The sequence below is a fragment of the Nocardioides allogilvus genome, from assembly GCF_003047285.1.
Classification (GTDB): domain Bacteria; phylum Actinomycetota; class Actinomycetes; order Propionibacteriales; family Nocardioidaceae; genus Nocardioides; species Nocardioides allogilvus.
In genome coordinates this window covers 1-112933 of sequence record NZ_PZYX01000003.1, presented here as the reverse complement: position 1 = coordinate 112933, position 112933 = coordinate 1, and the positions used below count along the sequence as shown (strand labels likewise).

Genomic DNA, 112933 nt, shown 5'->3' with positions numbered 1-112933 from the left:
CGGGCAGGATGTAGGCCGCACCCGCGATCACCAGGATGGCCAGGAAGCCGATGAGCACCATCAGCCCGCTCCGGCCACCACGACCGCCCCGGCCGGGAGGCGCGCCGGCCGGCACCGCGGTCATGCCGGTCGCGGTGGTGGAGATGACCTGGGTCGGGTGCGCGGCCGGCGGCACGTCGTCGACCGGTGCCAGTGGCGGCGGCGCGGCCTGGATCGGGTGGCCGGCGAGGTAGCGCTCGATGTCGGCGCGCATCGCGGCCGCGCTCTGGTAGCGGTCCTCGACGCGCTTGGCCAGCGACTTGAGCACGATCGCGTCGATCTCGGGGTCGAGCTGGTCGTCGTGGTCCGACGGGGGAGCGGGGTTCTCGCGCACGTGCTGGTAGGCGACCGCGACCGGGCTGTCGCCGACGAAGGGCGGCCTGCCGGTGAGCAGCTCGTAGAGCAGGCAACCGGTGGAGTAGACGTCCGAGCGCGAGTCGACGGTCTCGCCGCGCGCCTGCTCGGGGGAGAGGTACTGCGCCGTACCGACCACCGCGGCGGTCTGGGTCATGGTCGAGCTGGCGTCGGAGACGGCCCGGGCGATGCCGAAGTCCATCACCTTGACGTCGCCGGCCGGCGTGAGCATGACGTTGGCGGGCTTGATGTCGCGGTGGATGATCCCGGTGCGGTGGCTGTAGTCGAGGGCGGCCAGCACGTCGCTGGTGATCTCGAGGGCGCGCTCGGGCAGGATCTTGCGCCCTTCGCGGATGATGTCGCGCAGGGTCCGGCCCTGCACGCACTCCATCACGATGTAGGGCTGGGCGACGTCGGAGCCGTCGGTCGACATCTCCTCGCCGGTGTCGTAGACCGACACGATCGAGGGGTGGTTGAGCGAGGCCGACGACTGCGCCTCACGGCGGAACCGGGCCTGGAAGGTCGCGTCGCTGGCGAGGTCGGTGCGCAGCCGCTTGACCGCGACGGTCCGGCCCAGCCGGGTGTCGCGGGCCTTGCGGACCTCGGCCATGCCGCCGCGTCCCAGCAGGTCGCCGAGCTCGTAGCGGCCACCGATCAAGGTGGGCTCAGTGCTCATCGGTCGCCTCCGGCTCCATGCTCATTGCTCGCGCCGCCTCTCACTGGCTGGACGTTTCGGTCGGGGCAGTGGTCTCGGTCGGGGTCTCGGTGAGGGTCTCGGTCGGCACCTCGGTGGGCACCGGGGTGGGTTCCTCGCTGGGGCTCTCCTCCGGCTCCTTCGGCGCCTTGCCCCAGTAGGTCACGGTGACCCGGTCACCCTCGACCAGCGTGCCTGACGGGTTCACACCGGCGACGGTGCCCTCGACCTCGCCCCCGGGGTTCTCGAGCTTCTCCCGCGTGACCTGGAGCCCGAGGTCCTTCAGCGCGGACTGGACCTCCCCGATCTCGCGGCCGATGTAGTCGGACTCGTCGACCTCGATGCTCGCCACCGTCGGCTCCTGCGTCTCGGGCGTGGCGCTCGGCGGCTCGGTCTGGGTGCGGGTCTGGCTGGGGGAGCGCCGGTTGTCGGGCTGGTCGTCGGTGTCGTCGGCGCCGCCCAGGATCTGCCAGATGATCAGCGCAGCGGCGACCAGCACGGCGCCGAGCAGGAACCACGGCACCACGTTGGTACGGCGCTGCGCCGGTGCGGCCACGGGCGTCGCCGGCAGGACGGTCGTCTCGGGCGGTGGCTCCGCAACTGTTCCGGGCGGGGGAACGGTTGCTGCGGCACCGCCCGCGGGAACGGCGGGAACGGCCGCCGCGGCCGCCGACGTCGGCGAGCGCAGGGCGGCGGCGAAGGCCGACCCGTCGGCGTACCGCGCGGCCGGATCCTTGGCGAGCGCGCGGGTGACGACCGCGGCCAGGTCGGCGGGGACCGACGACGGGAGGGCCGGGACGGGCTGGCGCACGTGGGCGACGGCGGTGGCCACCGAGGTCTCGGCCGTGAAGGGCCGCCGACCGGCCAGGCACTCGAAGGCGACGCAGCCGAGGCTGTAGACGTCGGAGGCGGCCGTGGCCGAGCGCCCCTCCGCCTGCTCGGGGGAGAGGTAGGCGGGCGTGCCCATGACCTGGCCGGTCTCGGTGATCGCCATGCCGTCGGCCGCGCGGGCGATGCCGAAGTCGGTGACCTTGATCTGCCGGTCGGGCGTGACGATGAGGTTGCCGGGCTTGATGTCGCGGTGCACGATGCCGGCCCGGTGGGCGGCGCCCAACGCGTCGGCGGTCTGCGTCATCAGGTCGCGGGTGACCTCGACGTCCATCGGGGCACCGGGGCGCAGCAGCGCCGACAGCGGCTGGCCCTCGACGAGCTCCATCACGAGGTAGGGACGCGGCGTCGCGGAGCCGTCGAGCGGCGAGGCCTCGCCGAAGTCGAAGACCCCCGCGATGCCGGGGTGGTGCAGCGAGGCGGCGTGCTGCGCCTCGCCCTCGAAGCGCCGGCGGAAGGTCGCGTCGTCGGCGTACTCCGCCTTCAGCAGCTTGATCGCCACCGGCCGGTCGAGCGTTGTGTCGCGACCGCGCCAGACCTCGCCCATGCCGCCCGTGGCCAGCCGTGAGACGAGGGCGTAGCGGTGGGCGTCGTCGGCGAAGCTCCCGTGCTCGGGGATGCTCACGAACCCATCACCGCCTGCATGATCGCCTTCGCGATCGGGCCGCCGAGGCTGCCGCCGGCGATCTCCTCGCGCGCGGTGTCGCTCGCCTCGACCATCACCGCGACCGCGACCTGCGGGTCGTCGGCCGGGGCGAAGGACACGAACCAGGCGTACGGCGGACGCGAGTCCGTCGACTGGGCCGTGCCCGTCTTGCCGGCGACCCGGACGCCCGGGATCGCGGCAATGCCGGCGGTGCCGTCGTCGACCGTGGCCACCATCATGTCGGTGAGCTGGTCGGCGGTGGTGCTGGAGATGGCCCGCGAGTAGGTCGACTCCTCGGTCTTGTCGAGCAGCGAGGCGTTGGGTGCGCGGACCTCGTCGACGAGGTAGGGCCGCTTGACCTCGCCGCCGTTGGCGATGCCCGCGGCGACCATCGCCATCTGCAGCGGGGTGGCGGTGACGCTCGACTGGCCGATGCCCGAGAGCGCCGTCTGGGGCGCGTCCATGTCGGCCGGGTAGAGCGACGATGCCTGGCCCGGGAGGTCCTCGAGGGAGGTCGAGTTGAAGCCGAACGCCTCGGCCTGCTCGGTCATGGCCTCGGTGCCGAGCTCGTTGGCCAGGGTCAGGAAGCTGACGTTGCAGGAGACCGCGAGCGCCTGGGTCAGGGTGATCTTGTTGCCGCCGCAGCTGCCGCCCTGCCAGTTGCCGACCTTCGTGGTCGACTGCGGAAGCTGGAACTTCGCGCCGCCGGGCACGAGCGAGTCCTGGTCGTAGTTGCCCGACTCGATGGCCGCGGCAGCGGTGATCAGCTTGAAGGTCGAGCCTGGGGGCAGGGTGGTGCCGATCGCGCGGTTGATCAGCGGGTTGGCGGGGTCGTCCTGGAGCTGGTCGGACGCGTCCTCGACGTCGCTGAGGTCGTGGGAGGCCAGCAGGTTGGGGTCGAAGGTCGGGCTGGACACCATCGCCAGGACCTTGCCGGTGCTGGGCTCCAGCGCGACGACCGCACCCTTCGCGTCGCCGGGGAGTGCTTGCAGCCCGTCCCACGCCGCGTCCTGGGCGGCGGCGTTGATCGTCAGCTCGACGTTGCCGCCCTGCGGCTCGGTGTTGGAGAGCATGTCGACGAGGCGGGTGACGAACAGGCGCGAGTCGTCGCCGGAGAGCACGTCGTTCTGCGAGCGCTCGATGCCGGTCTGGGAGTAGTAGGAGAAGTAGCCGGTGATGGGGGCGTACTTGAAGGGCTGGGCGTAGGTGCGCTGGAACTTGTACTTGTCGTCGACCTCGACGCTGCGCGCCACCGTCTCCTTGCCGACCAGGATCGCCCCGCGCTCACGCGCGAAGGCCGCGGTGATGACCCGGCGGTTCCGGGGGTCCTCGGCGAGGTCGTCGGCGCGGACGTACATCAGGTAGGTGGAGTTCAGCAGGAGAGCCGCGAACAGCAGCAGGCAGAACATCGAGATCGTGCGGATCGGCTTGTTCATCGAAGTCTCACCACCTGGGTGCTCTCGCTGTCGGAGTCGTCGTTGACGTCGGTCATCCTCGGGATCGGCCGGCGCGCATGGTCGGAGATGCGCACGAGCAGCGCGATGATCACCCAGTTGGCGACCAGCGACGAACCGCCGTACGACAAGAAGGGTGTCGTGAGGCCGGTGAGCGGGATCAGGCCGGTCACGCCGCCGATGACGACGAAGACCTGCAGCGCGACGATGCTGGCGAACCCGACGGCGAGCAGCTTGCCGAAGCCGTCGCGCGAGATCAGCGCGATCCGCAGCGCCCGCTCGACGATCAGGCCGTAGCAGAGGATGACGGCCATGACCGCGGTCAGGCCGAGCTCCTCGCCGATCGCGGCGATGATGTAGTCGGACTCGGCATAGATGATCCGCTCGGGCATGCCCTCGCCGAAGCCGCGCCCGATCAGGCCGCCCCAGCCCATGCCGAACATCGCCTCGACCGGCTGGTAGCTGCCCGGCGAGGACTCGTAGTAGTCCATCGGGTGCAACCAGAAGTTGAAGCGGTTCTGCACGTTGCCGACGAACGTGTAGGCCGCCAGCGCGCCGGCTCCGAAGAGCAGCCCGCCGACGATCAGCCAGCCCGGGCGCTCGGTCGCGACGTAGAGCATCACCAGGAACAGGCCGAAGAACAGCAGCGAGGAGCCGAGGTCGTTCTGCAGGACCAGGATCATCATCGAGACGCCGAACATGGCCAGGATCGGGCCGAGGTCGCGACCGCGCGGCAGGTCGACGAACAGCACGCGCCGACCCGCGAGGGCGAGGGCGTCGCGGTGCAGGACGAGATAGCCGGCGAAGGCGACCACCAGCAGCACCTTGGCGACCTCGCCGGGCTGGAAGCTGAAGCCGGCGACGTAGATCCAGATGTAGGCGCCGTTCTTCTGCCCGCCGATGACCGGGAGGAAGGGCAGGAGCAGCAGCGCGATGCCGGCCAGGCCGGAGGTGTAGGTCAGCCGCTGCAGGGTGCGGTGGTCGCGCAGCAGCACGAGGGTGGCGATGAACAGCAGCACCCCGAGCGTCATCCACGTGAGCTGCTGGGTCGCGAAGGTGTGGTTGTCCTTGCCCGCCGCCTCGTAGGCGAGGTCGAGGCGGTGGATCACCGCGAGCCCGAGCCCGTTGAGGGCGGCGACCAGGGGCAGCAGCACCGGGTCGGCATAGGGCGCCACGAGGCGTACGGCGATGTGGGCCGCCACGACGAGCGCGGCCAGCCATCCGCCGTACGCGACGATGTCGGTGGGGATCGTGCCCTCCACGCCGAGGCCGACCGCGGCGTAGGCGCCGATGCCGACGACGAGCGCGATCAGGAGCAGGAAGAGCTCCGCGCCGCGGCGACGTCGGTGCACGAAGCCCATCAGGGTTCCGGACTGGCTCATTGAGGCAGGTCCTGGCGTGCGGCGTAGTTCTCGATCGTGGCGCGCGCCTCCTCGAGGTCGGTGGCCTCGATCCCGCTGACGACCGAGTCGGCGTCGTAGTCGCTGAGGTTGGCGAGCTCGACGTCGCTGATCTCGTAGGGGTGGGAGACCTCGATGCCGGGGATCTGCGCGTTGAGGCCGCGGAAGATCGCCATCCGGCCGTCCTCCGCGCCGACGTAGAACTGGCTCTGGCTCCATGACCAGGCGAAGGCGAGAGCGATCCAGGCGAGGCCGAGCACGATGCTGGCGGCGAGCAGGCGTCGCAGCCAGGTGTAGCGGGCCGGCGGACGGGGGGCGTAGCGCGCGGTCTCGGGGTCGATCGGGTCGGAGGGGATCGCGTGCACGTCGCTGGGCAGGTCGTCGGGGAGGTCGGCCCGGATCGCGGGGATCTCGCCGGTGTCGCCGGAGCGGTGGCCGCGGAAACCGCGGCTGCGCGTCGCGCCACCGCTGCTCAGGCGGCGCGGCAGGTCGGCGGCCGCGCCGACGAGCAGCGGCTCGAGCGCGGGCTCGGGCGCCGAGGGCACGACCTCGGCGACGATGCAGGTGACGTTGTCGCTGCTGCCCGCCTCGAGGCTGGCGCGGACCAGCTCGACGGCGGCGAAGTCGGGGGTGCCGGTGCGCAGGATGTCGGCCATCCGGTCGTCGGTCAGGAAGCCGCTGGCGCCGTCGCTGCAGACGAAGAGCCGGTCGCCGACCTGGACGGGCAGCTCGAAGAGGTCGGGCTCCTCGTGCCGGATGCCGTCGACGGCCTTGAGGATGAGGTTGCGGTGCGGGTGGGTCCGCGACTGCTCCTCGGTGATGCGCCCCTCGTCGATCAGGCTCTGGACGAAGGTGTGGTCGTGGGTGAGCTGGCGCAGCTCGCCGTCGCGCAGGAGGTAGGCCCGGCTGTCGCCGAGGTGGCCGACCGCGACCTTGGAGCCGTCGAAGAGCAGCACGGAGGCGGTGGTGCTGGTGCCGTTGAGCGCCGGGTCCTCGTCGATGATCTCGGCGATGCGGTCGTTGGCGCGGTGCATGGCGCCGGCGACCTGGCCGAGGAGGTCCTCGCTGGGCGTGTTGTCGAGCTTGCGCAGCACCTGGACGGCGGTGGCGGAGGCCAGGTCACCGCGCACGGCGCCGCCGACGCCGTCGCAGACGGTCAGCAGCCACGGCCCGGCGTAGCCGGAGTCCTGGTTGTCCTTCCGGATCCGACCGACGTCGGAGTAGGCCGAGAACTGGAGGAAGAGCTTCTCCGGGACGGTCATCGGCCCTACTTCCGCAGCTCGAGGATGGTCTTGCCGATCCGCACCTGGATGCCCAGGCCGATGGTGGTGGGCTGGGTGATCCGGACCGACCCGACGTAGGTGCCGTTGGTGGAGCCGAGGTCCTCCACGAACCACTCGTCACCGCTCGCGGCCACCCGGGCGTGCCGGGTGGAGACGTAGTCGTCGTCGAGCTTGATCGCCGCGTCGCTGCCGCGCCCGATCAGCAGGGGGGCATCGGCGAGCTCAGCGCGGGCGCCGGTGTTGTCGCCCTCGATCACGATCAGGTGGGTGGGCGAGCCACGGCGCTTGGTCGGCGCCTTGGCCTTGCTCTTGCCGCGCGCCGGGGCGGCGCCGCGGGCCGTCTCCGGCACGCGTGCGCCGAACATGTCGGAGCGGATCACCGAGACCGCCGAGAGCACGAAGATCCACAGGATCGCCAGGTAGGCGAAGCGGATCAGGAACAAGGTCAGCTCGGACACGGCTCAGGCCTCTCCATCGATACGGACCGTCATCGTCGTGCGACCGATCCGGACCTCTGTGCCGTCGCGCAGGGCAGCCCGCGCGACCTTGGTGCCGTTGACGAGCATGCCGTTGGTGGAGCCGAGGTCGATGACCTCGAGGTCGTCGCCGTTGACGATGAACTCCACGTGCTGGCGGCTCACGCCCGGGTCGTTGATCCGCAGGTCGGCCTCGGTGCCGCGCCCGACCACGAGGCCGGGGGCCCGCAGGGGGTGCTTGCTGCCGTTGACCTCGAGGACCGCGCGCGCCGACCGGGTGCGGGTGCGCTGGTCGTTGTCGGTCACCTGCGCCTCGGCCTGGCTGCGGATGCGGAAGCGGCCGGTGGTCAGGTCGTCGGCGGCCTCGAAGTCGACGCTGACCGGACCGGTGAAGACATAGCCCTGCGAGTCGGCGTGGTCCTCGAGCTGGTCGATCAGGTCGCGGCCCATCGCGTCGTCATAGCCCTGGAGCCGCTCGAGGTCGACGGCCGAGAGCTCCACGTGGAAGGTGTTGGGCACCAGACGCCGGTCGCGGCTGAGGATCTGGGCGTTGTTGTCGCACTCGCGTTGCAGGGCGGCGGCGATCTCGACGGGCTGGACGGCGCTGCGGAAGGCGCGCGCGAAGGCACCGGAGATCAGCTGCTCCAGCTTGTGCTCGAAGCGTTGCAAGCCGTTCACGTCCAGCGCCTCCTCTCTGGTTTCAGGGGTGTTGAGGGGTGTTGCCGGGGCACACCACACCAACGGCCGTAGCGGTGATGCGGTCGTGCAGGTGTCGCCGATCGTACTGTCCGCCTCTGCGGCCACACCCTCGGGCAGGCGGCGCGCCCCGGATCGGTTTGCCCGGAGTCCCCGTCCGATTGGGAGTGTCCGGTGGCCTTGGGATAGCCTGTGCACCGCTTCTTTGCGCGAGTGGCGGAACGGCAGACGCGCTGGCTTCAGGTGCCAGTGTCCGAAAGGGCGTGGGGGTTCAAATCCCCCCTCGCGCACACAGAGGTTTTTGCGAAACGTGGCCTCCGCGTTTGCGAAACCTCCAAATGTAGTAAAGGCCGCTCCCCCAGAGATGGGTGAGCGGCCTTTCTCATGCCCCGATGGTCCATCACCGCTCGGTGTGCCTCGTTCGGACCTTCCTTGAGCGGCTGATTGGGTCGCTGAGTGCTTGCGCGAGCGGTCCGGGGCAGGCTCCCGCCGAGGTTGGTGCGGGCGGTCGGTGTGGTGAGCGGCTCAGGCGGGGATGGCGTACGGAGGCGAGTTCGCCGGTGGCCGGTGCGACTGCAGACTGGGCGACGCGTTCTTCCTCGTCGCGTGCAGCGGCTTGGTCGGCTCTTGTGCCGGTTCGTTGCGCTTCTTGATCCAAGAGTTGATCTTGCGCAGGTTGCTTGCGGTGACCATCGCGGAGAGCAGGAGCACTTGGAAGGCGTACCCGCGTACACGGCGACGGGCTGGCTCTTCAAGGTTCTCGTCGGTGGGTGACTTGGTGTAGGCGTTGAACGTCTCGACGGTGTTCCGCAGGCCGTAGAGGGCACGCCATTCCTTGGACTGGAACTGCACGTCATGGGCATACTTGGCGGCGTCGTTACGCCGGGTGCTGCCGCCCCTTGGTCCTGTGGTGGGTGGGGCGACGGGGATGGTGACGGAGTTCTTGTTGGTGCAGCACGTGTCGGGGTGTGCTGGCGGGTTCAGGACGCGGGTGCGGGTTGTCGGCATTCCCAGCAGGGTTGGTGCCGTTCCGCTGGTGGTTGTAGCGAGTTGGCAGTCAGCGGTTGCGCCGGGGCCACGAGCCGGGCACATGTAGGCGGTGTTTCCGTCCGGGCCGGGCTTGTGTTTTGGCCTGAACGCGTACTGGGCACGCTGTTGGATGCGCAGGTAGTAGGTGGCGTCGTCGATGCGGTCGGCCCGGTGGTCCTTGGTGGCGTCGATGAGCGACTGCGGCATGGAGGGGCAGTACCAACTTCCTTCGACGAGGATGGCTCCTGCGTACTCGGCTTGGATACCGAGTTGGTCGTCGCGGTAGTCGCCGACGAGTTGGTAGCCGAGGGCGCGCAGCGGCAACTGCAGTTTCTCGGCCTTCGGGTTGGGGAAGTAGGCACGGTCGGAGATGAACCAGCCGGTCGGGTACCCGCGCCCGGTGAGGGACAGCATGGCGTCCAGTGCGTTCTCGGCGACCCGCCCGGCTGGTTTGTCGATGCTGATGGCGAGGGTGAGGAGTGGGAAGGCGGGCGCTTCGCCGGGCTTGTTGGCGACCATTGTTGCGAGGTGTGCTTCGTAACCCCATTCGGAGGTGGCGCTGCGTCGCCCGTTCTTGGTGGAGGTGTCGGCGTGGTCTTCCTCGTCGCGGTGGTACCAACCGGCTTGGAACTCCGGGCTCATTCGGTCCAACGAGATGTCGCGGGTGGTGGGAGTCATCTTCTTCGGCAGGGTGGGTGACCCCTTCTTGCCCCAGATGCGGGTCAGTGTCGCGTCGAACGCGACGTTGCCTTCCCATTCTGCGAGCGCCTCGTCGGGAACAGCGCGGGCAGTCGCTTCGAGGAACTCGTTGGCAAGCCAGACGAGCCGGGCGTGCTTGCGAGCGCACTCGTCAGGGTCACGGGCGGCTTTGATTTCTTCGACCCGAGCACGAGTGAGCCGTCGACCAGTGGTGCCGGGGGCTGAGTCGATCAGGACAACGAAAGCACGCAAGGCCCGGTACACGCGGTGGTAGACCGCCGTATCGCTGCCCTTCTCGACTGTCGGGAGACCAAGCAGGGTCCGCGAGGCGGTGTGGAGGCGGCTGGTGACGGTCTCGGAGATGCGCGAGATGAGCGGGTCTTCCCCAGCGAACAGGAGCGCGAACAAGATGGTCAGGACGATCCGGAACCGGTCGTCGTAGACGGTTGGGCGTCCGCCGTTGGTGGCACGGTCGGGGTTGTCTTCGGCGTCCCACAGTTCGACCTGGGCGAGGACCCCGGTCCGTTCGATGAACTCGGCGGCACCGGCAACGACCCGGCGAGACAGTTTCCCGCGTCGTGATTCGCGTTCGGTGTGCTCGACTGTGGGCAGGCACAGCAGGTCCGCCAACATCGAGTCGATGTCAGCGAACGCTCCCGTTCCGGCCCGGTCTGTCACGGCAACGGGTCCTCGTGGCGGTATGCGTCACGCAGTGCCCGGCGGGCTTGGGCCGGGTCAACGTCAGGAACGAACCTCAAGAACCGGGTCAGCGCTTCCAGCGAGTCCACCCCAGCGGCCTCCACAAGCACCTTCGGAGGAGTACCAGCGGTCAGTTGGGTCACAATCCACGTGGACCGCATCCGTTGTGTGTTCGCCCGCACCCGACCGGGGCTGGTCTTGTCGACGAAGTTGCCGATCAGGTTCTTGTGGGTCTTCTCGCGGGTGGGCCGGAACAAGTACAGGTCGGGCCGGATGGCTGCCGACGCGATCTGGGCGAGAACTGGTTCCCACTCGGTCAGAACGGGCACGACGCGAGCGCGGATGCCTGACACTTCGATGAGGACACCGTCGTCGTCGATGTGGACGTGGCGGGCTTGCACGTCGATGACCTCAGAGGCGGACAGCCCGGCCCCCATGCCAAGGCCCAACAGGACGTGGCAGTTGACGCGCCGGTAGGTCGTCTTCTGTCCGTCCGCCCACGACCGGAGCATGACCGTTTCAGCGGGGCTGTACGGCGAGGTCGGGTCGGGTGGTGGAAGGGGCGCAAGCCGGGTCACTTGATGGGCAGGCCCGAGGAGCAACTCGGACATGCGCAGCAACTGGGACCGCCGGTTCCCTGCTGAGGCGCGGCTCATGTGGGAGCACCCGTGGGCGATGTACTCCGCAATCACCTCGCGGCGGAACACCACGTCAAGTTCGAGGGGCAGCCCGGCGGTTTGCCAGCACCAATGAATGTGGCGCGCTGAAGCGACGAGCAGTTCCCGCGCCGAGTAGGGCGTCTTCTGTTCGCATGCGGATACGGCCTGCCGGACGAACGGAGCAATCTGCGCCCAGTGTTCGCCTGGTAGGTCCGGTGTGTAGGACTTGATGGTTAGGGCCACCTTGTCGACAACGGACTGTTGGTTGACACCAACAGTGTTGCTGAAGGCACCGACAACGGGCGTGATGCCTCCGACGCCCGCTTCCACCGCACGGAGCCGAACCCGGCCTACGGTGGACCCGTGGCCCGCCCCGTCCGCTCCTCGCCCGCCGAACTGGTCCCCGGTTGGCCCGACACTCCCTCCACCGAACCGGACGTCGAGACCGCCCGACGACTCGCCCTCAACCTCCGCGCCGCCCTCACCGGGATGAGCCTGCGTGACGCCAAACAGGCCACGGGCGTCGACCACACGACCATCGCGGATGTCCTCAACGGAGCCACCTGGCCCGACCTCCGCACCATCGCCAGACTCGAAGCCGGACTCAGCACCAACCTCTGGCCCACCGGCATCGCCGCCGACCACGGGCAAGCCGACGAGTCCGGGTGACCCGGCACACCGGAGCGCAGCCCGGTCAGCAAGATCCCACGCAATCAGGGGAGATGGATTCGTCACGAGGGCGCACTTCGAGCACCCCTTGAACGACTTGTAGAGAATCTGCTCAGGTTGGCCGCAAAAGCCGTCCAACCTGAGCAGAAACGCACGCAGGCAACCGGTGAAGGCCCGCCAGTCGGGAGGCACCCGCCTACGGTCTGTCGGGTGTCCCTGTCACGCCCGCCCCGCAAATGGGCCAAGCCCGACTACAAATTCGGCAAGGACGCAGAAACCGACTGGCACTCAGCGAACACACGCGAGGAAGAGATTGAACTCGCCGCCGCCAAAATCCAGCACGACATCGTCCTCAGGACACGGGTGAAGATGGTCCCCCGCAACCTCACCCAAGACGCACTAAGCACGGCATCCGGAATCAGCGACTCCGTCCTCGGCAAAGTCATCCGAGGAGACCGGCCCCTCCTCCTCACCCACCTCGCCGCACTCGAACGCGTCCTCGGCAACCTCCGCAACGCCGGACCCTGACCGTCCTGCCCGGCACCGTTGGCAACGGAGTATCCGGACAAGCCGATGATCGGACGCGTCCTGTCCGGGCAACGTGACACCCTTTTCTATATGGATTCAGTGGAGCAGGTCATCGAAGCCGCCGAGGCACGAGCGGCAGCCCTCGCAGACGGCGATGCTTCGCGGCTTGCGGAACTTCTACACGAAGACTTCAGGTGGACGGCGCACGTCGGCGAGACCTATGACCGCACGGAGTACGTTCGCCGGAACACCCAAGGACACACGGTCTGGCGGTCCCAGGACCTCGTGGACCCTGAAGTCGTCATCGTTGGTGAGACCGCCGTGCTGTACGCGCAGGTGAAGGATGTCGTCATGGCAGGCGACAACGCCGAAGCCTTCCGCATGCCGATGACGCAGGTCTGGGTACGGTTGAACGGCGACTGGAAGTGCCTAGCCGGTCACGCCGGTCCGAGGTTGTCATGACGCACTCATCTGCCGTGACTCGGGCATCCGGACATGCCGATGAGCGGTCACTGTCGGATGGCGTTCGTAGGGTCCGACAGAGCAGACTGTCGCGGGTGCGCATGGTGGCTCTCGACCTCGACGGAACCCTTGTTGACCAGGAAGGCGCGGCAAGGCGTTGGGCCACCGAGTTCATCCGGTCCCGTGGTCTGACCGCCGATGTCGCGGCGGTGGCGCTTGCCCTCACCCAACGTCGTCCGAAGGGCGAGGTCTTCAACGAACTGGTACGTACCCATGACCTCGGCCTTGATCCCGATGAGGTCTGGGCGAACTACCGCCAACGCATGCCCGAACTCGTCACGTGCACCGATGCCGACCGTGAGGCGTTGGTCGCGTTGCGTGCCACCGGTTGGAGGGTTGGCATTGTCACGAACGGCATGGTCGACAACCAAGAAGGAAAGATCCGCCAACTCGGCCTCGATTCACTCGTCGATGCTTGGGTGATCTCGGAGGAGGTCGGCATTCGTAAGCCCTCACCGGGCATCTTCCATGCGCTTGCCGCGCGTCTTGAATGCCCGTTGGACGGATGGATGATCGGCGACAGCCTTGAACTCGATGTCGTAGGCGGTGCAGGCGTCGGGCTTCGGACCGCCCTGATCTCTGGAGCCGAGCCGACCCAAGACGCAGCCCATGCGGACCTTCTCGTTGCCTCGGTCGCAGAGGCGGCTGCCGCGATCATGTCCGAAGCAACCTCACCCAAGACGCCCTGAGCACGGCATCCGGAGTCAGCGACTCAGTCCTAGGCAAAGTCATCCGAGGAGACCGGCCCATGCTCCTCACCCACCTCGCTGCCTCGAACGCGTCCTCGGCAACCTCCGCAACGCCGGACCCTGACCGTCCTGCCCGGCACTGACCTGTCCGATTGCTCGGCTACTCTGGAACTCTTGACATCAAGACACTTGGGAGCCCCGCATGAGCCAGCGCTACGAAGACCTTGCACAGACGACCGACTTCAACTTCGGTCTGCACCACGTGCAGTTGGCGTTGCCTCCCCACGGCGAGGAAGCCTGCCGTGAGTTCTACGTCGGGGTCCTCGGCCTCACCGAGGTCCAGAAGCCGCCGGTACTCGCCGCTCGCGGCGGGCTGTGGGTGCGCGCCGACCGGCTGGAGATCCACCTCGGAGTGGAGGCGGACTTCAAGCCGCAGAAGAAGGCCCACCCCGGCCTGCTCGTTTCAGACATCGACGCGCTAGCGCAGCGGCTCACCGAGCACGATTGGCCCATGACGTGGGATGACGATTTCCCCGGCATGCGCCGCTTCTACACCGAGGACAACAACGGCAACCGGCTGGAGTTCTTGCAGCCGAAGTAACAGCCTCGCGCGCCGCTAACCCGCGCGGATCATCACGCAGTTCGGCCCCGGGGCCATAGGATTTGCCGACGACTACCGCAGGATCGGGCTCTCGAAGGCACAGCGTTCTCGCAGGTCAGCGAGTTACGCAAACACCTCACACATAGACGAAGGCCCCGGTCACCCGGGGCCTTCGTGCATTTCAGTCCATCACTCCCGTGTGAAGTCCGGGATCGCGTCGAGATCGATCGCGGACCAGCGGCCCCGGTTGCGGTAGGGCTTGAGGCAGCCGCCCTGGGCGCCTTGGGCGCGGAAGCCGGCGAGGTCGCCCGCTTCGTACGTCGAGTGGTAGCCCGTCGGCCCCGGCGGGCGGTCGCCCGGGTGCATGACCTGGATGTTGTCCGCGAAGTGCTCGAGCCCGAACGCGTGCCCCAGCTCGTGGACCAGCACCAGCCCCATCGGCTCGGTGGTCGGATCGTCGAAGGTGAACGGGTACGTGGCGGCGTACGCCATGTTCATCGTCACGCCCGGACGCCGGATGTCCAGCACGACCTTGTTGTTGGACCTGCGCCGCGCGGGCTTGAGGTCGCCGGGGCCGCCGAGGCCGACGGCCTGCACCAGGTCGGGGTAGTCGCTCTGGTGCGACCACGCGATGACCATGTCGGTGCCCTTCTGGTAGGGCTGGCGCGAGGCGGGCACGGAGGTGGTGGTGCCGACGTACTTCGTCTCGAAGCCGGTCGCCCGCTCGAGCAGCTCGACCGCGGCCTGGGTGAAGGGGATGACGCCCTCACCGGCGTAGCCGGGGTTGATGCGGTACTTGATCGTCCGGCAGGGGTCCCACTGGAAGTTGATGCCCTCGTAGCTCATCCGGAGGTAGGACGAGGTCGAGCCGCGAGGGACCCAGGGCACCGCGATCTTGAACTTCTTCGCCTTGAACGCCCTGGCGCGGTCACGCCGGGTCTGCGGCAGCCAGACGCGCAGCTTGTGGGTGCCGTACCAGTCGAGGTCGCCCGTGATCGAGAACGTGCCCTTCTTCTTCGTCCTGACCTTGTCGATCGTGTGCCAGCCGTCGGCCCACTTGACCTGCAGCCGCACCGAGCGCCCCTTGCGGCCGCTCGCCTTGCCCTTGATCGCATAGCCGGACGCCCCGGCCGTCCAGGAGGTCGTGCCGTAGCTGACCTTCCCCTTGGTCCTGGCCTTGCCCGCGTGGGCGGGCGGGCCGACGAAGCTGGTGAGCACGAGGCTCAGCACGGCGACGAGGGCGAGCGCGCTGAGGCGCTTGCGGTGAGTCATGGATCCCCCAGGTGTTGGCGTGGCTACCATGGTGTCCCACGGGGAGCGGCCCGCACACCCCTTCGTTGGCAGCCCCCGGATACTGGGAGACATGTCCAGCGACCTCGATGCCCCGCTCGACGTCCTCGTCCGCGCCCCGCAGCCCGGTGCCGAGGACCTGTCCGAGCCGTTGCGGTCGCGGTGGAGCCCGAGCGTGTACGACGACGCGCACACGCTCACCCGCGCCGAGATCGACCAGCTGCTGCACGCCGCGCAGTGGGCGCCCTCGGCCGGCAACTCGCAGCCGTGGGTGTTCTTCGTCTGCGAGCGTGGCTCGGCCAACCACGACCGGCTGGTGCCGCACCTGAGCCGGGGCAACTCCGGCTGGGTGCCCCGCGCCTCGGTGGTGTTCGTCACCGCCGCCCACGTGCTCACCGGCAACGACGCCGACGCGCCCGCCTACAGCGACTACGCCCTCTACGACGTGGGGCAGGCCGCCGCCCACCTCACCCTGCAGGCGCGGTCGATGGGGCTGCACTCCCACCAGTTCGCCGGCTTCGACCACGAGGCGCTCGCCGCCGACCTCGGCCTCCCGGCCACCCACGTGCTGCTCACCGGCATCGCGGTGGGCGTCCAGGGCGACCCCGCGTCGGTGGACGAGCGCACCGCCGCCCGCGACGAGCGACCGCGTGAGCGACGCGGCCTCGACGAGATCGCGCGGGCCGGCACGTTCCTCGAGCCCTGGGCCTGACCAATCCTCTTTCCCCGCCACGACGAAGGACCGACGTGACCACCATCAAGGACTTCTCTGCCCGCGCCATCGACGGCTCCGAGACCGACCTGTCGGCGTACGACGGTCAGGTGGTGCTCGTCGTGAACACCGCCTCCAAGTGCGGCTTCACACCGCAGTACAAGGGCCTGCAGGAGCTGCAGGACAAGTACGGCCCCGACGGGTTCACCGTCCTGGGCTTCCCGTGCGACCAGTTCGGCCACCAGGAGCCGGCGGCCGAGGACGAGATCGCGTCGTTCTGCGAGCGCAACTTCGGCGTCGACTTCCCGCTGTTCGCGAAGATCGAGGTCAACGGCAAGGGCGCGCACCCGCTCTACAAATGGCTGCGCAAGCAGAAGGGCGGCCTGCTCGGCGGCCGGGTCAACTGGAACTTCACGAAGTTCCTGGTCGGCCGCGACGGCACCGTGATCTCGCGCTACTCGCCCACGACCGAGCCGGCCAAGCTGGCCGAGGAGATCGAGAAGGCGCTGTAGTCAGACCACCAGGTCGGCGTACTGCTCGTGGCGCTCGATGTAGCCCTTGATGAAGGGGCACAGCGGGCGGACCTTGAGGCCCTGCTCGCGCACCGAGTCGAGGGCGAAGACAGCGAGCTTGCTGCCCAGGCCCTGGCCGTCGTAGGTCTTCTCGACGACGGTGTGCGGCATCGTGGCCACGCCGTCGGCGATGGTGCGCTCGGCGAAGCCGGCGACCTCGTCGCCGACGAGGATCTCGAAGCGGCCGGCGTCGGCGTTGTCCCGGAAGCTGATCTCGGCAGGAGTCGTCATGGGATCGAGCCTAGGTGACTTGCCCGTAACCCTCGCGTGGGAGGAGGGTTTGACCATGGCCGCCACAGCTTCGTCCTACTCGATCACCATGCGGCTGCACACCGCGCCCGACCACGGGGTCGTCGGCACCGTTGCCACGACCATCGCCGAGGGCGGGGGAGTCGTCACCGCGATCGACGTCGCGGAGTCGCGCCACGACCGGCTGGTCGTCGACGTGACCTGCTCGGCGTCCGACCAGGGCCACTCCGAGGACCTCGTGCGCGCGGTCGAGGGGATCGCGGGTGTCGAGGTCCACAAGGTCTCCGACCGCACCTTCCTGCTCCACATCGGCGGCAAGATCAAGGTCGAGTCGAAGGTGCCGCTGCGCACCCGCGACGACCTCTCGATGGCCTACACCCCCGGCGTCGGCCGCGTCTCGATGGCGATCCACGACAACCCCGAGGACGTGCGCCGGCTGACGATCAAGGGCAACTCGGTCGCGGTCGTCACCGACGGTTCGGCGGTGCTCGGGCTCGGCAACATCGGCCCCGGCGCGGCGCTCCCGGTGATGGAGGGCAAGGCCGCGCTGTTCAAGCGCTTCGCCGACATCGACGCGTGGCCGATCTGCCTGGCCTCGCAGGACACCGACGAGATCGTGCGCGCCGTCGAGATGATCGCGCCCGGCTTCGGCGGCATCAACCTCGAGGACATCGCGGCCCCCCGCTGCTTCGAGATCGAGCGGCGGCTGCGCGAGTCGCTCGACATCCCGGTCTTCCACGACGACCAGCACGGCACCGCGATCGTCGTCCTGGCCGCGCTGACCAATGCCCTGCGCTGCGTGAAGAAGACGCTGCCCACCGTGCGTATCGTGGTCTCGGGCGCAGGTGCGGCCGGTACGGCGATCGTGACCCTGCTGCTCGCGGCCGGGGCCCACGACGTGGTGGTCGTGGACCGCGCCGGCGCGCTCGCGGCCGGGGACGACACCCTGCCGCCCGCCCAGGCCGAGCTAGCGCTCGCCACCAACCCGCGTGCGACCACCGGTTCGCTGCAGGAGGTGCTGGTCGGGGCCGACGTCTTCATCGGGGTGAGCGCACCCGGCATCCTTGCCCCGGAGTGGATCGCGGACATGGCCCCCGACTCCGTCGTGTTCGCGTTGGCCAACCCTGACCCGGAGGTCGACCCCGCAGCGGCCGCGAAGTACGCCGCGGTCGTGGCGAGCGGCCGCTCCGACTACCCCAACCAGATCAACAACGTGCTCGCCTTCCCCGGCGTCTTCCGAGGACTGCTCGACGCCCGCGCCGAGGACGTCACCGTCGACATGCTGCTGCGCGCCGCCGAGGCGCTCGCGAAGATCGTCAGCGACGAGGAGCTCAACGCCTCCTTCATCATCCCCAGCGTCTTCCACCCCGACGTCGCCAAGCGCGTCGCTGCCGCGATCAGCGGCAAGGAGGTCTGAGCAGCCGCTTCGTCGGACGTCGAGCGGGACGTCCGACGACCCGGTGGTCAGGGCAGCCGCTTCGTCGGACGTCGTGCAGGGCCTCAGGTCGTACGGCGCAGGCGGGCCCACAGCCGCGCCATGAGGCCCGGCTCCGTCGAGGGCGCGAAGCGCGACTCGCCGAGGTTGATCCCGTCCGTGCCGTTGGCGGTCACCTTGGGCACCGGAATCACGATGCCGTCCTTCCCGTTCGCACGCACGCCCTGCATCAGCTGGTGGAGGTCCTGCCCGAACGGCTTGGTCATCCTCGGAGGCTACGCCTGGGCCGCCCGACCGTGCTGGATCCTCGGCACCAGGCGGGGGACGATCCAGCACGGTCGCCGGTGAAAACTTCTCGGAGGGCTGTCGTATCCGCCCGACCCCGTTCGTGGAACCAGTGACACCAACCCACGAACCCGGTGAGGACACCTGATGAGCACCGACACCACCCCGGACACCCAGGCCCCGGCCGCCACGAGGCGCGAGTGGATCGGCCTGGCCGTCCTCACGCTGCCCACCCTGCTGATCTCGATCGACGTCAGCGTCCTGTACGTCGCGTTGCCGACGCTGAGTCGTGAGCTCGGCGCCACCAGCACTCAGCAGCTGTGGATCCTGGACATCTACTCCTTCCTGCTCGCGGGACTGCTCGTCACCATGGGCGGTCTCGCCGACCGCATCGGCAGCCGCCGGCTCCTGCTCGTCGGCGGGGTCGCGTTCGGTGCGACGTCCGTGCTGGCGGCGTACGCACAGACACCCGAGATGCTGATCGCGGCGCGGGCGCTGCTCGGGGTCGCGGGCGCGACGCTGATGCCCTCGACGATGGCGCTGATCCGCCACATGTTCCAGCGACCGGAGCAGATGGGGCAGGCGATCAGCATCTGGCTGGCCTGCTTCATGGGCGGGATGACCGCCGGCCCGATCGTCGGCGGCGCCCTGCTCGAGCGCTTCTGGTGGGGCTCGGCGTTCCTGATCGGGGTGCCGGTGATGGCGCTGATGGTGCTCGTCGCGCCGCGGCTGCTGCCCGACTCGCCCCGCAGCGGCGGGCACGCCCTGCCCGACGGCGCGTCGGTGGTGCTCTCGCTCCTGACCCTGCTGCCCGGCGTCTACGGCCTCAAGGAGCTCGCCCGCGGCGAGCACGTCGCCACCGCCGTCGCCGGTCTCGTCGTGGCCGCCGTCGCCGGCACCGTCTTCGTCCGCCGCCAGCGTCGCCTGGCCGACCCGCTCGTCGACCTCGCGCTCTTCGAGGACCGTCGCTTCACCGTCGGCCTGGCCACCTTCCTGGTCACCGGCGTCGTGATGGCCGGCGTGTCCTACGCCGCCGCGATCTACCTCCAGAGCGTCGTGGGCCTCTCCCCGCTGCAGGTCGGCGCCTGGCTGGTCCCGCAGAACCTCGTGATGCTCGCCGGCACCCTCCTCTCGCCGCGCCTCGACCTGCGCTTCGACACCGTGCGACTCGTCGTCGGCGGGCTGCTGGTCGCCGGCTCCGGGCTGCTGCTGCTCGGCCTGCTCGACACCGACTCGCTGGGGCTGCACCTCGTCGCGATGGTGCTGGCCGCGGGTGGCGTGAGCGTGCCGATGTCGCTGGTGATGAACCTGATCATGGGCGCCACCCCGCCCGAGCGCGCCGGCTCGGCCGCCTCCCTGGCCGAGACCTGCGGCGAGCTCGGCATCGCCCTCGGTGTCGCCACCATGGGCACCCTCGTCACTGCGGTCTATCGCGGACTGCTGCCGGGCATGCTCCCCGCCGGCGCCTCGACCGGCTCGGTCGAGACCGTCGCCGAGGGAGTCAGCTCGGCCCCGGCCGCCGCCGCCCAGTCGCCCGAGCTCGCCAGCCAGATCGTGTACGCCGCCCAGTCGGCCTTCACCGACGGCTACAACGTCGTCGGGGTGCTCGGTGGGCTCGCGCTCATCGGCACCGCCCTCGCCGCCCGCCGGGTGCTGGGCGATCGCGCGAGCGCCGTACCCGCCTCGACGCCGGACGCCGCGCGCGACCTCGAGCCCGTCGCGGCCTGACCCTGTCGACCCGGCACTCGCCGTGCCGGGTCGAGGTGGCTACTCACAACTGGGGATCTTCTCGACGCCGGACGACGGGGTCCGTGGCCGGGACTAGCGTCGAACGGTCGTGTCGGAGCTCAGCGAACGGGGAGAGCAGATGCAGAGCAATCAGGTCCACGTGTGCCTGGAGACGCCGGAGGCGCCGACGCACGGCGCCGTGTTCGCGGACGGGACGCGCTGGGTCTGCCAGTGCGGCGCCAACTACGTCTACCGCCAGGGCTTCAACCGGGCCGGCTTCGCGGAGATGGACTGGTGGCCGGCTCCCGCCGTCGCCGTACCCCAGCAGCGCAAGGGGCACCGGTCGTTGCGGGACCGCCTGACCCACTCCCGCGAGGGCTGAGGAGGCTCAGCCCGCGCGCGAGGAGACCAGCGCTGCGCCGATGATGCCCGCCTTGTTGCGCAGCGTCGCCGGCACGATCGGGGTCTCGATGTCGATCAGCGGGCCGAACCGGTCGAAGCTCTTGCTGACACCGCCGCCGACGACGATCAGCTCGGGGGAGAAGAGCCGCTCCACGGTGCGGTAGTAGGTCGTCAGCCGCTCCGCCCAAACGGGATAGCTGAGCGACTCGTTCTCCCGCGCGCTGTTGGCCGCCCGCGACTCCGCGTCGTGGCCGTCGATCTCGAGGTGGCCGAGCTCGGAGTTGGGCACGAGCACGCCGTTGTGGATCAGGGCGGAACCGATCCCGGTCCCGAGGGTCGTCACGATGACCAGCCCGCGCTGGCCCTTCGCGGCGCCGAACTCCACCTCCGCCAGCCCGGCAGCGTCCGCGTCGTTGACGACGTGGACCTCACGGCCCAGCGCCGCGGTGAAGATGGCGTCGGCGTCGGCACCGATCCACGCCGGGTCGATGTTGGCGGCCGAGTGGACGACGCCGCGGCGGACGACGCCCGGCACCGTGACACCGATGGCGGAGTCGGACGAGGGGAAGCGGGCCACGAGCTCCTCGAAGACCTTGGCCACCGCGTCGGGCGTGGCCGGCTTGGGCGTGTCGATCTTCTCGCGGTCCGAGGCGAAGTCGCCGGCGCCGAGGTCGACGGCGGCCGCCTTGATGCCGGTGCCGCCGAAGTCGATGCCGATCGGGTGCTCACTGCGCTTGCTCATGGGCACCACCCTGCCCGAGGCGCGGTCACTCGGGCCAGCGCGCCACGAGCTCCAGGAGCCGGTCATAGAACTGCTCCGCGTCGGCGGGCTGGAACTCGGCCGGCAACGAGGGGTCGTTGAACAGGTGTCCCGAACCGTCGTAGGTGAAGACCTCCACGTCCCCTCCTGCGGCCTCGACATCGCTGCGGAACTCGGCCGCGACCTCCGGACCGTCGTCGAACGGGTCGTTGCGGGTGGCATGGGTCTGGGCCGGGACACCGGACGGCCAGCTCGCCTCGACGTACTGCATCGGGAGCGCCCCGCCGACCAGCACGACGCCGCGGACGCCGCGCGGGCGCTGGGCGGCGCTCCACTCCGCGAGCGCGCAGCCGCTGGAGAACCCGACCGTGACGAACGGGCCGGACACCTCCTCGAGCGCGGTCGTGGCCAGGGCGTGGAGCTGCCCGTCCGGCAACGACCGCTGGTGGGACATGGCGGGCTCGTAGTCGTCGAAGGTGCGCCCCTCGAGGACGTCGACGACGCGCACGTCGTGACCGGCGGCGCGGAGCCGCTCGGCCGTGTCGGTGATCCCGGCGCGCACGCCGAGCACGGATGGGAAGAGCAGGACGGTGACCATGTCGAGCACGCTAGACGGGCCCACCGACAGCGCCGACAAATCAGGCGACGATGTCGGCGCCCTCTGCCACCGTGGAGGCATGCCCACCACGCTCACCCTCGCCGCGCACCTCGAGGGCCTGCGCGCGGCCCTGCTCGCGCTGGTGAGGTACGCCGATCGCGCCGGCCTCGCAGCGCCGGTGCCCACCACGCCCGACTGGACCGTACGGCGACTGGTGGCCCACCAGGGGATGGTGCACCGGTGGGCCGCGGCGGTGGTCACGGGCTCCGAGCAGGCGCCGGACCGCTGGGAGCAGGAGGGCCGGGAGGCACCCGATCCGCTGGAGTGGCTGCGCGACGGCGCGATCGAGGTGGTGACCGCGATCAGCCAGGCCTCCGACGACCTCGACACGCTGCTGTTCCTGGCCGACGCACCCGCTCCGCGGCACTTCTGGGCGAGGCGGCAGTGCCACGAGACGACCATCCACGCCATCGACGCGCTGTCCGCCGCTCTGGGGCGCTATCCCGTCGCCGGCGACGTGACCTGGATCAGCACCGAGGTCGCCCTCGACGGCATCGACGAGCTGGTGTGCGGCTTCCTGCCCCGCCCGGTCACACGCCTGCGGTCCGAGGCTGGGCAGCGCATCGCCGTACGACCTGACGAGGGGAGCGGCGGCTGGCTCGTCGAGATCAGCGCGGCCCCGCCCGTCACCACCCGCTTCACCGGGGCGACGCCGGAGGTCGACATCGACCTCACGGGACCTGCGGTCGCGCTCTACCTGACGCTGTGGAACCGCAGCGACGAGGCCACTCCCGCCCCCGGACCGGGCGGCGGGTGGGACGAGTGGCGCGACAGCGCCCAGGTGGTCTGGTGAGCGACAGGCACAGACCCTTGCCAGAGTGGTTTACAAATCGTATGGTTCTGTAAATCAGCACTCGCAGAAGGAAGGTCAGGTCCATGAGCCTCAGCGACTCCATGAGCGGAACGATCCCCGAGGGTTCGACCGACGGTTGGAAGGACTCGAAGCGCTACCTGTGGCTCATCGGCCTCGTGGTGCCGAGCCTGGCCCTCGTGGCGATCCTCGGCTACGCCTCGACCGGCTGGGGAGCGTGGCTGTGGCTGGGCCCGATCGTCATCCTGGTCGTCGTCCCCGCGATCGACCTCATGACCGGCCTCGACCGGTCCAACCCGCCCGACGACGTGATCGAGGCCCTCGAGGCCGATCGCTACTACCGCTGGGTGACCTACCTCTTCCTGCCGATCCAGTACCTCGGGTTCGTCGGCGCGATGACGATCGTGGCGGGCCACAACCCGATCGCCTGGGTCCTCGACCTGGTCGGACTGACCGCGTTCGCGCAGGAGAACCTGCCGGCGGCGTTCACCGGCGCGCTGACCCTCTCCGTGCTCGACAAGCTCGCGCTGGCGATCTCGATCGGCTGCATCGGCGGCATCGGCATCAACACCGCCCACGAGCTCGGCCACAAGAAGGAGGCCAACGAGCGCTGGCTTTCGAAGATCGCGCTGGCGCAGGTCGCCTACGGCCACTTCTACATCGAGCACAACCGCGGCCACCACGTCCGCGTCGCGACGCCCGAGGACCCCGCCAGCAGCCGGCTGGGCGAGAACTTCTACCAGTTCTGGCCGCGCACTGTCCTCGGCTCGCTGAAGTCCGCCTGGCACCTGGAGAAGCGTCGCTACGCGCGCAAGAAGCAGCACCCGTTCCGCCCCGGCAACGACGTGCTCAACGCCTGGGTCATGACCCTCGTGCTGTGGGGTGTGCTGATCGCCTGGCTGGGCATCGAGATCGCGCCGTACCTCCTCATCCAGGCGGTCATCGGCTTCTCGCTGCTCGAGGTCGTCAACTTCATGGAGCACTACGGCATGCTGCGCCAGAAGGTCGGCACCGGTGAGCGCCAGCGCTACGAGCGGGTCCTGCCCAGCCACAGCTGGAACTCCAACAACATCGCCACCAACGTGCTGCTCTACCACCTGCAGCGCCACAGCGACCACCACGCCAACCCGACCCGGCGCTACCAGGCGCTGCGCGACTTCGAGGAGTCGCCGGTGCTGCCGACCGGATACGCCGGGATGATCGTCCTGGCCATCGTTCCGGCCGTATGGCGCCGCGTGATGGACCACCGGGTCGTCGACCACTTCGGTGGCGACGTGAGCCTGGCCAACATCCAGCCGGGCAAGCGCGACAAGTACATCGCGCGGTACGCCGCGGACATGCCGGCCAAGGAGTCGACCGTGCGTGAGGACGTCACGCCCGGCCTGCTGGTCGACGAGGTGCTCGCTGCCCGCTGCCCCGGCTGCTCCTACGTCTACGAGGTCGCCGCCGGCGACGAGCACGAAGGTTTCGCCGCCGGCACCGCGTGGGCCGACATCCCGGCCGACTGGTGCTGCCCCGACTGCGGGGTCCGCGAGAAGGCCGACTTCGTCCCGTTCGACCCGAGCAAGGCGGTGGCGTGATGAGGATCGAGGTCGACCGCGACACGTGCGAGGGCATCGGCATGTGCGAGTCGATGGCCCACCGGTTCTTCGAGGTCGACGACGACGAGGTGATGCACGTGCTCGACGCCAACCCGGCCGAGGCTGACCGCAAGGAGGTCGCCGCGGCAGTGGCCTCCTGTCCGGTGCAGGCACTGAGTCTCGTTGACTGACCTGGCGGTCCCTACACTTCTCCGCATGGCCGTTCCGAGTGGTCTCGAGGTTGCGACGCTGCGTCAGCGCATGGTGGCGGCTGCCGTCGAGATGACGACCACCGAGGGCTGGGCCCACGTGACGATGTCGCGGCTGGCCCAGTCGGTCGGCGTCAGTCGGCAGACGGTCTACAACGAGATCGGCACCAAGAACGCGCTCGCCGAGGCGATGATCCTCGCCGAGCTCGAGAACTTCCTGGCCGTCGTCACGCATGCCTTCGACACCCACCCCGACGACCTCCCCGAGGCGGTGGAGGCGGCGATCCTGGGCGTGTTGGAGCTCGCCCAGGACAACACCCTGCTGCGCGCGGTGGTCTCGGCGACGCACGGCGCCGACACCGAGCTGCTGCCGTTGCTGACCACCCACTCCACCCAGCTGCTCGAGCTGGCCAAGGCCGTGGTCGGCGAGCGCGTCGGCGCCTACCGCCCGGACCTGACGCAGCGCGAGCTCGACGGGGCCATCGACATGGTCGTCCGGGTCGTGCTCAGCCACGTCATGCAGCCCAGCGGCACCCCGGCCCGCACCGCCGCCAGCCTCGGCTTCGTCGCCCGCCGCGTCCTCGAGGGCTAGGCGCTGCGGCGCTCCACGCGGGGCTCCAGGCTCCGCTCGCCCGACCGGGCCTGCGCAGCCTCGACGGCCGAGCGGAAGCCGGCCACGATGTAGGGCGGCACCCGCAGCCCCTTCTCCTCGGCCCAGAGGAGCTCGCGTTCGACCCGGGCGATCGTCTCGGCGAAGCTGTCCAGGTCGTCGGGGATGCCGAGCGTGAGCATCAGGTCGCCGAAGTCGGCGAGCTGCTCGGGGTTGTTGACGCCCACCGGCGAGAAGGAGATGGTCCGCAGGCGGCGTACGAGCCAACGCTGCCAGGGAGCCAGCTGCGAGGCGAGGCCCTGCGCCGACATCTTGTAGAAGGCGTAGTGGCCCGGCTCCTGGCGGCGGATCGGCGCGACGATGGTGTCGCTGACCGCGGTCTCGCCGAGCTCGCGGACACCGTCGTGGAGCAGGTTGTAGGCCAGCACCGCGGAGCGCTCGGTGGCCATGCCGGTGAGGTAGTAGAGCATCCGGGTGACGTCCTGGAGCTTGTCGATGCGCCCCAGCGCGCCGAGCACCTTGATCTTCGCCGAGACCGAGTCGGTGTCGGGGGTGGCCGGTGGCCGGCCGACGCGCGTCTGCAGCTCGTCGAGGATCAGGCCGTGCCGGATCTCCTGCGGCTGCCAGACGTCGGCGTAGAACCGGCGGTCCACCTCTGGCGGGTCGGGCAGCATCGTCATCAGCTCGAGCACGTTGCGGTCGACCTCGAGCTCGACGCGCGCCATGTAGTCGAGGACGTGGCCGAACCGGGCGGAGAACGTGTTGGGGTCGCGGACGGTGTAGTCGACGCTCGCGAGATCGATCGGGGGGTGCTCGGCGCCGAGCTTCTCGACGTGCTCCGCGAGTCGGGCCTCGAGCAGGCGGGGGCGAGTCACGGTGTCATTCTATTCTCAAGCACGTGATGACTTCGTCGCCCGCGGGCCAACGGATGGGTACGCCGGGCGGCCGGTCCATCATTGCGGCCGCTGTGCTCGGTTCCGGCATGACCTGGTTGGACGGCAGCGTGGTCAACGTCGCACTGCGCACCATCGGTGAGGACCTCGACGCCTCCCTCGCGCAGCTGCAGTGGATCAACAACGGCTACCTCGTCTCGCTGGCCGCGCTGATCCTGCTCGGCGGCTCGCTCGGCGACCGGCTTGGCCGCCGCCGGATGTTCGTCGTCGGCACCATCTGGTTCGCGTTGGCGAGCGCGCTGTGCGGTCTCGCGCCCAACGCGGAGACCCTGATCGTGGCCCGGATCCTGCAGGGGGTTGGGGGTGCGCTGCTGACGCCGGGCAGCCTGGCGATGATCCAGGGCGCGTTCGTGCCCGGGGACCGTGCCCGGGCCATCGGTGCCTGGTCGGGCCTGGGCGGCGTGGCCGCGGCGATCGGCCCCTTCGTCGGCGGCGTGCTCGTCGACCACGCGTCCTGGCGCTGGATCTTCCTGATCAACCTCCCGATCGCGGTCGTGACCGTCGTGATCGCGTGGCGCTCGGTGCCGGAGACCCGCGACCCCACGGCGACCGGCTCCTTCGACGTGATGGGTGCGGTGCTCGCCTCGCTGGCGCTGGGCGGCATCACCTACGCCCTGATCGACTGGGGCAGCGGTGGCGCGGTCTGGGCCGGCGCGGCCGGCCTGATCGCCGCCGTCGCCTTCCTGCTCCTGGAGCGCAGCGAGCCCCAGCCGATGATGCCGCTGGGCCTCTACCGCGACCGCACCTTCAGCGCCTCCAACGCGATGACCCTGCTGGTCTACGCAGCCCTCGGCGCGATGTCGTTCTTCCTCGTCCTGCAGCTGCAGACCGTCACCGGCTACAGCGCGCTCCAGGCCGGCCTGGCGACCATGCCGATCACCCTGTGCATGCTCTTCCTGGCGGCGAAGGGGGGAGCGCTCGGCACCCGCATCGGCCCGCGCATCCCGATGAGCGTCGGACCGCTGGTGATGGCGCTCGGCACGGTCCTCGTCGTGGGCGTCGACGCGCAGTCCAGCTACTGGCTGCACATCCTCCCGGGCGTCACCGTCTTCGGCCTCGGCCTGGCGCTGATGGTCGCGCCGCTGACCGCCACGGTGCTGGCCGCGGCCCCCGATGACAAGGCCGGCATCGCCAGCGGGATCAACAACGCCGTCGCACGCGCCGGCTCCCTGATGGCCGTCGCGGCCCTGCCGACCGCGGTCGGGTTGTCCGGGGACGAGTACGCCGATCCGCGCGTCTTCGCATCGGCGTACCCGAACGCCATGCTGGCGTGTGCTGCGCTGCTCGCGCTCGGGGGCGTCGTGTCCTGGCTGACGATCCCGAAGCGGCTGCCGGCCTGATCAGCCGCGCTTGCGGCGGTCAGGATCCCGCAGGGGATGGGCGGAACTCGACCGCGACATCGGACGGAAGGTCGTAGTAGAGACGGAAGTAGTCGCCGTACCGCGGCTCGTCGAACGCTGCCCAACACATGTAGTCGGGGTAGGGGAACGGCCCGACAGTGACCGTCTCGCCGTTCCCGTCGAGCGCTGCGGCGATCTGAGCATCGGTGGCCTGCCAGGTCACGAAGTTCTGCGTCATTGCCAGGTTGATCTCACGAGCCGTGGGGACCAGGGCAACCAGCATGCCGAGCGCCACCACTCCCATGACGGGGGTAGCGGCCGGTCCCAGCATCCGTGCTCCGGCGCGGAGGAGGCAGACCGCGGCGAAGCCCCACCACAGCGAAGAGATCATGTAGGCGCGTTCGCCGGTGATGCCCAGCGCCGTGGGTACGGCGAGGGCTGCCGCGCCCCCGGTCACGAGCACGAACGGGACCGGCCCGACCAGGCCCCGTAGAAGGTAGGTGGCAGCGAGTCCGAAGACGCAGGCACCGACGAGGACGCCCGCCAAGGCGGCCGCCTCGCCGATCTCGTCCCCGGTGAACGCTTCGCGCGGGATGACCTCGAAGGTATCGCTCCATGGTCCGACCGTCCATGTGGCGACCAAGACGAGAATGGCCAGTGCCGATAGTGGGATGGCGGTCAGTCGAGGCACCAATGCGCGGCGCACCCCGACCCACAGCAGCGCGGTCGCAACGACCGTGACACCCACCAGTCCTACGGCACCCATCATGAGCCAGATCTGGGCCGACACGACTCCACGGTGCAGCAGCTGCTGGACAAGGGGCAGCGTGTCGGCGGCCTGCGCCTGGAACGCAGTGGCCCTTCCGAGGAGACCGGGCGACAGTACGTGGTAGGCGAAGGCGGCGACCGAGGCCGCGCTGAGCAGCCCTAGATATCGACTCACCCGTCCCTTCAAAAGAAGCCAGCAGCTCGCGATGGTTGCGAGCATGGTCACCGAGGCGGTCTCTTGACTGATGTTGGCCAGCACGACGAACGGAGGTGCGATCCACAGCATCGCGGTGGGGGCCGGTCGTCCGCTCACCTTGGCGAGGAAGGGCCAACCGCCGACCAGGATGCACACGGCGGAGCCGAGATGGGTGAGTGCGGCGGACAGCCAGAAGATTCCGTCGCCCGCGGCAGCGGGTCGCAACGCGATGATCGACAGCGGGAGGGCGGCGCACAGCCCGAGGACCGCCAGGACCGCGTAGTCAGCTTTCGACGTATGTCGCCGCCAACCGGGGACACGACCGGTGATCCAGGCACAACCACCGATCACCAGCGCAGCCATCAGGACGGGGCCGACCACGGCCCACGCAGTGCGTCCGCCCTGCAGCACCACTCGCACGGCGGCATCGGTGAAACGGCCGTTCACTTGGAGGTAGTCGTGGCGATACAGCTGCCACCACTCGCTCACCGACATCCGTGCGTCGGGCCGGCCGGCAAGCCCGGCGTTGAGAAGGTCGTCGCTCTGCAGGATCACCCTGCTGTACTCGAGTGCCCAGAACCCCACCAATGCGAGGACGAGGCCGATCTCGCAAAGCTGCAGGGCGAATGCCCGGGTGGATCGGCTCGAGCGGACACCGTCTCCCACGTCGGTAACCTAGCAGCCGGCATCGGTGCGCGAGGCGTCGTCCGAGGGTGGTGGAGGGGACAGCGTGATGGTTGGCTCGACCGACGGCGTGACCGGGGAGCCGACACTCACCGTCGTGGTGCCCGCCCACAATTCCGGATCTGCGCTGGCGCACTCAGTGCGGACCTTGACCACGGCATGGCCGGATCTGTCGACCGAGGTCGTGATCGTCGAGAACGGTTCGACCGACGACACCTTGGCGACAGCGCGCCGGCTGGCTGCCAAGCATCCCGACCGTGTCCGGGTCATCTGCTCGGAGACTGGCCTCGGGCGGGCGTATGCAGCCGGCATTAGGGCGGCCCGCGGTAGCACCGTCCTGTTGACGGCGGATGACCTCCCCTTCGGTGTGAGCGACGTTTCTTCCTGGACGGTCGCTGGGGGTCCGGGCGCAGAGCAGGTCTTCATCGGGTCGAAGGCACACCCGCACTCACGAGTCAGGCGATCCTTGCTTCGTTCCCTGATGACGTCCGTCTTTTCGTTGGAGAGGCGTGTCGTCCTGGACATGCACATCGGGGACACCCAGGGAACGGTGTTCGCGCCGCGTCCATGGCTGCTCGCACAGCTGCCGCACTTGAAGGAGGGCGGCTACCTCTTCTCCACGGAGCTCTTGTACGCCGCCACGCTCCAGACGGTGCCCGTCACCGAGCTCCCTGTGGAGCTCGACCTGACGACGCGACGTGCCTCGACGGTTTCCCTTCGCGACGCGTGGCAGATGTTCATTGGACTGCTCCAGCTGCGTCGCCGGCGAGAATCGCTTCGCGCGGCCTCGCGGTGACGGTTTCGTCCGTCCTGATCAGCCGCGCTTGCGGCCGAACAGCCGTGGCTTGTCCGTGGCGGGTGGGGCCTGCTGGAGCCGACGGCGGTTGCGCTCCAGTTTCTTCTTCAACCTGGCGACCTGTGCCTCGAGCCTGGCGTTGGTGGCCGCCAGCCGGTCACGCTCCTCGGTCACCTCGGTGATCACGATGCGCGGCAGCTCGACCAGCTCCTGGAGCCGCTTGACCGTGCCGTGGGGAAGCAGCAGCACCCGGTCGTCGAGCCGGCGCTGGACCAGGTCGTGGTTGCGGGCCCAGTGCGCGTCGTCGTGGAGGTGGTGCGACGACTGGTCCGCCAGCCACCAGCGGTAGAGGGCCGTGACGGTGGTGGTCTCGGCGACACCGACGAGGGTGACCGCGCGCAGCAGGAAGTCCCAGTCCTCCGTGGTGTCGAGCTCCTCGTCGAAGCGTTCCCCGAGGTCGTGGAAAACGGCTCGGGGGAAGGCGATCGTCATCGGAGGCGTGTTGTTCATCAACAGGTGGTCGAGCAGGTGGAACTGGGCCGGCCAGTGCGCGTAGGGCTCGCCGACCGGTGCGGCACCCGTCTGTCCGTCCTTCGTCATCGGCTCGACGTCCTGGCGCAATGCGACAGCCCGCAGGGCACGCCCGGGCAGTTCGTCGTGCAGCTGCCGGAAGGTCGCCACCCACGCGGGCAGCACGACGTCGTCGTCATCGAGGATCACGATGTAGCTGCCGCGCGCCGCCTCGAAGCCGAGGTTGAGCGGGGCTCCGCGGGCGCCGGTGTCGAGGTCGAGCACGCGGATTTTGGCGCGCAGCCACTCGGGCTGCGCAGCCACGACAGCGTCGACCGGGGCCGTGACCGTGCTCGCGGCGCGGTGGCGGACCAGGACGACCTCGAAGTCCCGGTCGGTCTGCTCGGCCAGGCTTCCCAGGGACTCCGCCAGGCACGGGATCCGGCGACCCTGCGTGCGCATGACGACCGTGAGGAAGCACTCGCCCTCGGCGAAGGGCCGCGCCTCGACCCCGGCGCGCGCGAGCACCTCGTCGAGGCTTGTCGCGCGAACAGTCGAGCCGGCGCCGGCAACAGTGCGAGACATGTTCTCCACTCAGGGGCTTCGGAAGGTGATGGTGCACGATATCGCCACAACCGGCGACCGAGCAGTGACCGCGTCGTCGGGTCGGTGACTTCGGGGCAGCCCCGCGCTGGCGCTACCATCGACGGGCAATCTGATCAAGCATCCAGTCGGGGGAACATTGAACACGCAGATCACCGAGGTGCGTGGGTCGTTCCCGCGGTCGGCCTTCGACACGGCATGGGTACGCAGGGGAGCGCTGGCCGGCCTCGACGTGCTGGCGTGGACTGTCGCCCTCGGCCTGATCATCGGCATCCGCCTGGACTTCGCGATCACCGAAGTCGAGTCGGCATCGGTGATCCGCTACTGGATCGTCGTCGGAATCCTGCTGATCGCGACGGGCTACGCGTCGAAGTTCTACCGCGGCCGTTTCCTCGTGGGCTCGTTCGATGAGGCGCTGGGCCTCGCGCTGCACGTCGGCACCGTCGCCGCCCTCGCCCTCGTCCTCTCACCGGTGATCTATCCGGGACTCCCGCGCAGCATCCCCGTGCTGGTGCCGCCGGTGGCCCTCTTGCTCTGCGCCGCCACGCGCTGGCTCTACCGCGCCTTCCGGGACCGTTCCAGCGACGGTGTCCGCGGCGAGGTCACCAACGTCCTCGTGTACGGCGCCGGTGAGGCAGGTCGCCAGGTCGCCAACCTTGTTCGCACCCAGTCCGACCTGTCGTTCCGTGTCGTGGGTTACCTCGACGACAACCCCGGCAAGCGCCACCTCCGTATCCAGGGCATCCCGGTCCTCGGTGGCGGACTCTCCATGGCGGACGTGGCCAGTGAGCGCGCGGCCCAGGGCGTCATCTTCGCGGTGCCGAATGCGAGCGGTGCCCTCATCGGCCGAGTCCAGGAGCAGGCACAGCATTCCGGGCTGGACTTCTTCGTGCTGCCCCGAGTCAACGACCTGATCGGCGGAAAGGTCGGTGCCACCGACATCCGTCGCGTGGAGATCGGGGACGTGCTGGGCCGGCACCAGGTCGAGACCGACCTGAGCGCCATCGCGGGTTATCTCACCGGCAAGCGCGTGCTGATCACCGGCGCTGGTGGCTCCATCGGCTCTGAGCTGGCGCGACAGGTCCATCGGTTCGGTCCTACCACGCTCATCATGCTCGACCGCGACGAGTCAGGCCTCCACTCGGTCCAGCTGTCGGTCTACGGACGAGGTCTCCTCGACAATCCGGACACGGTGCTCGTGGACATCCGCGACATGGAGAGCCTGCGAGAGGTCTTCAAGGAGCACGAGCCGCAGATCATCTTCCACGCAGCCGCGCTCAAGCACCTGCCGATGTTGGAGCGATTCCCCGGTGAGGGCTGGAAGACCAATGTTCTCGGCACCCTGAACCTGCTCAAGCTCGCGGCGGAGTTCGACGTCGAACACTTCGTCAACATCTCCACCGACAAGGCGGCCGACGCCACCAGCGTTCTCGGCGTGACCAAGCGGACAGCCGAGCAGCTGACCGCGTGGCAGGCACAAGAGACCAAGCGGCCCTACATCAGCGTGCGGTTCGGCAATGTCCTCGGTTCGCGAGGGTCGATGCTGCACACGTTCAATTCCCAGATCGAGTCCGGTGGACCGATCACGGTGACCCATCCGGATGTCTCCCGCTACTTCATGACCATCCCCGAGGCATGCGAACTGGTCGTGCAGGCCGGGGCGATCGGTCGGCCCGGCGACGTCATGGTGCTGGAGATGGGCGAGCCCGTGAAGATCCTCGATGTCGCCAAGCGCATGATCAAGCTGTCCGGCGCACGCAGCATCGACATCGTCTTCACCGGGCTCCGACAGGGAGAGAAGCTGCACGAGCAGCTCTTCGGTGATGACGAGCAGTCGCGCAGCACCCAGCACCCGATGATCCGAACGGTGGCGGTGCCCATGCTCGATCCGGAGCAGCTCGAAGAACCGCCCCGGGTGTCTCAGGACACCTGAGCGTCGACGGAGCGCGGGGACTGGGCGGTTCTGCCCGGGTAGAGGTGCGCGGCGATCAGTACGGCGACGAAGAAGCCCAGTGGGACGACGGAGATCGGCTCGGTGACTCCTGCCAGCAGCAGCCCGGCAACGCCCAGGATCCCCAAGCGCCCTCGCTCCCGAGCGGCGGGAGTGGTCAGTCCGCGCCGTTGGCGCAGCGCACGTGCCACCGTCTGCAGGTACACGAGCGCGAACAGGCCCACTCCGACGACGCCGAGCTCGGGCACGAGATCCATGGCCGAGTTGTGACCGTGGGCGACCGTATGGCCCACCCGCAGGACGATCTCGTCGAACGCCCCATTGGGAGGCGCGGGACGCCACGGATGCGGCCACACGCTCCCCCACCCGTCACCGATCACCCGCACCCTCATAGCACTGGCGCTCCAGGCCGCTTCCCAGATCTGGACACGGCCGGTGATGGACAGGTCGCGCTGGATGTCACGGTGCAGGGATTCGTACCACCCGATGCTCACCGCGCTGAGGGTCGTCAACATGGCACCGATCCCGAGCCAGTACCTCCGCCCCGGTTGCCTGCCCAGGGACGCGAGATGGTCGCGAGCGCCGAGCACGAGGGCGATCGCGCTGAGCGCAGCGAGTGCGGCGATTCCGGTGGCCGATTCAGCCAAAATGATCCCCGACACGATCAGCAACAGGGCTGCCGTCCATCCGGCCCTCAGTGCCCTGCTTCTCGGGACGAAGCTCACCGCAAGCGCGAAGGCGATGATCATCGCGTAAGCGAGGATGTTGCGGTTGGTGCCGACCCCGGCCAGGTATCCCGACGAACCGGGTGGAACCGCTGCGCCCGGCATCTTCGCCCAGAACGCGTAGATCGACGTGACGACGACGACCGCCGCCCCGAGCATCACCCCGTGGGTGAGCGCGCGAGTTTCGACGTTGCATGCGACCACGACCCCGAGGACAGCCAGGACGACATAGAGACCCGAGAAGTGCACGGTGAAAGCCTGGTTGATCGACCAGAAGCACGAGGCGAACGCGAAAGCGAGGAAGACCGCCACGGACCACGGGATGCGTGGCAAGCGGAGCCAGGGAAGCGACAGGACGCAGGCAATGGTCGTGCACAGCACTGCACGCCGCAGCGAGTTGTCGAAGACTGGTTCGAAGACCAGGGGTGAGGAGACGAAGAAGAAGTCCAGAGCCAGCACCAGCGACCACAAGGTGCCTCGCCACGACCCGGCTCGCGCGGGCGTTCCCGCAGGGGCGAACCGACGTAGGGACCGAGGTTGGGACGACGACGTGGCCACCGGCCCGGCCGGCTCCTCATCGGGAGTCGGTGGGGCGGCGGGATCAGTTCCCGCTGCCGAATTCACGTGACCTGCACCTGACGCTCTGCTTCCTTGCCTGACACGGCCCGGCCGGACCGAACCCTGCGCGAACCGTACCCGCAGCCAGGGTGTCCGCATGGTCAGGCGCCGCCCCTGCGGCCGGTCTGGCCGATACCGGCGCCGTGGCTCGCCACGGCTACACTGCGAGCCGACCTCGATCGATCGGAATGAACACTCGTGCTGCTCAGTGACTACCTCGCAGCCCTCAAGGGCGGCTGGAAGATCATCCTCGGGATTCTGGTGGCAGCAGTGACGCTGTCGTTCATCCCGGTGCTGAACTCTACCCCGGTCTACTCCTCCAGCACCGACCTGTTCGTCGCGACGAGCGCGAACACCGATGATCCCGAAGAGCTCTACCAGCGCAACGCCATCGCTGCTCAGCGTGTCGCGAGCTATGTCTCGGCCGCATCGGGTGACGTCGTCGCCGACAAGGTGGCAGAGGCACTGGGCGGGGATCTCGACGCAACGGTCGTTGCCGAAGCCATCTCCGGCACGGTCGTCATCCGCATCACCGCCACGGGCCCTGACGCCGAGCGGGTGCGCGACGTCGCCGCCGCTTACGCAGAGGTGGTGCCGGGTGTCATCGAGGACCTCGAGGCAGTGGGCGACAACACCTCGGCCCAGGTCCGCGTGACCGTCATCGATGAGGCGGACGTCCCCGGGGAGACGCCTCGCTCCTACCTGCCCAACATCGTGCTCTCGCTGATCCTTGGCCTCGGTCTGGGTCTCGTCATCGTCATGCTGCGCGAGACGCTTCGGCGTGAGCGGCGCGCTGCACGGGCGGCGGCGAGCTCCGCGGACGCGCGTGACCTCTGACGTGGGCACCCACACAGCACGCGTGCAGCCCTCGGCGGATGTGGCTGAGAACGCCGTGCTCGGCGACGGCACCACCGTCTGGCACCTGGCCCAGGTCCGCGAAGATGCGATCCTCGGCCAGGACTGCGTCATCGGACGCGGTGCCTACATCGGTGCCGGGGTCGAACTCGGCGACAACTGCAAGGTGCAGAACTACGCCCTCGTCTACGAACCCGCTGCCCTCGGTCATGGAGTGTTCATCGGCCCCGCCGTGGTCCTCACCAACGACACTTACCCTCGTGCGGTCTCCGTCGACGGCAGCCCGAAGTCGGCGGCCGACTGGGAACCCGTCGGGGTGGTCATTGGCGACGGTGCTGCGATCGGTGCACGTTCGGTCTGCGTCGCCCCGCTGCGGATCGGCCGGTGGGCGCTCGTTGGCGCCGGCTCCGTAGTCACCAAGGACGTCCCCGACCACGCACTCGTCGCCGGTGTGCCGGCGACCCGCATCGGCTGGGTCGGCCGCGCCGGCCGACGCCTTGAGGAGTCCGCACCCGGACTCTGGACCTGCCCTGAGACAAGCGAGCGCTATCGGGAGACCCCCGACGGCCTCGCGCTGGAGGAATCGTGACCGAAGCAGCATTCATCCCGCCCGCCAAGCCGCTGATCGGTGACGAGGAGCGTGAGGCCGTCGATCGTGTGCTGCGCAGCGGCATGATCGCGCAGGGACCGGAGGTCCAGGCGTTCGAGCGTGAGTACTCCGAGCACTTCGGTCTCGGCCGCGCGTGCGTGGCTGTCAACTCCGGCACGTCCGGCCTGCACGTCGGGCTCCTGGCGTCCGGGGTGGGTCGCGGCGACGAGGTCATCGTGCCGTCGTTCACCTTCGCCGCGACTGCCAACTCGGTGGCCCTGACCGGCGCGACGCCGGTCTTCGCCGACATCGATCTCGACACCTTCTGCCTCGACCCGGCCAGCGTCGAGTCCAGGATCACCGAGCGCACCAAGGCCGTCATGCCGGTGCACCTCTACGGTCATCCCGCCGACATGTCCGGTTTCGCGGCCCTGGCCGACAAGCACTCCATCGCGGTCTTCGAGGACGCGGCCCAGGCCCACGGTGCCTCGCTCGACGGCACGCCGGTCGGTGCCTTCGGACAGTTCGCGATGTTCTCGCTCTACCCGACCAAGAACATGACGTCGGGTGAGGGCGGCATGGTGTCGGTGGCTGATGACGAGACAGAGCGACTGATCCGGCTGTACCGCAACCAAGGGATGCTGCGGCAGTACGAGAACGAGGTCGTCGGTCTCAACAACCGGATGACCGACATCCACGCGGCCATCGGCCGGGTGCAGCTCACGAAGGTCGACGCTTGGACGGCAACCCGTCAGGCCAATGCCCGCTTCTTGTCGGACAACCTCGAGGGTGTCGTCACCCCTCCGGTCACCGACGGTGCCGTGCACGTCTACCACCAGTACACCGTTCGGGTGCCCGAGGATCGTGACGGCCTGGCCGCAGCGCTCCGCGAGGAGTACGCCGTTGGTTCGGGCATGTTCTACCCGATCCCCAACCACCGGCTGGCGCCCTTCGCCACCAGCGACGACCTGCCGGTCACCGAGCAGGCAGCCCGTGAGTGCCTCTCGCTCCCGGTCCACCCCTCGGTCTCCCAAGCTGATCTGGAGCGCATCGTGACAGCGGTCAACACTCTTGTGAAGGCAGGTGCGTGATGACGACACTGCGTGCAGGCCTGCTCGGCCTCGGCATGATGGGGCGCAACCACGCCCGTGTGCTGCACGAGATCGACGACGTCGATCTGGTCGGCGTCGCAGATCCCGCCGGTGACGTCCACCGGGTCGCCGGCAGCGCCCAGGTCGTCGACTCGGTCGAGGCCCTGATCGAGCTCGGCATTGAGCTCGCCGTCGTCGCCGTACCCACCGCCTTCCACCTCGACGCGGGCCTCAAGCTGGCTGCGGCCGGTGTGCCGACGCTGATCGAGAAGCCGCTGGCGACGACCAGCGAGGAGTGCGCGCAGCTCGTCGCCGCCTTCGAGGAGGCCGGGCTGGTCAACGCGGTCGGGCACATCGAGCGCTGCAATCCTGCACTCCTGTCACTGCGCAAGCGCCTGGCCAACGGTGACCTCGGAGACATCTACCAGGTGGCGACTCGTCGGCAGGGCCCGTTCCCCAACCGGATCGCGGACGTGGGTGTGGTCAAGGACCTCGCCACGCACGACATCGACCTCACGGCATGGGTCATCCAGTCGCCGTATGCCAGCGTCTCGGCGAGCACCGCGCACAAGAGCGGCCGTGAGCACGAGGACCTCATCTCCGTCACCGGCACGATGGCCAACGGCGTCGTGGTCAGCCACCTCGTCAACTGGCTCTCCCCGATGAAGGAGCGTCTGACGGTGGTCACCGGCGAGCGCGGCGCCTTCGTCGCCGACACCCTCCACGGCGACCTGACCTTCCACGAGAACGGCCTCATGCCCACCGAGTGGAGCCAGGTCGCCTCGTTCCGTGGTGTCAGTGAAGGCGACATGACGCGCTTCGCCCTCCCCAAGCGTGAGCCCCTGCGCGTCCAGCACGAGAACTTCCGCGATGCCGTTCTCGGCCGCGATGCCGAGGTCGTCAGCATGCGCGAAGGTATGGCGACGGTGCGCGTCGCCGAAGCGTGCCTGACGTCAGCGCGCGAGCGCCGTACCGTCGACCTGGAAAGCTAGCGAGGGCAGCCACGTGAAGATCGCAGTCATCGGACTCGGAAAGATCGGGCTGCCGCTCGCGGCCCAGTTCGCCGATGCCGGCCACGACGTCATCGGCGTCGACGTCCACGAGCCCACTGTCGCGACCATCAACGAGGGCCGGGCCCCGTTCCCCGGTGAGGCGCACCTCGAGGACTACCTCGCGCGCCTCGTCCCCGCGGGCCGGCTGACAGCCACCACCAGCTATGCCGACGCGATCCCGCAGGTCGACGTCGTTGTCGTCGTGGTCCCGCTCTTCGTCGACCGCGACGGGCAACCCGACTTCGGCTGGATGGACGGTTCCACCCGCGACATCGCGGCCAACCTCACGCGCGACACCCTTGTCATCTACGAGACGACGCTCCCCGTCGGCACCACCCGGACGCGTTGGAAGCCGGCCCTCGAGGCCGGCAGCGGAATGACCGAGGGGACGGAGTTCCACGTCGTCTTCTCCCCGGAACGCGTGTTGACCGGCCGCGTCTTCGAGGACCTGCGCAAGTACCCGAAGCTGGTCGGTGCCCTCAGTCCTGAGGGCGCCGCAGCGGCAGTCGCCTTCTACCAACAGGTGCTGACCTTCGATGAGCGCCCGGACCTCGCACGCGGCAACGGAGTCTGGGACCTGGGCTCGGCCGAGGCGGCCGAGATGGCGAAACTCGCGGAGACCACCTACCGGGACGTCAACATCGGTCTGGCCAACCAGTTCGCGGTGTTCGCCGAGCAGGTCGGTGTCGATGTCCACGAGGTGATCGCGGCATCCAACTCGCAGCCTTACAGCCACCTGCACCAGCCGGGGATCTCCGTGGGCGGCCACTGCATCCCGGTCTACCCGCGCCTCTACCTCTCGGGCGACCCCGGCGCGACCGTGGTCCGAGCGGCGCGCGAGGCCAACGCTGCCATGCCGGCCCACGCCGTCAGCCGACTCGGCGATCGGCTGGGCGCTCTCACCGGCAAGCGCGTCGCCGTACTCGGGGCGGCCTACCGTGGTGGCGTGAAGGAGACTGCGTTCAGTGGCGTCTTCGACGTCGTGAAGTCGCTGGAGGAGCACGGCGCCGTCGTGGCGGTCCACGACCCGATGTACACAGACGATGAGCTCGCTGGCCTGGGCTTCACCCCATATCACCTGGGCGAGCCCACCGAAGCGGCCATCATCCAGACCGACCACGCGGCGTACTCCGACGTCACCCAGGCTGACCTCCCGGGTGTCCAGCTCGTGCTCAACGGCCGCCCTGCCCTCGCGCTCTCGCTGCCTGCGGAGCTCGTGGTCACCATCGGACGAGCCAGTCATGGATGAGCTCGACCAGATCAAGGCGCGCTATGCCCGCCGCGAGCCCACTGGCTCGATCTACGGCATGCACCACAACGACGCGTTCTTCGCTCTGCAGCAGCGGGACGCGGTCATGCGTCACCTCGTGGTGGGACTGCGGCCGCAGGGCTTCGAGGGACTGCGCGTGCTCGAGGTGGGTTGCGGCTCCGGGATGAACCTGCTGCGTTTCCTGATGTGGGGGGTCGCTCCTGTTGACCTGCACGGTGTCGATCTCCTGCCGGAACGGTGTGAAGCCGCTCGACAGCACCTGCCGGCCGCGTCATCGATCCGTGAGGGTGACGCCTCGGCGATGACCTTCGAGCAGCCCTTCGACATCGTGCTGCAGTCGACGACGCTGTCCTCGATCCTGGACGACGACCTGCGCCGCCAAGTTGCCCAGGTCATGTGGGACGCGACCGCCTCTGGGGGCGCCGTGCTCTCCTACGACTTTGCGGTCAACAACCCGAAGAACCCCGACGTGCGCAAGGTGACCGTTCCGGAGTTGCGCGAGCTGTTCCCCGACGGCGACGCGACGGTTCGCCGGGTCACCTTGGCTCCGCCCATCGGCCGACGCGTGGGCAGGTGGCCCGCGGCGTACAAGATGCTCTCGGCGGTCCCCCCGTTGCTGAGCCATCGCCTGGTCCTGATCAAGAAGCCCTGAGCTGTCGTGAGCCCCGACTCGCCCCTGTCCAGGATCGGCGACCCGCTGGTCCGGGCCGCGACCACAGCCCCCAAGGTCATGTCACGTGTCCGAGGAGGGTTGGCCCGCGCTGCGATCAGGGCAGTCGGCGGTAGCTGTGGCAGGCGACTGCGGATCGAGAAGGGCTTGCGGGTCCGTCAGGGCTGGCACTCAGGCATCGACCTCGGCGACGACGTCTACCTCGGCAGGGACACCACGATCGACTGTCCACGCGGGGGTCGCCTGGTGATCGGTTCGCGCGCGACCCTCACCCAAGGCGTCTTCGTGAGTGCGGTCGCCGAGGTCTTCATCGGTGATGACGCTCTGATCGGCGAATACTGCTCCGTGCGCGACGCCGCTCACGGCACGGCGCTCGACGGGATTCCCATGCGCGCACAGCCGATGGAGCCGGATCGCATCTCGATAGCCGCGGACGTCTGGCTCGGTCGAGGTGTGGCTGTGGTCGCAGGGGCGCAGATCGGCGCCGGGGCGGTGATCGGGGCCAACTCGGTGGTGCTGGGCGACATCCCCTCGAACGCCATCGCGGCAGGTGCCCCGGCTCGGGTGAAGCGCCTTCGAGAGGGCCGATGAGCGCTCGACGCAACCTGATCCTCAATGTCGTCATCCAGACGATGGGGGCAGCGTCTTCGTTCGTGGTGATCGCGGCGCTCGCGCGGCTCGCGGGCCCGGCGGTGCAGGGTGAGTACGCCGTCTTCAAGAGCTTGGTCGACGTCCAGGTCGCGTTGCTCACCCTCGGGCTACCGAGTGGCTTCGTGTACGTGATCAACAAGGGCCTCATCTCTACCTCGACCCTGTCGAGATGGTCCGCGCGCGGCATTCCTGTCTTCCTGGTCCTGGGCGGACTGATCACGGCGGTCTACCTCGGCACCCGGTCGGAACTGGCCGAGCAGGGAGTGCTGGTCACGGCTGGCCTGCTGGCCGTCGCGGTCGCGGCGACGACGTTCTACGCCCTCCTGCGCGGCATCGTGCTCACGCAGACGGACGGTGCCGGATTCGCCTGGCTGTCGGCATTCCCGCCGATCTCCTTGATGGCGCTGGCGATCGTCGGTGTCGGAATGGGGTGGTGGAGCCTGGCGGTGAGCTTCGCGGCCTCCAGCCTGTTGGCGGCGCTCGCGGCGGTGATGCTGTACCGATCCAGCGCGCTGCCGATGGCTCGACCGGTGGACGGGTCAGCCTGGGGGACTTTGCGCAAGCAGTCCTTCCACAGCTTCCTGCAAGGACTGTTCCAGAGCGGCGCCATCTTCGCCACCATCGCCGTGATGCAGGGTCTCGGCGCCCGCGTGATCGACATTGGTCACTTCAACGTCGCGTCGTTGGCGGTCGTCGGTCCCAACCTGCTGGTCGCCATGATCGCGCCGGTCCTCTACAGCCGGTGGACCAAGACACTGACACGCGCGGGTCGACGTCCGCTCATCAGTAGATCCCTGCGGATGGCGGTCGTGATGCAGGTGTTGGCGCTCATGCTCCTACCGGTCATCACACCCCTTCTCACCTTCCTGCTGGGCGCGGACTACCGGCCGGCGGCCGTGGCGATGATGCCGTTGCTGCTCGCTGTCCTCCCGCTTGCAGCCACGCGGATCATCGCGCCAGCGCTGCAGGCAACCGGCGACACCAGTGTCGCCACGGTGGCGTGGGGGATCCGGCTGGCGGCGCCGTTCGTCCTCATGCCGCTGGCCTGGATGATCGACGACATCGTCCTCTGGGCGACGGTGATCACCGCGATCGCCGAGTACGCCGCACTGGTCGCGATGCTCCTGCTGGCGGCTCGCCGCAGCAGGCTCAGCCCTGCATGAGCGCGAGCAGCTGAGCAGCGACCGTCGCTGCATCAAACTCGGTGCGCACGTGTCGCGTTCCGGCTGCCGCGAGGGTGCTACGCAGCTCGTCGTCGGACAGACGCTGGATCGCATCCGCGAGTGCAGCGGCCGACTTGTCCGGCACCAGGAGTCCGGTGACCCCGTCGACGACGAGCTCCGGGATGCCCCCGGTCTCGGTGGCCACGACGGCCAGCCCGGCCGACATCGCCTCCATGACGGAGACCGGCACACCCTCGTGGACCCCTCCACCCAGGTCCACGCTGGGCATCACGAACACGTCATACTGTCCGGCCGCATAGGTGGTCGCGAGCTCCGATCGCGGCCGGACACCGTGCATGGTGACACGGTCCGCCAGTGCGAGGTCGCTCACCTGGGCCGCCAGCTCGGGGGCCAGCGGCCCGTCGCCGTACAAGTCGAGAGTCGTATCGAACCCCCGGTCGCGCAGCAGGCTCATCGCCTCGACCAGGTGACGTTGACCCTTGACGGGCAGCAGGCTGCCGGCAGTGACGAGCCGGAGTGTGGTCCCGCGTTCTTGGCCGAGGGGCGGCGGCCCGTCCACCCTCTCGCTCGACTCGACCCCCATGTGGAGGTCGACGAGTCGGCCGGCGCCTTCGCCCACTCGCTCCTCGAACGCGGCCCGACAGGCGCGCGCGATGAACCTGATGAACACGGCCCGCTCAGCCTTCGCGTGGAACAGGTTCTCGACGTACACGTCCCAGCGATGGGCGGTGATGCTGAATGGGCTGCCAGTCAGGTGGGAGATGGCCAGAGCGCAAGTGGAGGTGTGGCTGAGCCAGTGAGCATGGATGTGGTCATAGGGCTCCTCGTCGGCAATCGAGGCCGCCACAGCGACCGCCAAGGGGATGACCACGCTGTTGCGGGCAAGGACACGGGGGGACTGCCGTAGGACACGGAGCAACGCTCCCGTCCCTCGGGCCCGGTGGCGCAGCGTCGTGCGGACGGACCCGGCGAGGGACTCGGCCCTCAGCGTGACACCGGGGGGCAGGGCGCGGGCCACGCCAGTACGCCGCATCGGAAGGACGTCGATCCGGACCCCGAGCGCCGCAAGCTCTGCCAGCTCGGGCTCCAGGAACGACTCGGCGCTTCCACCGAAGGGATAGGACGCGGTGATGTAGAGCAGCCGCACCTCAGGACACCTCGACCGGGTCAGGATCGGACCCAACAGCATGCGAGTCCTGGAGAAGTCGCGGAAGAAGAGCGGTCATGACGAGCGCCAGCACCAACGCGACGGAGTACTGCACGAAGGTGGTGACGAATGCCTGCAAGGGACCCCGGAACAGCGTGAACAGCAGCAGCAGGACCACTACGTGGTAGAAGCTCTCGGCCACGATCGTGAGGGCCGACCCATCGTGGCGGCGGCGCAGCAACAGATTGCGGAGGAGTGCGACGACGAGGCCCAGGAGGAGGAAGTAGGCGGCCACGCCGGCGAGTCCACCTTGATGGACGGCCTCGGCAAAGGGGGAGTACCCGTAGCCCTCACCGGGCTGCCAGTCGGGGATCCGGGTCCGCGCGAACTGCTCAGCGATGTCGAGGGGCCGGTCGGACCAGACCGCCCGTGGTACCCAGCCGACGAGTCCCTGGATGACCGACTCACCGAAACCTGATGCGGGTGCGCTCGACCCACGGTCAAGCATCTCGTCCACGATGGACACGAACGGTCCAGCGGGTTCGATGGTCGTCAAGTAGCCGGATCGACCTGCGAGCTGCAGGACGCCGCCTCCCCGGAACGTGCTGAAGGAGATGGCGGCCACGGCCAGCAGGACCGGCATCACCATGACGGAGGTCCCGACAGCCAGGGCTGATGGCTTGCGCACTCGCGTGGTGAGGTAGCCGAGCGCCACCAGTCCCGCGAGGACGATGGGTGTCTTCTGGTTGGAGTAGAGCCCCCACATGGACAACAGGCCGGCGAAGGCGACGGCGTCGCGGAACGGGTGCCTTCCGAAGCGTGCGAGGGAGAACCCGTACATCGCCAGCAGCACTTGCATCATGGCGAGCCCGACGGCGTACAACGGGCTCTCGTATCGCTGGGTGTAGGACGTCGTGTAGTCGCGGGTGGCGATCAGCTGCGCTCCGAACAGCACGAGCATGACCAGCACCGACAAGGCAGCGCACAGGCCCAGTGCACGCTGCGCGTGGGCGATGTCCGCGCGGCTGAAGGTCGGCTGGGTGAACGGGGTGCGGTCCACGATCAGGAGGTATCCCACCACGAAGGCGATCAGCGCGACGAACGCCAGGGGAACGACTTGTGTCACGACCTCCTGCGGGATCACGATGGTGCTGCGCAGGGAGAGATTCCGGTTGCCGGTGAGCGTGACCTCCATCGGGATCGCCACGACGTAGAGGAACAGTCCGAGACCGAACAAGGTGACGGGCGAGACGACATGGTCGAAGGAGCGGGTCGCCGCAGCCAGCAGGGCCACGAGGACCAGGAAGACCGCTCCCAGGACGACGACGGTCATCTGCGACCGCGCTCCACCGCGGCTCGCAGCTCGCCAGCCAGCCGGTCTGCGACCTTGGCCAGGTCGTGGTGCTCGAAGACGTAGTCCATGCCCTGGCGCCCCAGGCGGGCGCGTTCCTCGGGTGATGCATCGGCGAGGTCGATCAGTCCCTCAACGAGCGCGGCAGGGTCCTCGGGCGGCACCGACACTCCACCATCGGACTCGGCGACAGGGTTGATCGGGGTGTTGACCGCGATCACGACGGGCCGGGCGGCCGCCATGTAGTCGTAGAGCTTGTTGGGGCTGATCCCGTTGGCGTACAGAGGGGAGTCGCGCCAGGTGATGATGAGGATGTCGGCGTCCCGCATCCGCTCACGCACCTCGGACTTCGTCACCGGGTCCTCGAACGACACGGTCGTCAGGCCTCGCTCGGCGACCAGGGCCTGGAGGTTGGGCTTCTCCTTGCCGTCCCCGATCAGCCGCAGGGTCATCGGGGGCGCGTCCGTTCGCCGCTCGATGATGGACCAGGCGTCGATCATCGTGTCCAGCGCATTGGGGACGCCGTGGGCGCCTGCGTAGACGACGCTGATCGGTCCGCCCGCGAGCGACAGGGGGGCCCCGGGCTCCGGCAGGGTGGAGACGTCGACGCCGTTGGGCACGGTCACGGTGCGCACCTCGCGGCCGGCCACCGCCCGCACGTGCGTCTCACTACCGGGAAGCACCAGGAAGACGACGTCCGCGACTCGATAGAGGAATCGCTCCAGCACCTTCATCACCACGACGAGCGGGTGCCAGCCCTTCAGGCCGAGCAGCTCGACCAACGACATCGGCCAGAGGTCGCGGACCTCGAGGACGAAAGGGACCCGGAACCAGCGGGCCGCGAGCCAGCCGCCGACACCGCCGAACAGGTGTGGGCTGGAGGCGAGGACAACGTCCGGACGCTGCCCGCGCGGTGTGCGCAGCGCCTTGGTCACCACGCGCAGGGCGAAGTGGAGCATGTTCAGCACGCGGCGGATGCCGTTGGCCGGGGCGACGTCGACGGGCACGGAGGAGAATCGCTCCGAGTTGTCATCGCGGGCCTCGGCTACGTTCCAGTAGTGGCCGCGACCGGAGATGATCAGCGTCTGGACGTCGCTTCGCTCCTCCATCAGCCTCGCCAGGGTCGCGTGCCGGGTGATGCCGGGGGCGCTCTCGGGGATGGCGTAGTGGTTGACCAGCCAGACCTTCAGTGGCGTCGTCACGCGAACGCCCTCCTCACGGTTGCGATGATGATCTTCAGGTCGCCGGCCAACGACTGGGCTGCCACGTAGCGCTGGTACATCTCCAGCTTCTTCGGGGTCACGATGGTCCGGTAGGCCTCGATCGGATCGGCGTACTGCGCCAGCAGGGCCTCCTCGTCGAAGTGTTCGAGGGAAGCCGGGTCGGTGATCCCAGGCCGCACCGACAAAACGATCCGACGGACGTCCTCGGGCCAGTCGGCGACGTACTGCTCGACCTCGGGCCGAGGTCCGACCAGGCTCATGTCGCCCTTGAGCACGTTGAAGAGCTGCGGCAGCTCGTCGAGCTTGGTGCGGCGCAGCACCCGGCCGATGTCGGTGATGCGCTCGTCGCCGGCGACGGTCACCTCGGGCGCACCCGGCTGGCTGACGCGCATGGTGCGGAACTTCAGAATGCGAAATGTCCGGCCGTCGCGACCGACGCGTTCCTGGCGGAACAGCACAGGCGCACCCTCGCGCACCCGGATCAGGGCAGCGATCACGAGCAGGAGCGGCGACAGCAGGATCGACCCGACGGCCGCCCCCAGGACGTCGATGCTGCGCTTGAGCACGATCAGGATGCCTTGAGAGTCGTGCGTACGGCGGCGATGACGCGATCGACCTGGTCGTCGGTCAGCGCCGAGGAGATGGGCAGGCTCACCACGCGGGTGAAGGCGTCGGAGGCGACGGGGAAGTCCTCGGCGCGCAGGTCGTAGCGCTCGCGCCAGTACTTCAGCTGGTGCAGGGGAATGAAGTGGACGCTGCAGGCGACACCCTGTTCCTGCATGCGCATGATGAACGCGTCGCGATCGAGGGGGGCGTCGCGCAGCCGTGCGGAGTAGAGGTGCCACGAGTGCTGTACGCCCTCGCCGGCGACGGCGGGCAGCTGGAGCGGCAGGTCCGCGAACGCCTCGTGGTAGCGGTCGGCGATGTCGGCTCGTCGCTGCCTCATCGACTCGGCCCGCCCGAGCTGCACGAGTCCCATCGCGGCTGCGATGTCGGTCATGTTGTACTTGAAACCGGGTGCCACCACGTCGTACTGCCACGATGCTCCGACGCGTGTGTAGCGGTCGAGCACGTCACGATCGATGCCGTGCAGACGCATGACCCGCACGCGGCGCGCGAGGTCCTCGTCGTCGGTGGTCACCATGCCGCCCTCGCCGGTGGTCATGGTCTTGGTGGCGTAGAAGCTGAAGACCGTCGCGGCGGACGGACCGGCGCCGACCGTGCTGCCGGAGTGCGAGGCGGGGAACGCGTGTGCGGCGTCCTCGATCACGGCCAGGTCATGTGCGGTCGCGAACGCAGAAAGTGCGTGCGGGTCCATCGGCAAGCCGGCGAAGTGCACGGGAATGACGCCGCGGGTGCGGTCCGAGAGCTTCTTCTCCGCGAGCGTGAGGTCCAGCGCCAACGTCTCGGGGTCGACGTCGACCAGCACGGGATCAGCGCCGAGGTAGCGCACCACCTCTGCTGATGCGGTGAAGGTCCAGGTCGGAACCAGCACCTCGTCGCCGGGGCCGATCCCGGCCGCCTCCAGGGCGAGGTGCAGCCCGGCGGTGGCGCTGTTCACGGCCACTGCGTGCTTGGCGCCCACCCGCTCGGCGAAGGCCTGCTCGAACTCGGCGCTGATCTTGCCGGTCGTGACCCAGCCCGAGAGGATCGCGTCGCTGACAGCGGCGGCCTCCGCGGCACCCACGTCGGGGCGCGCGAATGGAATTGCCTCCATGACGATCCTTCCCCGTTGGAGCAACAGCGCTCGCACTCTACTTGCCGCGTGGGTTCGTGGGAAAAACCTGGCATCGGTGAGAATCGACGGCGTGACTGGTTGGGACAGCAAGATCCTGCTGGCGCCGATCATCACCGGCGTCCTGTTCGCGATCGCCTGGACAGCCTCCATCTGGGCAGGACTTCCCGTCAGCACGGTCGTCACTGCACGTGCGGAGCCGCAGTTGATCGGTGCGGGCCATGATGTCGCGCCGGCGGGAGCGGCGGGGTACGGCGTGATGGTCGAGGTTCGCGGCGCAGCCGAGGGTCATCCGGTTCGCCTCGACGTGTGGTCCGACGGGGGATGGCGACCCGAGGATGAGGGCACGACCGATGCGCAGGGGCGCGTCCGGCTCGAATCCTCCGACGGGGCCTACAGCCGGGTCGTGACCGACGTGGACGGCTCGCGCGAGGTGGTGGGTGTCGACCCCGTCACGGACGGGCAACCCATCTACGTTGGCGAGGAGTTCGACGCCGAGACCTTGAGCGCGGAGTGGCTCATGGTTCCGCAGCCGGACGACGGAGGGACCTGCACGTTCAGTGACCGGCGGGCGATGACGCTCGCGGACGGCCAGCTGGCCTTGAGTGTCGAGGAGGCTCCGAGGCGGCCGTGCCGACGTACGGGACAACGGGCCCGCCTGAACGGCCACGTCGTGTTCCGTGCCCCTGTCACCTACGGGACGTCGGCGGCTCGGATCAAGCTGCCAAGTTCGCGCGGAGTGACCTCTCAGTTCTGGCTGCAGCCCGCAAGTCCCGGTGAGCGGTGGGTGATGGACGCCGAGCACGAAGGCGTGGTGATCACCGAGACCGCGGGCACCGACAGTGCTCCGCGCGTTGCCACCACCGTGAACCGCGTGACCGACGGCGCCGTCCAGCCCTTGCGCCGGCTCATGTCTCCCGTGGACGCGCCGAACGACGGCAAGTTCCACGTCTATTCTGTCGTATGGACCCCTGAGGACTACACCTTCCAGGTCGACGGACGGACGATTCGCCGCGTCGAGAGCTCGAGTCCGTTGGCCCCTATGGTCATCGGTCTGGCGACCTTGTCCACCCGGGACCGACTGCCGGTGGATGCGGACGACCGGACCATGTACGTCGACTGGGTGCGGGTCTGGCTGTAAGTGAGGTGGATGCGCGCGATCGTCACCGCGTCCCGCCTACCCTTGACCGGGCGAGAGGGAGGAACGATGTCGCGAGTACGTCGAGTGCGCGCTGCAGCAGCCACGTGGCTGTTGCTGCTGGCGACCGCGTGCGGCAACCCCGAGGCATCCCCCGACACGGCCACACCCTCCCCGTCAGCCTCCCCGACGACCTCGTCCTCCGCCCCCACGTCGTCGCCGGCCGAGACCGAGCCGCCTGTGGCGGACCCGGCGCACGCCGTCGAGCCACCGGGCCCGCGCAAGGGCGCGCTGGTGCTCGCCGACCTGATCATCAAGGACCAGGACGCCCTGGACCCCGAGGTGATCGAGGAGATCAACGCGCTGAGGACCGTCAAGCGGTCGCTGGTGCTCTCGCTCGGCAACGTCGGCATCGAGAACAGGGTCATCAACATCGGTGCGGTCGACCCGTCGACGTACCGCAACTTCACCATCGCGGCGTCCGCCGAGCTGCAGGAGCAGTGGGACCGGGTCGCCGGGGGCGAGGTCGCGCTGGAGAAGTCGCTGGCCGAGCAGCTGCAGGACAAGGCGGGCTACCTCCAGCTCGGCAACGACGAGGACGCCCCGACGGTGCACATCGGCGCCTATGCGCCGCAGGTGCCGCAGATCGACGCCGTGGTCAACGAGAAGTGGGGCGAGGAGCTCGGGATCCCCACCGACAACGCCATGCTGGTCAACACCGGCATCTACTCACCGCGCGACGTGATGGAGAAGCTGCAGGAGATCGTCGGCGACGACGCGGCCGTGTCCATCCTCGGTCCGGACCTCGACCCAGGTGCGGAGCAGATCGCGGTGCTGAGCGGCGGTTCGGTCGCCGAGGCCGTCGGCACCTTCCGCTACACCGTGCTGGGTGGCGGCCGGATCGCGCCCGAGCAGTCCTGGGTCACCGCCAACATCCGCACCGAGCCGGTGCCGATCCTGGGCAACGTCACCTGCCACAAGGTGATCTTCCCGCAGCTGCGGGCGGCGCTGCTCGAGATCCAGACGACCGGGCTCGCCGACGAGATCAACCCGGGGGAGTACGCCGGGTGCTACTACCCGCGCTACATCGCCAACACCCAGCAGCTCTCGCTGCACTCCTTCGGCATCGCGCTCGACCTCAACGTGCCGGGCAACCAGCGCGGCACCTTCGGTGAGATGAACCGCGCCGTCGTCGAGATCTTCAAGAAGTGGGGCTTCGCCTGGGGTGGCGACTGGGGCTACACCGACCCGATGCACTTCGAGATGAACGCGCTCAAGGAACCGGCGTAGGGCTTCAGTCGGCCCGCAGCGGGTGCGCGAGCTCGTCGGCCGGCAGCTTGGCCCACACCGTCGCGACGACCGCGACGACGACCGGCACGATGCCGGCGATGTAGAAGGTGTTGCGCAGCCCGATCGCGTCGGCCACGGGCCCGGCGAGCGCCATCGAGACCGGCATCAGCGAGATGCTGACGAAGAAGTCGAGGCTCGCGACGCGACCGAGCAGAGCGGGTGGCACCCGGCGCTGCAGGAGCGTGCCCCAGATGACCATCGGCGCCGAGAAGAGCGCCCCCATCACAGCCGCGGCACCGATCACCATCCAGACGCGGTCGGCCACCGCGATCACCAGGAACGGCAGGCAGCCGAGTCCCCAGCCGACGTTCATCAGCGTGAGGTAGCGCCGCGGCATCCGCACGGACGCCATCGCCAGCGAGCCGAGCGCACCGCCGATGCCGAACGCGGCCAGGACGTAGGAGTGGTCGTCGGGGCCGCCGCCCAGCGTGTCCTTGATCAGGAACGGGATCAGCACCTCGAGCGGGCCCATCATCACCAGGATCATCAGCGACGCGAACAGCAGCGTCGCGAGCAGCCACGGGGTGCGCACCATGTAGGCGAAGCCCTCGCGCATGTCCGCGACCGCGGAGCGGATCGGGTGCCGGGCGTGCGCCTCGTCGAGGGTACGGCGGATGGCGGTCTGCGGAACCTTGGTGAGCACCACCAGCGCGACCGCGCCCACGACCGTGGCCACGGTGAAGGCGGCGCCGGGCGAGTACGCCCCGACGACCGCACCGGCCACGGCCGGCCCGACGGCCTGGCCGATGGTCGGGCGCACCATGCCCTCGAACCCGTTGACCGCCTGCAGGTCGGACTCGGGGATCAGTGCCGGCAGCCAGGCGGAGTAGGCGGGGTAGTAGAACGCCATGCCCATCCCGGACACGAAGGTGACGCACGCGAGGATCCAGATCGCGTTGAGGTCGGCGGAGGACAGGAACGCGACCAGCCCCATCGCCACCATCTCGACGAGCGCGACGGTGAGCAGGATCAGCTTCTGCGGCACCCGGTCGGCCACGACCCCGGCCAGCAGCGCCGGGATCAGCACGCCGACCGCGCTGGCGGTCATCACGGTCGAGAGCTGGCCCGGGCCGCCGCCGAGACGGATGACCTCCCAGACCAGCGCCACGATCCAGACTCCGCTGGCGAACGCGCTCGCGGCGAGGGCGAGCGCCAACCAGCGGTAGGCCGGGGTGCGGAACGGAGTCAGCGCCCTGGGCAGCCGACGACCGACCGTCTGGTCACCGACGACATCGCGAACCTGGTCGGTGATCGGATCCCCCATGGTGCCCAGTGTGGCGGGTGGCACCGACATCGGGCCATCGGGTTTCGTGGTCATGCCGCGAGGCTCCTCCTTCAGGTGGACTCGAGGTCAAGCCCGCTAGCCTCGGCCCCATGCGCGCCGTACAAGTCGAGACCACGACCGGACCCACCGACCTCAAGGTCAACGACGTCCCCGAGCCGACGCCCGGCCCCGACGACGTGCTCGTCGAGGTCCACAGCGTGGGGGTCTCCTTCCCCGACCTGCTGCTGAGCCGCGGGGAGTACCAGATGAAGCCGGAGCCGCCGTTCAACCTCGGCGTCGACTTCGCCGGCGTCGTCCTCGACCCGGGCAGCAGCGACTTCACGGTCGGTCAGCGCGTCGCGGGCGTGGCCGGCTGGGGCAACGCCGCCGAGGTCGTCGCCTCGCCCAAGATCTGGACCTTCCCGCTGCCCGACGCCCTGTCCTTCGACGAGGGCGCCGCGCTGCCGATGAACTACCTCACCGCGCAGTTCGCGCTCAAGCACCGCGGCGGCATCGCCGACGGCGACACGGTGCTCGTGCACGGTGCCGCCGGTGGCGTCGGCACCGCGACCCTCCAGGTCGCCAAGGGGTACGGCGCCCGCACCATCGCCGTCGTCAGCACTCCCGAGAAGGCGCAGGTCGCGCGGGACGCCGGGGCGGACGACGTGGTTTCGACAGGCTCGACCGACGAGCGGGCAGGGTTCCGGGACCAGGTCAAGGAGCTCACCGGCGGCCGCGGGGTCGACATCGTCCTCGACGTCGTCGGCGGCGACCTGTTCACCGATTCGCTGCGCTGCCTGGCCGAGCAGGGGCGGCTGCTGGTCGTCGGTTTCGCTGCCGGCCAGGGCATCCCCGAGGTCAAGGTCAACCGGCTGCTGCTCAACAACATCGACGTCCGGGGCGTGGGCTGGGGCGCCTACGCGATGACGCGACAGGACTTCATGCAGCAGCAGTGGGCCGAGCTTCTGCCCATGATCGAGACCGGCGTGGTGAAGCCGCCGATCGGAGCGACGTACGACATGGACGGCTTCGGCCAGGCGTTGGTCGACATGGACGACCGGAAGACGCTCGGCAAGTCGGTCGTGCGCGTCGGGCGGCGTTGACCCTGCCAGTTAGGGTCGGTGCGTGAGCATCCTGGATGACGCCCGCCCGGGCATGAACCCCGACATTCGTCCGCAGGACGACCTCTTCGGCCACGTCAACGGGCGCTGGCTCGACGAGACCGAGATCCCCAGCGACCGGTCGAGCTGGGGCCCGTTCGTGCAGCTGGCCGACGTCGCCGAGGCGCAGGTCCGCGACATCATCACCTCGATCGCCGAGACGCCCGCCGCGGAGCTGGACGAGGAGGGCCGCAAGATCGGCGACCTCTTCGCCTCCTTCATGGACGAGGCGAAGATCGACAAGCTCGGCACCCGCCCGATCCAGCCGCTGGTCACCGCCGTGGCGGGCCTGCGCGACATCCGCGACCTGGCCGCCTTCCTCGGTGAGTTCGAGCGGATCGGCGGCGCCGGGCTGTTCGGCTCCTACGTCGACACCGACGACCGCCAGTCCGACCGCTACCTCTTCCACATCACCCAGGGCGGCCTCGGCCTGCCGGACGAGAGCTACTACCGCGAGGACAAGTTCGCCGAGATCCGCGAGAAGTACGTCGCCTACCTCACCCGCCTGCTGGAGCTCGGGCAGCACGCCGACGCAGCCGGTGCGGCGCAGACGGTGCTCGAGATCGACACCAAGCTGGCGGCCGGACACTGGGAGCGCGCGGAGACCCGCGACGTCCAGAAGACCTACAACCTGATGACGCTCGAGGAGCTGAAGGCGCTCGCGCCCAGCTTCGACTGGGACGTCTACGTCACCAACCTCGGCGGCAACGACCAGACGATCGCCGAGACCTGCGTGCGGCAGCCGTCCTACCTCGCCCACCTGTCCACCGTCCTCGACGAGGTGGACATCGAGGACTGGAAGTCGTGGCTGCTCACGCACGTGCTGCGGTCCGCGGCGGCGTACCTCCCCAACGACTTCGTCGAGACCAACTTCGACTTCTACGGCCGCACCCTCAACGGCACCCCCGAGCTGCGCGAGCGCTGGAAGCGCGGCGTCTCGCTGGTCGAGGGCGCGCTGGGCGAGGCCGTGGGTCGCGAATACGTCTCGCGGCACTTTCCGCCGGAGTCCAAGGCGATGATGGACGAGCTGGTCGACAACCTGCTCAAGGCCTACCGCACCTCGATCGAGGCCCTCGACTGGATGACCGAGGAGACCAAGCAGAAGGCCTACGACAAGCTCGACACCTTCCGCCCGAAGATCGGCTACCCCGACAAGTTCCGCGACTACTCCAACCTTGTCGTGAAGCCGGGCGACCTGATGGGCAACATCGCCGCCGCCTCGGCGTTCGAGACCGACCGCGAGCTCGCCAAGATCGGTTCCCCGGTCGACCGCGACGAGTGGTTCATGCTGCCGCAGACGGTCAACGCCTACTACAACCCCGGCACCAACGAGATCTGCTTCCCGGCCGGCATCTTGCAGAAGCCCTTCTTCAGCCCCGACGCGTCGCCGGCCGAGAACTACGGCGGCATCGGCTCGGTGATCGGCCACGAGATCGGCCACGGCTTCGACGACCAGGGCGCGCAGTACGACGGCGACGGCAACCTCAACGACTGGTGGACCTCCGACGACAAGGCCGCCTTCGAGGTCAAGACCAAGGCCCTGATCGCGCAGTACGACGGCTTCGAGCCGCGCAACCTGCCCGGTGAGAAGGTCAACGGCGAGCTGACCGTCGGCGAGAACATCGGCGACCTCGGCGGCCTGACCATCGGCCACAAGGCGTTCGTGATCGCGGCCGGGGGCGAGGCGTCGGTCGAGGACCGGCAGGCCCTGTTCATGAACTGGGCCTACTGCTGGCGCACCAAGCGCCGCAAGGAGCAGGACCTCCAGTTCCTCACCATCGACCCCCACTCGCCGCCGGAGTTCCGCGCCAACATCGTGCGCAACCTCGACGAGTTCCACGAGGTGTTCGAGACGTCGGCCGACGACCTGCTGTGGCTCGATCCCGCGGAGCGCGTGCGGATCTGGTGACTCAGCGCCGGTGCGCCCGAGCTACTGAACAGTCGCGGGGTTCCCAGCGCTGAGGACCCCCTGACTGTTCGGTAGCGCGGAGTGGTCGCGGGCCTGTGGATGACGCGACGCACGTCCGGCCGAATCGGGGCAGCCTTGCCGCATGGCCAGGCACAAGTGGGATCCCGTGGCGCCGTACGCCCCTGTCGTGCACCCCGTGCGCGTGGGCGACGAGCTCACGCCCGATCGTGCTCGCGGCCGTGGACATCGGCGGACGGGGTCGGGGCTCTACGTCCCTGCCGCGGTCGACAACGGCGTGGCGCAGCAGCGCATCGTCGAGGAGGCGGCTCGGCTGCCACCCGGCGGGGCAGTCACGGGCTGGGCTGCGTGCCTGCTCCACGGCGCGGCCTGGCTCGACGGGCTGGATCGCGACGGTCGAACCCAGCTCCCGGTCGCCCTCGCCGTCGGCCCGCGGGGCGGTGTCCGCAAGACGTCCGGGATCGTCGTGTCGTTCGAGCGGCTCCCCGAGTGGGAGGTCTGGCGACGCTACGGCGTGCGCGTCGTCCGCCCCGAACGAGCAGTGTTCGACGAGATGCGTCGCCATGACCGCGACGAGGCCCTGGTCGTGCTCGAGTCCGCGCTCGCTGGGCGCATCACCTCCCTGCGGCGCTTTGCGGCGTACGTCGAGGGCCACCGCTCGGCGCGCAGGTTCGACGTGATCGCCTGGGCGCTCCCGCGTGCGCGCGGTGGCGCGCGATCTCCGCTGGAGGTGCGCGTGCGCACGCTGGCCGAGGAGCACGCCGGTTACGGCCGACTGCTGGTCAACCGCGTCGTCGAGACGCTCGACGGTGTGCGTATCGGCGAGGTCGATCTCATCGACGAGGAGTCCGGGACCCCGATCGAGGTGGACGGTGCTGAGCACCGCAACGCGGATCGCCAGGCGTGGGACATCACCAAGGAGGAGGCCCTGCGCCAGGTCGGCCTGGAGACGGCGCGGGTGACGGGCAGCCAGCTGCGAGACCCGTCGACCCTGCTGCGGCGACTGGTCGCCGTACGCGCTCGCTCCCTCTTCCTTCCCGCGCATGCGCGGGCGTGGCGGCTGAGGCACAGGGACGACGACAACGAGCCCCTGCTCCAGGAGCGCGAGGCAGAGGCACTGTGGCACGAGGAGGTCTGTGCCTGAGCTACCGAACAGTCGCGGGGTTCCCAGCGCTGAGGACCCCCTGACTGTTCGGTAGCTCCGCAAAGCGGGCTGGTTGGATGGCCGGATGCTCAAGCCCGGCCACGACCAGTCCGCCCACCGCGTCCGGATGGAGTGGGGTCCGACGGGTGCTGCGTCGGTGACGGCCGACATCGCTGTGGTCATCGACGTGCTCTCGTTCACCACCACGCTGAGCATCGCTGTCGAGCGCGGCATCACCGTCCTGCCCTTCGTCTGGAAGGACGAACGCGCGCGGGAGTACGCCGATGCGCGCGACGCCGTCCTGGCCGTCGGTCGCCTCGAGGCGCAGGCGCTCGCGGCGGGTGAGCCACGCGGGATCAGCCTGTCGCCGGCCGCGATGGCGACGGTCGACCTGACCGGCGTGGAGCGGATCGTGCTGCCCTCGCCCAACGGCTCGACGATCTCCTTCGCCCTGGCCGAGACGGGGTCGACGGTGCTCGCCGCGTCCCTGCGCAACGCCGGCGCCGTCGCTGCCCACCTCGCCCCGATGGTGCTCGCCGGCGCGACGTGCGCGGTGGTCCCGGCGGGGGAGCGCTGGCGCGACGACACGCTGCGCCCGGCGATCGAGGACCTGTGGGGAGCGGGCGCGGTGATCGCCGGCCTCGTCGACCTCGGGGTCACCGGGCTGGGGCCCGAGGCGCGGGTCGCCGAGCAGTCGTTCCGCGCCGTACGACCCGATCTCGCCGCGGAGCTGGCGGCCTGTGCCAGCGGGGTCGAGCTGGCTGCGGCCGGCTACGCCGACGACGTCGAGGTCGCCGCCCAGCTCGACGTCAGCCGCGTGGTGCCGGTGCTCGAGGCCGGGTCCTTCGTCGCCGCGGAGGGCTAGGCTCTCGTCATGACGGCCGAACGCACTCCGACGTCCATCAGTGGCGGCATCCTCGTTGGTCACGACGGCTCCCCGGCCTCGAGCGAGGCCGTGACATGGGGAGCCGGGCACGCAGCCCGACTGGGTGTCCCACTGCACGTGCTCCGCGCCTGGAGCCTGACCAACGCGCCGCGGCCGGCGACGATGGAGCCGGGCTACGTCCCGCCGCCGGAGGACTTCGAGGCGGCCGTGCTCCAGCAGCTGACCCGCGACGTCGAGGCACTGAACCTGCCGTCCGACTGCACGCTCGAGCTGCACGTCGTCCGCGGGCAGTCCTCGGCCAAGCTGCTCGAGGCCGCCGCGGACGTCGAGATCGTGGTCGTCGGCGCGCGCGGAGCGGGCGGGTTCCGGGGCCTGCTGTTCGGCTCCACCGCGGACCAGGTCATGCGGCACGCGCCGTGCCCGGTCGTGGTGCTGCCGGTCGGGCGCGACTGACCGGTCATCCCGCCCGGGGCGTGCGGACGACCTTGCTCCAGCCTGCCTGCGGGCAGGCAGGCTGAGGGATCGGCTCCAGAGCCACGACCCGGTCCATCGAGGCCAGCCCCACGTCCTGGTGCGTGATCCACACGATGCTCCGCCCCGCCAGCGCGGCGAGCACGTCGCGGGTGACGGCGGTGGCGGTGGCGGTGTCGAGGTGGGCGGTGGGTTCGTCGAGCACGACGACCGGCTGGCGCCCCAGGACGGCCCGGGCCAGCCCGAGGCGGGCGCGCTCGCCGCCGGAGACGTCGCGGTGGCCGGCCCCGATCAGGGTGTGCAGCCCGACGGCCTCGACCCAGGCGCCGAGCCCGGCGACGCGCAGCGCGGCGGCGACCTCGTCGTCGGTGGCAGCCGGCCGGGCCAGGCGCACGTTCTCGACGACGGAGGTCGCGAAGAGGTAGGGGTCGTCGTCGACCAGCGCGACGTGCGCCCGCACGTCGTGCAGCGCGAGGTCACGCGCAGGCACCCCGTCGAACGACACCTCGCCCGTGGGGTCCAGGAACCGGATCAGCTGCGCCGCGATCGTCGACTTCCCCGAGCCCGACGGCCCGACGAGGCCGATCCGTTCGCCCGGAGCCAGCGTGAAGGAGGCCCCTCGGTGGTTGAGGAGGGACGAAGTCTCGTCTCGAAACCCGGCGCCGACGTCGCGCGCCTCGACGGTGGGGTACGCCGCAGGCCACCCGACCGGTGACACGGGATCGGCGACGGCGGGAGCCTGCCCGATCAGCGCGTCCACACGCGCGGTGGCCGCGACACAGCGGGCCCGGGCCACGGCGGCGTCGACGACCGGCGCGAGCACTTCGTGCAGCGCGAGCGGGAGCAGCACCAGCAGGGCGGCCGTGGCCGGTGCCAGCGGTCCCGTCACGAGCGGCATCAGCGCCACCGCGACGCCCGTGGTCACGAGCAGCAGACCCCGCGCCAGCGCCGGGGCGACGGCGGCCCGGCGAGCGAGGGCGGCCAGCGCGGAGCTGGCGCGCACGACGGTGTCGACCGCCGCCGTGTCCCGCTGCCAGGCGACGAGCTGGCGCGCATCGGTCAGCGTGGACTCGACCAGCTCGCCGAGGTGGGCTCGCGCGGCGACGTACGACCTCTCGACCACGGCGGCCCGGCGGCCGACGAGGAGCCCGACGGCGAGCGTGGCCACCACCGGCAGCGCGACGACGAGCGCGGCGACGGGGACGAGGGCGCCGGCGAACAGCAGGGCTCCGGCAGCGACCAGCGCCGCCGTACACAGCGGCACCCGGACCCTGACCCGCTCGTCTACGAGGGCATCCACGTCGTCGACCAGCGAGGTGAGCAGGTCGCCGCGACGGCGGGTGGCGGTGCCGAGCCGGGCGGGGACCAGCGGCACGAGGGCGGCGTAGACCGCGGCCCGGCGCTCGGCGAGGCGACCGAGGGCCTGCTCGTGCGAGAGCAGCCGCTCGGCGTAGCGCAGGACGGGTCGGGCCAGGCCGAAGGCGCGGACACCGACGATCGCGACCATCAGCGTCAGCACGGGCGGCTGGGTCGAGGCACGGGTGATCAGCCAGCCGGCGGTCGCGGTGAGCGCGACCCCCGATGCCGACGAGAGGGCGCCGAGCGCGACGGCGGCGAGGTCCGCCCGGCGCGACGGGGCCCAGTCCGGCAGGGGCGGCAGGGCCGTGACGGCGGGTCGGGAGGTGGCTGGCGGAGCGGCCATTGATTCAAGGCGAATCACTTGGTCCGCGAGGTCGACCAGCGCCGGTCGGTGCGCGACCACGACGACGGTCCGCGACTGCGCGAGCTCGCCGATCACCCGCACGAGCACGGCCTCGGTGCTGGCGTCGAGGTGGGCGGTGGGCTCGTCGAGCAGCACCACCGGCCGGTCGCTGACCAGCACCCGGGCCAGGGCCAGCCGCGCACGCTCGCCGGCCGAGAGCCCGGCTCCGTCCTCGCCGAGCTCGGCCTCCAGACCGTCGGGCAGGGTGAGGACGACGTGGGCGAGGTCGACGCGCTCGAGCGCCCGCCACAGACGGGCGTCGGACGCGGCCGGATCGCCGTGCCGCAGGTTCGAGGCGATCGTGCCGGCCGTCAGCCACGGCCGCTGCGGCAGCCACGCCACCGACGCCCGCCACTGCGCCGGGTCGCCGTGCCCGGCCACCCGGATCGCGCCCGCGGACGGCGTCAGCTCGCCGGCGACGGCGGCCAGCAGCGTCGACTTGCCACACCCCGACGGCCCGACGACGGCGGTGAGGCCGATGCCCCACCGCGCGCTCAGGCCGGCGACGACGGGCGCGCCGCCCCAGCCGAGGGTGACGTCGTCGAGCACGACGCCGACCTCGTGCGCGGCGTGGCCAGCACCTGACGGAGTAGATGGGGAGAGCGCGAGGTCCGCCGACGCGAACGCAGCCGCCCCCTCGGCCGCGGCGTGGAACTCCGCCCCCACGCGGCGCAGCGGCCAGTAGGCCTCGGGCGCGAGCAGCAGCACCACCAGCGCGGTCGGGAAGTCGATCGAGCCGGCCGCGAGCCGCAGCCCCACGCAGACCGCGACGAGCGCGACCGAGAGCGTGGCTAGCAGCTCCAGCACCACCGACGAGGCGAAGGCCAGCCGGAGCGTGGCCAGGCTGGCGATCCGGTGCCGGTGCGTGACCGAGCGGATCGTGTCGACCTGCGCGCTCGCGCGGCGGTGCGCGACCAGCGTCGGCAGTCCGCGGACGACGTCGACGAAGTGTCCCGAGAGCGACTGCAGCAGCCGCCACTGCTGCTGCGCACGGTCGCGCGTCGCCATACCGACCAAGGCCGCGAACACCGGCACCAGCGGCACCGTCAGCACCACGATCAACCCGCTCAACGGGTCGAGCCAGGCGACGGTCGCGACGGTGAGGAGGGGTACGGCGCCCGCCACCACCAGCGCCGGCAGGTAGCGCGTGAACCACGGCTCCGTCGCGGCCAGCCCGCGGGTGAGCAGCACCGCCAGCTCGCCGGTCCGGCGCGGGTCGCCGAGGCTCGCGCGCAGCACCCGGCCACGCAGCGCGGTCGAGACCTGGCCCGCCGCGCGGGCGGTCGCGAGGTCCACGACGAGGCCGGTCGCGGCCCGGGCCGTGAACACCACGACCGTCGCGAGCGCAGCGCCCGCGACGGACTCGCCCCGGGCGACTGCCACGACCAGCGCGGCGACGGCGAAGGCCTGCCCGATCAGCAGCACCCCACCGAGGACGGCGGCCGTCGTCGCGAGGACCAGGGGCCCATGCGCCGGGGTGAGGTGCGAGCGCAGCGCCGGGTCGAGGGGCTTCACTTCGCCGCCAGCTCCACCGTCGGGATGTGGTGGGTGCCGATCCGCTGGCGGAAGACCCAGTAGGTCCAGGCCTGGTAGCCCAGCACCAGCGGCGTGAAGATCGCCGCGGCCCAGGTCATGATCGTCAGCGAGTAGTCCGTCGCCGCCGCGTTGGTCGTGGTGAGGCTGAAGGCGACGTCGGTCGTCGACGGCATCACGTCGGGGAAGAGCGCGACGAACATGCCGGTCACCGCGAGCGCGATCGCGCCGAAGGTGCCCGCGAAGGACACCCCCTCGCGACCGACGTACGCCGATCGCACCCCGACCACGAGCAGCAGCGCTGCGACCGCGAAGACCGCGGCCGAGGCCGGTGAGCCGGTCCTCGCCTGCAGCCAGGTGAGGAAGAAGACCGTGAGCACGATCGCGACCAGGCCGCTGCGCCAGGCGAGGTCGCGGGCGCGGACGCGGATGTCGCCGGCCGTCTTGAGTGCGATGAAGGTCGCGCCGTGGGTGACGAACAGCGACAGCGTGACCAGCCCGCCGAGCAGCCCGAACGGGTTGAGCAGGGTGAGCAGGCCGCCGGTGAACTCCTTGTCGGCGTCGATCGGCACACCCGCGACGAGGTTGGCGAAGGCGATGCCCCACAGCACGGCCGGGACCAGCGAGCCGAACGTGATGGCGGTGTCCCAGCGCGACTGCCACTGGGCGTCGTGCCGCTTGTGGCGGTACTCGAAGGCCACGCCGCGCGCGATCAGCGCGACCAGGATCAGCAGCAGCGGCAGGTAGAAGCCGCTGAAGAGCGTGGCGTACCAGTGCGGGAAGGCCGCGAACGTCGCGCCGCCGGCGACCAGCAGCCAGACCTCGTTGCCGTCCCAGACCGGGCCGATGGTGTTGATCATGACCCGGCGCTCGGTGTCGTCCTTCGCGAGCACCGGCAGCAGCATCCCGACCCCGAAGTCGAAGCCCTCGAGGGCGAAGTAGCCGACCCAGAAGAAGGCGATGGCGACGAACCAGACGGTGGTGAGCTCCATGTCGGTCTCCAGTTCAGGGTGCTAGTAGGCGAAGGCGAGCGGGGCGTCGTCGGCCCGGTCGCCGAGGGCGGGGTCCGGGGGCTCGACGAAGGGGTCGGCGCCGTGCTGGATCGTGGTCGCGAGCAGGCGCACCTCGATCACGGCGAGCACCGCATAGACGAGCGTCAGCACGACCAGCGAGGTCGCCGCCTCGGCGACCGAGACGCCGGGGGAGACGGCCTGCTCGGTGGTCATCAGCCCGAAGACCGCCCACGGCTGGCGACCCATCTCGGTGAAGATCCACCCGAACGAGCTGGCGCCCAGCAGCGCCAGCGGCAGTCCGATCCCGAGCGTGCCGAGCCAGCGGGCGCTGGGGGTGCGACCACGTCGGGTCAGCCAGAGCAGCAGCGCCGAGCCCGCAGCCGCGACCAGTCCGAGGCCGATCATGAACCGGAAGGTCCAGTAGGTGATGGGGATGACCGGCGTGTAGTCGCCGGGTGTGTAGTAGGTCGCGCCCGGGTCCTGGCCGTAGGTCTCCCGGTACTCCTCCCGCAGGTCGTTGATCCCCTGCACCTTGCCGTCGAAGCTGCCGGTGCCGAGGAAGGACAGCAGGCACGGCACGGTGACGGCGAACTTCTCGCGCTTGCCGTCGGGCGTGCCGACGGTGAAGACGGAGAACGGCGCGCAGGTCTCGGCGGTCTCGTAGAGGCCCTCGGCGGCGGCCATCTTCATCGGCTGGACGTCGGTCATGATCTTGCCCTGGACGTCGCCGCTCACGGCCACGCCGAGGCCGGCCAGCAACGCGATCGCGGCGCCGAGCCGGATCGTACGGCGGTAGAGCTCGCGGTCCGCGCTGCGCCGTACGAACAACCAGGCACTGACGCCTGCCATGGCCGCGCCTGCGGTCATGTAGGCCGCCGCGATCACGTGCGGGAAGGTCACGAGCTGCACCTCGTTGAACATCACCGCGGCGAAGTCGACCAGCTCGGCACGACCCGACTCGGGGTTGAAGCGGTAGCCGACGGGGTTCTGCATCCACGAGTTGGCGGCGAGGATGAAGTAGCTCGACGCGAGGGTGCCGAGGTGCACGATCCACATGCAGGCGTTGTGCAGCCCGCGCGGCAGCTTGTCCCACCCGAAGATCCACAGCCCGAGGAACGTCGACTCGAGGAAGAAGGCGAGCAGCCCCTCGATCGCGAGCGGGGCGCCGAAGACGTCGCCGACGAAGCGCGAGTAGTCCGACCAGTTCATCCCGAACTGGAACTCCTGCACGATCCCGGTCACCACCCCGATCGCGAAGTTGATCAGCAGCAGCTTGGCGAAGAACTTCGTCAGTCGCAGGTAGTCGCGGTTGCCGGTGCGCAGCCACAACGTCTCGAGGAGCGCGACCAGGGCCGTGCCGCCGATCGTGAGCGGCACGAAGAGGAAGTGGTAGACCGTGATCACGCCGAACTGGATCCGCGCGATGTCGAGGACGTCCATGGGGCACCCGTTTTCTACGACGATGTGTAGTAGGTACTACAGACTGTAGTACGTGACGCGTCGTAGGTACACTCGGGGCGTGGCCTACGGAGATCTCGAACGCGCCGTCCTCGACGTCCTCTGGGAGGCCGACCCCGAGTCGTGGCTGACCGTCCGCGAGGTGCACGCCGCGCTGACGCCGGCGCGCGACGTGGCCTACACGACGGTGATGACGGTGATGGAGCGGCTGGCCCGCAAGCAGCACATCGTCCAGCGCAAGGACGGGCGGGCCTACCTCTACCGCCCGCGTGCGAGCCGCAGCGAGATGGTCGCCGAGCTGTTGAACGACACCCTCGACGACTTCAGCACCCATGACCGGCAGTCCGCGCTGGTCGCCTTCGTCGAGGACGCGTCGCCCGACGACGTCGCTGCGTTGCGCGCGGCGCTCGCCCGGCTCGAAGGCGCCTGAGCGACTCCCATGCAGTCGACCCCGTGGGTGCTGGCGCTGCTCGGCGTCGTCCTGGCCGGCCCGGTGCCGGCCGTGCTCGCGCGGGCGGGCTGGCTGCGCCGTACCCCCCTCTCGACGATGCTGCTGTGGCAGGGCGTCGCGCTCGCGGCGGTGCTCTCCGCGCTCGGCGCGGGCCTGTCGCTCGCGACCACCCACGGCTGGAGCACGCCGTCCGCGCTCGCGCTGGTGGTCACGGCGGTGGTCGCGGTGCGCCTCGCCATCGCGGGCCATCGGGTCGGTACGTCGCTGCGCTCCCTTCGCCGGCACCACCGCGAGCAGCTGGACCTCGTGACGCGGCGGCGTGGTCGCCTGGCCGTGCTCGAGACGGAGCAGCCGCTGGCCTACTGCGTGCCGTCGCTGCGCACCTCACGCGTGGTGGTCTCGCAGGGTGCGCTCGACCGGCTCGCGCCCGACGAGCTCGACGCGGTGCTCGCCCACGAGCGCGCCCACCTGCGGGCGCGCCACGACCTGGTGCTCGAGGCGTTCTCGGTCCTGCACCGCGCCTTCCCGCGCTGGGTGTCGTCGGCCTCGGCGCTGCGGGAGGTGCGGATGCTGGTCGAGGTGCTCGCCGATCGCGTCGCCGCCCGCGACGCCGGCGCCCAGCCGCTGGCGCGGGCGCTCGTCGGCCTGGCCGGCGCGCCGTCGCCCTCGGCCGGGCTCGCCGCGACCGGCTCGGCCTCCGAGCTGGCCGACCGGATCGACCTGCTGGGCGCCTCGCCCCGACCGGTCCAGGCCGTGCTCGTCTCGCTCGTCGCGGTGGGTCTCGTCGTGCTGCCCACCGCCTTCGTCGTCGCCCCCTGGCTCGCGGGGCTCACCTGAGGGCGGGCTCGCTCACCTTGGCCTGCGGGCCCAGGGTGCGGACGTCGATGACGCGGTCGGAGCGGGACTTGACGAAGTCGCTGTGGGTGGCGACGACGACGGCCGATCCCTGCTCGGCAAAGCTGCGGAGCGCCTGCATGACCATCGCGGCGTTGTCGTCGTCGAGGGCGCCCGTGGGCTCGTCGGCGAGGATGATCGCCGGCTGCTTGACGAGCAGCCGGGCCAGCGCGACGCGCTGCTGCTCGCCGCCGCTGAGCGTGAAGACCTTGGTGGCGCTACGGCCGGCCATGCCGACGGCCTCGAGGGCCCGCTCCTGCCGCTCGCGCACGGCGGCGCGCCTGAACCGGTCGCCGACACCGATCACGACGTCGAGGTTCTGGCGGACCGAGGCGCTCTCGATCAGCGCATAGTTCTGGAAGAGGTAGCCGAGCGTGTCGCGGCGGAAGCGCCGCGCCCTGCCCGGGGACAGCCGGGTGATGTCCTTGCCGCCGACCATGATCCGGCCGCCGTCGAGCGGTTCCAGGAGTCCGAGGCAGTTGAGCAGGGTCGACTTGCCCGACCCGCTGGGCCCGACGAGGGCGACCATCTCGCCGCTCTCGATGGTGAGGTTGACGTCGGACCAGAGGTGACGGTCCCCGAAGGACTTGCTGGCGGCGGCGACTTCGATCATGGCGGTCTCCTGGGGTTCGTGGGTATGGGGGATGGCGGGTGCGTCAGTCGGCGGCGCGGCGGCGGATCAGGTGCATGCCGAGGACCGCGAGGGCGACCCACAGCAGCAGCGCCGACGTGCCGATCGCGGGCCAGGGGATCCAGGCCGCGGGCTCTGGGGCGACCTCGGGCTGCATCGGGTCGTAGCCCGCGCTGCGCGTCTGGGCGACCCAGCGCAGGGCCACGGCCGTCAACAGGACCGAGTCGATCGCGAGCAGCCGCCAGTGCCGGCGGAGGAACGACCAGCCGTGGATGTGCTGGGCGAAGATGGCGGAGGCGTGGCGGCGGGTGTGCACCACCGTGAAGCCGATCGCGGTGGCGACGAGCGCGGCGAGCACGGCCAGCAGGTTGAGCCGGTAGATGTTCGCCCGCAGGCCGATCTCGCGCGCCTGCAGCGCGTTGGTGACCTCGATCTCGCTGACGTCGGCGACGTAGGGCAGCAGCTCGTCGCGCTCGAGGGCGGCCTCGGTGCGGGCCTTGTCCTTGAAGATCACCTTGCCGGTGCTGAGGTAGGCGGACCACTGGGTCGGCGCGAAGACCGGCGCCGAGGCCGGCAGCACGACGACCAGCGGGTCGGTGACGAACGGGTCCTGGTCGTCGGAGACCTGGTTGAGGTAGGTGAACAGGCGCTGGCCGGGCTCGGTGCGCACCAGGCGCACGGTCGGCACCTCGGCGGTCTCGCCGTTGCTGAGCTCGCGCAGGTAGAGCTCCGACTCGACCTGGCGCCGGGTGAGGTCGACCAGGGTGTCGGTGTCGCCGGCCAGGCCTGCCGGGACCAGGAGCAGGACCTCGTTGCCGCGGGACACCACGGCTCGCCCGGAGGTGTCGAGGACGGGACGCTCGAGGAGATAGGTGCTGTTGACGGTCAGCGCCTCGCGGGTGGGGTCGACCCCGGCGCTGCCCTCGGGGTCGAACGCCTGGATCGGCAGCCGGTCGACGAAGACGACCTCGCCCGCGCGCTCCTGCTGCTCCACCCAGCCGCCCAGGGCGGTCTCGGCGGCACGTTGCTTGCCCTCGGTGGGGTGGCTGGCGAGACCGAGCTGCACGTTGCCGCGGGTGCTGGCCCAGACGCCCTGGTCGCTGACCTTGGCCGCGACGAGGCCCTCCTCGTGCACCACCAGGGCGATGGCGCCGATCGCGATCGGGATGGCGGCCAGGCGGGCGCCGTACATCAAGAGGTGGACGAAGCGGGAGCGCATCTCGCCCTTGATCCGGCTGAGGATGTCCATCCGCCGGACCACCGCGACGGCCGCGGCGTGGAAGAAGGCGAAGCAGGCGAGGAAGACCGCGGCGAACCCCAGCTGGACCAGCAGGAACGTCCCGAACCAGTGCAGCTGGTTGTACCAACCGAGGAAGCCCGCGACGGCGAGCAGGTAGACGGCACCCAGGACGACGAGGGAGCGGCCTGCGGCGGCGAAGTCGGAGAGGATGCTCTCGCCGAAGGACCGGCCGTGCAGCTCGCGTACGGCGCTGGGCCGGGCGGCGAGGAGTGCGCCGGCGAGCGTCAGGGCGATGATCAGGAAGAACGCGAGCCGCAGCAGGCTGTCGGTGGGCGCGTCCGCTGTCGTCTCCAGCACCTTGCGCCACATCTCGATCGGGAGCGCGTCGCCCTCCATGCCGAGGTCGTCGAAGCGGCTGGCGACGTCGTACATCGCGGCGCTGTCGCCGGAGATGAAGTAGTAGCCGCGGCGGTAGTTGTCGCCGATCTCCGCCATGGGCCTGACGTCCATGTCGAGCCCTCGCGCGAAGGCGGGGTAGCTGCCGGTCTCGAGCCAGCGCTCGTGGTGGTCCAGGGCGGTGGTCTGGAAGTAGGTCCCGCCGGCAGTGGGGTTGTCGCGGTCGGGCACGTAGTGGGTCAGGGTGACCCCCTCGTCCGCAGCGATGTCGGCGACCTCGTCGGCGAACTCCTCGTCCGAGAGTGCCGGGAGCGACCCGCTCACGTGCACGACGCCGTCCCAGTCGACCCCGATGGCGAAGTCCTCGAAGCCGCGCAGGCTGATGAAGGAGGCGAGGCCGGAGGCCAGGATGACGATGATCAGGGCGAGTCGTGAGGTCTTGTTCAGCATGTGGTGTCCGCCGTCGGCTGTGAGGGTGATCAGGTGGGACGAGCGGCGCCCCGGGTGTCCGGGGCGCCGCTCGAGGCCGTCAGTCGCAGAAGTTGTAGTAGGTCTCGTCGACCCACATGGTGTCGTCGTGCGAAGCGTACGACCAGTAGCCCGGCGCCTTGCAGCCCGACGAGACGAGGGTGCCGTCGCCCCAGCCGTAGCGCACGGAGCTCTTGTGGTAGCGACCACCGTGGTAGTAGTTCGACTTCACCTTGCCGCCGCCGGTGCCGTGGTACCACGTGCCTCCGCTCACGTAGTCGGTGGTGAAGGCGGCCATGGCGGGCGCGGCGACGCCGACGGACAGCAGGGCGCCGGTGGCGACGGAGACTGCGGCCTTGCGAATGTTCATGAGCTTCTCCTTGTGGGGTGGGATCTCTGCGAGACCTGGGTGTGTCGATCTCGTGGAACGACCTTGGATCGCGCGGTCGGGGCGCGTCCATCGATTCCGGTGGCACCCCTCCGCATGCGCAAAGAGGACATCCGCACGCGACCGGGCGCAGCGGTGTCGTAGGTTGAGCGCGCACACCGCCTGACGCCACTCGGAGGGGACGTCGACGTGGACCCATCAGCCGATCCCGCACGACGTCTCGGTGACGCCGGCCGGGACGTGCCCGACGCCGACCTGGCGCTGATCGCCCAGCGGGCGGTCTGGGAGGTCCAGGAACGGACCGCCGCGCTGGAGCGCTCGGCGCGCGACCTCACCGACCTGCTCGCGGCGATGGCCCAGCCGGAGGACGACGACACCGAGGTGCAGGTGCCGGCGGAGTCCCTGCAGTCGCGGCACGAGCTGCTCGCCTGGCAGTGTCGCGAGGAGCTGCTGGTCTTCCTCGCGAAGGACTGGCGCCCGATCGTCCTGTCGCCCGAGGCCAACCCCGCCCCCTTCAGCGCGGCGATCGTCCGCGGTGCGCGCGTGCGCGTCGTCGTGTCGCGGCTCGACCTCACGCACGAGGTCGAGCAGGCCGTCCAGGTCCTGGGCCACGGGGTCGAGTGGCGCAGCGTGGACGAGCTGCCGGTCAGCATGATGATCGCGGACCGTCACACCGCCCTGCTCTCGGAGGGCGGTGACGGCGGAGCGGTCCTGCTGCGCCACGACTCCGCCGCGGTCGCCCTGAGCGGGCTCTTCGACGCCGTCTGGCAGCAGGCCGCGACCCTGGACACACCGGGCCAGAGGCTGCGCCTGCACGAGGGGGACAGCCTGCTCGAGCACCAGCGGCTGGCCGCCCTGCTCGCCACCGGCGCGACGGACGAGGCGATCGCTCGGGCCATGGGCATCTCGGTCCGCAAGCTGGTGCGCCTGCTCGCGGCGATGCGCGGCGACCTCGGCGCCGAGACCCGATTCCAGCTCGGGGTCCGCGCCGCCCGACAGGGTCTCGTGTGAGCACGCCGTCATCCGGGGGACTCGAGTTCTCGAGGCGCCTCATGGCCCTCATCGAGGACCAGCAGGGCCAGATCTTCGCCCTCGCCACCGCGGCCGAGGAGCGCGAGCTCGAGCTGGCCCGGCTGATGGAGCGCATCGTCACCGGCTCCGGGCAGGCGCCGACGGTGGAGACCCTGCACGGCGTCGAGGAGGTACGGCGCTGGCTGAGCGACCAGCAGGAGCGCACGACGACGGAGGCACTCGCGATGTCGCCCGGTGGTGGCCAGAGCGAGGCGGCCATGCGTGCCGGGCTGCCGCTCGACGAGGCAGCACTGGCCCGCGGCGTACGCCTGCGCAACCTCTACCTCACGAGCGCGACGCGCTCGGCCGCGACGCGGCGACACGTCCGGCACCTCTCGGACCTCGGTGCGGAATACCGCACGACGCCGAGCCTGCCGTTGCGGATGCTGCTGCTGGACGGCGAGGTGGCACTGCTGCCCATCAAGGCCGACCAGACCTCGCTGGGAGCGCTCGTGGTGCGCACGCCCGCTGTCCTCACCGGGCTGCGGGCCCTGTTCGACACCTACTGGCAGGGCGCGCTGCCCTTCGGACGCGTGCAGCAGACCGCCGACCTGACCGACCAGGAGCGGCTTGTCGTCACCATGCTGGCCGACGGTGCCCAGGACCAGGAGGTCGCGACGGCGCTCGGGGTGTCGCTGCGGACCGTACGCCGCATGGTGGCCGCTCTCTCGGAACGGCTGGACTCCCAGAGCCGGTTCCAGACCGGGGTCAACGCGGTCCGGAAGGGCTGGCTCGACTAGCCGCGCAGCCCTCCCGGAGCGTCGCGGATCACTCCCAGTCGAAGGCGTCCGAGCCATCGGCGCTGCCGGCGACCTGGACGAGGCCGTCCCGGGTCGCGTCGTCCGGGGCGTCGAGGGCGAGCGCCCCGGCCCCGGCGCCGACGAGCATGGCGGTGGCGAGAAGTGCGGCGAACGAGCGTGCGGAGCGAGTCATGGCTGGGTCCTCCCCCATCGGCGGGGCCGCCCGGTGGCGGCCCACACCGCAACCCTGTCGGCGCGGACCGCGAGCGAACAGGGTTTCGATCTGGCCCCATCGCGCTGGCGCAAAGGTGCCACTGCGTGGTCGCGGTCCGACGAACGACGAGGGTGTCCGTGGCGGCTGGTAGACAGGGCCCCATGACCGCGACTGCAGCAGCCACGACCTCCCGCGACGAGGTGCGCCTCGAGGCGGAGGCCCACCTGCGAGCGCTGGTCGGGCGCGACGACGCCGTGCTCCGCGACGACCAGTGGTCGGCGATCGAGGCGCTGGCCGTCGACGCCCGCCGCTCCCTCGTCGTCCAGCGCACCGGCTGGGGCAAGTCGGCGGTCTACTTCGTGGCGACCCTCCTGCTGCGCTCGCGCGGTGCCGGGCCGACCGTGATCGTCTCCCCGCTGCTCGCGCTGATGCGCAACCAGATCGCCGCCGCCGAGCGCGCCGGCATCCGGGCGGTGACGATCAACTCCACCAACATCGAGCAGTGGCAGCCGATCAACGACGCGATCAACGCCGGCGAGGTCGACGTGCTCCTCGTGTCTCCCGAGCGCCTCAACAACCCCGGCTTCCGCGACGAGGTGATGCCGCGGCTGGCGGCGACCTGCGGCCTGCTCGTCGTCGACGAGGCCCACTGCATCTCCGACTGGGGCCACGACTTCCGCCCCGACTACCGCCGGATCCGCACCCTCCTCGACACCCTGCCCGAGGGCATCCCGGTGCTGGCGACGACCGCGACCGCCAACGAGCGGGTGACCGCCGACGTCGCCGAGCAGCTCGGCCGCGACGTCCTCGTGCTCCGCGGCTCGCTCGACCGTGAGTCCCTGCGGCTCGGCGTGGTCCGGCTCAAGACCGCCGAGCAGCGGCTGGCCTGGCTGGCCGACCACCTCTCCGAGCAGCCCGGCTCCGGGATCATCTACTGCCTCACCGTCGCCGCCACCCAGGAGGTCGCGGCCTACCTGCGCGACCGGGGTCACGAGGTGGCCGCCTACTCCGGCCAGACCGACACCACCGAGCGGCAGGCGCTCGAGACCGCGCTGGTCGAGGGCCGGGTCAAGGCGCTCGTCGCGACCTCCGCGCTCGGCATGGGCTTCGACGCCGCCCTGGGGTTCGTCATCAACCTCGGTGCCCCGCAGTCGCCGGTTGCGTACTACCAGCAGGTCGGCCGCGCCGGCCGCGGCACCGACGACGCGACGGTCGTGCTGCTGCCCCAGATCGAGGACCGCGACATCTGGGCCTACTTCGCCTCGCTGGCCTTCCCGCCCGAGCAGCTCGTGCGCCAGACGCTGTCCGTGCTGGCCGATGCCCCGGGTGCCATGAGCACGGTCGCGCTGGAGACGTACGTCGAGCTCAGCCGCAACAGGCTCGAGACGCTGCTCAAGGTGCTCGACGTGGACGGCGCCGTACGCCGCGTCCAGGGCGGGTGGATCGCCACCGGCCAGGAGTGGTCCTACGACGCCGAGCGCTACGCCCGCGTCGCCGAGGCTCGGCAGCGTGAGCAGGACGCGATGCTGACCTACCTCGACACGACCGAGTGCCGGATGCGGTTCCTGCGCTCGCAGCTCGACGACCCGGAGGCCGCCGACTGCGGTCGCTGTGACAACTGCGGCGGGCTCACCCTGTCCAGCGTGGTGTCCGACGCGGCCGTCGCGGAGGCGGGCGAGGCTCTCTCGCGCCCCGGCGTCGCGATCGAGCCGCGCAAGCTGTGGCCGACGGCGCTGGCCAACCTCGGGCTCGAGCTCAAGGGCAAGATCGCCGACGGTCCCGCGGAGGGGCGGGCCATCGCCCGGCTCACCGACCTCGGCCACGGCCAGGCCCTGCGTGCGCTCTTCCGGGCGGGCGCCGAGGACGGCCCGGTGCCGCCGTCGCTCGCCGCGGCGCTGCTGACCGTGATGAAGGACTGGTCCGCCGGCTGGGCCGAGCGACCGGTGGCCATCGTCGGCATCGAGTCCGCGACCCGGCCCCAGCTCGTCGGCGACCTCGCGACCGGGTTGTCGCGGGTCATGCAGATCCCGATCGTCGGCCGGTTCGCGATCGTCGACGAGACCGTCGTCCCCGGCCAGGGTGCCGCCAACTCGGCCCAGCGGGTCGCGGCCGTGAAGCGCCGCTACGACCTGCTCGCCGACGTGCCCGCCGGTCCGGTGCTGCTCGTCGACGACCTCGTCGTCAGCGGCTGGACGTTGACGGTCGCGGGCGCCGCCCTGCGAGCAGCCGGCGCGACCGCCGTACTGCCCCTCACGCTCGGCACCCAGACCTGACCCACCGCCGCCCGGTCAGTGACCGATCATCGCGGCCGGGTCGACGGGCGCGACCTTCTTGCGGGGCAGGAACGCCGCCGGCACCAGGCAGCAGGCGACGAGGAAGGTCGCGACGATGAAGACCGTTGCGAACGACGACGCCATGTCCTCGGTGGCCCGGGCGAACAGCGCCTGCAGCGAGGCGGGGTCGATGCCGAGCGACTGCGCGGCCTGGGCGATGACGTTGGGATCGTCGCTGCCCTCGGCGGCGGCGTTGACCGCACCCGCCTGCGCGACGGCGTCGCTCTTGACCAGCTCGTTGGTGAGGATCACCGAGAAGAGCGCGGTGCCGATCGACGCGGCGACCTGCTGGGTGATGTTGAGCAGGGTCGAGCCGCGGGCCACGTTGTGCGCGGTGAGCGTCGCGAGGGCGGCGGTCATGATCGGCATCATCGTGCCGCCCATGCCCAGGCCCATGATGAACAGCGCGGCGAGCATGTAGGGGTAGGACGTGTCCGCGCCGATCTGCGTGAACATCGCCATCCCGACCGTGATGACGGTGATGCCGACGAGCACGATCTTGCCGGGGCCGATCTTGTCGGCCAGGATCCCGGCGATCGGCATGGTGATCATCGCGCCGATGCCCTGCGGGGCCAGGAGCAGGCCGGCGCCGAGGGCGTCCTCGCCACGGACCTGGATGAAGTAGAGCGGGAAGAGCAGCGAGGCGCCGAAGAATGCGATCGCGAACAGCATCATCGCGAGCACGGCCACGGTCATGTCCTTGTTCTTGAACAGGCGCAGCTCGACGAGCGGGTGCAGGTTGCGCCTGGCCAGGGCCCACGGCACGAAGGCGACGATCAGCACGATGCCGAGCACCATCGGGACCATGACCTCGCGGGCCATCGCGGTGCCGTGCTCGGGGATCGAGCTGACGCCGTACAAGAACGCGGCCAGACCCGGGGAGAGCAGCAGCATGCCGAGCCAGTCGAAGGTCTCCGACGGCTCGACGTCGTCCTTCGGCAGCACGATCCAGGCATAGACCATCGCGCCGATGCCGATCGGCAGGTTGATCAGGAAGATCCAGTGCCACGACACGGAGTCGATCAGGGCGCCGCCCATGATCGGGCCGAAGATCGGGCCGAGCAGCATCGGGATGCCGAGCACGGCCATGACGCGACCGATGCGCTCCGGGCCGGCGGCGCGGGTCAGGATCGTCATGCCGAGCGGCATCAGCATGCCGCCACCGAGGCCCTGGAGGACGCGGTAGAGCACCAGCATCTCCAGCGACGTCGCGGTTGCGCAGAGCACCGAGCCGGCGGTGAAGAGGAGGACGGCGAGGAGGTAGAGCCGCTTGGTGCCGAAGCGGTCGGCAGCCCAGCCCGTGAGCGGGATGACGCTCGCGAGGGCCAGGGTGTAGCCCGTCATCGTCCACGCGACCGCGGCCGCGGTGGCGTCGAACTCCTCCTGGAAGGTGTTCAGCGCGACGGAGACGACGGTGATGTCGAGGATGGACATGATGGCGCCGAGGACGACGACGCCCGCAACCATCAGGACGCTCTTGTCGAGCTTGTCACTGTTCTCAGCGGGGCCGGTCTGGCCGGGCTGGCTCTGGATGTCGGTAGTCACCCGGCAAGGTTATTGATTGACGTTGGCAACTATCCAATCATTATCGCGGTGCGCTTGGTCACGCCCGCGGCGCCGGCCTGATCAGCCGAGCAGCGACTCGATCCCGCCGGTGACCAGCGCGTCGTCGGGCTCGACGCCGGGGTTGAAGCGCGCCACCACGACACCGTCGGCGTCGACCAGGAACTTCTCGAAATTCCACTGCACGTCGCCGCTCTCGCCCTTCTCGTTGGGCGTCTCGACGAGCTGCGAGTAGATCTCGTGGCGGCCCTCGCCGTTGACCTCGACCTTCTCCGACATCGGGAAGCTCACGCCGTAGGTCGACGAGCAGAACTCCGCGATCTCCTCGCTGCTGCCCGGCTCCTGACCGCCGAACTGGTTGCACGGCAGGCCGACGACGGTGAAGCCGCGATCGGCGTACGTCGCCTGCAGCTGCTCGAGGGTGGAGTACTGCGGCGTCAGGCCGCACTTGCTGGCGACGTTGACCAGCAGCGCCGGCTGGCCGCCGGTGAGGTCGCGGAGGGTGCCGGGGGTGCCGTCGAGGCGGGCGAGGGGGGCGTCGAGGATGCTCATGGAGGCGAGGCTAGCCGGACGGAGGGCGCACCTGAAGTTCCACTCGAGGGAACTCGTTGTCGGTCTCGCCCGTTAGCCTCCTTCGTGCCCGCGCAAGCCCGGCGGGCGCGGTCGGTGAGGGGTGGAGGTAGTGCATGAGCTTCGTGCCCGTGACCGGACCCGCCACCTTCCGTGCGGCCGAACCGCCCCGGGACGGGCTGGTGGAGTTCTCCGACGAGCGGCGCACCGTGGCGTTGCCGATCCGGGGCGCGCTGCCGGTGCTCACCAAGGCCCACAACCGTGACGACCTGCACCCGAGCGTCGCGCTGCTGAGCGGCGCGGCCCTGCTCGGCATGCGGCTGGTCGCCGCCGGCAAGTTCGGCCCCGACCCGAGCGGGCTCTCGTGGCAGGTCGCGGCGCTCGAGCGCGCCGACGAGGACCGGATCACCCAGCTCGCGGCGGCGCGGTCCCATGACGGGCTCGACGCGGCGACGGCCGAGGGGATCGTGCGCGCGGTGCTCGACGCCGTGGCGGACGCGATGCCACGCGCGGCTCCGATCGCGACCCGCCGCCCGCCGGTCGCCGGGGGACAGGCGGGTCCGCGCGCCCCTCGGGTCGACCCCGACTTCACCCGCCGGCTGCAGGAGCGCGTCGCGCGCGCCCGCGCCCGCTCGAGCGACGACCGTCCCCAGCTCGTCTCCATCGCCCTGCGGATCGAGGCCGACGAGGACGAGCTCGTCGCCGGCTCCGTCCGCATCGTCCTCCAGGTCCACGCCTCCGACAACGCGGCCCACGTGTGCGACGCCGCCGTGCTGTGGACCGAGTCGGGTCTCGACGCGAGCCACGGCTTCGGCGACCGGGCCCGCACCCACGCCAGCATCGCGCTGCGCGCCGCCGCCGACGCGTGGCCGGTGCTGGAGCGCTTCCTCGAGCTGCGGGTGCCCGACGAGCTGACCCTCGACACCGACGAGCTCGTCAGCCTGCTCGACTCCGGCGTCACCGCCCTCAAGGAGGCCGGGGTCGACGTGCTCTGGCCGCGCCACCTCGACCGCGACGTCACCGCGAAGGTCGAGCTCACCGAGGCCCGGAAGGGGCCGCAGCGCGAGGAGGCGCTGCAGACCGGGTTGTTCGGGCCGGAGGCGCTCTTCGGCTTCCAGTGGCAGCTCGCGCTGCACGGTGACGCGCTGAGCGAGGAGGAGATGGACCAGCTCGCGGGCGCCGCGACGCCGATCATCAAGATCCGCGACAACTGGACCGTCGTCGACCCCGCGATGCTCAAGCGGGCCAAGCGCCGGATGATCCGCACCGTCCAGCCCGCCGCCGCGCTGGCCGCGACGCTGACCAACGTCGTCTCGGTCGAGGAGGTCGAGCACGAGGCGATCGTGGGCGCCTCCCTGCTCAAGGTCCGCGACCGGTTGCAGGCCGCTGGCAAGGGCGAGCCCGTCGCCGTACCCCCCGGACTCGCCGCCACCCTGCGCGACTACCAGCGCCAGGGGCTCACGTGGATGGCCGAGCTCACCGACCTCGGCCTCGGTGCCTGCCTGGCCGACGACATGGGGCTCGGGAAGACGGTCCAGGTGATCGCGCTGCACCTGCACCGCGGCAATGGGCCGACGCTCGTGGTCTGTCCCGCCTCACTCCTCGGCAACTGGGAGGCGGAGATCCGCAAGTTCGCGCCGGGCGTGCCGGTGCGCCGCTTCCACGGATCCGCCCGATCGCTGGAAGGCCTTGGTTCCGACTCGCTCGCTTCGCTCGCTGCTCAACCAGCGGAACACGGCTTCGTGCTCACGACGTACGGCACCATGCGCCGTGACGCCGAGGCGCTGGCCGGAGTCGGGTGGGACCTGGTGGTCGCCGACGAGGCGCAGCACGTCAAGAACGCCCAGTCCTCGACGTCGCGAGCGCTGCGCACGATCCCGAGCGCGGCCCGGGTCGCGCTGACCGGCACCCCGGTCGAGAACAACCTCACCGAGCTCTGGGCGATCCTCGACTGGGCGATCCCCGGCCTGCTCGGCAGCCGCAACGCGTTCCGCAAGGTGTGGGCCGCGCCGATCGAGGCGGGCGTCGACCCGGCGGTGACCAGGCGGTTCGCGGACCTGATCGGGCCCTTCCTGCTGCGCCGGCGCAAGTCCGACCCCGGCATCGCGCCGGAGCTGCCGCCGAAGACCGAGACCGACCACCTGCTCGGCCTGACCCGCGAGCAGGTCGTGCTCTACGAGACCTACGTCCGAGACTGCATGCGCCGCATCGAGGAGGCCGACGAGGAGACCCGGCGCGGGCTGGTGCTCAAGCTGCTCACCGGCCTCAAGCAGATCTGCAACCACCCGGCCCACTTCCTCAAGCAGACCAACCCCAAGCTCGCGGGCCGCTCGGAGAAGCTCGACCTCCTCGACGAGCTGATCGGCACGGTGCTCGCCGAGGACGGCGCCGTCCTCCTCTTCACGCAGTACGTCGCCATGGCCCGCCTCCTCGAGCAGCACCTCAGCAAGGCCGGGGTCACCCACCAGTTCCTGCACGGCGGCACGCCCGTCGCCGAGCGCGAACGGATGGTCGCGCGCTTCCAGGAGGGCGAGACCCCGGTCTTCCTGCTCTCGCTCAAGGCCGGCGGCACCGGGCTCAACCTGACCCGCGCCGACCACGTCATCCACGTCGACCGGTGGTGGAACCCCGCGGTCGAGGACCAGGCCACCGACCGGGCCTACCGGATCGGCCAGACCAAGCCCGTGCAGGTGCACCGCTTCATCACCGAGGGCACCATCGAGGAGAAGATCGCCGAGCTGCTCGCCCGCAAGAGGTCGCTGGCCGACTCGGTGCTTGCGCGCGGTGAGACCGCGCTGACCGAGCTGAGCAACGACGACCTGCGCGACCTCGTCACCCTGCGACGCACGCCCGGTGCCGAAGATGACTGAGCTCGTCGGCGGAGTGACCCACCCCCGGTTCCCGCCGCGGCGCGGTGGTGCGCCCAGCACCTGGTGGAGCAAGGCGTTCCTCCGGGCGGTCGAGGAGGCGGCCTTCTCCGCCGCGGAGCTGAAGCGCGGCCGCGCCCACGCGCGGGCCGGCGACGTCGGCGCCATCACCGTCGCCGCGGGCGCGTTCGTCGCCGCGGTCGTCGACGGGGACGACGCCTACACCGTGACCGGCACCGTGCCCGTGCTGGCCGCCGACGATCAGTCGGTGCTGGTGGAGCTGATCGCCGCCGAGGCAGGGCGCATCGCGGCACTGATGGCGGGCGACCTGCCCCACCAGTTCGTGGAGTCGGTGGAGGAGGCCGGGGTCGAGCTGCTGCCGTACGGCGGCGAGCTGGGCTCTGCCTGCTCCTGCGAGACCTGGCTGGACCCCTGTCCGCACGCGCTGGCGGTGCTCACCCAGCTCGCGTGGCTGGTCCAGCGCGACCCGTTCGTGCTCTTCCAGCTGCGAGGCCTCGCCCGCGACGAGGTGCTGGCCCGGCTGCACGCGCTCAGCCAGTCGCGTCCGCGCGCTGACGGCGTCGACGACGAGATCGACGACCTGGCGATCGCGGAGGAGGCGGCCCTGCGCGCAGAGCGGGACCTCGCCCGTCTGCTCGCGGACGAGTGATCGGGTACTGCGCCGGGCTGGGTCAGCCCCGCTTGGCCTCGGTGGTCGAGGCCGGGCGGGCGCCGAGCTCCTCGTCGAGGCGCAGCAGGCCGGGACCGTCGTCGTTGATCATCGTGACGCGACCGACGATCTCCTTGACGGTCGCCTCCTCCTCCACCTGCTCCTCGATGAACCAGTTGAGGAGCGGCCGGGAGTCGAGGTCGCCCTCGGCCTCGGCGGTGCGGTAGAGGTTGCGGATCGACTCCGAGACCTTCTCCTCGTGTGCGAGCGCAGACCTGAACGCGTCGAGCACCGAGGTGACCGTGACCTTGGGAGCGGTGGTGGCGCCGATGACCGGGTGTCCGTCGCGGTCGGCGACGTGGTCGATGAACTTGTTGGCGTGGACGATCTCCTCGTCGGCCTGGTGGCGCAGCCAGGCCGCCATGCCGGGCAGGTCCATGAGCTCGAGCTCGATGGCGAGCTGGCGATAGACCAGGGAAGCCTGGAACTCCAGGGTGATCTGTGCGTTGAACGCCTCTTCGAGCTTCGCGCTGAGCTTCATGCCTCGACTCTATCGGCTCCCCAGGAGGTGCCGGTGCCGGCCGGGCCGGGTGGGCGCAGGGCGCCGAGCGCCATCTCGCGCAGCAGGTCGTGCATCTGCCGATCCGGGATCAGCCCGCTGTGGGGCGTGGAGTTGAGCAGCCCGAAGGCGGCGTGCGCCATCGCTCGGGCCCGGTCGGTGTGCAGGCCGCGGTGCGCGCGCTTGAGCTGGTCGGCCCACACATCGACGTACTCACGCTGCAGGCTGCGCACCCGCTCACGGGCGGCGTCCGGCAGCGACGACCAGTCGCGGTCCTGGACGACGATGAGCGCGCGGTGCTCGAGGGCGAACTCGATGTGCCACTCGACGAGTGCCTCGATGGCCGACACGGCGTCCGACGAGGACTGCACGCGTGCCGTGCCCTCGGCCAGGAGTCGCTCGCTGATCGTGACCAGCATCTCGGCGAGCACGGCGTCCTTGCTGGGGAAGTGCTTGTAGAGCGCCGGGCCGGAGATGCCGCAGGCGGCGCCGAGGTCGGCCACGGAGACGCCGTGGAAGCCGCGGTGGGCGAACAGGTCCGCGGCGATGTCGAGGATCTGCTGGCGCCGGCTGGGGGTGCTCGGCTCGCTCCCCGCCCGGCTCGTCATGCGTTGAGGTTATCGCTCGCTAACCCCGCTCGATGACACGCGTGTGCGGAAATCTTCGTCCGACCCGGCCCCTGGATGACACAGGCGTGCGGAAATCTTCGTCCGACCCGGCCCCTGGATGACACAGGCGTGCTGGGAATCGGCACGCCTGTGTCACGTGCCCGCCAGGTCGGCGCGAGATCTCCGCACACGTGTGTCATCCGCCTGACGGGCCGCCGGAAATTTTCGGCACATCTGTGTCACGCGGGCAGGCCTGTGGATGAGCAACGACGTCGTCCGCGGATTCCGGGTAGACACGGGACCATGGTGTACGGAGCACGGGACTTTGCCGGCGAACCTCTCTTCTGGGCCGTTGCGCGCCTGATCCACCGGGGCGGGATGTCGGCCGTCACCGTGCGGGCAGCGGCTGCGGAGGCCGGGTGCAGCGTGGGCTTCATGCGCCACTACTACGACAACAAGAGCATGCTGCTGGCGTGCACCTACGAGCTGGTCATGGACGCGCAGCTGCACCGGCTCGAGGAGATCTTGTGGGCACGCAAAGGCATGCCCGAGATGTTTCCGACGGGCGCTCCGCCCGAGGAGCCGCTCGGGCCCGCCCGCGCGGCTGAGCTGCTGGCGACGTGCCTGGACCAGGGGGAGCAGCGAGAGCTGCTGGTCGGCGTGCAGCTGAGCTTCCACGCGCTCGCGCACCACGACGGTGTCCTGGGCGGGCCGGTGTCGTCCTACCACCGCCGGTTGCAGGAGGACTGCATGCACGTGCTGCGCGAGGCGGGTGTCCCCGCGCCGGCGATCGAGGCGGAGGCAGTCGACCTGTGGACGCTCGTGATCGGTTTGACTGCCCTGATCCCCGGCCTGGCCACCGAGGACCCAGGGAGGAGGATCGGCAGCCTCACCTCCGAGCAGGTGGTGGGCGCCCTGCGCCGCCACCTCGAGGCCGCGGTGGCACGGCATGCGGCGCCCGAGCCCCCGGCACTGGACGTCGCAGGTTAACGATCGCTAACCTGCACACGTGACCGCCGATTCCAGCACGCCCTCCATGCGCGACCTCGTCGACGACCTCCGGGAGCGGCTGGCGCTGGTTCGCCAGGGTGGTTCGGAGAGCGCCCGCGCCAAGCACACCGGCCGGGGCAAGCTCCTCGTCCGCGACCGGGTGGACCGGCTGCTCGACCCGGGCAGCCCGTTCCTCGAGCTGAGCCCGCTGGCCGCGACCGGGATGTACGGCGCCGACGCTGGCCAGCTCAATGCGGTCCCCGCCGCCGGTGTGGTCACCGGGATCGGCAGGGTCGAGGGCCGGGAGGTGGTGGTCGTCGCCAACGACGCCACCGTCAAGGGCGGCACCTACTACCCGATGACGGTCAAGAAGCACCTGCGCGCGCAGACGATCGCCAGCGACAACCACCTGCCCTGCATCTATCTCGTCGACTCGGGCGGCGCCTTCCTCCCGATGCAGGACGACGTCTTCCCCGACCGCGAGCACTTCGGCCGGATCTTCTTCAACCAGGCCAACCTCAGCGGCCGCGGCATCCCGCAGATCGCCAGCGTCATGGGCTCCTGCACGGCCGGCGGCGCCTACGTCCCGGCGATGAGCGACGAGTCCGTGATCGTGAAGAACCAGGGCACGATCTTCCTCGGCGGCCCGCCGCTGGTGAAGGCCGCGACCGGCGAGGTCGTCACGGCCGAGGACCTCGGTGGTGGTGACGTGCACGCCCGCAAGAGCGGCGTCGTCGACCACCTGGCCGACGACGACGCGCACGCGCTGCGGATCGTGCGCAGCATTGTCGCCACCCTGCCGACGGCTTCTCGCCGGTTGAGCAGCGAGCGTGTCGAAACCCAGGGCCGAGCACCCGTGGAGGTCGAGGAGCCGCACGAGCCGCCGGAGTCGCTCTACGACGTCGTGCCGACGGACACCCGCACGCCGTACGACGTCCGCGAGGTCATCCGCCGCATCGTCGACGGCAGCCGGATGCACGAGTTCAAGAAGCTGTACGGCGAGACGCTGGTGACCTGCTTCGCGAAGATCCACGGCTACGACGTCGGCATCATCGCCAACAACGGCATCCTGTTCAGCGAGTCCGCGCTCAAGGGCGCGCACTTCATCGAGCTGTGCAACCAGCGCGGCATCCCGCTGGTCTTCCTGCAGAACATCTCCGGCTTCATGGTCGGGCGGGAGTACGAGAACCGCGGCATCGCCCGCGACGGCGCCAAGCTCGTCACGGCGGTCGCCTGCAGCGTCGTCCCGAAGTTCACCGTCGTCATCGGCGGCTCGTTCGGCGCCGGCAACTACGGCATGTGCGGGCGGGCCTACGACCCGCGCTTCCTGTGGATGTGGCCCAACGCCCGCATCTCGGTGATGGGCGGCGAGCAGGCCGCGGGAGTGCTCGCCACCGTGCGCACCGACCTGGAGACCGACGAGCAGGTCGAGGCGTTCAAGGCGCCGATCCGCGAGCAGTACGAGACGCAGGGCTCGCCCTACTACTCGACCGCGCGGCTGTGGGACGACGGTGTCATCGACCCCGCCGACACCCGCCGCGTCCTCGGCATGGGACTGGCGGTCGCCGCGCGCGTGCCGGTCCCGGCTCCCTCCTACGGCATTTTCAGGATGTGAAGGAGATGAAGACTCTCCTGGTCGCCAACCGCGGCGAGATCGCGCTGCGCATCATGCGCACCGCCACCGCCCTCGGTATCCGCACCGTCGCCGTCCACACCGCCAACGACCGCGACGGCCTGCACGTCCGCGCGGCCGACGAGGTGGTCGAGGTGCCGAGCTACCTCGACGTCGACGCCATCGTTGCGGCCGCGCGTGAGGTCGGCGCCGACGCGATCCACCCCGGCTACGGCTTCCTCTCCGAGCGGTCCGCCTTCGCGCGCGCCATCGAGGGTGCCGAGGGCCTGGTGCTGGTCGGCCCGAGCGCCGACGTCATGGACAAGATGGGCAAGAAGGACGCCGCCCGCGAGATCGCCATCGCCGCGGGCGTCCCCGTCGTCCCGTCCTACTCCACGGACGCCGACTCCTCGACGTACTCCTATCCCGTCCTAGTGAAGGCCGCAGCCGGCGGCGGCGGCAAGGGCATGCGCATCGTCCGGAGCCAGGGTGAGTACGCCGCAGCGCTGGCCGCCGCGAAGCGCGAGGCGCTCACGGCCTTCGGCGACGACACGATCCTGATCGAGAAGTACGTCGAGCACGGCCGTCACATCGAGGTGCAGGTCTTCGCCGACGCGCACGGCAACGCGGTCCACCTCTTCGAGCGCGACTGCTCGACGCAGCGCCGGCACCAGAAGGTGCTGGAGGAGGCACCGGCCCCGACGATCACCGAGGCCCAGCGCGAGGTCATCACGACCAGCGCGGTCAACCTCGCCCGCGAGGTCGGCTACACCAACGCCGGCACCGTCGAGTTCCTCCTCGACTCCGACAACGGGGAGGTCTACTTCCTCGAGATGAACACCCGCCTCCAGGTCGAGCACCCGGTGACCGAGGAGGTCGTGCGGGTCCGCGGCGAGCGCATCGACCTCGTCGAGCTCCAGCTCCGCATCGCCGACGGCGAGGAGCTCGGCTTCGACCAGGCCGACGTCACGCTGGCGGGCCACGCCATCGAGGCGCGGGTCTACGCCGAGGACTCGTTCGGCGGCTTCCTGCCGCAGGCCGGCCGCGCCGACCTGGTCCGCTGGGCGTCCTCGGCGAGGGTCGACCACGCCCTCGAGTCCGGCCAGGTCGTCAGCACCAGCTTCGACCCGATGCTCGGCAAGGTGATCGCCTGGGGCGAGGACCGGGAGGCGGCGCGCGCCAACCTCGTCGCCGCCCTCGACGGTTCGGCCGTCCTCGGCCTGACCACCAACCTCGGCTTCGTCCGGGCCCTCGCCGCGAGCGACGAGTTCCGCGACGCGACGATCGACACCGCCTGGCTGGACACCGCGCAGGTCCCGGCGCCGTCGCCGGAGATCCCGCTCCTGCTGGCGGCCTGGGTCGACGCAGCGCTGCACAGCCCGCGCTTCGCGGACAACCCCGGCGACCCGTTCGCCCCCGACGGCTGGCGCTCCGCCGGTCCGACGGCCCCGACCCTGGTCGCGCTCGAGCACGGCGGCGAGCTCCACGAGCTCCGCGTCGAGGTCGCTGCCAGCGCGATCGTCGGCTCTGACGGCGTACGGCGATCGGTGCGCGAGCGCCGGCTGGCCGACCACGTCGCCGTACTCACCATCGAGGGCCACGACGAGCTGGCCATCGTCAACGCCCAGGCCCACACGATCGAGGTGTCGCGGCACGGGCAGCGCTTCGTCTTCGAGCGGCCCGACGCGTTCGGCGACCACGGTCCTGCGCTGGGCGACGGCACCCTCGTCGCACCGATGCCCGGGACCGTCCTCGACGTCCTCGTCGCCGTCGGCCAGCAGGTTGTCGAGGGTGAGACGCTGGGAGCGATGGAGGCGATGAAGATGGAGCTCGCGCTGAAGGCGCCGTTCGCCGGCACCGTCACCGAGGTCAACGTCGCGGCCGGCCAGCAGGTCGCGCTCGGCGCCACCCTGATTGTCGTCGAGCCCGTCTCCGCTGGTTGAGCAGCGAGCGCAGCGAGCGTGTCGAAACCGAGGAGCAACGAGTGAGCACACTGCCCAGCAAGGTCACGATCTACGAGGTCGGCGCCCGCGACGGCCTGCAGAACGAGAAGGGCGTCATCTCGACCGAGGTGAAGGTCGAGTTCATCCAGCGGCTCGTGGCCGCGGGGCTGCCGATCGTCGAGGCGACCAGCTTCGTGCACCCGAAGTGGGTTCCGCAGCTCGCCGACGCGGCGGACGTGATGACCGCGCTCGGTGACGCGGGGCGGGACATGCCCGTCCTCGTCCCCAACGAGCGCGGCCTCGACCGGGCCCTCGAGCTCGGCCTCAAGCACATCGCGATCTTCGGCAGCGCGACCGAGACGTTCGCGAACAAGAACCTCAACCGCTCGCTCGACGAGCAGTTCGCGATGTTCGAGCCGACCGTCACCCGGGCGCGGGCGGCCGGGCTCGACGTGCGGGCCTATGTCTCCATGTGCTTCGGCGACCCGTGGGAGGGTGCCGTGCCGATCGAGCAGGTCGTCGGCGTCGGCAAGCGGCTCTTCGACCTCGGCGCCAGCCAGCTCAGCCTCGGCGACACGATCGGCGTCGGCACGGCCGGGCACGTCAAGGAGCTGATCGCCGGCTTCGTCGGTGCCGGGATGCACGTCGACGACCTCGCCATGCACTTCCACGACACCTACGGCCAGGCCCTCGCCAACACCTACTCCGCGTTGCAGGAGGGCATCTCGACGTACGACGCCAGCGCGGGCGGGCTCGGCGGGTGCCCCTATGCCAAGAGCGCCACGGGCAACCTCGCCACCGAGGACCTCGTGTGGATGCTCAACGGTCTCGGCATCGAGACCGGCGTGGATCTCGACGCGGTCGTGCAGACCAGCGTCTGGATGGCGCAGCACCTCGGGCGCCCCAGCCCAAGTGCCGTGGTGCGCGCGCTCGCTGCCGGTTGATCGGGCAGGATGGCCCCATGAGCCGCGTCGTCTATCTCCACATCGGCGCCCCGAAGACCGGGACGACCTACCTCCAGGACCGGCTGATGCTCAACCAGGCCTCGCTCGCCGAGCACGGCGTCACGATCCCGACCAAGAACCGGTTCGTCGACGCCGACCTGTTCCACTTCCGCGCGGCGCTCGACCTGCTCGACCAGGACTGGGGCGGCAGTCCCGGGCACGCCGTCGGTTCCTGGGACACGATGGTCAAGCGCGTCCGCAAGGCCCGCGGCACCGTGGTGATCAGCCACGAGATCCTCGCGCCGGCCAAGCCCGACACCATCGCGCGGGTGATGAACGACCTCTCCGACAGCGAGGTCCACGTCGTCTACTCCGCGCGCGACCTCGGGCGCCAGCTCCCGGCGGCGTGGCAGGAGAGCATCAAGCAGGGTCGCAAGTGGACCTTCCAGCGCTTCCTCAACAAGGTCGAGCGCGGGCAGACGTGGTTCCGCAGCGCGATGGACCTGCCCAGCGTGCTCGGCAACTGGGGCGCCAAGCTGCCGCCCGAGCGCGTGCACGTCGTCACCGTCCCGCACGACCGCGGTCCGACCGGCAACGAGCTGTGGTTCCGGTTCTGCCGCGCGTTCGGCATCGACCCGGCCTGGGCTCCGCTCGACTCCGAGCGCTCCAACCGGTCCCTCGGCATCGCCGAGACCCAGCTCGTACGCCGCCTCAACCGTCGCCTCGAGCTGCCGATGTGGCGCGATGCGACCTATGACGGGCTGATCCGCGAGCTGCTGGCCCAGGAGGTGCTGGTCGCCCGTGACTCCTTCCCGGTCAGGCTGCCGCCCGACCGCTTCGACTTCGCCGAGGCCCAGGCCGAGCAGTGGATCGACTGGATCAAGGACAACGGCGTCGACGTGATCGGTGACGTCGAGGACCTCCGCCCGATCCGCCCCAACCCCGACAAGAAGTGGCGCGACCCCGACCGGGTCAGCCCCAAGCTGCAGCTGGGTGCTGCTCTCGACGCCCTGACCACGATGACCCGCGAGGCCGCCGAGCGCACCCCGCCCGACGACCTCGGGCGCAAGCTGCGCCAGCAGGCCCGTCGGCTGCGCGAGCGTTGAGCTCCGAGCCGTCGGTCCCCGGGACCGCTCGCGCCTGGGGCTGGGTCGCTCACCTGCGTGCGGGCGGCACGACTCCGTGGGACGCGTGGACCGGTGACGGTGTCCCGACGGCGCGGGTGCTGCCCGGCGCGCAGCAGCTCGAGCTGCTGCGGCGGCTCAACCTCGCGGGCCGCGCTCCCGACGGCCTCGCCGACCGCGTGCTCACGGCCGCGGCCCCGGGTCGCGGGAAGCCCGACCTGGCGCTGGTCGGGGCCGGCCGGTCGCCGTACGGTCCGCAGCCGGTCGACCCGTCCCTGCTGCCTCCCGACGAGCTGATCCGGGTCGCCACCAGCGTTCTGGCCGAGGACCTCGTCGCCCTCGGGGTGTCCACCCCACCGCGGCGGCTGCATCGGATCTGGCACCGCCGTCACCGCCTGGCCGGTGACCCGATCGAGGTCGCCGGTGTGCGCGACCACCTCGCCAGCCGCGGCCGGCCGCCGGGCGGTCCGGGCGCGCCGGTGCTGGTGCTCGGGGGGCCGCTCGACCAGATGCTCGCCGACGTGTGGACCCGTCGTTGCTTCGAGCGCGGCTCCTTCGGGTGGCTGGAGTGGCTGCGCTTCTGGCAGCAGCGCGACGAGCTGCCCCCGCGCATCGACCTCGCTGCCGTCGCTGATCGCCACCGCGCCCAGAGCCCCGACGTGCATGTCGTGCTCGACCGGTCACAGCTTCCGGACCTCCTCGCCGTACGCCGCCTGCCACCGCCCGTCCGGCAGGGATCCGACGCCGCGGAGCTGGCCCGGCGGATCGCCACGGTCGTCGGCCTGCTCGTGCCGCCCGACGAGCGGGCTGCGCTGATGACCCACACCCTGCTGCCGCGGATGCCCGCCACCACCACGCCGCCCGTCGCGCTCCCCGCCGAGCACCGCGCGTGGGTGCAGGCGGCGGCGGAGCGCATGGCGCGGCAGCTGAGCCGCGCTGGATACGCTGTCGTCGGAGATCCCCGCGCCGTGGTGCCGACCCAGTCGGTCGCGCCCCTCGAGACCGCAGGGTCCCCGGGCGCGGCCTCCGGCCAGCAGGTGCTGGACCTCGCCGTGGCAATGCTGGTCGACGACACGTGGAAGGGACAGGGATGAAGAAGGTCCTGCTCCACGTCGGCACCCCGAAGACCGGCACGTCCTACTTGCAGGACGTCTTGTTCCGCAACCGCGAGTCGCTGCGCGAGCAGGGGATCCTCTACCCCATCGACCGCTTCGACGGGCACTTCCTGGCCGCCCTCGACCTGATGCGGCTGACGTGGGGCGGGCTGGAGACGCAGGCCGTCGGTGCGTGGGACCGGCTCGCGGAGGAGGTCCGGGAGTGGCCGGGGACCTCGATCATCAGCCACGAGATCTTCTCGACCGCGTCCCCGACCCAGATCGACCGGGCCCTGACCTCCTTCGGTGAGGGCGTCGAGGTGCACCTGATCGTGTCGGTGCGCGACCTCGTCCGCCAGGTCCCCGCGGAGTGGCAGGAGAACGTCAAGCACCGCAGCCTCGTCTCCTTCTCGCACTTCCTCGAGATGATCCGCGACCCGGCGCGTGACACCCGGATCGGTTCGTGGTTCTGGGGCGCGCAGGAGATCCCCGACATCCTCGACCGCTGGGGCTCGACGTTGCCGCCCGAGCAGGTCCACCTCGTCACCGTGCCCAGGCCGGGTGCCGCGCCCGACGAGCTGTGGCGCCGGTTCAGCCACACCTTCGGCCTCGACGGTCTCGAGCTCGACCTCACGCCCGAGCGCGCCAACCCCTCGATGGGGGTGCCGGAGACCGCGCTGCTGCGGCTGATCAACAAGCGCGTCACCCCCGTGGTCGACCCGCCCGACTACCGCCCCCTCGTGCGCGAGCTGCTCGCCCACCAGACGCTGTCGCGGCGCACCAAGTCCGCTCGCCTCGGGCTTCCGCCCGCCACCCACGAGTGGGTCCAGGAGCTGTCGCGCACCTGGGTCGAGGAGATCCAGAAGCGGGGCTACGACGTCGTCGGCGACGTCGCCGACCTGATCGGGCAGCCGGCAGAGGCCTTCAGCGACCCCGACACGGCCACCGCGGCCGACCTGCTGCCCCCGGCCCTGGATGCGATCAAGGCCCTCCTCGTCGAGGGCTCCCGGCTGCGGGAGTCGGAGGCGACCCTGGCCCGCGACCTTGACGAGACCCGACGCGAGCTCGAGATCGCGCGCCGTACCCCCGCCGAGAAGACCGTCCAGGCGATGGAGACCAGCCGCTCCGGCCGGGTCGCCCTCGGGGCCTATCGCAGGCTCCGCCGCCGCTGACCCGCGCCGTCGGGGGTAGTTAAGTGAGAGCTTGTGCTCTCAGCGGTCGAGAACGACAAAGTTTCACTTAACTACCCCCGAGTCGGCGCCCGAGCTGTCACCCACCCCGCAGCACCCGGTATTACGTCCGCGGCCGGGCGAGGATCTCGCGGTCGGCGTACCGCCCGATCTTCCAGGTCGCAAAGCCGTCGGCGCCCATGCCGACGAGACCACCGACGACGGGCACGCGCCGCCCCAGCGTGACCGCGAACCGCTTGCCGGCGACGCGGGCCACGAGGTCGGCCCCCACCTCGGCGCTGATGATCTTGTCGAGCCCGGCGTCGTGGGCTGGTGCGGTGGCAAGCGCCATGGGCGGCGCGGGGATCTTGCGCTTCTTCACGAGCTGGGCGACCGACTCCTCACCGAGCAGGGTCGTGAGGATCGCGTTGCGCACGCGCGGATCGCTCAGGTCGTGGCCGCGCAGGTGGGCGATGCCGGCGATCATCCGGCACTGCACGAGCGTCAGCCCGGTGACATTGGCGGGGATCGTCACCGCCGCGGTCACGAGGCCGCCGACGTTGGTCAGGAAGCCCTGTGCGCCGGCGTAGCGCACGTGGTTCTCGATCACGTCGTGGATGGCCCGGTCGACGTTGCCGCCCTGCTCGGCGAGCTGCTTGTCGGCGGCGGCCGCGGCGCCCGGGAGCGGGCCGACCCCCTCGATGGCGCGGTTGAGGGCCTCCCGCACGAAGGACGTCGTCAGACCCGGCGCGGCCTGCGTGATCCTGGGTGCCAGACGCTTGCTGACGTTGCCGGCCAGGCTCATCGCTCGCTCCGCTCGCTCATGGGGCCAAGACTAGGCGGCCGGCCCCGATATCGTCCTGACGTGCCCGTCCTGCCCGACCCCTCGCCGTGGGTCTTCCCCGAGCCGGCCGACTGGGACCCCGAGGACGACCTGGTGGCGATCGGCGGCGACCTCGCGCCCGGGTCCCTGCTCGCGGCCTACGAGCAGGGGCTCTTCCCGATGCCGACGGGTGGGCGGCGCTCGCCGATGGGCTGGTTCTCGCCCGTACGGCGCGGCGTGCTGCCCCTCGACGGGCTGGCGGTCTCCCGATCACTGCGACGCTCGGCGCGCACCTTCGAGATCCGGGTCGACACGGCGTTCGAGCAGGTCATCGACGCCTGCGGCGACCGCAAGCGGCCGGACGGCTGGATCACCCGCGACGTGCGCGCGGCCTACCTCGCGCTGCACGAGCTCGGCTGGGTGCACTCCGTCGAGGCGTGGCGCGACGGGCGGCTCGCGGGTGGTCTCTACGGCGTGAGCATCGGCGGGCTGTTCGCGGGGGAGTCGATGTTCCACCACGAGCGCGACGCCTCGAAGGTCGCGCTGGTCGGGCTGGTTGACCTGCTGCGCGACGAGCACGCTGACCGGCGGGTGCTCGACGTGCAGTGGCAGACGCCCCACCTTGCCTCGCTCGGTGTCGTGGAGGTCCCGCGGTCGGCGTACCTCCAGAGCCTGCGCGCCGCGCTGGGGGTCCCGCTCCCCGCTGCCTTCGCCTGACGCGACCGGATGCGGCAGGGTGGACCCCGACCGACGGCGCGACGGACGCGCCGCGTGACCAGGGGGAACCCATGAAGAAGCCTGCGAAGACCGGACTGCTCACGGCATCACTCCTGCTCGTCGGCGCGTCCGTGGTGGGCTGCGGCGGCGGAGGTGCGCCGACGGACGCATCCGAGAAGGAGTTCTGCGACAGCCTGACCAGCGTGTTCGACGACATCGACATGTCCGAGCAGCCGTCGGAGAAGGAGGCGCTGGCCCTGATCAAGGCCTGGGCCAAGGACATGGAGGAGGTCGGGACTCCCGAGAACATCTCCGACGATGCGCGCGACGGCTTCGAGCTGATGATCGAGCAGGTCGGCGAGCTCAAGGAGGACGACAGCGCCGCGGACCTCGAGAAGCTCGACGAGTCGCTCTCCGACAGCGAGAAGAAGGCGACCGAGGCGTTCGAGAAGTACTCCACCGACACCTGCGGCTCGATGATGGACCAGGACCTCCCCGAGGTCCCGACGCCCTCCAGCTGACCTACTTCAGCAGCTTGCTCATCCGGCGGTCCGCCAGCGGCTTCCCGCCGGTCTGGCAGGTTGCGCAATATTGCAGGCTCGAGTCGGCGAAGGACACCTCGCGGACCACGTCACCGCACACCGGGCAGGTCTGGCCGGTGCGGCCGTGGACCGCGAGGTTCGTCCTCTTCTCGCTCTTGAGCTCGCTCGCGTGCAGTCCGCGGGACCGCTCGACCGCGTCGCCGATCGTGTCCTTGACGGCGTTGAACAGCGTCTCCAGGTCGCCGTCCTCGATGCTGCTCGCTGGCTTGTACGGCGACATGCGGGCCGCGTGCAGGATCTCGTCGGAATAGGCGTTGCCGATGCCGGCGATCGTGCCCTGGTGGCGCAGCACACCCTTGATCTGCTTGCGCCCCTCGGACTGCAGGATCGCGCCGAGCACCTCGATCGTGAACGCGTCGTCGAGCGGGTCGGGCCCGAGCCGGGCGATGCCGGGGACGTCCTGCGGGACGCGCACGACGTAGATGGCGAGGCTCTTCTTGGTGCCCGCCTCGGTGACATCGAGCCCCGCCTCGTCGTCGATCACGATCCGTGCCGCGAGCGGGTTCTTGCTGTTCGGCCGGGCCGGCAGCGGAGGGACCTCGTCGCGCCAGCGCACCCAGCCCGCGCGGGCCAGGTGCATGATCAGGTGGGTGCCTGACGCAGTGATGTCGAGGAACTTGCCGTGCCTCGTGACGTCCTCGACCAGCGTGCCGTGCAGGGCGTGCAGGGGCGGGTCGAAGGTCTTCAGCGCACTGAAGGCCGCCAGGTCGATGCGGGTGATCGCACGGTCCAGGAGCCGGCCCTTGAGATCGAGGGCCAGTGCTTCCACCTCGGGCAGCTCGGGCATGCTGCCGAGCATAGATGTCCGGGTCTTGACGAGCCGGGGAGAATGGAGCATGGCCCTCGCCCGACCGTTGCCGATGACGGGTTCGATCTTCTTCGACGCCCGTGGTGAGGACCGCGCGCTGCGCGTCTCGTGGCACCACGACGCCGACCTGGTCGTCGTGTCGCTGTGGCGCGACAACGTGTGCAGCGGCTCCTTCCGGCTGACCGTCGAGGAGGTCCCGGCGCTCATCGACCTGCTCAGGCGCGGGCTCGACGCGGCGTACGCCGTCGCGGCCTCCCGCGAGGACACCCGACCGCTGCACGCGGCCGGCATCCACCACGCCGGCTGAGCAAATCTAGGGAATTCACTAGATCCCCCGATACCGTCGCATCGTGGACCCGATCAGGAACCCGTATGCCCCCGGTGCCGGCCAGCGTCCGCCCGAGCTCGCCGGTCGCGACGAGCAGCTCGCCGCGTTCGACGTGGTGCTCGAGCGGGTGGTCAAGGGCAGGCCCGAGCGCTCGCTGGTGCTGACCGGCCTGCGCGGGGTCGGCAAGACGGTGCTGCTCAACGCGCTGCGTTCTGCTGCCGTACGGCGACGCTGGGGGACCGGCAAGCTCGAGGCGCGTCCCGACCAGGGACTGCGCCGGCCGCTGAGCAGTGCGCTGCACCAGGCCGTGCGCGAGCTCGGCCACACCGACGCCGACAGCGTCGACCACGTGCTCGGCGTGATCAAGGCGTTCGCCCACCGCGACGCCGGCGCCGGGGCCAAGCTGAAGGACCAGTGGAGCCCGGGCATCGACGCGGCGGTGGTGCGCGGGCGCGCCGACTCCGGCGACATCGAGATCGACCTGGTCGAGCTGTTCACCGACGTCGGCGGACTGGCCGCGGACGTCGGCAAGGGCATCGCGATCTTCATCGACGAGATGCAGGACCTCGGACCCGACGACGTCTCGGCGCTGTGCGCGGCCTGCCACGAGATCAGCCAGTCGGGCCTGCCGGTGATCGTCGTCGGCGCCGGACTTCCACACCTGCCGGCCGTGCTGTCGGCGTCGAAGTCCTACTCCGAGCGACTCTTCCGCTACCAGCGCATCGACCGGCTCGCGCGCGACGCCGCCGACCTCGCGCTGACCGCGCCCGCCCAGGACGAGGACGCGGCCTTCACCGCCGACGCCCTCGCGGCGATGTATGCCGCGACCGGTGGCTATCCCTACTTCATCCAGGCCTACGGCAAGGCCGTCTGGGACCGCGCCCCGCGCTCGCCGATCACGCTGGACGACGTGCTGGTCGCGACCCCCGAGGCGGAGTCGGAGCTCGCGGTCGGCTTCTTCGGCTCGCGCTACGAGAGGGCGACGCCGGGGGAGCGGGAGTACCTCCGCGCGATGGCCGATGTCGCGGCCGCCTCCGAGGCCACCCCGCCGGTTGAGCTCGTCGAAACCCAGGGCGTGCCCACCGCCGACGTCGCCGCCGCCCTCGACAAGAAGCCGCAGTCACTCTCCCCGGCCCGCGACGCGCTGCTCAAGAAGGGCCTCATCTACTCCGGCGAGCGCGGCCGGATCGCCTTCACCGTGCCCCACTTCGGGCGCTACCTCCGCGAGCACGTCGGCTGACGCAAACCGTTGGCGCGCGGACGCGCCGCTGTGCGAGGCTGGGACGCAGTGGCGCCGTCCAGCGCCCAGCCCACGCGTCGGCCCCAGTCCGAGCGAGGTGGCGAAGGGGAGCGGATCCTCGGGCGCACGCACTGACACTCGACGCTCACACGCACTGCGGCGGCGCACTGGGGACGCACGCGCAGTCGGAGTGAATGACAGTGACCAGGAACAGCGACTTCAAGGGCGTCGTCCGCGCGCGGATGGCCGAGACCGGCGAGACCTACACCGCAGCGCTCGCGGCGGTCGAGGCCCGCGACCATGCGGCGTACGGCGCAGCGCGCGCCGAGCAGGATCGGCTGGTCGCGCGCCTGTTCACCGACGGCCGGCTCGCCCAGATCCCGGCGAAGCGCAAGACGCGTGCCGCCGCGCTGCTCGAGGTGCTGAGCCGCTTCGAGCCGGGCCGCGACTACGCCGAGCCGGAGGTCAACGAGGTGCTCCTCGGGGTGCACGAGGACTTCGCCTACCTGCGCCGCGAGCTGGTGAACTACCGCTACCTGTCGCGCGCCGAGGGTGTCTACCGCGTCGTCGCCACCGCCCCGGAGCGGTCCCGCATCGAGGTCCAGGAGATCCCGGCGTGGGAGGGCCACTGGTTGCCGGGGTTCGTCGCCGGTCACTAGCGGACACGATCGGTCCGCATGCGACGAGAGGGTTGTTCCACCGGACAAGCGAAAACGACCTCCAGGAGCAGCCATGATCCAGCCCGCCCGTCTCGACGAAGCCGCCGCCCTCGCCACCTTCCTGCGCGAGCAGGTGGGGGCCGTGCGCAACGCCGCCCACGGCCTCACCGAGGAGGAGGCCCGCCTCGCGCCCGCCAGGAGCGACCTGAGCATCGGCGGCATCCTCAAGCACCTGACCGTCGCCTGGTCGTCGTGGCAGCGCCGGGAGGCCTGCGAGCGAGGCGATCGCGGCTGGGAGCTGACCGAGGCCGACTACGGCCAGTTCTACGGCAGCTTCGCGCTGACCGAGGAGGAGACGCTGGAGCAGGTCCTCGAGCAGTACGACGCCGCGACGACCGCCCTCGTCAGCGCGCTCGAGTCCATGGACCCGGAAGCGGAGGCGCTGGCGCCGCCCGCGCCGTGGTTCGGCCGGATGGAGCCCGTTGCGGTGACCAAGCGGTTGCTGGCCCTGCACCAGATCGAGGAGTTCGCCCGGCACGCCGGCCACGCCGACGTGATCCGCGAGCAGCTCGACGGCGCCAAGGCGGGCGAGCTGACCCTGGCCGTCAAGGACCTGCCCGGCAACGACTTCATCCAGCCCTGGCGCCGGGCGGCCGGCTGACCTGCGACCGTGTGGACCTGGAGTCACCTGCAGGCACCAGATCCACACAGTCGGCCCGGCCCGCCTGAGCGTGTCCACGCGTGCGCCTGCCCCACCGCCATACGCTGCTGGCATGAGGCCGCAGGTCGTCGCCCACCGCGGCGCGAGCCACGAGAATGCCGAGCACACCTTGCGTGCCTACAAGCGCGCGATCGAGGTCGGGGCAGAGGCGCTCGAGTGCGACGTGCGGCTGACGGCCGACGGGCACCTCGTGTGCGTGCACGACCGCAACCTGCGGCGGACCGCCACGACCCGCGGCGTCATCTCCACGATGAACCTCGAGGAGCTCGACGAGCTCGACTTCGCGTCCTGGAAGAACCCGTGGGCGGAGATGGACGACGAGGCGCCCGACCTCGACCCGGAGGAGCACAAGGTCCTCACGCTGCGCAAGCTGCTCGAGACGGTCGCCGACTCCGGACGTCGCGTCGAGCTCGCGATCGAGACCAAGCACCCGACGCGCTACGGCGGCCTCGTCGAGCGCCGCCTCGTGGAGCTGTTGGCCGACTTCGGCTGGACCGGCGCGGACTCGCCGGCGCGCGTGATGAGCTTCAGCCTCACCGCGCTGCAGCGGGTCCAGCGGATGGCGCCGCAGATCCCGAAGGTGATGCTGATCGAGAAGGCGCACCACTGGCCCGTGCTGCGGCGCACGGTCGGCAAGGACTGGATCATGGGTCCCGGCATCGGTGAGCTGCGCGACCACCCCGGCCTGGGCAAGCACCTGCGGCTGGCCGACCGCGAGATCCACGTGTGGACGGTCAACACCGCCGAGGACCTCCAGATCTGCCTCGACCTCGGGGTGACCGCGGTGATCAGCGACAAGCCGGCCTACATGCTCGAGCTGCTGGGAGCGCGCTGAGGAATCCGACCTGCTGCGCGACGACCGGATTCCTCAGCACACACCCCGACGTATAGCGTCTGCGCCATGGCCAAGAAGTCCCGCACCAAAGCCCGTGACACTGCTCCCGTCGAGGGAGAGGTCGGCCCACGCCAGCCCTGCCCCTGCGGATCGGGCAAGCGCTACAAGGCGTGCCACGGTGCCGCCGGCGGCGCCGCCCAGGCGTTCGTCAGCCGCCCCTTCGAGGGGATGCCCGGCGAGTGCGACGTGATCGCCCTGCGCGAGCTCGTCCCGGCCGCCACCGTCCCGCTCACGGTGCCGAGCACCGACCGCGAGGTCCGGCTGTGCACGCTGCTGCCGATGGCGGCCCCGGCGATGGTCCGCGACAGTGGCGCGATCTGGCTCGGGCTGCAGGTCGCGCATGCGTACGGCGACCCCGCGCGCGATCTCGGTGCCGTGCTCGAGGCCGCGATCGCGACCGAGGAGTCCGGCATCGTCGGCCTCACCTCGGCGCCCGGCGAGGGCCCGCGCCTGCAGGACCTCATCACCAACGACTCGCTCGACATCACCGTCCACGACGGCTTCGGCTACTGGATCGACGACATCGCCGACCAGGACGACTCCATGCTCGCCGCGCTCGAGCAGGCCAACGGATCGGCCAACCCGACCACGAGGCTCGAGAGCGTCGAGGCGGCGTACTGGACCAACGTCGGGACCAAGGAACACCTCCGCTGGGTGATGCCCCACCAGGAGGACGAGCTCCTCACCGCGCTGGCGCGCCTGCACGCCGCCGGGCAGGACTCGGTGGCCGACGGCTCGCGCTTCGTCGGCATGTTCCGTGCGCACGGTCTGCTCGCCCCGGTGTGGGACCTGCCGGTCGGCACGGGGGCCGAGGTGCTCGAGGGGCCGGCCGCGAAGTTCGCAGTCGCCCTCGCCGACGCGCTGGCCCAGAGCGACGACCTGAGCGCCGCCGAACGCTCCGCCCGCGCGGGCCTGGCCAACCGCCAGGTCACCATTCGGTGAAGTTCATCGCCTGACGTCTTGTATGTGAGGTGACTGAGGGGTAGTTTTCTCCTGCCCGGCCGTTGTTGTATCCCCCGTCAACATCGGCCGGGCTTTCACTTTTCAGTCGCACGCGGCGAGAGCTGCGGAAGACCCAGGACCGGCCCCGCGTGGGCCGGTTTCGACGTTTCGAGGGCTTGTCACCGCCGTAGGGCCGGGATCGACGTCGTCGGTGGCGGCACCCGGCGGGTGTCCGCAGTCCGGAAGCGCTGACAGACCGGCCGCCGGCGGTCTACCGTGTGAGCCCCCTGGCGTGACGCCGGTCACGCAGGGCGACAAGGAGCTCTCGTGTTCACCACTTCAGTTCGGACCTTGGTTGCCACCGCGATTGCCGTCGCCCTCGCGATCGCCGGCATGGCCGTGCTCGTCGGCTCGAGCGGCAGCGCCACGGCGTCGGCCAGCTCGATGTCGAGCGCCTGCGCCGCCGAGGCCAAGGAGCTGACGGACTCGGCCAACGCCGCCCAGGAGGCGGGGCTGAAGGTCCGCAAGGCCAAGAAGCGCCTGAAGCGGGCCAAGCGCTCCGGCGACGCGGCCAAGATCAAGGCGGCGAAGCGCAGGCTGCGCAAGGCCAGGAAGGACCTGGCGCTGCAGGTCGAGTGGTACACCATCTCGCGCGCCGCCTACGACAAGTGCATGAAGGCCAACCCGAGCACCACGGCCACCCCGAGCCCGACGTCCACGTCGACCGCGACGACCTCGCCCACCAGCACCGCATCGCCGACGAGCTCGCCGACCACGACGTCCCCGACGGCCACGCCCTCGCTGCCGTTGCCGTTGCCGACGTGCCTGCCGACCATTCCGGGCGTCCCGCTGCCGCCGCTGTGCCTGCCCTGATACCGGGTCCCCGACAGGCCTGAGGGCGTCGGCTCAGTCGCCCTTGGGCCGCTGGAGCCGCCACGCCTCCAGACGGGCATAGCCCTTGACCGACACCCGGCGCAGCCGCCGGAAGCGATAGTCGAGCTCCGGGCTGTCCGAGTCGTCCGTGCTGTCCGCGGCCTCGTCGTCCTCGGTCGGCTCCTCGGGCTCCTCGGCCTCGGTGTCGTCGGTCGACGCGCCCGTGAGCTCGTCGTGGGCGCCGCGGTCGATCACGACGGTGCCCGGCTTGGCCACGGAGGTCAGCCGGGCGGCGATGTTGACCGTCGACCCGAAGACGTCGCCGAGTCGGCTGACGACCAGTCCGTAGGCGATCCCGGCGCGCACGGAGGGGAAGGGGTCGTCCTCGTCGCTGCCCCGCTCGGTGAGGGCCAGCGCGATCTCGACGGCGGCGGCCGGCTCGTCGGTGGTGAACAGGATCTCGTCGCCGATCGTCTTGATCACCCGGCCGCCGTGGTCGATGACCGTGCCCGTGGCGACCTGCTCGAAGCCCTCGATCCACTCGACCAGCGCGTCCTCCTCCAGCGACTTGCTGCGCGTGGTGTAGCCGACGATGTCGACGAAGCAGACCGCCATCTCGCGCTCCGGGTTGCTCGGGGTCCCGGTGGTGAGCAGCCGGTTGCTGGCGCTGCTCAGGTGGCGTCGCCAGACGTAGGACTGCAACGCCTCCACGCGGGGCAGCACCCCGGCAGCCAGCTCGGCGAGCCGGACCTCCGGGTTGGGGCCGTCGACCGCGACACCGGCCAGCAGGGAGATCTGCCACTCCGCCAGGCGCGCATAGCTACGACCCCAGGTGCGCACCAGCGCCGCCTGCGACTCCGGCGGCAGGATGCCCATGCGCATGAGGTCGATGGTGAGCTGCAGCGCCTCGACGTCGCTCTCGGTGAACGCCACCGTCTCGTCGGTGACGTGGGCGAAGCCGAGCTGACGCCACAGCTCCTGGGCGAGCTCGAGGGGCACGCCGGCCTGCTCGGCGACCTCGATGCGCGTCAGTGTGGGCGGCCCGCCGAGGAGGAATGCCTCGATGGACTCGATGATGTCGCCGAAGTCGGAGTCGCTCACCCTCGCTCCGGCCCGGCTCAGGCTTCGCCGTGGCGCTCGGCCGCGGCCCGCGACAGCGCCTCGGCGAAGGCCGGGATCTCGGCCACGAGCTGCTCGAGCTGCTCGCTGGTGTAGTGGATGGCCTCGATGGGCGTCAGTGCCACGATCGTCGCCGAGCGCAGGGTGTGGTTGACGATCGCGGCCTCGCCGATGATCTGGCCCGGTCCGAGCTGGGCGATCTCGGTCCCGTGCCGGCGTACGGACACCTCACCCGTGGTGATGATGTAGGCCTTGTCGGCAGGGGTGCGCTCGCCGATCGGGGACCAGCCCGCGGGCAGCGTCACCGGCGTGCCGGTGGACCTGACCCGCTCGGCCTCGGCGGCGGAGAGAGCATCGAAGATGGAAGTCGTCATGAGTGGTGCCTATCGCTAGGGGGCTGTGTCCTCACCAACGTGGATCCGGGCCCGAGGATATGGGTTGTCGACCCCGTCAGTCGACGGAGAGTGGCTGGCGCTCGACCGGGCAGGACATGCAGCGCGGGCCGCCACGTCCCGAGCCGAGCTCCGAGCCCGCGATCCGGATGACCTCGATGCCGGCCTCCTCGAGGCGGTCGTTGGTCTCGTCGTTGCGCTCGTAGGCCACGGCGACCCGCGGCGCGAGGGCCAAGGTGTTGTTGCCGTCGTCCCACTGCTCGCGCTCCGCGGTCACCGGGTCGAGGCCCGTGTCGATCTGGTGGAGCGTGTCGATCTGCATCGCCTTGGCGGCCGCGACGAGGAAGTGCTCCGCCGGCGCGACCTCGAGGACCAGGTCGGTGTCGGCGTCGCCGCGCTCGCGAACGGTGACCGCGTGCGCCATCAGCTCGTGGGCGACGTTGGGATACATCACGACCTTGTCGACGTCGACCATCGTGCACACGGTGTCGAGGTGCATGGTCGCGCGTTCCTGCGCGATCGGCACCGCGAGGACGGTGTGCGCCAGGTCGGCGTGGAACACCTGCCGCGCCAGCCGCTCCACACCGGCCGGGGTGGTGCGCTCGCCGACGCCGACCGCGATCACGCCGGGCGCCAGCAGCAGCACGTCACCGCCCTCGACGTGCTCGTTGTGCCAGCCGTGGATCTTCTGGGTGCGTACGGCGAAGCGCGGGTGCAGCGTGTAGATCAGCTCGGTCAGCTGCGTCTCGCGCTTGCGGGCCGGCATCGCCAGGCTGGTGATGGCGACGCGGTCGCGCACCCACACGCTGGAGTCGCGGGTGAACAGCAGGTTGGGCAGCGGGTCGATCAGGAAGTCGTAGGGGCTCAGCAGGCTCGTCACCAGCCCGTGCCCGCCGCGCACCTCGTCGTTGCGGATGCCGGCCGTCAGCAGGCCGGTGAGCTCCTCGGGGGATGCGTCGGCGAGCGCCACGGCGAGGTAGTCGCGCAGCGTGTCGCCCAGGTGCAGCCCGCTCAGCGCCGAGCTGATCGCGTCGGCACGAGCCTCCTCGCTGGCGAGCGTCTCGGTGAGCAGCTCGGTCAGGTAGAGGACCTCGACCCCACGTCCGCGCAGGGTGTCGGCGAACGCGTCGTGCTCCTCCTGCGCCCGACTCACCCACGGGATGCCGTCGAAGAGCAGCTTGTCGTTGTTGCGGGGCGTCAGTCGTTTCAGCTCGTTGCCGGGGCGGTGCAGCATGACGGTGGTGAGGGTGCCGACTTCGCTGTCGGCGCCGTGCGTGTGAGCCATGCCACGAGCCTAGCCGCGTCCGGCCCGCACGGTCCTCGTCGCCGTACGCCTGTAGGGGTTGTGGCCCCCACCTGCGGCGATCAGGGGCCATCAGCCCTACACATGTACGCCGCGGCGTGTCGGATCTCAGATCGCGCCGGCGTGGCCCGGGAAGTGCGCTCGCCACTCGTCGTCCAGCTGTGCCGGCACTGCGTCGTGGCCGCGGGCCCGCAGCAACCGGCACACGCGCAGCAGGGTCCGCTCCGGTGACTTGTAGATCCCGGACGCGACCACCACCAGGATCCGCCAGCCGTCGTCGTCGATGGCCTCGCGGCGCTCGAGGTCGGCCTCCCAGGTCTCGACCCGCTCGATGTGCTGGCGTCCGTCGTACTCCACGATCACCCGCGCCTCGGGAAAGCTGAGGTCGTAGCGGCGCATCACCTCCCCGTCGGCCGCCCTGATCCTCACGTTGATCGCCGGCTCGGGGAGCCCGGCCAGGACGAGCAGCATGCGCAGCCGCGTCTCCATCGGGGAGTCGACGTCTGCGCGCACGTAACCGGCCGCTCTGCGCGCCGCCCGCGCGGCTCGGTGGGTGCTGGTGGCGCAGTAGGCGACGAGGTCGACGCACGTGATCCAGCCCTTGCGCACGAGGTGGTCGCCCACCACCACGAGGTCGACGAGCCCGATGAGCTCGGCCAGCTCGACGAACATCCGCGCGTGGTCGCTGAGCAGGACCCCGTCGACCTTGCGGACGTCCATGGTGTCGGAGACGTGGGTGCGGATGCCGCGATGATGGCGGCGCATCCTCTGGTGGAAGACGGTGACGTGCTCGTCGGGCAGGGTCGGGATCGGCACGTCCAGCAGGCGTGCGGCGCTGGCGTGGCTGGCGAACGCACTCGGGTCGAAGAGGCGGAGAGCTGCCTCGGCACGGACCTTCGGGGTGACCTTGACGCAGGCAGCGATCTGGACGCCGCGGAAGATCGTGCGGAACCGCGGGCCACGCAGCGTCTTGGCGCTGATTCCGCCCGTGAGGGCGTCCGCCCGCCGGAACGGTCGGCTGGTGTCCAGCCTCTTCTTCTCGTTCATCCGGCGAGCGTGCTCGGATGGCCGCGACCGTGCGCTCCGCCATCCCCAGGCGCGGTCCGCGTCTCTACTCCTGTGTGCCTGTGTATGAGTTGTGGCCCCGTTCCAGGGAGGTCAGGGGCCAGAAGTCCTACACCTGTACGTCACTCCGCTTCGCCTCCCACTCCTCGCGCAGGATCGCGTACTCGTAGGAGTCGGTCCACCGCCCCTTCGACCAGAAGTCCGCCAGCTTGTGTGCCTCGCGGCGCATCCCGAGTCGCTCGCACATCGCCGCGGAGCGCTCGTTGGCGGCGTCGAGGTTGGCCACCACGCGGCGTACGCCGTAGTGCTCGAAGGCCAGCGCCATGGCGACGCGTGCGGCCTCCGTGGCGAACCCCCGGCCCGCCGCCCAGGGGAAGAGCGTCCAGCCGATCTCCAGGCACGTCCGGTCCGCGCCGTCGTAGAACAGCACGACGTTGCCGATCGGCGTCCCCTCGTGCACCATCATCAGCCCGAGCCCGGTGTGCGGTTCGTCGGGAGCGTCGGGCCCGGAACGGCGGAAGGTGTCGAAGGTGACCTCGGCCAGGTTCTGCTCGGGCAGCAGCAGGTACTCGACGAAACCCGGGTCGGCCCAGGCCTTCGCCCGGACGGCGGCGTCCTCGGGGAGGGTACGGCGGAGCGTGAGCCGCTCGGTCCGGATCGGCAGCTGCGGCGGTTGCGGGCGGTGGAACTCCGCGCGCACTGCGTCGACCCAGAGGTCGCGGATCGAGGGGCCGCCGAACCGCAGCCGGTCGTAGGCCGTCGTCGGCAGCACCAGCCCGTCCAGCCCGGTCACTCCGACACCGCCGTCGACCGCCTCGCCCAGGGAGCCCTGCGCGAGCTCGTCGCGCGGGTCGTCCCGGAGTACGGCGACGGCAGCGCGCGCCTGCTCGACCATCCTCGTCACCTGGCGGATCGAGACGGGGTCGACCGTGCGCAGGCAGACGTGGTGACCGGCCATGAAGGTGTCCCACTCGGCCTCGACAGTCGTGGGGTCGTCGGGCCAGAACTCGACGAACCAGTCGTGCAGGTGCTCCACGCCGCCGGCAGCGCCGATGACGTCGCCGAGGTCGGCGACCATCGGGGTGCCGTCAGCGAGGAGGTAGCTCGGCAGCGGCAGGCGGCCGGCCGCGATGTCGGGCAGCTGTTCGGGTGGGAGGGGAGTGAAGTGCTCGCGGACGTGGGCCTCGTCGGCCGCCGTCATCGGGTGCTCGCCGTTGACCTCCCGGAAGCGCGTGCGGACGGTCTCGAGCGCGGTCAGCGCGTCATCTCCCACACCGTCAAACATGCCATGAGAAGGCACACGCCCGCACCCAGATAGTGCAGCAGGCTGAGCCTGATCCGGGCGAGCAGCACGCGTCCGACGATGACCGCCAGGCCGCTCACGGCGAGCAGTGCGCCCCAGGCGCCGAGGAAGACGCTGAGCGGGTCGTCGTACTTCGCGACCAGCGAGAGGGTGAGCAGCTGCGACAGGTCGCCCCACTCGGCGGCGAAGAGCACCAGGAAGCTGGTCAGGATCACCTTGAAGCCCTGTGCCTCGCCGGCCTTCGCGGCGAAGTCCTCCTCCTCCGCGCCCTCGGACGCCTCGTGGGCCCGGGCCTCGCGGAGCAGGATGATCGCACCGACCAGGAACATCAGTGCGGCGGCGACGTGCACGACGGTGTCGGGCAGGAACGACGCGGCCTTGCCCAGGGCGACCGCGATGGCCGTCTGCGCCATGAAGGCGAGCCCGACCCCGATCCACACGAACAGCGGCCGGAACTTCGTCGACAGGACGAGGGTGGCGATGAAGGTCTTGTCGGGCAGCTCGACGACGAAGATGGCGGCGAAGGTGAGCGCGATGACGACGACGTCGAGCACGGGTGCCTCTCGGATCAGTGGGAAGGGGTTCGGAGCAGGGCGCGCGTCTCGGCGATCGCCTCCGCCAGCACGTCGTTGACCGGCCGCCCGAGGGCGAGGGCGGCGCGCGCGACGTCGTCCCACTCGGGCTGGGCGTTGACGACCTCGCCGTCGTGGCTGGCGAGCTTGACGTCGATGGTGTGCCCGTCGACGTCGACCTGGACCATCTCGCGGTCGAGCGCGTGCTTGGCCAGCGGGATCTCGCGGACCCCGATCGTGGAGGTATGGCGCCAGATGGCCGCTCGCACGGCATCGGCGGCCGCGCTGCTGGTCAGCACCGAGAGGGTGTGGGCCGGGCGTCCCTTCTTCATCAGGATCGGCGTCAGCCAGGCATCGCTGGCGCCGGCCTCGAGGAGCGCGGCGATGACCGACGGCCAGACCCGCGGGTCGAGGTCGTCGATGTTGGACTCGATGAGCAGGGGCCGCTCGTCGCGGCCCGGGCCGCGGCCGACGAAGAGGCGCAGCACGTTGGCGTGGGTCTGGGGGTCGCGACCGCCGGCCCCGATGCCGATCGAGTCGACGGCCATGGCCGGCTGCGGTCCCCACTCGTCCGCGAGCGTGGTGAGCAGGGCGGCCCCGGTCGGGGTGCAGGACTCGGCCGTGCCGGGACCGGCCAGGGAGGGGACGCCGAGCAGCAGCTCGGCGACCGCGGGCGGCGGCACCGGCATCCGCCCGTGCGCACCCTCGATCGCGCCGGAACCGACCGCGACGGGGGAGACGGTGACCCGGTGCCCGCCGGGGTCGCCGGGGTCGTCGTCCGCCCGCGCCAGCCACACGAAGCCGGCGCACACGCCCACCACGTCGGCGATCGCATCGAGCGCACCGACCTCGTGGAAGGAGACGTCGAGGGGGTCCGAGCCGTGCACGCGCGCCTCGGCCACGGCCAGCCGCTCGAAGGTGCGGACGGCCAGGTCGCGGACGTCCGCGTCCAGGTCGGCCGACTCGAGCAGCGCGCGGATGTCGCGCCAGCTGCGGTGGTGCTCGGAGTCGGCGATCTCGACGTGGCAGCGGGTGGCCGCGAAGCCGTTGCGGTCGACCGGCTCCGGGCGCAGCGTGACCGGCTCGGGGGTCACGGCGTCGATGCTCTCGCCCAGCACGGCCAGCGGCACGCCGGCGCCGATCAGCGCGCCCAGCAGCATGTCGCCGCTCGCCCCCGCGGAGGCGTCGATCCAGACGCTCATGACGTCGCCCCGTCGGTGGTCTCGTGACGGCGCTGGCGCGCCTCCTCAACCGCCGAGCGGTGGCCGATCCGGCAGATGCGGGCCGCGGCCACGCCTGCGCCGTAGCCGTTGTCGATGTTCACCACGGTGACGCCCGGCGCACACGAGTTGAGCATGCCGAGCAGGGCGGCCAAGCCACCGAAGGAGGCGCCGTAGCCGACGCTGGTCGGCACCGCGATGACGGGCGTGCCGACCAGGCCGCCCACGACGGAGGGCAGCGCGCCCTCCATCCCGGCAACCACGATCAGGACATCGACCTCGTCGAGCCGGTCACGCACGGCGAGCAGGCGGTGCAGGCCGGCGACGCCCACGTCGCGGATCTCCACCGGCTCCGCGCCGTGCACGGCGACGGTCAGGGCTGCCTCGGCGGCGACCGGGGCATCGGAGGTGCCGGCCGAGAGGATGCCCACGCGTCCGCGCGGGGTGGGGAACGGGCCCAGGGTGACTGCACGAGCCACAGCGTGCACCTCGGCACCGACACCGGCCGCGGCGTCCATCGCCTCGAGGCTGAGCCGCGTCGCGAGCACCGCGCGGTCGGGGTGGCGCTGGTGGAGGGTGGAGAGGATCGCGGCGACCTGCTCGGGGGTCTTGCCCGCGCCGTACACGACCTCGGGATCGCCGGTGCGGGCTGCGCGGTCGAGATCGATCCTGGCGAAGCCCAGGTCGGCGGTTCGGTCGTCGGTCACCCACCGAACCTATCGCTCGGCGGTCTGTTCACCCGGGCGTGGTTGTCACTGTCGGTGGTCGGGTGTTGAGTCGCAGTTGCGGGTCGAGCAATCCAACACACATCGATGAAGGAGCCAGTGATGGCCACGTTCGAGTCCTACCAGCAGGGCACTCCCAGCTGGATCGAGTACAGCAGCGCAGACCAGCCGGCCTCGAAGGAGTTCTACAGCCAGCTGTTCGGCTGGGACTACGACGACCAGCCGATGAACGACGACCAGGGGCAGTCCCTCGGGACCTACTCGCTGGCCAAGGTCCAGGGCGACAGCGTCGCCGGCCTCGGCCCGGCCATGGCGCCCGGTCAGCCGGCGAGCTGGGGCGTCTACCTCGCCACCGACGACGTCGACGCGTCCGTGGAGAAGGCCCGCCAGGCGGGCGGCCAGGTCCACGTCGAGCCGATGGACGTCCCCGACCAGGGCCGGATGGCCTGGATCCAGGACCCGGGCGGCGCGAGCGTCGGGCTCTGGCAGGAGAAGGGCTTCGCCGGCTCGGTGCGGGCCAACGAGCCGGGCACCAACATCTGGAACGAGCTGACCGTGGCCGACCCGGCCGGGACCGGCCAGTTCTACTCCGACGTGCTCGGGCTGCAGACCCAGCAGCACGACATGGGCCCCGACAACCCGCCGTACACGACGTTCAACGTCGGCGACAAGACCGTCGCGGGCACCATGGCGCTCGACGGTGACATGCAGCCGCACTGGAACGTCTACTTCAACGTCGACGACGTCGACGCCGCCGTGGCCAAGGCCGAGCAGCTCGGTGCTTCCGTGGTCGCGCCGGCCATGGACGTGCCCGGCCAGGGCCGCTTCGGCTACCTCCGCGACCCGCAGGGGGCGACGTTCAACCTGATGCAGAACGCGCCCCAGCAGGGCTAGCTGTCGCGGAAGGCGTCCGCGGGATAGACGCCGAGCACCTTGACCTCGGTGGTGAAGAACGCCAGCTCCTCCAGTGCGTTCTTCACCCCGGGGTCGTCGGGGTGGCCGTCGACCTCGGCGAGGAACTGCGTCGCGGTGAAGTGGCCGTCGACCATGTAGCTCTCGAGCTTGGTCATGTTCACCCCGTTGGTGGCGAACCCACCTAGGGCCTTGTAGAGCGCGGCCGGGAGGTTGCGCACGTTGAAGATGAACGTGGTGACGACCGGGCCGGCGTCGCGTGGCGCCTGCTCGAAGTCGCGCGAGAGCACGATGAAGCGCGTCGTGTTGTGGTCCTCGTCCTCGATGTCGTTGCGCAGGATCTCCAGGCCGTAGATCTCGGCGGCCAGTGGCGGCGCGATCGCGGCCTGGGTCGGGTCCTGGGCCTCGGCGATCTCACGCGCGGCGCCCGCGGTGTCGCCGGCCACGAGGGGCTTGAGCCCCAGCTCACGGATCACGCCGCGGCACTGGCCGAGCGCGTGCACGTGGCTGTGCACCGTCTCCAGCGTCGAGACGTCGGTGCCGGGGATGACCATCAGCGCGAACTGGATGCGCAGGAACTTCTCGCCCACGATGTGCAGGTCGCTGGTGGGCAGGAAGTGGTGGATGTCGGCGACCCGGCCCGCGATCGAGTTGTCGATCGGGATCATCGCCAGGTCGGCGTCACCGCTCTCGACCGCCGCGAAAGCGTCCTCGAAGGACGCGCAGGCCACCGACTCCCAGTCCGGGTAGTGCTGCTGGCACACGAGGTGGGAGTTGGCTCCGGGCTCGCCCTGGTAGGCGATGCGGCGGCGCGGCGAGGACGGGGAAGCGGTCACGCTGGCGATCTTTCCACGCGCGGCCGTGTCGCGGCCCCTGCGTCTCAGGCGTCAACCTAGGCTCGGCGCCGTGCTCATCGTTGCTGTCCTCGCCCTCATCACCGCGTCGGCGGCCCTCGTCCTGGCCGTGATCGGACTGCGCCGTACGGCGTCGACCAAGCGACCCACCACGGTCGACGCGCTCCCCGAGGACGTCCACGGCCTGCGCCAGGAGGTCGCCGCGCTCAAGGCCGAGGCGGTCGACTCGCTGCGCCACCTCTCGGTGGTGCGCTACGACGCCTTCGGTGACGTGGGCGGACACCTGAGCTGGAGCGTCGCCCTCCTCGACGACGCCGGGCACGGGGTCGTGCTCACCTCGATCCACGGCCGCAGCGAGGCGCGGACCTATGCCAAGTCGATCACGGGCTGGACCTGCGAGCAGCAGCTCTCGCCCGAGGAGGACGAGGCGATCGCGCACGCGCGTCCGTGACACGGGCGAGCTGGAACACAGGCAGTTCAGCGCGGGTTGAGCTCGAAGACCGGGATCTCGCGCTCGGTCCGGGCGGCGTACTTCGCGTAGTTCGGCCAGACGCGCAGCATCTCCGCCCACGCGCTCGCGCGCTCCGTGCCCTCGAGGAGCCGCGCGGTGACCGCGGTGTCGTGGCCCTTGAACTCGACGGTCGCGACGCCGGCCGCGACGAGGTTGCCCACCCACAGTGGTGGGCGGGGTCCGCCCCAGTTGGAGCCAGCGACCAGCCATGACCCACCGCGTGGGACGCACAGCAGCGGCGTCGTGCGCGGGAGCCCGGACCGGCGACCGGAGACGGTCAGGAACAGCTCCGGCAGCCCGGCGAAGCCCAGCAGGGTCACGCGCCCGGCGCTGAGCCGGCGCAGCAGCAGGTCGAGGCGCACGATGGCGGGGGCGAAGCGGGGCAACCAGGGTTGCCCGCCCACGCGCACGGCCAGCCAGCGAGTCGGGTGCATGTCAGCGGGGCACGCGGACGAGGAGGCGCCCGTGGACGCACTCCATGCTCAGCTCGCGACCGAGACCGATCGAGTCGCCGTCGAGCTGACGGGGAGCGTCGCTGAAGGCTCGGACGACCACCTTCGCGCCGCGGCGCCGGTCGATCAGCTCGTCGGTCGAGGAGCTCTTGGCCAGCACGCGCACCGCCAGCGGGATCCAGGACAAGAAGCGCTTGGGGTGCAGGATCACGACGTCGAGCAGGCCGTCGTCGATCGAGGCGTCGGGCAGCAGCGGCATGCCGGCCTGGAGGTAGCCGACGTTGCCGACGACGACGGTGCGGGCGCGGTGGATCGTGGGCTCCCCGTCGTCGACGGTGATCTCGACCTTGATGGCGGGGAACATCAGCGACTTGAGGCCGGAGATGACGTAGGCGATCCAGCCGATCTTCTTCTTGATGTCGTCGTTGACGCCGTCCATGATCGCGGCGTCGAAGCCCATGCCGGCCATCACCATGAAGTGCGTGGCCTCGATGCCGTCGCCGCTGACGTCGACGAGGTCGATCGCGCGGTCCTGGCCGTTGAGGGCGACGTCGATCGCGGAGCGGAGGTAGAGCGGGATGTCGAGGTTGCGGGCCAGCAGGTTGCCCGTGCCCGCGGGGATGATGCCGACGGGGATGCCGGTGCCGGCCAGCTCGGCGCACACCTCGCGCACGGTGCCGTCGCCGCCACACACGAGCACGAGGTCGGCGCCGTCGACCGACGCCTTCTCGGCCATCCCGCTGCCGGGGTCCTCAATGGTCGTGTAGTGCCAGGTCGGTTCGGACCAGCCGGACTCGACCGCCATCGAGTTCACGATCGAGCGGAACTGGCCGACGTCCTCCACCTTGATCGGGTTGAGGACGACCGCCAGCCGGCGCTCGGAGGAGTAGACCTCCGGCAGCGGCTCGCTCTTCTCGGCGTGCGAGCGCGGCAGCGGGCTGTAGAGCGCCAGCCAGGCGATCGCGACCGCGGCGCCGATGAGGGTGCCGCCGAGCGTGTCGGTCGGGTAGTGGCGCCCGAGCAGGATCCGGTCGAGGCTGACCGCCACGACCAGCAGCGCGATGGCGGTGTAGGCGATGCGGCGGAAGTTCTGGCGCCGTACGAGCATCGCGACCAGGACCACCAGGATCATGGCGACCGCTGCGATCGACGAGGAGTGGCCCGAGGGGAACGACTTGGTGGAGAGCAGGTGGGTCGGGTCCTGCCAGTCGGGCCGGTCGCGACCGAGCCAGATCTTCAGGCCGGTGGTGAGAATGGAGACGCTGATCATCACCAGCACGGTGTAGATCGCGGCCCGGCGCTGCTTGCTCAGCAGCAGCCCGACCGCCAGCACGAGGGTGATGACCGTCATCGCGATGGTGCCGAAGCCGTGCTCGATCACGCGCAGCACCTGCAGGAGCGCGGGCTGGTCGTCGGCCCAGTCCTCGGCGTCGCGGCCCCAGACGTCGACTCCGTCGAGGGGCGTGCGGTCGAGCTGGGTCACCGCGAAGGCGAGCCCGGAGAACAGGGCAGCGAGGACGGCCGCCCAGGCAAGGACGACGGAGCGGGGTCGGTCGAGCACCGGGTCAGTATGCCGGGTGCGGGTCCCACCCCCGCACGACTAGCCTTCCAGTGTGATTGACGCTCGCCTGCTCAGAGAAGCCCCTGACCGCATCCGCGCCGCCCAGGTGAAGCGGGGCCTGTCTCCCGACGTGGTCGACCGCGCACTCGCCGCCGACGAGTCCCGTCGCAGCGCGATCGCGACCTACGAGGCCAAGCGGGCGGAGCAGAAGTCGCTCGGCAAGCTGGTCGCGCAGGCCCAGGGTGACGAGAAGGCCGAGCTGCTCGCCCGCACCAAGGCGCTGTCCGGTGAGGTCAAGGAGCTCGAGGCCACCCAGGCCGCCGCCGAGACGGAGTGGGACGAGGCGCTCAGGTCGATCCCCAACCCGGCCGCCAACGAGGCGCCCGCCGGTGGCGAGGACGACTTCGTCGTGCTGGAGCATGTCGGCACGCCCCGCGAGTTCGACTTCGAGCCGCGCGACCACATCGAGCTCGGCCGGATGCTCGGCGCGATCGACCTCGAGCGTGGCGCCAAGGTGTCGGGCTCGCGCTTCTACTTCCTCACCGGCATCGGCGCGCAGCTCGAGCTGGCGCTGGTCAACATGGCGATGGACCAGGCGCGCAACGCCGGCTTCACCCAGGTCATCGCGCCGTCGCTGGTCAAGCCGCGTGCCATGGAGGGCACCGGCTTCCTCGGCCAGGCGGCCGACGACGTCTACCGCATCGAGGGCGAGGACCTCTACCTCGTCGGCACCTCCGAGGTGCCGATGGCGGCCTACCACTCCGACGAGATCCTCGACGCCGAGAAGCTTCCCCTGCGCTACGCCGCCTTCAGCCCCTGCTTCCGCAAGGAGGCCGGGTCGCACGGCAAGGACACCAAGGGCATCATCCGGGTCCACTGGTTCGACAAGGTCGAGATGTTCGTCCTCACGACGCTGGAGGAGTCCTACGCCGAGCACCAGCGGCTGCTCGACTGGGAGAAGGAGTTCCTCGACAAGCTCGAGCTCGCCTACCGCGTCATCGACGTCGCGGCCGGCGACCTGGGGCTCAGCGCCCAGCGCAAGTTCGACTGCGAGGTGTGGATCCCGACGCAGGGCAAGTTCCGCGAGCTGACGTCGACCTCCAACTGCACCGACTTCCAGAGCCGCCGCCTCGACATCCGCCAGCGCGGAGCCTCCGGCAACACCCCGGTCGCGACCCTCAACGGCACGCTGACCGCGATCACCCGGACCATCGTGGCGATCCTGGAGACCCACCAGCAGGCCGACGGATCGGTGCGGGTGCCCGAGGCGCTGCGCCCCTATCTCGGGGGCCTCGAGGTCCTGACCCCGGTCAGCTCCGCTGGTTGAGCAGCGAGGAACGAGCGTGTCGAAACCAAGGGGGCTGTGGCATGGGTGACTGGCGTCCTGAGCTCGTCGCGCTCGACATCGACGGCACGCTGCTGGCGTGGGTCGAGGGCTCGGGCCAGACCCACGAGGTCATCCGTCCTGCGGTGTACGCCGCTGTGCACCGCGCCATCGCCGCCGGCGCGCACGTGGTGCTCTCCAGCGGGCGGTCGCCGCACGGCATGGACAAGATCGCCGACCTGCTCGACCTCCCGCAGGTTGTCGACGACCGGATCTGGGTGGTCGCCTCCAACGGTGCCGTGATCTTCCGCTACCCGCCGCTCGAGGTCGTGCACGAGGAGACCTTCGACGCCCGCGCCGCCGTCGCGGCGGTGCTGGAGCAGCACCCGCACGCGCTGGTCGCCGTCGAGGAGCGTGGGATCGGCTACCGCGTCAACCGGCACTTCCCGCCGGGCGAGCTGTCCGGCGACATGATCATCACCGAGGTCGACGACATCGTCGCCGGCCCGGTCAGCCGCGTGATCATCCGCGACCCCGAGGCCTCCGCCGAGGACTTCGTCGAGCTGGCGGCCAACCTCGGGCTGCACGGCACCGACTACGTCGTCGGCTGGACCGCCTGGCTCGACCTGTCGCCGGTCGGGGTGTCGAAGGCGAGCGGCCTGCAGATCGTCTGCGACAAGCTGGGGGTCGCCGCGGCCGACGTGCTGGCGATCGGCGACGGGCGCAACGACCTCGAGATGCTCCGCTGGGCCGGCCGCGGTGTCGCGATGGGCCAGGCCATCGAGGACGTCCACGCGGCCGCCGACCACGTGACCGGCAGCGTCTACGAGGACGGGGTCGCGCAGGAGCTCGCCCTGTGGTTCCCCGAGGGACCCTCCGCGACCCGAGGGCGGGCCGGGTGAGCCTGCCGTCGTCCGTCGCGACCGAGCGACTCACCCTCGACCTGTTCACGGCCGACGAGGCCGCGCTGATGCTGGCCGGTGGCCGCGACCCGCGGTGGCACCCCGACTACCCGCGCCAGGACGACCGGGACGCGGCGTCGATGGTGCGCGTGGTCAACCCCTGGGGACCCCGGCACGTCACCCGCACCTTCGACGGGCTCGTCTTCGGCTCGATCGGCTTCTTCGGTCCGCCGACCCCGGCCGCCGACGACGTCCCCGAGGCGGAGATCGGCTACGGGCTCGTCGCCGACGCCCGCGGTCGTGGCGTCGCCACGGAGGCCGTGCGTGCCCTGCTGGTACTGACCGACGCCGCCGGCGTACGGGTACGAGCCTCCGTCGAGCCCGCCAACGCGGCCAGCGTCCGGGTACTCGCCAAGTGCGGCTTCACCGAGCTGCGCGGCGCCAACGAGGACGGCGAGCTGGTCATGGCACGCCCGCTGCGGGCGGTCCCGTGACCTCGCCGGGACGACCGCGCCTGGTCGCGACCGACCTCGACGGCACCCTGCTGCACACCGACGGCACCGTGACCGAGCGGACCCGCGCCGTACTCACCGCACTCGACGACCTCGGCGTGCCCGTCGTCTTCACCACCGGCCGCCCGATCCGTTGGATGGAGTCGTTGTGGGCCGACGTCGGAGGCCACGGACTGGCGATCTGCAGCAACGGCGGCATCGTCTACGACGTGGCCAAGCGCGAGGTGCGCACCTTCTGGCCGGTGCCGCGCGACATCGGGCTGGAGATCGCCGGGCTGCTGCGCGAGGCGATCCCCGGGACCATGCTCGCGCTCGAGCACACCGAGGGCTGGGTGAGCGAGCCGACGTTCCCGCACCACCCCGACGACAAGTCCGAGCGTCCGACGGGCGAGCTGGTCGACGTCTACCGCGACGACGTCGTCAAGGTCCTGGCCGTGCACCGGGAGCTGGCGCCCGAGGAGTTCTGGCGCCGCGTCGAGGAGCTCGTCGGCCACCTCGCCACGACGACCTGGAGCTCGAGCTTCGCGCTCGTCGAGATCAGCGCCGCGGGTGTCACCAAGGCCTCGACGCTCGCGACCCTCGCCGCCGAGCTCGGCATCGGGCCCGACGAGGTCGTCGCCTTCGGCGACATGCCCAACGACCTGCCGCTCCTGGAGTGGGCCGGGACGTCCTACGCCATGGCCAACGCCCACCCCGACGTGCTCGCCCTCGCGGAGCACGTCGCGCCGCCCAACGACGAGGACGGCGTGGCCGCGGTGCTCACCGGGCTGTTCGACCTCTCGCTAGGCTGAGCGCATGATCTCAAGGCTGGTGCGTGTGCTGATCGCTGCGATGTTGGCGATGTCCGGGCTCGTCCTCGCGACCGCCGCCCCCGCCTTCGCGTGCAAGTGCCAGGTCGCCGACATCGACCAGCAGACCAAGCGCGCCGACGCCGTGTTCGTCGCACAGGTCGACGGCGTGACGGAGGTCGGCCGGAAGTTCGAGTACGCCCTCACCGCCACCCGCGCCTACAAGGGCACCGTCGAGCGGGAGACCGCGATCCTCACCAACCAGGCCACGACCGCCTGCGGCCTGGGTGAGCTCAAGGTCGGCAGCGACTACCTCTTCCTCGTCTCCGGGGATGCCCCGCCGTACGCCGCCTCGAGCTGTGGCGGATCGGGGCCGGCCAACACCGGCCGGGTCGCGGAGGTCGAAGGCGTCCTCGGGGTCGGCACGGCCATCCTCCCGCCGGAGCCGCCCGCACCCACCATGACGAAGGTCGAGGAGTCGGCCCCCGCGTCGGTCTCCAGGCTCGCCGCCCCCGGCGGGGCCCTCGTGCTCATCGGGTTCCTGGGCCTGCTCGTCGTGGGACGACTGGCGCGTCGGTGACCTCCCTGGCCCGGCTGCTGGTCCCGCTGGTGCTGTTCGTCACCGCGATGACTGGTGCGATGGTGCTAACCGCTGGCCCGGCTGTCGCTTGTTCGTGCGTCCGGCCGACGGCCGACTCCGTGGCCACGAGCGACGTTGCGTTCGCCGGGGTGGTGAAGGACTGGCGCCTCACCGGCAACCACTCGGTGCTGACGGTCAGCGTCGACCGCGTCTTCAAGGGGGACGTCACGCGCAAGGTCGACGTGGTCGGCGCCCGAGATGGCAGCGCCTGCGGGTTCGAGAACGACGTCGATGACCGGGTCGTCGTGCTGGCTGACGAGGGAGATCCCAACCTCACCGGTGGGCTCTGCTCCACGGTCACCGGCCCGGCGAAGCACTACCGCCAGCTGCTTGACGAGCTGGGTGCCGGCACAGAACCCACGGCGGGCTACCGCAAGGCTGACCTGAAGACCCTCGGGCTCACCTACGACCAGTTCTCGGCCGGCCGCGCGATCCTCGGCGTCCTCGGCCTGACCGCCATGGGCTACGGCCTGTTCCGTGCCTGGCGGGCGCGGCGGCGTACTCGCTGAGCTAGAGGTACATGCCTCCGGCGCCGCCCGACTCGGGTGCTTCCTGGCCCGGCTGCGCACCCATGCCCTGGGGCTGACCGTCGGGTCCCTGCTGGGGCGTCATGCCGGGCAGGGCCTTGCGCATCTGCTCCAGCTGACCGCGCGCGGCCATCTGCTGGGCGTAGATCGCGGTCTGGATGCCGTGGAAGAGCCCCTCGAGCCAGCCGACGAGCTGGGCCTGGGCGATGCGGAGCTCGCCCTCGGAGGGGATGCCCTCCTCGGTGAAGGGCAGCGAGAGCCGTTCGAGCTCGTCGACGAGCTCGGGCGCGAGCCCGGCCTCGAGCTCCTTGATGGAGGCCTGGTGGATCTCCTTGAGCCGGTTGCGGCTGGCCTCGTCGAGCGGAGCCGCCTTCACCTCTTCGAGCAGCTGGCGGATCATCGAGCCGATCCGCATCACCTTCGCGGGCTGCTCGACGAGCTCGGTGACGTGGCGCTCGCGGTCGCCGTCGGCCTCGTCGCCGCCACCGACGATGCCCGCCGGCAGGGCACTCGCCGGGATCGTTCCGACAGGTTGGCCGTCGGGGCCCACGACCACGATCTGCTCCTCGCCGGAAGGCTGGCCTGGCTGCTGCTGCTCAGTCATGGGCCCCACCCTAGGTGTTCTGTCCGGACAGGTTGGGCACGCGGTCGGCGGGTGACTTGCCTTTGAGTGCGGTGTGGCCGCGGTGGTGATTGTAGTGATGGAGCCA

The 112933-nt window shown here is 70.4% G+C and carries 112 protein-coding genes and 1 tRNA gene (1 of these 113 cut by a window edge); 64 read left to right on the top strand and 49 right to left on the bottom strand.

Annotated elements, in window-relative coordinates; translation table 11 throughout:
• The 7 genes in view from pknB to C9J87_RS06955 are tightly spaced (at most 40 nt apart) and all read right to left on the bottom strand, a layout consistent with a single transcriptional unit that may run on beyond the window.
• On the bottom strand, window positions 1–1069 hold the 5' portion of the coding sequence (gene pknB, locus C9J87_RS06985; protein ID WP_107705090.1) for a Stk1 family PASTA domain-containing Ser/Thr kinase. The gene continues 740 nt to the left of window position 1, outside the view; 1069 of the gene's 1809 nt are visible here — the first part of the coding sequence; it begins with the start codon at window positions 1067–1069; the stop codon falls past the left edge of the window.
• A 40-nt stretch (window positions 1070–1109) separates the two neighbouring features.
• A complete protein-coding gene (locus C9J87_RS06980) occupies window positions 1110–2600 on the bottom strand; it encodes a protein kinase domain-containing protein (protein ID WP_107705089.1) in 1491 nt (496 codons plus the stop codon).
• Complete coding sequence (locus C9J87_RS06975; protein ID WP_010831111.1) at window positions 2597–4057, bottom strand: peptidoglycan D,D-transpeptidase FtsI family protein; 1461 nt, start codon at window positions 4055–4057, stop codon at window positions 2597–2599. Before C9J87_RS06975 ends, C9J87_RS06980 begins: the two co-directional genes overlap by 4 nt.
• Window positions 4054–5457, bottom strand: a complete 1404-nt coding sequence (locus tag C9J87_RS06970) for an FtsW/RodA/SpoVE family cell cycle protein (protein WP_036489889.1) — start codon at window positions 5455–5457, stop codon at window positions 4054–4056. The genes C9J87_RS06975 and C9J87_RS06970 overlap by 4 nt, the downstream gene beginning before the upstream one ends.
• Window positions 5454–6737, bottom strand: coding sequence for a PP2C family protein-serine/threonine phosphatase (locus C9J87_RS06965; protein WP_107705088.1), 1284 nt, complete (start codon window positions 6735–6737; stop codon window positions 5454–5456). Before C9J87_RS06965 ends, C9J87_RS06970 begins: the two co-directional genes overlap by 4 nt.
• Before the next feature lie 5 nt (window positions 6738–6742).
• Window positions 6743–7216 (bottom strand): FHA domain-containing protein FhaB/FipA, encoded by a 474-nt coding sequence (locus tag C9J87_RS06960; RefSeq protein ID WP_107705087.1) that lies wholly within the window; start codon window positions 7214–7216, stop codon window positions 6743–6745.
• A 3-nt stretch (window positions 7217–7219) separates the two neighbouring features.
• Window positions 7220–7912 carry an FhaA domain-containing protein gene (locus C9J87_RS06955; protein WP_010831113.1) on the bottom strand — a complete coding sequence of 231 codons (693 nt, stop codon included), beginning with the start codon at window positions 7910–7912 and terminating at the stop codon, window positions 7220–7222.
• A gap of 225 nt (window positions 7913–8137) precedes the next feature.
• On the opposite strand from C9J87_RS06955, the gene C9J87_RS06950 reads away from it, so the two are divergent.
• A tRNA-Leu gene (locus C9J87_RS06950) sits at window positions 8138–8220 on the top strand.
• A 235-nt stretch (window positions 8221–8455) separates the two neighbouring features.
• Here C9J87_RS06950 and C9J87_RS06945 read toward each other — a convergent pair.
• Window positions 8456–10336 carry a hypothetical protein gene (locus tag C9J87_RS06945; protein WP_107705086.1) on the bottom strand — a complete coding sequence of 627 codons (1881 nt, stop codon included), beginning with the start codon at window positions 10334–10336 and terminating at the stop codon, window positions 8456–8458.
• Entirely contained in the window at window positions 10333–11346 is a 1014-nt protein-coding gene (locus tag C9J87_RS06940) for a DUF3237 domain-containing protein (protein ID WP_157953138.1), read from the bottom strand. Before C9J87_RS06940 ends, C9J87_RS06945 begins: the two co-directional genes overlap by 4 nt.
• Window positions 11347–11379: 33 nt before the next feature.
• On the opposite strand from C9J87_RS06940, the gene C9J87_RS06935 reads away from it, so the two are divergent.
• From C9J87_RS06935 to C9J87_RS06915, 5 genes are all read left to right on the top strand, one after another.
• Entirely contained in the window at window positions 11380–11685 is a 306-nt protein-coding gene (locus tag C9J87_RS06935) for a helix-turn-helix domain-containing protein (protein WP_157953137.1), read from the top strand.
• A gap of 210 nt (window positions 11686–11895) precedes the next feature.
• The gene (locus tag C9J87_RS19625; protein WP_157953136.1) at window positions 11896–12213 is read left to right on the top strand and encodes a helix-turn-helix domain-containing protein; all 318 of its coding nucleotides are present in this window, start codon (window positions 11896–11898) and stop codon (window positions 12211–12213) included.
• 45 nt (window positions 12214–12258) lie between these two features.
• Entirely contained in the window at window positions 12259–12675 is a 417-nt protein-coding gene (locus tag C9J87_RS06925) for a nuclear transport factor 2 family protein (RefSeq protein ID WP_107705082.1), read from the top strand.
• Between the two features lie 101 nt (window positions 12676–12776).
• A complete protein-coding gene (locus C9J87_RS06920) occupies window positions 12777–13424 on the top strand; it encodes an HAD family hydrolase (protein ID WP_232819951.1) in 648 nt (215 codons plus the stop codon).
• A 202-nt stretch (window positions 13425–13626) separates the two neighbouring features.
• Window positions 13627–14025, top strand: a complete 399-nt coding sequence (locus C9J87_RS06915; protein ID WP_107705080.1) for a VOC family protein — start codon at window positions 13627–13629, stop codon at window positions 14023–14025.
• A 189-nt stretch (window positions 14026–14214) separates the two neighbouring features.
• Here the strand turns inward: C9J87_RS06915 and C9J87_RS06910 are convergent, their stop codons facing one another.
• Window positions 14215–15297, bottom strand: a complete 1083-nt coding sequence (locus tag C9J87_RS06910) for a zinc metalloprotease (protein ID WP_010831114.1) — start codon at window positions 15295–15297, stop codon at window positions 14215–14217.
• 91 nt (window positions 15298–15388) lie between these two features.
• On the opposite strand from C9J87_RS06910, the gene C9J87_RS06905 reads away from it, so the two are divergent.
• Both C9J87_RS06905 and C9J87_RS06900 read left to right on the top strand, forming a co-directional pair.
• Window positions 15389–16027 carry a nitroreductase family protein gene (locus tag C9J87_RS06905; RefSeq protein WP_010831115.1) on the top strand — a complete coding sequence of 213 codons (639 nt, stop codon included), beginning with the start codon at window positions 15389–15391 and terminating at the stop codon, window positions 16025–16027.
• Window positions 16028–16062: 35 nt separating this feature from the next.
• Window positions 16063–16539, top strand: a complete 477-nt coding sequence (locus C9J87_RS06900; RefSeq protein WP_010831116.1) for a glutathione peroxidase — start codon at window positions 16063–16065, stop codon at window positions 16537–16539.
• Here the strand turns inward: C9J87_RS06900 and C9J87_RS06895 are convergent, their stop codons facing one another.
• A complete protein-coding gene (locus C9J87_RS06895) occupies window positions 16540–16830 on the bottom strand; it encodes a GNAT family N-acetyltransferase (RefSeq protein WP_010831117.1) in 291 nt (96 codons plus the stop codon). It lies immediately after the preceding gene.
• A gap of 55 nt (window positions 16831–16885) precedes the next feature.
• On the opposite strand from C9J87_RS06895, the gene C9J87_RS06890 reads away from it, so the two are divergent.
• Window positions 16886–18265 (top strand): NAD-dependent malic enzyme, encoded by a 1380-nt coding sequence (locus C9J87_RS06890; protein WP_010831118.1) that lies wholly within the window; start codon window positions 16886–16888, stop codon window positions 18263–18265.
• Between the two features lie 83 nt (window positions 18266–18348).
• Here C9J87_RS06890 and C9J87_RS06885 read toward each other — a convergent pair whose 3' ends face one another.
• Window positions 18349–18549, bottom strand: a complete 201-nt coding sequence (locus tag C9J87_RS06885) for a hypothetical protein (protein WP_036489891.1) — start codon at window positions 18547–18549, stop codon at window positions 18349–18351.
• Window positions 18550–18715: 166 nt separating this feature from the next.
• On the opposite strand from C9J87_RS06885, the gene C9J87_RS06880 reads away from it, so the two are divergent.
• Together C9J87_RS06880 and C9J87_RS06875 are read left to right on the top strand one after the other, a co-directional pair.
• Window positions 18716–20296, top strand: a complete 1581-nt coding sequence (locus C9J87_RS06880) for an MFS transporter (RefSeq protein WP_107705079.1) — start codon at window positions 18716–18718, stop codon at window positions 20294–20296.
• Window positions 20297–20435: 139 nt separating this feature from the next.
• Window positions 20436–20678: a hypothetical protein gene (locus tag C9J87_RS06875; protein WP_156887110.1), complete on the top strand. Its 243-nt coding sequence runs from the start codon at window positions 20436–20438 to the stop codon at window positions 20676–20678.
• Window positions 20679–20684: 6 nt separating this feature from the next.
• Here the strand turns inward: C9J87_RS06875 and ppgK are convergent, their stop codons facing one another.
• Both ppgK and C9J87_RS06865 read right to left on the bottom strand, forming a co-directional pair.
• Window positions 20685–21440: a polyphosphate--glucose phosphotransferase gene (gene ppgK / locus C9J87_RS06870; RefSeq protein ID WP_010831121.1), complete on the bottom strand. Its 756-nt coding sequence runs from the start codon at window positions 21438–21440 to the stop codon at window positions 20685–20687.
• A 25-nt stretch (window positions 21441–21465) separates the two neighbouring features.
• Window positions 21466–22056 (bottom strand): dienelactone hydrolase family protein, encoded by a 591-nt coding sequence (locus C9J87_RS06865; RefSeq protein ID WP_157953134.1) that lies wholly within the window; start codon window positions 22054–22056, stop codon window positions 21466–21468.
• A 79-nt stretch (window positions 22057–22135) separates the two neighbouring features.
• On the opposite strand from C9J87_RS06865, the gene C9J87_RS06860 reads away from it, so the two are divergent.
• The 4 genes from C9J87_RS06860 (at window position 22136) to C9J87_RS06845 (ending at window position 25308) form a co-directional block, all read left to right on the top strand.
• The gene (locus C9J87_RS06860) at window positions 22136–22909 is read left to right on the top strand and encodes a maleylpyruvate isomerase family mycothiol-dependent enzyme (protein ID WP_107705077.1); all 774 of its coding nucleotides are present in this window, start codon (window positions 22136–22138) and stop codon (window positions 22907–22909) included.
• 83 nt (window positions 22910–22992) lie between these two features.
• Window positions 22993–24507, top strand: coding sequence for a fatty acid desaturase (locus C9J87_RS20515; RefSeq protein ID WP_107705076.1), 1515 nt, complete (start codon window positions 22993–22995; stop codon window positions 24505–24507).
• Window positions 24507–24698, top strand: coding sequence for a ferredoxin (locus C9J87_RS06850; protein WP_036489893.1), 192 nt, complete (start codon window positions 24507–24509; stop codon window positions 24696–24698). Before C9J87_RS20515 ends, C9J87_RS06850 begins: the two co-directional genes overlap by 1 nt.
• Before the next feature lie 25 nt (window positions 24699–24723).
• The gene (locus C9J87_RS06845; RefSeq protein WP_107705075.1) at window positions 24724–25308 is read left to right on the top strand and encodes a TetR family transcriptional regulator; all 585 of its coding nucleotides are present in this window, start codon (window positions 24724–24726) and stop codon (window positions 25306–25308) included.
• Here the strand turns inward: C9J87_RS06845 and C9J87_RS06840 are convergent.
• Complete coding sequence (locus C9J87_RS06840; protein ID WP_232819895.1) at window positions 25305–26201, bottom strand: GTP-binding protein LepA; 897 nt, start codon at window positions 26199–26201, stop codon at window positions 25305–25307. The genes C9J87_RS06845 and C9J87_RS06840 overlap by 4 nt on opposite strands.
• 26 nt (window positions 26202–26227) lie before the next feature.
• On the opposite strand from C9J87_RS06840, the gene C9J87_RS06835 reads away from it, so the two are divergent.
• Window positions 26228–27619, top strand: a complete 1392-nt coding sequence (locus C9J87_RS06835) for an MFS transporter (protein WP_107705074.1) — start codon at window positions 26228–26230, stop codon at window positions 27617–27619.
• 19 nt (window positions 27620–27638) lie between these two features.
• Here the strand turns inward: C9J87_RS06835 and C9J87_RS06830 are convergent, their stop codons facing one another.
• Window positions 27639–29249, bottom strand: a complete 1611-nt coding sequence (locus C9J87_RS06830; protein WP_107705073.1) for a hypothetical protein — start codon at window positions 29247–29249, stop codon at window positions 27639–27641.
• Window positions 29250–29274: 25 nt separating this feature from the next.
• Here C9J87_RS06830 and C9J87_RS06825 point away from each other — a divergent pair, with 25 nt between their 5' ends.
• The gene (locus tag C9J87_RS06825) at window positions 29275–30063 is read left to right on the top strand and encodes a glycosyltransferase (protein ID WP_198652295.1); all 789 of its coding nucleotides are present in this window, start codon (window positions 29275–29277) and stop codon (window positions 30061–30063) included.
• 18 nt (window positions 30064–30081) lie between these two features.
• Here the strand turns inward: C9J87_RS06825 and C9J87_RS06820 are convergent, their stop codons facing one another.
• On the bottom strand, window positions 30082–31158 hold the full coding sequence (locus C9J87_RS06820; RefSeq protein WP_107705072.1) for a glycosyltransferase family 2 protein: 1077 nt from the start codon (window positions 31156–31158) through the stop codon (window positions 30082–30084).
• A 157-nt stretch (window positions 31159–31315) separates the two neighbouring features.
• On the opposite strand from C9J87_RS06820, the gene C9J87_RS20175 reads away from it, so the two are divergent.
• The gene (locus C9J87_RS20175; protein WP_107705071.1) at window positions 31316–33109 is read left to right on the top strand and encodes a polysaccharide biosynthesis protein; all 1794 of its coding nucleotides are present in this window, start codon (window positions 31316–31318) and stop codon (window positions 33107–33109) included.
• Here the strand turns inward: C9J87_RS20175 and C9J87_RS06810 are convergent.
• Window positions 33097–34311 (bottom strand): O-antigen ligase family protein, encoded by a 1215-nt coding sequence (locus C9J87_RS06810; protein WP_107705070.1) that lies wholly within the window; start codon window positions 34309–34311, stop codon window positions 33097–33099. The genes C9J87_RS20175 and C9J87_RS06810 overlap by 13 nt on opposite strands.
• 357 nt (window positions 34312–34668) lie before the next feature.
• On the opposite strand from C9J87_RS06810, the gene C9J87_RS06805 reads away from it, so the two are divergent.
• From C9J87_RS06805 to C9J87_RS06770, 8 genes are read left to right on the top strand one after another with little or no spacing between them, the layout of a single operon-like run.
• Window positions 34669–35307, top strand: a complete 639-nt coding sequence (locus C9J87_RS06805; RefSeq protein WP_107705069.1) for a YveK family protein — start codon at window positions 34669–34671, stop codon at window positions 35305–35307.
• 1 nt (window position 35308) lies between these two features.
• The gene (locus C9J87_RS06800; RefSeq protein WP_198652304.1) at window positions 35309–35914 is read left to right on the top strand and encodes an acyltransferase; all 606 of its coding nucleotides are present in this window, start codon (window positions 35309–35311) and stop codon (window positions 35912–35914) included.
• A complete protein-coding gene (locus tag C9J87_RS06795) occupies window positions 35911–37005 on the top strand; it encodes a DegT/DnrJ/EryC1/StrS family aminotransferase (protein WP_107705068.1) in 1095 nt (364 codons plus the stop codon). Before C9J87_RS06800 ends, C9J87_RS06795 begins: the two co-directional genes overlap by 4 nt.
• A complete protein-coding gene (locus C9J87_RS06790) occupies window positions 37005–37997 on the top strand; it encodes a Gfo/Idh/MocA family protein (protein ID WP_107705067.1) in 993 nt (330 codons plus the stop codon). The genes C9J87_RS06795 and C9J87_RS06790 overlap by 1 nt, the downstream gene beginning before the upstream one ends.
• A gap of 13 nt (window positions 37998–38010) precedes the next feature.
• Entirely contained in the window at window positions 38011–39306 is a 1296-nt protein-coding gene (locus C9J87_RS06785) for a nucleotide sugar dehydrogenase (protein ID WP_107705066.1), read from the top strand.
• Window positions 39299–39979, top strand: coding sequence for a class I SAM-dependent methyltransferase (locus C9J87_RS06780; protein WP_107705065.1), 681 nt, complete (start codon window positions 39299–39301; stop codon window positions 39977–39979). Before C9J87_RS06785 ends, C9J87_RS06780 begins: the two co-directional genes overlap by 8 nt.
• A 6-nt stretch (window positions 39980–39985) precedes the next feature.
• Complete coding sequence (locus tag C9J87_RS06775) at window positions 39986–40588, top strand: acyltransferase (RefSeq protein WP_107705064.1); 603 nt, start codon at window positions 39986–39988, stop codon at window positions 40586–40588.
• Entirely contained in the window at window positions 40585–41811 is a 1227-nt protein-coding gene (locus C9J87_RS06770) for a polysaccharide biosynthesis protein (RefSeq protein ID WP_107705063.1), read from the top strand. Before C9J87_RS06775 ends, C9J87_RS06770 begins: the two co-directional genes overlap by 4 nt.
• Here C9J87_RS06770 and C9J87_RS06765 read toward each other — a convergent pair.
• Genes C9J87_RS06765 through C9J87_RS06745 form a run of 5 tightly spaced genes read right to left on the bottom strand, consistent with a single transcriptional unit; the run spans window position 41798 to window position 47270 of the window.
• Window positions 41798–42979, bottom strand: coding sequence for a glycosyltransferase family 4 protein (locus C9J87_RS06765; protein WP_157953133.1), 1182 nt, complete (start codon window positions 42977–42979; stop codon window positions 41798–41800). The genes C9J87_RS06770 and C9J87_RS06765 overlap by 14 nt on opposite strands.
• Before the next feature lies 1 nt (window position 42980).
• On the bottom strand, window positions 42981–44312 hold the full coding sequence (locus C9J87_RS06760; RefSeq protein WP_107705061.1) for a hypothetical protein: 1332 nt from the start codon (window positions 44310–44312) through the stop codon (window positions 42981–42983).
• Complete coding sequence (locus C9J87_RS06755) at window positions 44309–45532, bottom strand: glycosyltransferase family 4 protein (RefSeq protein WP_107705060.1); 1224 nt, start codon at window positions 45530–45532, stop codon at window positions 44309–44311. The genes C9J87_RS06760 and C9J87_RS06755 overlap by 4 nt, the downstream gene beginning before the upstream one ends.
• A complete protein-coding gene (locus C9J87_RS06750) occupies window positions 45529–46119 on the bottom strand; it encodes a sugar transferase (RefSeq protein WP_107705059.1) in 591 nt (196 codons plus the stop codon). Before C9J87_RS06750 ends, C9J87_RS06755 begins: the two co-directional genes overlap by 4 nt.
• Window positions 46120–46121: 2 nt before the next feature.
• The gene (locus tag C9J87_RS06745) at window positions 46122–47270 is read right to left on the bottom strand and encodes a DegT/DnrJ/EryC1/StrS family aminotransferase (protein ID WP_107705058.1); all 1149 of its coding nucleotides are present in this window, start codon (window positions 47268–47270) and stop codon (window positions 46122–46124) included.
• Between C9J87_RS06745 and C9J87_RS06740 the strand changes: the two genes are divergently transcribed.
• Both C9J87_RS06740 and C9J87_RS06735 read left to right on the top strand, forming a co-directional pair.
• The gene (locus tag C9J87_RS06740) at window positions 47269–48429 is read left to right on the top strand and encodes a glycoside hydrolase family 16 protein (protein ID WP_107705057.1); all 1161 of its coding nucleotides are present in this window, start codon (window positions 47269–47271) and stop codon (window positions 48427–48429) included. The two genes, C9J87_RS06745 and C9J87_RS06740, sit on opposite strands and share 2 nt — an antisense overlap.
• Before the next feature lie 66 nt (window positions 48430–48495).
• Window positions 48496–49716 carry a M15 family metallopeptidase gene (locus C9J87_RS06735; protein WP_107705056.1) on the top strand — a complete coding sequence of 407 codons (1221 nt, stop codon included), beginning with the start codon at window positions 48496–48498 and terminating at the stop codon, window positions 49714–49716.
• Between the two features lie 4 nt (window positions 49717–49720).
• Here the strand turns inward: C9J87_RS06735 and C9J87_RS06730 are convergent, their stop codons facing one another.
• On the bottom strand, window positions 49721–51094 hold the full coding sequence (locus C9J87_RS06730; protein WP_198652294.1) for an MFS transporter: 1374 nt from the start codon (window positions 51092–51094) through the stop codon (window positions 49721–49723).
• Between the two features lie 56 nt (window positions 51095–51150).
• Between C9J87_RS06730 and C9J87_RS06725 the strand changes: the two genes are divergently transcribed.
• The 5 genes from C9J87_RS06725 (at window position 51151) to C9J87_RS06705 (ending at window position 56610) form a co-directional block, all read left to right on the top strand.
• Window positions 51151–52143: an NADPH:quinone oxidoreductase family protein gene (locus C9J87_RS06725; RefSeq protein ID WP_010831136.1), complete on the top strand. Its 993-nt coding sequence runs from the start codon at window positions 51151–51153 to the stop codon at window positions 52141–52143.
• A 22-nt stretch (window positions 52144–52165) separates the two neighbouring features.
• Entirely contained in the window at window positions 52166–54109 is a 1944-nt protein-coding gene (locus tag C9J87_RS06720) for a M13 family metallopeptidase (protein WP_010831137.1), read from the top strand.
• Window positions 54110–54251: 142 nt separating this feature from the next.
• Window positions 54252–55271 (top strand): hypothetical protein, encoded by a 1020-nt coding sequence (locus C9J87_RS06715; RefSeq protein ID WP_107705055.1) that lies wholly within the window; start codon window positions 54252–54254, stop codon window positions 55269–55271.
• An 85-nt stretch (window positions 55272–55356) separates the two neighbouring features.
• Window positions 55357–56136, top strand: a complete 780-nt coding sequence (locus C9J87_RS06710; RefSeq protein ID WP_107705054.1) for a 2-phosphosulfolactate phosphatase — start codon at window positions 55357–55359, stop codon at window positions 56134–56136.
• Between the two features lie 9 nt (window positions 56137–56145).
• Window positions 56146–56610 carry a universal stress protein gene (locus tag C9J87_RS06705; protein WP_107705053.1) on the top strand — a complete coding sequence of 155 codons (465 nt, stop codon included), beginning with the start codon at window positions 56146–56148 and terminating at the stop codon, window positions 56608–56610.
• 4 nt (window positions 56611–56614) lie between these two features.
• Here the strand turns inward: C9J87_RS06705 and cydD are convergent, their stop codons facing one another.
• Genes cydD through C9J87_RS06690 form a run of 3 tightly spaced genes read right to left on the bottom strand, consistent with a single transcriptional unit; the run spans window position 56615 to window position 62376 of the window.
• Window positions 56615–59905 carry a thiol reductant ABC exporter subunit CydD gene (gene cydD / locus C9J87_RS06700; RefSeq protein ID WP_107705052.1) on the bottom strand — a complete coding sequence of 1097 codons (3291 nt, stop codon included), beginning with the start codon at window positions 59903–59905 and terminating at the stop codon, window positions 56615–56617.
• The gene (cydB, locus tag C9J87_RS06695) at window positions 59902–60915 is read right to left on the bottom strand and encodes a cytochrome d ubiquinol oxidase subunit II (protein ID WP_107705051.1); all 1014 of its coding nucleotides are present in this window, start codon (window positions 60913–60915) and stop codon (window positions 59902–59904) included. The genes cydD and cydB overlap by 4 nt, the downstream gene beginning before the upstream one ends.
• Window positions 60916–60936: 21 nt before the next feature.
• The gene (locus C9J87_RS06690) at window positions 60937–62376 is read right to left on the bottom strand and encodes a cytochrome ubiquinol oxidase subunit I (RefSeq protein WP_107705050.1); all 1440 of its coding nucleotides are present in this window, start codon (window positions 62374–62376) and stop codon (window positions 60937–60939) included.
• Window positions 62377–62455: 79 nt separating this feature from the next.
• Here C9J87_RS06690 and C9J87_RS06685 point away from each other — a divergent pair, with 79 nt between their 5' ends.
• Window positions 62456–62824, top strand: a complete 369-nt coding sequence (locus tag C9J87_RS06685) for a BlaI/MecI/CopY family transcriptional regulator (protein ID WP_010831143.1) — start codon at window positions 62456–62458, stop codon at window positions 62822–62824.
• A 9-nt stretch (window positions 62825–62833) separates the two neighbouring features.
• On the top strand, window positions 62834–63682 hold the full coding sequence (locus C9J87_RS06680; protein ID WP_107705049.1) for a M56 family metallopeptidase: 849 nt from the start codon (window positions 62834–62836) through the stop codon (window positions 63680–63682).
• On the opposite strand, the gene C9J87_RS06675 is transcribed toward C9J87_RS06680, so the two are convergent.
• From C9J87_RS06675 to C9J87_RS06665, 3 genes are all read right to left on the bottom strand, one after another.
• The gene (locus tag C9J87_RS06675; RefSeq protein ID WP_107705048.1) at window positions 63675–64352 is read right to left on the bottom strand and encodes an ATP-binding cassette domain-containing protein; all 678 of its coding nucleotides are present in this window, start codon (window positions 64350–64352) and stop codon (window positions 63675–63677) included. The two genes, C9J87_RS06680 and C9J87_RS06675, sit on opposite strands and share 8 nt — an antisense overlap.
• Window positions 64353–64395: 43 nt before the next feature.
• Entirely contained in the window at window positions 64396–66456 is a 2061-nt protein-coding gene (locus C9J87_RS06670; RefSeq protein ID WP_107705047.1) for a hypothetical protein, read from the bottom strand.
• Window positions 66457–66535: 79 nt separating this feature from the next.
• Entirely contained in the window at window positions 66536–66844 is a 309-nt protein-coding gene (locus C9J87_RS06665) for a lactococcin 972 family bacteriocin (protein WP_010831146.1), read from the bottom strand.
• A gap of 207 nt (window positions 66845–67051) precedes the next feature.
• Between C9J87_RS06665 and C9J87_RS06660 the strand changes: the two genes are divergently transcribed.
• Window positions 67052–67873, top strand: a complete 822-nt coding sequence (locus C9J87_RS06660; RefSeq protein WP_157953132.1) for a helix-turn-helix domain-containing protein — start codon at window positions 67052–67054, stop codon at window positions 67871–67873.
• Window positions 67870–68673, top strand: coding sequence for a LuxR C-terminal-related transcriptional regulator (locus tag C9J87_RS06655; RefSeq protein ID WP_157953131.1), 804 nt, complete (start codon window positions 67870–67872; stop codon window positions 68671–68673). Before C9J87_RS06660 ends, C9J87_RS06655 begins: the two co-directional genes overlap by 4 nt.
• A gap of 28 nt (window positions 68674–68701) precedes the next feature.
• Here C9J87_RS06655 and C9J87_RS19620 read toward each other — a convergent pair whose 3' ends face one another.
• A complete protein-coding gene (locus tag C9J87_RS19620; RefSeq protein WP_156887112.1) occupies window positions 68702–68866 on the bottom strand; it encodes a hypothetical protein in 165 nt (54 codons plus the stop codon).
• A gap of 182 nt (window positions 68867–69048) precedes the next feature.
• Here C9J87_RS19620 and C9J87_RS06650 point away from each other — a divergent pair, with 182 nt between their 5' ends.
• Window positions 69049–71160 carry a RecQ family ATP-dependent DNA helicase gene (locus tag C9J87_RS06650; protein WP_010831149.1) on the top strand — a complete coding sequence of 704 codons (2112 nt, stop codon included), beginning with the start codon at window positions 69049–69051 and terminating at the stop codon, window positions 71158–71160.
• A 15-nt stretch (window positions 71161–71175) separates the two neighbouring features.
• Here the strand turns inward: C9J87_RS06650 and C9J87_RS06645 are convergent, their stop codons facing one another.
• The gene (locus tag C9J87_RS06645; protein ID WP_010831150.1) at window positions 71176–72765 is read right to left on the bottom strand and encodes a DHA2 family efflux MFS transporter permease subunit; all 1590 of its coding nucleotides are present in this window, start codon (window positions 72763–72765) and stop codon (window positions 71176–71178) included.
• Between the two features lie 81 nt (window positions 72766–72846).
• Entirely contained in the window at window positions 72847–73335 is a 489-nt protein-coding gene (locus C9J87_RS06640; protein WP_010831151.1) for a glutathione peroxidase, read from the bottom strand.
• Window positions 73336–73469: 134 nt separating this feature from the next.
• On the opposite strand from C9J87_RS06640, the gene C9J87_RS06635 reads away from it, so the two are divergent.
• Window positions 73470–76223 carry a DEAD/DEAH box helicase gene (locus C9J87_RS06635; RefSeq protein WP_107705044.1) on the top strand — a complete coding sequence of 918 codons (2754 nt, stop codon included), beginning with the start codon at window positions 73470–73472 and terminating at the stop codon, window positions 76221–76223.
• On the top strand, window positions 76216–76890 hold the full coding sequence (locus tag C9J87_RS06630) for an SWIM zinc finger family protein (RefSeq protein WP_036491761.1): 675 nt from the start codon (window positions 76216–76218) through the stop codon (window positions 76888–76890). The genes C9J87_RS06635 and C9J87_RS06630 overlap by 8 nt, the downstream gene beginning before the upstream one ends.
• Before the next feature lie 22 nt (window positions 76891–76912).
• Here the strand turns inward: C9J87_RS06630 and C9J87_RS06625 are convergent, their stop codons facing one another.
• The gene (locus tag C9J87_RS06625; protein WP_010831154.1) at window positions 76913–77431 is read right to left on the bottom strand and encodes a ferritin; all 519 of its coding nucleotides are present in this window, start codon (window positions 77429–77431) and stop codon (window positions 76913–76915) included.
• On the bottom strand, window positions 77428–78057 hold the full coding sequence (locus tag C9J87_RS06620) for an SACE_7040 family transcriptional regulator (protein ID WP_010831155.1): 630 nt from the start codon (window positions 78055–78057) through the stop codon (window positions 77428–77430). Before C9J87_RS06620 ends, C9J87_RS06625 begins: the two co-directional genes overlap by 4 nt.
• Window positions 78058–78360: 303 nt before the next feature.
• Here C9J87_RS06620 and C9J87_RS06615 point away from each other — a divergent pair, with 303 nt between their 5' ends.
• The 7 genes from C9J87_RS06615 to C9J87_RS06585 are packed head-to-tail and all read left to right on the top strand — an operon-like array spanning window position 78361 to window position 86936.
• On the top strand, window positions 78361–79047 hold the full coding sequence (locus C9J87_RS06615; RefSeq protein WP_198652293.1) for a TetR/AcrR family transcriptional regulator: 687 nt from the start codon (window positions 78361–78363) through the stop codon (window positions 79045–79047).
• A gap of 19 nt (window positions 79048–79066) precedes the next feature.
• Window positions 79067–80662, top strand: coding sequence for a carboxyl transferase domain-containing protein (locus tag C9J87_RS06610; RefSeq protein ID WP_269801726.1), 1596 nt, complete (start codon window positions 79067–79069; stop codon window positions 80660–80662).
• A gap of 5 nt (window positions 80663–80667) precedes the next feature.
• Window positions 80668–82602, top strand: coding sequence for an ATP-binding protein (locus C9J87_RS06605; protein WP_107705041.1), 1935 nt, complete (start codon window positions 80668–80670; stop codon window positions 82600–82602).
• Window positions 82603–82643: 41 nt separating this feature from the next.
• A complete protein-coding gene (locus tag C9J87_RS06600) occupies window positions 82644–83546 on the top strand; it encodes a hydroxymethylglutaryl-CoA lyase (protein WP_107705040.1) in 903 nt (300 codons plus the stop codon).
• A 17-nt stretch (window positions 83547–83563) separates the two neighbouring features.
• Window positions 83564–84652, top strand: coding sequence for a hypothetical protein (locus C9J87_RS06595; protein WP_107705039.1), 1089 nt, complete (start codon window positions 83564–83566; stop codon window positions 84650–84652).
• The gene (locus C9J87_RS06590; protein ID WP_107705038.1) at window positions 84649–85764 is read left to right on the top strand and encodes a hypothetical protein; all 1116 of its coding nucleotides are present in this window, start codon (window positions 84649–84651) and stop codon (window positions 85762–85764) included. The genes C9J87_RS06595 and C9J87_RS06590 overlap by 4 nt, the downstream gene beginning before the upstream one ends.
• The gene (locus C9J87_RS06585) at window positions 85761–86936 is read left to right on the top strand and encodes a hypothetical protein (protein WP_107705037.1); all 1176 of its coding nucleotides are present in this window, start codon (window positions 85761–85763) and stop codon (window positions 86934–86936) included. Before C9J87_RS06590 ends, C9J87_RS06585 begins: the two co-directional genes overlap by 4 nt.
• 121 nt (window positions 86937–87057) lie before the next feature.
• Here the strand turns inward: C9J87_RS06585 and C9J87_RS06580 are convergent, their stop codons facing one another.
• Window positions 87058–87738, bottom strand: coding sequence for an EcsC family protein (locus C9J87_RS06580; RefSeq protein WP_010831162.1), 681 nt, complete (start codon window positions 87736–87738; stop codon window positions 87058–87060).
• A gap of 60 nt (window positions 87739–87798) precedes the next feature.
• Here C9J87_RS06580 and aat point away from each other — a divergent pair, with 60 nt between their 5' ends.
• Window positions 87799–88473, top strand: a complete 675-nt coding sequence (aat, locus tag C9J87_RS06575) for a leucyl/phenylalanyl-tRNA--protein transferase (protein ID WP_010831163.1) — start codon at window positions 87799–87801, stop codon at window positions 88471–88473.
• Between the two features lie 71 nt (window positions 88474–88544).
• A complete protein-coding gene (locus C9J87_RS06570; RefSeq protein ID WP_010831164.1) occupies window positions 88545–88994 on the top strand; it encodes a hypothetical protein in 450 nt (149 codons plus the stop codon).
• Between the two features lies 1 nt (window position 88995).
• Here the strand turns inward: C9J87_RS06570 and C9J87_RS06565 are convergent, their stop codons facing one another.
• Window positions 88996–89862 (bottom strand): DNA-formamidopyrimidine glycosylase family protein, encoded by an 867-nt coding sequence (locus tag C9J87_RS06565; protein WP_036491769.1) that lies wholly within the window; start codon window positions 89860–89862, stop codon window positions 88996–88998.
• A 49-nt stretch (window positions 89863–89911) separates the two neighbouring features.
• Between C9J87_RS06565 and C9J87_RS06560 the strand changes: the two genes are divergently transcribed.
• The 7 genes from C9J87_RS06560 (at window position 89912) to C9J87_RS06530 (ending at window position 95541) form a co-directional block, all read left to right on the top strand.
• The gene (locus C9J87_RS06560) at window positions 89912–90190 is read left to right on the top strand and encodes a hypothetical protein (protein ID WP_051204078.1); all 279 of its coding nucleotides are present in this window, start codon (window positions 89912–89914) and stop codon (window positions 90188–90190) included.
• 43 nt (window positions 90191–90233) lie between these two features.
• Entirely contained in the window at window positions 90234–91451 is a 1218-nt protein-coding gene (locus C9J87_RS06555; protein ID WP_010831166.1) for an ATP-binding protein, read from the top strand.
• 200 nt (window positions 91452–91651) lie between these two features.
• Window positions 91652–92110 carry a DUF2087 domain-containing protein gene (locus tag C9J87_RS06550; protein WP_107705036.1) on the top strand — a complete coding sequence of 153 codons (459 nt, stop codon included), beginning with the start codon at window positions 91652–91654 and terminating at the stop codon, window positions 92108–92110.
• 73 nt (window positions 92111–92183) lie between these two features.
• The gene (locus tag C9J87_RS06545; RefSeq protein WP_010831168.1) at window positions 92184–92771 is read left to right on the top strand and encodes a mycothiol transferase; all 588 of its coding nucleotides are present in this window, start codon (window positions 92184–92186) and stop codon (window positions 92769–92771) included.
• A gap of 112 nt (window positions 92772–92883) precedes the next feature.
• The gene (locus C9J87_RS06540; RefSeq protein WP_107705035.1) at window positions 92884–93666 is read left to right on the top strand and encodes a glycerophosphodiester phosphodiesterase; all 783 of its coding nucleotides are present in this window, start codon (window positions 92884–92886) and stop codon (window positions 93664–93666) included.
• 66 nt (window positions 93667–93732) lie between these two features.
• The gene (locus C9J87_RS06535) at window positions 93733–94668 is read left to right on the top strand and encodes a DUF5926 family protein (protein ID WP_010831170.1); all 936 of its coding nucleotides are present in this window, start codon (window positions 93733–93735) and stop codon (window positions 94666–94668) included.
• Window positions 94669–94995: 327 nt separating this feature from the next.
• Window positions 94996–95541 (top strand): hypothetical protein, encoded by a 546-nt coding sequence (locus C9J87_RS06530; RefSeq protein ID WP_157953130.1) that lies wholly within the window; start codon window positions 94996–94998, stop codon window positions 95539–95541.
• A 33-nt stretch (window positions 95542–95574) separates the two neighbouring features.
• Here C9J87_RS06530 and C9J87_RS06525 read toward each other — a convergent pair whose 3' ends face one another.
• From C9J87_RS06525 to larB, 8 genes are all read right to left on the bottom strand, one after another.
• Complete coding sequence (locus C9J87_RS06525; protein ID WP_232819886.1) at window positions 95575–96642, bottom strand: adenylate/guanylate cyclase domain-containing protein; 1068 nt, start codon at window positions 96640–96642, stop codon at window positions 95575–95577.
• A gap of 17 nt (window positions 96643–96659) precedes the next feature.
• Window positions 96660–97034 (bottom strand): Crp/Fnr family transcriptional regulator, encoded by a 375-nt coding sequence (locus C9J87_RS06520; protein ID WP_107705033.1) that lies wholly within the window; start codon window positions 97032–97034, stop codon window positions 96660–96662.
• 76 nt (window positions 97035–97110) lie between these two features.
• Entirely contained in the window at window positions 97111–98337 is a 1227-nt protein-coding gene (locus C9J87_RS06515) for an arginine deiminase (RefSeq protein ID WP_107705032.1), read from the bottom strand.
• Window positions 98338–98463: 126 nt separating this feature from the next.
• Complete coding sequence (locus C9J87_RS06510; RefSeq protein WP_107705031.1) at window positions 98464–99402, bottom strand: DUF559 domain-containing protein; 939 nt, start codon at window positions 99400–99402, stop codon at window positions 98464–98466.
• A gap of 127 nt (window positions 99403–99529) precedes the next feature.
• Window positions 99530–100693: a GNAT family N-acetyltransferase gene (locus tag C9J87_RS19615; protein WP_010831176.1), complete on the bottom strand. Its 1164-nt coding sequence runs from the start codon at window positions 100691–100693 to the stop codon at window positions 99530–99532.
• Window positions 100675–101277 (bottom strand): TMEM165/GDT1 family protein, encoded by a 603-nt coding sequence (locus C9J87_RS06500; RefSeq protein ID WP_010831177.1) that lies wholly within the window; start codon window positions 101275–101277, stop codon window positions 100675–100677. The genes C9J87_RS19615 and C9J87_RS06500 overlap by 19 nt, the downstream gene beginning before the upstream one ends.
• Before the next feature lie 14 nt (window positions 101278–101291).
• Window positions 101292–102497 carry a nickel pincer cofactor biosynthesis protein LarC gene (gene larC, locus C9J87_RS06495; protein WP_010831178.1) on the bottom strand — a complete coding sequence of 402 codons (1206 nt, stop codon included), beginning with the start codon at window positions 102495–102497 and terminating at the stop codon, window positions 101292–101294.
• Complete coding sequence (gene larB / locus C9J87_RS06490; RefSeq protein ID WP_010831179.1) at window positions 102494–103222, bottom strand: nickel pincer cofactor biosynthesis protein LarB; 729 nt, start codon at window positions 103220–103222, stop codon at window positions 102494–102496. The genes larC and larB overlap by 4 nt, the downstream gene beginning before the upstream one ends.
• A 120-nt stretch (window positions 103223–103342) precedes the next feature.
• Here larB and C9J87_RS06485 point away from each other — a divergent pair, with 120 nt between their 5' ends.
• Entirely contained in the window at window positions 103343–104134 is a 792-nt protein-coding gene (locus C9J87_RS06485) for a VOC family protein (RefSeq protein ID WP_036489905.1), read from the top strand.
• Here the strand turns inward: C9J87_RS06485 and C9J87_RS06480 are convergent.
• Window positions 104131–104988, bottom strand: a complete 858-nt coding sequence (locus C9J87_RS06480; protein ID WP_010831181.1) for a prephenate dehydratase — start codon at window positions 104986–104988, stop codon at window positions 104131–104133. The two genes, C9J87_RS06485 and C9J87_RS06480, sit on opposite strands and share 4 nt — an antisense overlap.
• Before the next feature lie 70 nt (window positions 104989–105058).
• Here C9J87_RS06480 and C9J87_RS06475 point away from each other — a divergent pair, with 70 nt between their 5' ends.
• Window positions 105059–105457, top strand: a complete 399-nt coding sequence (locus tag C9J87_RS06475; protein ID WP_010831182.1) for a DUF4446 family protein — start codon at window positions 105059–105061, stop codon at window positions 105455–105457.
• Window positions 105458–105483: 26 nt separating this feature from the next.
• On the opposite strand, the gene C9J87_RS06470 is transcribed toward C9J87_RS06475, so the two are convergent.
• Together C9J87_RS06470 and C9J87_RS06465 are read right to left on the bottom strand one after the other, a co-directional pair.
• Window positions 105484–105951, bottom strand: a complete 468-nt coding sequence (locus tag C9J87_RS06470; RefSeq protein WP_036489906.1) for a nitroreductase family deazaflavin-dependent oxidoreductase — start codon at window positions 105949–105951, stop codon at window positions 105484–105486.
• A gap of 1 nt (window position 105952) precedes the next feature.
• Complete coding sequence (locus C9J87_RS06465) at window positions 105953–107530, bottom strand: diacylglycerol kinase family protein (protein ID WP_010831184.1); 1578 nt, start codon at window positions 107528–107530, stop codon at window positions 105953–105955.
• A gap of 52 nt (window positions 107531–107582) precedes the next feature.
• Here C9J87_RS06465 and serS point away from each other — a divergent pair, with 52 nt between their 5' ends.
• From serS to C9J87_RS06435, 6 genes are read left to right on the top strand one after another with little or no spacing between them, the layout of a single operon-like run.
• Entirely contained in the window at window positions 107583–108857 is a 1275-nt protein-coding gene (gene serS, locus C9J87_RS06460; RefSeq protein WP_010831185.1) for a serine--tRNA ligase, read from the top strand.
• Window positions 108858–108898: 41 nt separating this feature from the next.
• Window positions 108899–109756 carry an HAD family hydrolase gene (locus C9J87_RS06455; RefSeq protein ID WP_010831186.1) on the top strand — a complete coding sequence of 286 codons (858 nt, stop codon included), beginning with the start codon at window positions 108899–108901 and terminating at the stop codon, window positions 109754–109756.
• A complete protein-coding gene (locus tag C9J87_RS06450; RefSeq protein ID WP_036489907.1) occupies window positions 109753–110250 on the top strand; it encodes a GNAT family N-acetyltransferase in 498 nt (165 codons plus the stop codon). Before C9J87_RS06455 ends, C9J87_RS06450 begins: the two co-directional genes overlap by 4 nt.
• Entirely contained in the window at window positions 110247–111059 is an 813-nt protein-coding gene (locus C9J87_RS06445; RefSeq protein WP_010831188.1) for an HAD family hydrolase, read from the top strand. Before C9J87_RS06450 ends, C9J87_RS06445 begins: the two co-directional genes overlap by 4 nt.
• Window positions 111060–111063: 4 nt before the next feature.
• Window positions 111064–111636 (top strand): hypothetical protein, encoded by a 573-nt coding sequence (locus C9J87_RS06440; RefSeq protein WP_156887114.1) that lies wholly within the window; start codon window positions 111064–111066, stop codon window positions 111634–111636.
• Entirely contained in the window at window positions 111633–112205 is a 573-nt protein-coding gene (locus C9J87_RS06435; RefSeq protein ID WP_107705030.1) for a hypothetical protein, read from the top strand. The genes C9J87_RS06440 and C9J87_RS06435 overlap by 4 nt, the downstream gene beginning before the upstream one ends.
• Window position 112206: 1 nt before the next feature.
• Here the strand turns inward: C9J87_RS06435 and C9J87_RS06430 are convergent, their stop codons facing one another.
• Entirely contained in the window at window positions 112207–112827 is a 621-nt protein-coding gene (locus tag C9J87_RS06430; RefSeq protein WP_010831190.1) for a bacterial proteasome activator family protein, read from the bottom strand.
• Window positions 112828–112933 lie beyond the last annotated feature (106 nt).

Excerpts from the sequence above, each read along its gene's own strand:
- C9J87_RS06835 (WP_107705074.1), top strand. The coding sequence starts at position 26,228 with ATGACTTCGTCGCCCGCGGGCCAACGGATGGGTACGCCGGGCGGCCGG.
- C9J87_RS06705 (WP_107705053.1), top strand. The coding sequence starts at position 56,146 with ATGACGGCCGAACGCACTCCGACGTCCATCAGTGGCGGCATCCTCGTT.
- C9J87_RS06620 (WP_010831155.1), bottom strand. The coding sequence starts at position 78,057 with ATGACGAGCCGGGCGGGGAGCGAGCCGAGCACCCCCAGCCGGCGCCAG.
- cydB (WP_107705051.1), bottom strand. The coding sequence starts at position 60,915 with ATGGAGCTCACCACCGTCTGGTTCGTCGCCATCGCCTTCTTCTGGGTC.
- C9J87_RS06725 (WP_010831136.1), top strand. The coding sequence starts at position 51,151 with ATGCGCGCCGTACAAGTCGAGACCACGACCGGACCCACCGACCTCAAG.
- C9J87_RS06670 (WP_107705047.1), bottom strand. The coding sequence starts at position 66,456 with ATGCTGAACAAGACCTCACGACTCGCCCTGATCATCGTCATCCTGGCC.
- C9J87_RS06780 (WP_107705065.1), top strand. The coding sequence starts at position 39,299 with ATGGATGAGCTCGACCAGATCAAGGCGCGCTATGCCCGCCGCGAGCCC.
- ppgK (WP_010831121.1), bottom strand. The coding sequence starts at position 21,440 with ATGAGCAAGCGCAGTGAGCACCCGATCGGCATCGACTTCGGCGGCACC.
- C9J87_RS06565 (WP_036491769.1), bottom strand. The coding sequence starts at position 89,862 with ATGCCCGAGCTGCCCGAGGTGGAAGCACTGGCCCTCGATCTCAAGGGC.
- C9J87_RS06520 (WP_107705033.1), bottom strand. The coding sequence starts at position 97,034 with ATGACGACTTCCATCTTCGATGCTCTCTCCGCCGCCGAGGCCGAGCGG.
- C9J87_RS06760 (WP_107705061.1), bottom strand. The coding sequence starts at position 44,312 with ATGACCGTCGTCGTCCTGGGAGCGGTCTTCCTGGTCCTCGTGGCCCTG.
- C9J87_RS06690 (WP_107705050.1), bottom strand. The coding sequence starts at position 62,376 with ATGGACGTCCTCGACATCGCGCGGATCCAGTTCGGCGTGATCACGGTC.
- C9J87_RS06595 (WP_107705039.1), top strand. The coding sequence starts at position 83,564 with ATGAGCCGCGTCGTCTATCTCCACATCGGCGCCCCGAAGACCGGGACG.
- C9J87_RS06845 (WP_107705075.1), top strand. The coding sequence starts at position 24,724 with ATGGCCGTTCCGAGTGGTCTCGAGGTTGCGACGCTGCGTCAGCGCATG.
- C9J87_RS06905 (WP_010831115.1), top strand. The coding sequence starts at position 15,389 with ATGTCCAGCGACCTCGATGCCCCGCTCGACGTCCTCGTCCGCGCCCCG.
- C9J87_RS06730 (WP_198652294.1), bottom strand. The coding sequence starts at position 51,094 with ATGACCACGAAACCCGATGGCCCGATGTCGGTGCCACCCGCCACACTG.
- C9J87_RS06635 (WP_107705044.1), top strand. The coding sequence starts at position 73,470 with ATGAGCTTCGTGCCCGTGACCGGACCCGCCACCTTCCGTGCGGCCGAA.
- C9J87_RS06540 (WP_107705035.1), top strand. The coding sequence starts at position 92,884 with ATGAGGCCGCAGGTCGTCGCCCACCGCGGCGCGAGCCACGAGAATGCC.
- C9J87_RS06455 (WP_010831186.1), top strand. The coding sequence starts at position 108,899 with ATGGGTGACTGGCGTCCTGAGCTCGTCGCGCTCGACATCGACGGCACG.
- C9J87_RS06715 (WP_107705055.1), top strand. The coding sequence starts at position 54,252 with ATGGCCAGGCACAAGTGGGATCCCGTGGCGCCGTACGCCCCTGTCGTG.
- C9J87_RS06545 (WP_010831168.1), top strand. The coding sequence starts at position 92,184 with ATGATCCAGCCCGCCCGTCTCGACGAAGCCGCCGCCCTCGCCACCTTC.
- C9J87_RS06850 (WP_036489893.1), top strand. The coding sequence starts at position 24,507 with ATGAGGATCGAGGTCGACCGCGACACGTGCGAGGGCATCGGCATGTGC.
- C9J87_RS06860 (WP_107705077.1), top strand. The coding sequence starts at position 22,136 with ATGCCCACCACGCTCACCCTCGCCGCGCACCTCGAGGGCCTGCGCGCG.
- C9J87_RS06875 (WP_156887110.1), top strand. The coding sequence starts at position 20,436 with ATGCAGAGCAATCAGGTCCACGTGTGCCTGGAGACGCCGGAGGCGCCG.
- C9J87_RS06560 (WP_051204078.1), top strand. The coding sequence starts at position 89,912 with ATGGCCCTCGCCCGACCGTTGCCGATGACGGGTTCGATCTTCTTCGAC.
- C9J87_RS06585 (WP_107705037.1), top strand. The coding sequence starts at position 85,761 with ATGAAGAAGGTCCTGCTCCACGTCGGCACCCCGAAGACCGGCACGTCC.
- C9J87_RS06885 (WP_036489891.1), bottom strand. The coding sequence starts at position 18,549 with ATGACCAAGCCGTTCGGGCAGGACCTCCACCAGCTGATGCAGGGCGTG.
- C9J87_RS06965 (WP_107705088.1), bottom strand. The coding sequence starts at position 6,737 with ATGACCGTCCCGGAGAAGCTCTTCCTCCAGTTCTCGGCCTACTCCGAC.
- C9J87_RS06535 (WP_010831170.1), top strand. The coding sequence starts at position 93,733 with ATGGCCAAGAAGTCCCGCACCAAAGCCCGTGACACTGCTCCCGTCGAG.
- C9J87_RS06915 (WP_107705080.1), top strand. The coding sequence starts at position 13,627 with ATGAGCCAGCGCTACGAAGACCTTGCACAGACGACCGACTTCAACTTC.
- C9J87_RS06470 (WP_036489906.1), bottom strand. The coding sequence starts at position 105,951 with ATGCACCCGACTCGCTGGCTGGCCGTGCGCGTGGGCGGGCAACCCTGG.
- C9J87_RS06820 (WP_107705072.1), bottom strand. The coding sequence starts at position 31,158 with ATGTCTCGCACTGTTGCCGGCGCCGGCTCGACTGTTCGCGCGACAAGC.
- C9J87_RS06630 (WP_036491761.1), top strand. The coding sequence starts at position 76,216 with ATGACTGAGCTCGTCGGCGGAGTGACCCACCCCCGGTTCCCGCCGCGG.
- C9J87_RS06650 (WP_010831149.1), top strand. The coding sequence starts at position 69,049 with ATGACCGCGACTGCAGCAGCCACGACCTCCCGCGACGAGGTGCGCCTC.
- C9J87_RS06970 (WP_036489889.1), bottom strand. The coding sequence starts at position 5,457 with ATGAGCCAGTCCGGAACCCTGATGGGCTTCGTGCACCGACGTCGCCGC.
- C9J87_RS06625 (WP_010831154.1), bottom strand. The coding sequence starts at position 77,431 with ATGAAGCTCAGCGCGAAGCTCGAAGAGGCGTTCAACGCACAGATCACC.
- C9J87_RS06665 (WP_010831146.1), bottom strand. The coding sequence starts at position 66,844 with ATGAACATTCGCAAGGCCGCAGTCTCCGTCGCCACCGGCGCCCTGCTG.
- C9J87_RS06740 (WP_107705057.1), top strand. The coding sequence starts at position 47,269 with ATGACGATCCTTCCCCGTTGGAGCAACAGCGCTCGCACTCTACTTGCC.
- C9J87_RS06615 (WP_198652293.1), top strand. The coding sequence starts at position 78,361 with ATGGTGTACGGAGCACGGGACTTTGCCGGCGAACCTCTCTTCTGGGCC.
- C9J87_RS06430 (WP_010831190.1), bottom strand. The coding sequence starts at position 112,827 with ATGACTGAGCAGCAGCAGCCAGGCCAGCCTTCCGGCGAGGAGCAGATC.
- C9J87_RS06925 (WP_107705082.1), top strand. The coding sequence starts at position 12,259 with ATGATCGGACGCGTCCTGTCCGGGCAACGTGACACCCTTTTCTATATG.
- C9J87_RS06515 (WP_107705032.1), bottom strand. The coding sequence starts at position 98,337 with ATGGCTCACACGCACGGCGCCGACAGCGAAGTCGGCACCCTCACCACC.
- C9J87_RS06675 (WP_107705048.1), bottom strand. The coding sequence starts at position 64,352 with ATGATCGAAGTCGCCGCCGCCAGCAAGTCCTTCGGGGACCGTCACCTC.
- C9J87_RS20515 (WP_107705076.1), top strand. The coding sequence starts at position 22,993 with ATGAGCCTCAGCGACTCCATGAGCGGAACGATCCCCGAGGGTTCGACC.
- C9J87_RS06580 (WP_010831162.1), bottom strand. The coding sequence starts at position 87,738 with ATGAGCCTGGCCGGCAACGTCAGCAAGCGTCTGGCACCCAGGATCACG.
- C9J87_RS06895 (WP_010831117.1), bottom strand. The coding sequence starts at position 16,830 with ATGACGACTCCTGCCGAGATCAGCTTCCGGGACAACGCCGACGCCGGC.
- C9J87_RS06745 (WP_107705058.1), bottom strand. The coding sequence starts at position 47,270 with ATGGAGGCAATTCCATTCGCGCGCCCCGACGTGGGTGCCGCGGAGGCC.
- C9J87_RS06605 (WP_107705041.1), top strand. The coding sequence starts at position 80,668 with ATGAAGACTCTCCTGGTCGCCAACCGCGGCGAGATCGCGCTGCGCATC.
- C9J87_RS06865 (WP_157953134.1), bottom strand. The coding sequence starts at position 22,056 with ATGGTCACCGTCCTGCTCTTCCCATCCGTGCTCGGCGTGCGCGCCGGG.
- C9J87_RS06910 (WP_010831114.1), bottom strand. The coding sequence starts at position 15,297 with ATGACTCACCGCAAGCGCCTCAGCGCGCTCGCCCTCGTCGCCGTGCTG.
- C9J87_RS06680 (WP_107705049.1), top strand. The coding sequence starts at position 62,834 with ATGCAGTCGACCCCGTGGGTGCTGGCGCTGCTCGGCGTCGTCCTGGCC.
- C9J87_RS06920 (WP_232819951.1), top strand. The coding sequence starts at position 12,777 with ATGGTGGCTCTCGACCTCGACGGAACCCTTGTTGACCAGGAAGGCGCG.
- larC (WP_010831178.1), bottom strand. The coding sequence starts at position 102,497 with ATGAGCGTCTGGATCGACGCCTCCGCGGGGGCGAGCGGCGACATGCTG.
- C9J87_RS06640 (WP_010831151.1), bottom strand. The coding sequence starts at position 73,335 with ATGAGCATCCTCGACGCCCCCCTCGCCCGCCTCGACGGCACCCCCGGC.
- C9J87_RS06510 (WP_107705031.1), bottom strand. The coding sequence starts at position 99,402 with ATGAACGAGAAGAAGAGGCTGGACACCAGCCGACCGTTCCGGCGGGCG.
- C9J87_RS06770 (WP_107705063.1), top strand. The coding sequence starts at position 40,585 with ATGAGCGCTCGACGCAACCTGATCCTCAATGTCGTCATCCAGACGATG.
- C9J87_RS06880 (WP_107705079.1), top strand. The coding sequence starts at position 18,716 with ATGAGCACCGACACCACCCCGGACACCCAGGCCCCGGCCGCCACGAGG.
- C9J87_RS06790 (WP_107705067.1), top strand. The coding sequence starts at position 37,005 with ATGACGACACTGCGTGCAGGCCTGCTCGGCCTCGGCATGATGGGGCGC.
- C9J87_RS06570 (WP_010831164.1), top strand. The coding sequence starts at position 88,545 with ATGAAGAAGCCTGCGAAGACCGGACTGCTCACGGCATCACTCCTGCTC.
- C9J87_RS06890 (WP_010831118.1), top strand. The coding sequence starts at position 16,886 with ATGGCCGCCACAGCTTCGTCCTACTCGATCACCATGCGGCTGCACACC.
- C9J87_RS06485 (WP_036489905.1), top strand. The coding sequence starts at position 103,343 with ATGGCCACGTTCGAGTCCTACCAGCAGGGCACTCCCAGCTGGATCGAG.
- C9J87_RS06975 (WP_010831111.1), bottom strand. The coding sequence starts at position 4,057 with ATGAACAAGCCGATCCGCACGATCTCGATGTTCTGCCTGCTGCTGTTC.
- C9J87_RS06735 (WP_107705056.1), top strand. The coding sequence starts at position 48,496 with ATGTCGCGAGTACGTCGAGTGCGCGCTGCAGCAGCCACGTGGCTGTTG.
- C9J87_RS06440 (WP_156887114.1), top strand. The coding sequence starts at position 111,064 with ATGATCTCAAGGCTGGTGCGTGTGCTGATCGCTGCGATGTTGGCGATG.
- C9J87_RS06710 (WP_107705054.1), top strand. The coding sequence starts at position 55,357 with ATGCTCAAGCCCGGCCACGACCAGTCCGCCCACCGCGTCCGGATGGAG.
- C9J87_RS19620 (WP_156887112.1), bottom strand. The coding sequence starts at position 68,866 with ATGACTCGCTCCGCACGCTCGTTCGCCGCACTTCTCGCCACCGCCATG.